Annotated in this window: 87 protein-coding genes, 1 tRNA gene and 1 pseudogene (1 of these 89 cut by a window edge); 46 read left to right on the top strand and 43 right to left on the bottom strand. The window is 66.3% G+C overall.

Annotation, left to right across the window (positions count from 1 at the left end; all coding sequences use genetic code 11):
- Positions 1-117: 117 nt before the first annotated feature.
- From MUN23_RS02585 to MUN23_RS02575, 3 genes are all read right to left on the bottom strand, one after another.
- On the bottom strand, positions 118-1,539 hold the full coding sequence (locus MUN23_RS02585) for a class II fumarate hydratase (RefSeq protein WP_248761959.1): 1,422 nt from the start codon (positions 1,537-1,539) through the stop codon (positions 118-120).
- Positions 1,540-1,615: 76 nt separating this feature from the next.
- On the bottom strand, positions 1,616-2,230 hold the full coding sequence (locus MUN23_RS02580) for a carbonic anhydrase (RefSeq protein ID WP_058929648.1): 615 nt from the start codon (positions 2,228-2,230) through the stop codon (positions 1,616-1,618).
- 9 nt (positions 2,231-2,239) lie between these two features.
- Positions 2,240-2,920, bottom strand: a complete 681-nt coding sequence (locus MUN23_RS02575) for a DUF4245 domain-containing protein (RefSeq protein ID WP_248761958.1) — start codon at positions 2,918-2,920, stop codon at positions 2,240-2,242.
- Between the two features lie 218 nt (positions 2,921-3,138).
- Between MUN23_RS02575 and glpX the strand changes: the two genes are divergently transcribed.
- Positions 3,139-4,161, top strand: coding sequence for a class II fructose-bisphosphatase (gene glpX, locus MUN23_RS02570; protein ID WP_181037131.1), 1,023 nt, complete (start codon positions 3,139-3,141; stop codon positions 4,159-4,161).
- Between the two features lie 305 nt (positions 4,162-4,466).
- Positions 4,467-5,264: an endonuclease domain-containing protein gene (locus tag MUN23_RS02565; protein WP_248761957.1), complete on the top strand. Its 798-nt coding sequence runs from the start codon at positions 4,467-4,469 to the stop codon at positions 5,262-5,264.
- Between the two features lie 27 nt (positions 5,265-5,291).
- Here the strand turns inward: MUN23_RS02565 and MUN23_RS02560 are convergent, their stop codons facing one another.
- The 5 genes from MUN23_RS02560 to MUN23_RS02540 all read right to left on the bottom strand — a co-directional run bounded on the left by MUN23_RS02560 (position 5,292) and on the right by MUN23_RS02540 (position 10,971).
- The gene (locus MUN23_RS02560) at positions 5,292-6,257 is read right to left on the bottom strand and encodes a peptidoglycan bridge formation glycyltransferase FemA/FemB family protein (protein ID WP_248761956.1); all 966 of its coding nucleotides are present in this window, start codon (positions 6,255-6,257) and stop codon (positions 5,292-5,294) included.
- 3 nt (positions 6,258-6,260) lie between these two features.
- Complete coding sequence (gene manA, locus MUN23_RS02555) at positions 6,261-7,511, bottom strand: mannose-6-phosphate isomerase, class I (protein ID WP_248761955.1); 1,251 nt, start codon at positions 7,509-7,511, stop codon at positions 6,261-6,263.
- Positions 7,512-7,590: 79 nt separating this feature from the next.
- A complete protein-coding gene (locus MUN23_RS02550; RefSeq protein WP_248761954.1) occupies positions 7,591-9,237 on the bottom strand; it encodes an LCP family protein in 1,647 nt (548 codons plus the stop codon).
- A gap of 10 nt (positions 9,238-9,247) precedes the next feature.
- Entirely contained in the window at positions 9,248-9,826 is a 579-nt protein-coding gene (gene purE, locus MUN23_RS02545; RefSeq protein ID WP_248761952.1) for a 5-(carboxyamino)imidazole ribonucleotide mutase, read from the bottom strand.
- Positions 9,823-10,971: a 5-(carboxyamino)imidazole ribonucleotide synthase gene (locus tag MUN23_RS02540; protein ID WP_248763966.1), complete on the bottom strand. Its 1,149-nt coding sequence runs from the start codon at positions 10,969-10,971 to the stop codon at positions 9,823-9,825. The genes purE and MUN23_RS02540 overlap by 4 nt, the downstream gene beginning before the upstream one ends.
- A gap of 221 nt (positions 10,972-11,192) precedes the next feature.
- On the opposite strand from MUN23_RS02540, the gene MUN23_RS02535 reads away from it, so the two are divergent.
- Complete coding sequence (locus MUN23_RS02535; RefSeq protein ID WP_248761951.1) at positions 11,193-11,777, top strand: GtrA family protein; 585 nt, start codon at positions 11,193-11,195, stop codon at positions 11,775-11,777.
- A 19-nt stretch (positions 11,778-11,796) separates the two neighbouring features.
- Here the strand turns inward: MUN23_RS02535 and MUN23_RS02530 are convergent, their stop codons facing one another.
- A complete protein-coding gene (locus MUN23_RS02530; protein WP_248761950.1) occupies positions 11,797-12,495 on the bottom strand; it encodes a TIGR03089 family protein in 699 nt (232 codons plus the stop codon).
- Between the two features lie 412 nt (positions 12,496-12,907).
- On the opposite strand from MUN23_RS02530, the gene MUN23_RS02525 reads away from it, so the two are divergent.
- Genes MUN23_RS02525 through MUN23_RS02515 form a run of 3 tightly spaced genes read left to right on the top strand, consistent with a single transcriptional unit; the run spans position 12,908 to position 18,400 of the window.
- Positions 12,908-13,453 (top strand): WhiB family transcriptional regulator, encoded by a 546-nt coding sequence (locus MUN23_RS02525; protein WP_083510248.1) that lies wholly within the window; start codon positions 12,908-12,910, stop codon positions 13,451-13,453.
- A gap of 29 nt (positions 13,454-13,482) precedes the next feature.
- Positions 13,483-16,815: a glycosyltransferase gene (locus MUN23_RS02520; protein WP_248761949.1), complete on the top strand. Its 3,333-nt coding sequence runs from the start codon at positions 13,483-13,485 to the stop codon at positions 16,813-16,815.
- Complete coding sequence (locus MUN23_RS02515) at positions 16,808-18,400, top strand: DUF5719 family protein (protein WP_248761948.1); 1,593 nt, start codon at positions 16,808-16,810, stop codon at positions 18,398-18,400. The genes MUN23_RS02520 and MUN23_RS02515 overlap by 8 nt, the downstream gene beginning before the upstream one ends.
- A 19-nt stretch (positions 18,401-18,419) precedes the next feature.
- Here the strand turns inward: MUN23_RS02515 and MUN23_RS02510 are convergent, their stop codons facing one another.
- Positions 18,420-18,935 (bottom strand): metallopeptidase family protein, encoded by a 516-nt coding sequence (locus tag MUN23_RS02510; protein ID WP_248761947.1) that lies wholly within the window; start codon positions 18,933-18,935, stop codon positions 18,420-18,422.
- 121 nt (positions 18,936-19,056) lie between these two features.
- On the opposite strand from MUN23_RS02510, the gene MUN23_RS02505 reads away from it, so the two are divergent.
- The 4 genes from MUN23_RS02505 to MUN23_RS02490 all read left to right on the top strand — a co-directional run bounded on the left by MUN23_RS02505 (position 19,057) and on the right by MUN23_RS02490 (position 22,670).
- Positions 19,057-19,446 (top strand): DUF3499 domain-containing protein, encoded by a 390-nt coding sequence (locus tag MUN23_RS02505; protein WP_058929636.1) that lies wholly within the window; start codon positions 19,057-19,059, stop codon positions 19,444-19,446.
- Between the two features lie 78 nt (positions 19,447-19,524).
- A complete protein-coding gene (locus MUN23_RS02500) occupies positions 19,525-19,794 on the top strand; it encodes a Trm112 family protein (RefSeq protein WP_248761946.1) in 270 nt (89 codons plus the stop codon).
- Between the two features lie 95 nt (positions 19,795-19,889).
- Complete coding sequence (gene ahcY / locus MUN23_RS02495; protein WP_248761945.1) at positions 19,890-21,368, top strand: adenosylhomocysteinase; 1,479 nt, start codon at positions 19,890-19,892, stop codon at positions 21,366-21,368.
- Between the two features lie 63 nt (positions 21,369-21,431).
- Complete coding sequence (locus MUN23_RS02490) at positions 21,432-22,670, top strand: Ig-like domain-containing protein (RefSeq protein WP_248761944.1); 1,239 nt, start codon at positions 21,432-21,434, stop codon at positions 22,668-22,670.
- A gap of 42 nt (positions 22,671-22,712) precedes the next feature.
- On the opposite strand, the gene MUN23_RS02485 is transcribed toward MUN23_RS02490, so the two are convergent.
- On the bottom strand, positions 22,713-23,513 hold the full coding sequence (locus tag MUN23_RS02485) for an RDD family protein (RefSeq protein WP_248761943.1): 801 nt from the start codon (positions 23,511-23,513) through the stop codon (positions 22,713-22,715).
- Positions 23,514-23,581: 68 nt separating this feature from the next.
- Between MUN23_RS02485 and MUN23_RS02480 the strand changes: the two genes are divergently transcribed.
- Positions 23,582-24,574 carry a stage II sporulation protein M gene (locus MUN23_RS02480; protein ID WP_248761942.1) on the top strand — a complete coding sequence of 331 codons (993 nt, stop codon included), beginning with the start codon at positions 23,582-23,584 and terminating at the stop codon, positions 24,572-24,574.
- Between the two features lie 123 nt (positions 24,575-24,697).
- Positions 24,698-25,795, top strand: a complete 1,098-nt coding sequence (locus tag MUN23_RS02475) for a TIGR01906 family membrane protein (RefSeq protein WP_248763965.1) — start codon at positions 24,698-24,700, stop codon at positions 25,793-25,795.
- 44 nt (positions 25,796-25,839) lie between these two features.
- Here the strand turns inward: MUN23_RS02475 and MUN23_RS02470 are convergent.
- Together MUN23_RS02470 and MUN23_RS02465 are read right to left on the bottom strand one after the other, a co-directional pair.
- Positions 25,840-27,261 (bottom strand): annotated as a pseudogene (locus MUN23_RS02470) (long-chain fatty acid--CoA ligase); the annotation flags it as partial.
- A gap of 65 nt (positions 27,262-27,326) precedes the next feature.
- The gene (locus MUN23_RS02465; RefSeq protein ID WP_371875965.1) at positions 27,327-29,009 is read right to left on the bottom strand and encodes a dolichyl-phosphate-mannose--protein mannosyltransferase; all 1,683 of its coding nucleotides are present in this window, start codon (positions 29,007-29,009) and stop codon (positions 27,327-27,329) included.
- A gap of 133 nt (positions 29,010-29,142) precedes the next feature.
- Between MUN23_RS02465 and rsmI the strand changes: the two genes are divergently transcribed.
- Positions 29,143-30,015, top strand: a complete 873-nt coding sequence (gene rsmI / locus MUN23_RS02460; protein ID WP_256468742.1) for a 16S rRNA (cytidine(1402)-2'-O)-methyltransferase — start codon at positions 29,143-29,145, stop codon at positions 30,013-30,015.
- A gap of 175 nt (positions 30,016-30,190) precedes the next feature.
- Positions 30,191-31,690 (top strand): NAD-dependent succinate-semialdehyde dehydrogenase, encoded by a 1,500-nt coding sequence (locus tag MUN23_RS02455; RefSeq protein ID WP_056348055.1) that lies wholly within the window; start codon positions 30,191-30,193, stop codon positions 31,688-31,690.
- Positions 31,691-31,772: 82 nt separating this feature from the next.
- Here the strand turns inward: MUN23_RS02455 and MUN23_RS02450 are convergent, their stop codons facing one another.
- From MUN23_RS02450 to MUN23_RS02440, 3 genes are read right to left on the bottom strand one after another with little or no spacing between them, the layout of a single operon-like run.
- Positions 31,773-34,259, bottom strand: coding sequence for a DUF3488 and transglutaminase-like domain-containing protein (locus MUN23_RS02450; RefSeq protein WP_248761941.1), 2,487 nt, complete (start codon positions 34,257-34,259; stop codon positions 31,773-31,775).
- Entirely contained in the window at positions 34,256-35,659 is a 1,404-nt protein-coding gene (locus MUN23_RS02445; RefSeq protein WP_248761940.1) for a DUF58 domain-containing protein, read from the bottom strand. Before MUN23_RS02445 ends, MUN23_RS02450 begins: the two co-directional genes overlap by 4 nt.
- 13 nt (positions 35,660-35,672) lie before the next feature.
- Complete coding sequence (locus tag MUN23_RS02440) at positions 35,673-36,770, bottom strand: MoxR family ATPase (protein ID WP_248761939.1); 1,098 nt, start codon at positions 36,768-36,770, stop codon at positions 35,673-35,675.
- Positions 36,771-36,934: 164 nt separating this feature from the next.
- On the opposite strand from MUN23_RS02440, the gene MUN23_RS02435 reads away from it, so the two are divergent.
- From MUN23_RS02435 to MUN23_RS02415, 5 genes are all read left to right on the top strand, one after another.
- Positions 36,935-37,837 carry a TatD family hydrolase gene (locus MUN23_RS02435; RefSeq protein WP_248761937.1) on the top strand — a complete coding sequence of 301 codons (903 nt, stop codon included), beginning with the start codon at positions 36,935-36,937 and terminating at the stop codon, positions 37,835-37,837.
- 283 nt (positions 37,838-38,120) lie between these two features.
- Entirely contained in the window at positions 38,121-39,272 is a 1,152-nt protein-coding gene (locus tag MUN23_RS02430) for a resuscitation-promoting factor (protein WP_248761936.1), read from the top strand.
- Between the two features lie 184 nt (positions 39,273-39,456).
- On the top strand, positions 39,457-40,329 hold the full coding sequence (gene rsmA / locus MUN23_RS02425; protein ID WP_248761935.1) for a 16S rRNA (adenine(1518)-N(6)/adenine(1519)-N(6))-dimethyltransferase RsmA: 873 nt from the start codon (positions 39,457-39,459) through the stop codon (positions 40,327-40,329).
- Entirely contained in the window at positions 40,326-41,288 is a 963-nt protein-coding gene (locus MUN23_RS02420; protein WP_248761934.1) for a 4-(cytidine 5'-diphospho)-2-C-methyl-D-erythritol kinase, read from the top strand. Before rsmA ends, MUN23_RS02420 begins: the two co-directional genes overlap by 4 nt.
- Before the next feature lie 39 nt (positions 41,289-41,327).
- Positions 41,328-43,154: an ABC-F family ATP-binding cassette domain-containing protein gene (locus tag MUN23_RS02415; protein WP_248761933.1), complete on the top strand. Its 1,827-nt coding sequence runs from the start codon at positions 41,328-41,330 to the stop codon at positions 43,152-43,154.
- 461 nt (positions 43,155-43,615) lie between these two features.
- Here the strand turns inward: MUN23_RS02415 and MUN23_RS02410 are convergent, their stop codons facing one another.
- Positions 43,616-44,260: a TetR/AcrR family transcriptional regulator gene (locus tag MUN23_RS02410; protein ID WP_248761932.1), complete on the bottom strand. Its 645-nt coding sequence runs from the start codon at positions 44,258-44,260 to the stop codon at positions 43,616-43,618.
- Between the two features lie 148 nt (positions 44,261-44,408).
- On the opposite strand from MUN23_RS02410, the gene MUN23_RS02405 reads away from it, so the two are divergent.
- From MUN23_RS02405 to sufU, 9 genes are all read left to right on the top strand, one after another.
- Positions 44,409-44,480: transfer RNA gene (locus tag MUN23_RS02405), tRNA-Gln, on the top strand.
- A gap of 110 nt (positions 44,481-44,590) precedes the next feature.
- On the top strand, positions 44,591-46,072 hold the full coding sequence (gene glmU, locus MUN23_RS02400) for a bifunctional UDP-N-acetylglucosamine diphosphorylase/glucosamine-1-phosphate N-acetyltransferase GlmU (RefSeq protein WP_248761931.1): 1,482 nt from the start codon (positions 44,591-44,593) through the stop codon (positions 46,070-46,072).
- Complete coding sequence (locus MUN23_RS02395; protein WP_056348072.1) at positions 46,072-47,052, top strand: ribose-phosphate diphosphokinase; 981 nt, start codon at positions 46,072-46,074, stop codon at positions 47,050-47,052. Before glmU ends, MUN23_RS02395 begins: the two co-directional genes overlap by 1 nt.
- A gap of 238 nt (positions 47,053-47,290) precedes the next feature.
- Entirely contained in the window at positions 47,291-47,881 is a 591-nt protein-coding gene (locus MUN23_RS02390; RefSeq protein WP_058929619.1) for a 50S ribosomal protein L25/general stress protein Ctc, read from the top strand.
- An 80-nt stretch (positions 47,882-47,961) separates the two neighbouring features.
- Positions 47,962-48,558: an aminoacyl-tRNA hydrolase gene (gene pth / locus MUN23_RS02385; protein ID WP_248761930.1), complete on the top strand. Its 597-nt coding sequence runs from the start codon at positions 47,962-47,964 to the stop codon at positions 48,556-48,558.
- Between the two features lie 112 nt (positions 48,559-48,670).
- Complete coding sequence (locus MUN23_RS02380) at positions 48,671-51,409, top strand: LuxR family transcriptional regulator (protein WP_248761929.1); 2,739 nt, start codon at positions 48,671-48,673, stop codon at positions 51,407-51,409.
- Complete coding sequence (locus MUN23_RS02375) at positions 51,396-54,143, top strand: LuxR C-terminal-related transcriptional regulator (protein ID WP_371876027.1); 2,748 nt, start codon at positions 51,396-51,398, stop codon at positions 54,141-54,143. The genes MUN23_RS02380 and MUN23_RS02375 overlap by 14 nt, the downstream gene beginning before the upstream one ends.
- A 460-nt stretch (positions 54,144-54,603) precedes the next feature.
- The gene (locus tag MUN23_RS02370; RefSeq protein ID WP_248761927.1) at positions 54,604-55,929 is read left to right on the top strand and encodes a SufS family cysteine desulfurase; all 1,326 of its coding nucleotides are present in this window, start codon (positions 54,604-54,606) and stop codon (positions 55,927-55,929) included.
- A 24-nt stretch (positions 55,930-55,953) separates the two neighbouring features.
- The gene (sufU, locus tag MUN23_RS02365; RefSeq protein ID WP_248761926.1) at positions 55,954-56,403 is read left to right on the top strand and encodes a Fe-S cluster assembly sulfur transfer protein SufU; all 450 of its coding nucleotides are present in this window, start codon (positions 55,954-55,956) and stop codon (positions 56,401-56,403) included.
- A 41-nt stretch (positions 56,404-56,444) separates the two neighbouring features.
- On the opposite strand, the gene nhaA is transcribed toward sufU, so the two are convergent.
- The 4 genes from nhaA to MUN23_RS02345 all read right to left on the bottom strand — a co-directional run bounded on the left by nhaA (position 56,445) and on the right by MUN23_RS02345 (position 60,155).
- A complete protein-coding gene (nhaA, locus tag MUN23_RS02360) occupies positions 56,445-57,758 on the bottom strand; it encodes a Na+/H+ antiporter NhaA (RefSeq protein ID WP_248761925.1) in 1,314 nt (437 codons plus the stop codon).
- A 71-nt stretch (positions 57,759-57,829) separates the two neighbouring features.
- A complete protein-coding gene (locus MUN23_RS02355; RefSeq protein WP_248761924.1) occupies positions 57,830-58,051 on the bottom strand; it encodes an SCO4848 family membrane protein in 222 nt (73 codons plus the stop codon).
- 4 nt (positions 58,052-58,055) lie between these two features.
- Entirely contained in the window at positions 58,056-58,553 is a 498-nt protein-coding gene (locus MUN23_RS02350) for a DUF2505 domain-containing protein (protein WP_056348089.1), read from the bottom strand.
- A 48-nt stretch (positions 58,554-58,601) separates the two neighbouring features.
- On the bottom strand, positions 58,602-60,155 hold the full coding sequence (locus tag MUN23_RS02345; RefSeq protein ID WP_248761923.1) for an SDR family oxidoreductase: 1,554 nt from the start codon (positions 60,153-60,155) through the stop codon (positions 58,602-58,604).
- Between the two features lie 177 nt (positions 60,156-60,332).
- Here MUN23_RS02345 and mfd point away from each other — a divergent pair, with 177 nt between their 5' ends.
- Together mfd and MUN23_RS02335 are read left to right on the top strand one after the other, a co-directional pair.
- Positions 60,333-64,013 (top strand): transcription-repair coupling factor, encoded by a 3,681-nt coding sequence (gene mfd, locus MUN23_RS02340; protein WP_248761921.1) that lies wholly within the window; start codon positions 60,333-60,335, stop codon positions 64,011-64,013.
- A gap of 6 nt (positions 64,014-64,019) precedes the next feature.
- Positions 64,020-64,841: a metal-dependent hydrolase gene (locus MUN23_RS02335; RefSeq protein WP_248761919.1), complete on the top strand. Its 822-nt coding sequence runs from the start codon at positions 64,020-64,022 to the stop codon at positions 64,839-64,841.
- A gap of 102 nt (positions 64,842-64,943) precedes the next feature.
- Here MUN23_RS02335 and MUN23_RS02330 read toward each other — a convergent pair whose 3' ends face one another.
- The 6 genes from MUN23_RS02330 to nirB all read right to left on the bottom strand — a co-directional run bounded on the left by MUN23_RS02330 (position 64,944) and on the right by nirB (position 71,996).
- A complete protein-coding gene (locus MUN23_RS02330) occupies positions 64,944-65,189 on the bottom strand; it encodes a hypothetical protein (RefSeq protein WP_058929609.1) in 246 nt (81 codons plus the stop codon).
- 52 nt (positions 65,190-65,241) lie between these two features.
- Positions 65,242-65,967, bottom strand: coding sequence for a deoxyribose-phosphate aldolase (gene deoC, locus MUN23_RS02325; protein ID WP_058929608.1), 726 nt, complete (start codon positions 65,965-65,967; stop codon positions 65,242-65,244).
- A gap of 101 nt (positions 65,968-66,068) precedes the next feature.
- Positions 66,069-66,953, bottom strand: a complete 885-nt coding sequence (locus tag MUN23_RS02320; RefSeq protein ID WP_248761917.1) for an FAD-dependent oxidoreductase — start codon at positions 66,951-66,953, stop codon at positions 66,069-66,071.
- Between the two features lie 206 nt (positions 66,954-67,159).
- Positions 67,160-68,314: a uroporphyrinogen-III synthase gene (locus tag MUN23_RS02315; RefSeq protein ID WP_248761915.1), complete on the bottom strand. Its 1,155-nt coding sequence runs from the start codon at positions 68,312-68,314 to the stop codon at positions 67,160-67,162.
- Positions 68,315-68,328: 14 nt separating this feature from the next.
- A complete protein-coding gene (gene cobA, locus MUN23_RS02310) occupies positions 68,329-69,363 on the bottom strand; it encodes a uroporphyrinogen-III C-methyltransferase (protein ID WP_248761913.1) in 1,035 nt (344 codons plus the stop codon).
- Positions 69,364-69,365: 2 nt separating this feature from the next.
- Positions 69,366-71,996, bottom strand: a complete 2,631-nt coding sequence (gene nirB / locus MUN23_RS02305; protein WP_248761912.1) for a nitrite reductase large subunit NirB — start codon at positions 71,994-71,996, stop codon at positions 69,366-69,368.
- Between the two features lie 263 nt (positions 71,997-72,259).
- Between nirB and nirD the strand changes: the two genes are divergently transcribed.
- Positions 72,260-72,622, top strand: coding sequence for a nitrite reductase small subunit NirD (gene nirD / locus MUN23_RS02300; protein WP_248761911.1), 363 nt, complete (start codon positions 72,260-72,262; stop codon positions 72,620-72,622).
- A 7-nt stretch (positions 72,623-72,629) separates the two neighbouring features.
- Here the strand turns inward: nirD and MUN23_RS02295 are convergent, their stop codons facing one another.
- Entirely contained in the window at positions 72,630-74,399 is a 1,770-nt protein-coding gene (locus MUN23_RS02295; RefSeq protein ID WP_248761910.1) for a phospho-sugar mutase, read from the bottom strand.
- Positions 74,400-74,511: 112 nt separating this feature from the next.
- Here MUN23_RS02295 and MUN23_RS02290 point away from each other — a divergent pair, with 112 nt between their 5' ends.
- The gene (locus tag MUN23_RS02290) at positions 74,512-74,997 is read left to right on the top strand and encodes an Rrf2 family transcriptional regulator (RefSeq protein ID WP_248761909.1); all 486 of its coding nucleotides are present in this window, start codon (positions 74,512-74,514) and stop codon (positions 74,995-74,997) included.
- 80 nt (positions 74,998-75,077) lie between these two features.
- Here the strand turns inward: MUN23_RS02290 and MUN23_RS02285 are convergent, their stop codons facing one another.
- A complete protein-coding gene (locus tag MUN23_RS02285; protein WP_248761908.1) occupies positions 75,078-75,896 on the bottom strand; it encodes a purine-nucleoside phosphorylase in 819 nt (272 codons plus the stop codon).
- Positions 75,897-76,023: 127 nt separating this feature from the next.
- Here MUN23_RS02285 and MUN23_RS02280 point away from each other — a divergent pair, with 127 nt between their 5' ends.
- The 3 genes from MUN23_RS02280 (at position 76,024) to MUN23_RS02270 (ending at position 78,408) form a co-directional block, all read left to right on the top strand.
- The gene (locus MUN23_RS02280) at positions 76,024-77,439 is read left to right on the top strand and encodes an NAD(P)H-quinone dehydrogenase (protein WP_248761907.1); all 1,416 of its coding nucleotides are present in this window, start codon (positions 76,024-76,026) and stop codon (positions 77,437-77,439) included.
- 23 nt (positions 77,440-77,462) lie between these two features.
- On the top strand, positions 77,463-77,648 hold the full coding sequence (locus MUN23_RS02275) for a PspC domain-containing protein (RefSeq protein WP_056348113.1): 186 nt from the start codon (positions 77,463-77,465) through the stop codon (positions 77,646-77,648).
- A 61-nt stretch (positions 77,649-77,709) separates the two neighbouring features.
- The gene (locus MUN23_RS02270; protein ID WP_248761906.1) at positions 77,710-78,408 is read left to right on the top strand and encodes an HAD family hydrolase; all 699 of its coding nucleotides are present in this window, start codon (positions 77,710-77,712) and stop codon (positions 78,406-78,408) included.
- Between the two features lie 68 nt (positions 78,409-78,476).
- Here MUN23_RS02270 and MUN23_RS02265 read toward each other — a convergent pair whose 3' ends face one another.
- The 4 genes from MUN23_RS02265 to MUN23_RS02250 all read right to left on the bottom strand — a co-directional run bounded on the left by MUN23_RS02265 (position 78,477) and on the right by MUN23_RS02250 (position 84,499).
- Positions 78,477-79,172, bottom strand: a complete 696-nt coding sequence (locus MUN23_RS02265) for a hypothetical protein (RefSeq protein WP_248761905.1) — start codon at positions 79,170-79,172, stop codon at positions 78,477-78,479.
- Positions 79,173-79,252: 80 nt separating this feature from the next.
- Positions 79,253-80,815, bottom strand: coding sequence for an FAD-dependent oxidoreductase (locus MUN23_RS02260; RefSeq protein WP_248761904.1), 1,563 nt, complete (start codon positions 80,813-80,815; stop codon positions 79,253-79,255).
- Entirely contained in the window at positions 80,812-83,025 is a 2,214-nt protein-coding gene (locus MUN23_RS02255) for a molybdopterin oxidoreductase family protein (protein ID WP_248761903.1), read from the bottom strand. The genes MUN23_RS02260 and MUN23_RS02255 overlap by 4 nt, the downstream gene beginning before the upstream one ends.
- Before the next feature lies 1 nt (position 83,026).
- Positions 83,027-84,499, bottom strand: coding sequence for an MFS transporter (locus MUN23_RS02250; RefSeq protein ID WP_248761902.1), 1,473 nt, complete (start codon positions 84,497-84,499; stop codon positions 83,027-83,029).
- A gap of 271 nt (positions 84,500-84,770) precedes the next feature.
- Here MUN23_RS02250 and MUN23_RS02245 point away from each other — a divergent pair, with 271 nt between their 5' ends.
- Complete coding sequence (locus MUN23_RS02245; protein ID WP_248761901.1) at positions 84,771-86,183, top strand: MFS transporter; 1,413 nt, start codon at positions 84,771-84,773, stop codon at positions 86,181-86,183.
- 153 nt (positions 86,184-86,336) lie between these two features.
- On the opposite strand, the gene MUN23_RS02240 is transcribed toward MUN23_RS02245, so the two are convergent.
- The 6 genes from MUN23_RS02240 to MUN23_RS02215 all read right to left on the bottom strand — a co-directional run bounded on the left by MUN23_RS02240 (position 86,337) and on the right by MUN23_RS02215 (position 93,479).
- Positions 86,337-87,068, bottom strand: coding sequence for a glutamine amidotransferase (locus MUN23_RS02240; protein WP_248761900.1), 732 nt, complete (start codon positions 87,066-87,068; stop codon positions 86,337-86,339).
- Positions 87,069-87,162: 94 nt separating this feature from the next.
- Entirely contained in the window at positions 87,163-87,603 is a 441-nt protein-coding gene (locus MUN23_RS02235; protein ID WP_058929593.1) for a nuclear transport factor 2 family protein, read from the bottom strand.
- Positions 87,604-87,622: 19 nt separating this feature from the next.
- Positions 87,623-89,437: a biotin carboxylase N-terminal domain-containing protein gene (locus MUN23_RS02230; RefSeq protein WP_248761899.1), complete on the bottom strand. Its 1,815-nt coding sequence runs from the start codon at positions 89,435-89,437 to the stop codon at positions 87,623-87,625.
- A 129-nt stretch (positions 89,438-89,566) separates the two neighbouring features.
- On the bottom strand, positions 89,567-90,253 hold the full coding sequence (locus tag MUN23_RS02225; RefSeq protein ID WP_058929591.1) for a nucleoside triphosphate pyrophosphatase: 687 nt from the start codon (positions 90,251-90,253) through the stop codon (positions 89,567-89,569).
- A 9-nt stretch (positions 90,254-90,262) separates the two neighbouring features.
- Positions 90,263-92,788: an MMPL family transporter gene (locus tag MUN23_RS02220; RefSeq protein WP_248761898.1), complete on the bottom strand. Its 2,526-nt coding sequence runs from the start codon at positions 92,786-92,788 to the stop codon at positions 90,263-90,265.
- A 1-nt stretch (position 92,789) separates the two neighbouring features.
- Complete coding sequence (locus tag MUN23_RS02215) at positions 92,790-93,479, bottom strand: TetR/AcrR family transcriptional regulator (protein WP_248761897.1); 690 nt, start codon at positions 93,477-93,479, stop codon at positions 92,790-92,792.
- A gap of 160 nt (positions 93,480-93,639) precedes the next feature.
- On the opposite strand from MUN23_RS02215, the gene MUN23_RS02210 reads away from it, so the two are divergent.
- A complete protein-coding gene (locus MUN23_RS02210; protein ID WP_248761896.1) occupies positions 93,640-94,218 on the top strand; it encodes a hypothetical protein in 579 nt (192 codons plus the stop codon).
- A gap of 95 nt (positions 94,219-94,313) precedes the next feature.
- Here MUN23_RS02210 and MUN23_RS02205 read toward each other — a convergent pair whose 3' ends face one another.
- The 4 genes from MUN23_RS02205 to MUN23_RS02190 all read right to left on the bottom strand — a co-directional run bounded on the left by MUN23_RS02205 (position 94,314) and on the right by MUN23_RS02190 (position 99,646).
- A complete protein-coding gene (locus MUN23_RS02205) occupies positions 94,314-95,777 on the bottom strand; it encodes a dicarboxylate/amino acid:cation symporter (RefSeq protein WP_248761895.1) in 1,464 nt (487 codons plus the stop codon).
- A 357-nt stretch (positions 95,778-96,134) separates the two neighbouring features.
- The gene (locus tag MUN23_RS02200; protein WP_248761894.1) at positions 96,135-97,820 is read right to left on the bottom strand and encodes a DUF885 domain-containing protein; all 1,686 of its coding nucleotides are present in this window, start codon (positions 97,818-97,820) and stop codon (positions 96,135-96,137) included.
- Positions 97,821-97,829: 9 nt separating this feature from the next.
- Positions 97,830-98,066 carry an acyl-CoA carboxylase subunit epsilon gene (locus MUN23_RS02195; RefSeq protein WP_248761893.1) on the bottom strand — a complete coding sequence of 79 codons (237 nt, stop codon included), beginning with the start codon at positions 98,064-98,066 and terminating at the stop codon, positions 97,830-97,832.
- Positions 98,063-99,646 carry an acyl-CoA carboxylase subunit beta gene (locus MUN23_RS02190; protein WP_248761892.1) on the bottom strand — a complete coding sequence of 528 codons (1,584 nt, stop codon included), beginning with the start codon at positions 99,644-99,646 and terminating at the stop codon, positions 98,063-98,065. The genes MUN23_RS02195 and MUN23_RS02190 overlap by 4 nt, the downstream gene beginning before the upstream one ends.
- A gap of 235 nt (positions 99,647-99,881) precedes the next feature.
- Between MUN23_RS02190 and MUN23_RS02185 the strand changes: the two genes are divergently transcribed.
- The 9 genes from MUN23_RS02185 to MUN23_RS02145 form a co-directional block, all read left to right on the top strand.
- Positions 99,882-100,769 carry an NAD(P)-dependent oxidoreductase gene (locus MUN23_RS02185; protein WP_248761891.1) on the top strand — a complete coding sequence of 296 codons (888 nt, stop codon included), beginning with the start codon at positions 99,882-99,884 and terminating at the stop codon, positions 100,767-100,769.
- A 68-nt stretch (positions 100,770-100,837) separates the two neighbouring features.
- Positions 100,838-101,746, top strand: coding sequence for a biotin--[acetyl-CoA-carboxylase] ligase (locus MUN23_RS02180; RefSeq protein WP_141139922.1), 909 nt, complete (start codon positions 100,838-100,840; stop codon positions 101,744-101,746).
- Positions 101,739-102,338, top strand: a complete 600-nt coding sequence (locus MUN23_RS02175; RefSeq protein ID WP_248761890.1) for a PH domain-containing protein — start codon at positions 101,739-101,741, stop codon at positions 102,336-102,338. The genes MUN23_RS02180 and MUN23_RS02175 overlap by 8 nt, the downstream gene beginning before the upstream one ends.
- On the top strand, positions 102,328-103,452 hold the full coding sequence (locus MUN23_RS02170) for an adenylate/guanylate cyclase domain-containing protein (RefSeq protein ID WP_141139924.1): 1,125 nt from the start codon (positions 102,328-102,330) through the stop codon (positions 103,450-103,452). Before MUN23_RS02175 ends, MUN23_RS02170 begins: the two co-directional genes overlap by 11 nt.
- Before the next feature lie 268 nt (positions 103,453-103,720).
- Positions 103,721-109,840 carry an Ig-like domain-containing protein gene (locus MUN23_RS02165; protein ID WP_248761889.1) on the top strand — a complete coding sequence of 2,040 codons (6,120 nt, stop codon included), beginning with the start codon at positions 103,721-103,723 and terminating at the stop codon, positions 109,838-109,840.
- Positions 109,841-109,904: 64 nt separating this feature from the next.
- Positions 109,905-110,876, top strand: coding sequence for a MoxR family ATPase (locus tag MUN23_RS02160; protein WP_056348155.1), 972 nt, complete (start codon positions 109,905-109,907; stop codon positions 110,874-110,876).
- A gap of 52 nt (positions 110,877-110,928) precedes the next feature.
- A complete protein-coding gene (locus MUN23_RS02155; RefSeq protein ID WP_248761888.1) occupies positions 110,929-112,260 on the top strand; it encodes a DUF58 domain-containing protein in 1,332 nt (443 codons plus the stop codon).
- The gene (locus MUN23_RS02150) at positions 112,257-114,863 is read left to right on the top strand and encodes a transglutaminase-like domain-containing protein (protein ID WP_248761887.1); all 2,607 of its coding nucleotides are present in this window, start codon (positions 112,257-112,259) and stop codon (positions 114,861-114,863) included. Before MUN23_RS02155 ends, MUN23_RS02150 begins: the two co-directional genes overlap by 4 nt.
- Positions 114,864-115,081: 218 nt before the next feature.
- A protein-coding gene (locus MUN23_RS02145) for an RDD family protein (RefSeq protein WP_248761886.1) crosses the window boundary here: on the top strand, positions 115,082-115,343 show its 5' portion. Its footprint extends 992 nt past the window's final position; only the first 262 of its 1,254 coding nucleotides appear in the window; it begins with the start codon at positions 115,082-115,084; the stop codon falls past the right edge of the window.

Raw genomic sequence — 115,343 nt, 5'->3', positions numbered from 1 at the left:
CACTCAATTGACAATAGTGCAAACTTTGGCTTTGTCTGCTGAGGGAACGACGGCGGCCGCCCACCCTCGTGATGAATGTGAGCGGCCGCCGTCGTACTTCTGGGAAGCGGTGGGGACCTATGCCTTGTGCGGCGGGCGCGTCATGGACATAACGTCCAGGGCGGTGTCCAGCTGCTCTTCGGTGACCTCGCCGCGTTCGAGGAAGCCCATGGCGATGACGGTTTCGCGGATGGTGAGGCCCTCGGCCACGGCCTTCTTGGCGATCTTCGCCGCGTTTTCGTAGCCGATGTACTTGTTTAGCGGGGTGACGATGGAGGGGGAGGCCTCGGCGAGGAAGCGGGCGCGTTCCACGTTCGCGGTGATGCCGTCGATCATCTTGTCCGCCATGACCCGGCTGGTGTTGGCCAGCAGGCGGATGGACTCGAGCAGGTTCGCGGCCATCACGGGGATGCCGACGTTGAGCTCAAACGCGCCGTTGGTGCCGGACCAGGCGATGGCGGTGTCGTTGCCGATGACCTGGGCGCAGACCATGATGGACGCCTCGCAGATGACGGGGTTGACCTTGCCCGGCATGATCGAGGAGCCCGGCTGCAGGTCCGGGATGGCGATTTCGCCGAGGCCGGTGTTGGGGCCGGAGCCCATCCAGCGGAGGTCATTGTTGATCTTCATGAAGGAGATCGCGATGTTGCGCAGCTGGCTGGAGCCTTCGATGAGGCCGTCGCGGTTGGCCTGGGCCTCGAAGTGGTCGCGGGCCTCGGTCAGCGGCAGGCCGGTGTCCGTGGCGAGCAGTTCGATGACGCGTTCCGGGAAGCCGGCCGGGGTGTTGATGCCGGTGCCCACCGCGGTGCCGCCGAGCGGAACTTCTGCAACACGGGGGAGGGCGGCGTTGATGCGCTCGATGCCGTAGCGGACCTGGGCTGCGTAGCCGCCGAACTCCTGTCCGAGCGTCACCGGGGTGGCGTCCATGAGGTGGGTGCGGCCGGACTTGACGACGTCCTTGAACTCCACGGCCTTGCGCTCCAGCGACTCGGCCAGGTAGCCGAGAGCCGGGATGAGGTCGTTGATCAGGGCCGAGGTGGCGGCGACGTGGACCGAGGTGGGGAAGACGTCGTTGGAGGACTGCGAGGCGTTGACGTGGTCGTTCGGGTGGACAACTTTGTCACTCCCGGCGGCTTTGAGGGCACGCGTGGCCAGCTCGGCGATGACCTCGTTCATGTTCATGTTCGAGGACGTGCCGGAACCGGTCTGGAAGACGTCGATGGGGAAGTCGCCGTCGTACTTGCCGGCAGCTACCTCATCGGCAGCCGCAGCGATCGCCTTGGCCAGCTCGCCGTCGAGCACCCCAAGTTCTGCGTTGGCCTGCGCGGCAGCCTTCTTGACCCGGGCCAGCGCCTCGATGTGCGCGCGTTCCAGGGTCTTGCCGGAGATGGGGAAGTTTTCAACTGCACGCTGCGTCTGTGCACGGTACAGGGCGTTCACGGGGACGCGGACTTCGCCCATCGTGTCGTGTTCAATGCGGAATTCTTCAGTGGAAGTCATGGGGCTAGCTTAGGGCGATCCGGGGTCCGGACTAAAACCGTGAACCGCATGCTACGGGCACTGATCCGGGCTGGGCCTAGACCTCGCCAATCCCGGAAACCACGTTGGCGCGGCCCTCGGCCAGGCTGTAGGAGAGGCCGATCACCGCGGCACGGCCGTCCTCGATTGCGGCCGAAATTACACGGGAGCTGTCCACCAGGCGCTTGGACGTCTGCTTGACGTGCTCCACCACCATGTCGTTGATCTCGTGCTCGCCGTTCCGCATGGACGTCAAGACAGAAGGCGTGATGCGCTCCACCAGGTCCCGCATAAAGCCCACAGGCATGTTGCCGGTGTCCACCGCGGACTTGGTGGCACTGACGGCGCCGCAGCTGTCATGCCCCAGCACCACGATCAGCGGCACCCCCAGCACACTGATGCTGTACTCGAGGGAGCCCAGGACGGCGTCGTCAATCACCTGGCCGGCGGTGCGCACAACGAAGGCGTCCCCCAGGCCGAGGTCAAAGATTATCTCCGCGGCGAGCCGGGAGTCCGAGCAGCCGAAGATCACGGCAAACGGGTGTTGGTTTTCCACCAGCGACGACCGGCGGGACGCGTCCTGGTTCGGGTGGGACGATTCGCCGGCAACAAAGCGTTCGTTGCCTTCGCGCATGCGGCGCCAGGCAAGGGCGGGGGTCAGGTAGGTAGCCACAGGCTTACTTTACGGGGCGGCGCTGGCTGACGGTGAAACTGTGACGGCCGGGTTGGCGTCCATGGACCGCACGACGGCGGTGGCGAGTTCGGCGAACTCGTCCAGCTGAGCGCTTCCCGTCAGGACAACGGTGGTTCCGCGGTAATTCAGCACCATGCTCTTCTCGCCTTTGCCGGTGTCACGCAGCTCCCAGTCCTGTCCGCCCGCCGCACGCGTTCCCGTCACGGGAGCGCTCTTCGTCTGCTGGACGAGCCAGGTGGGGTTGGACTGGCGGGTCTGGACCAGGCCGATGAAGGACTCGTTCGGCGTCAGGTAGCCAACTTCCCACGTGGGAACGCCGCTGCCGCTGCCCGACTCCCATCGGGCGTAGTTGGACGTGAACGACTTGCCGGCGTCCGGTGTTACGGGTGTGAATCCCGCCACATCCGTGGCGTTCCGGGCCACTGCGCCGACGTCGATGTTCGGGCGGAATCCGTCGCTCTTGGGGAGGGGGTTCATCAGGATGATGGGCAGGAAGGCGGCGATGCTGACCACCAGGGCAACGATCATGCCGATCACGGAGGCATTGGCACGCTTCGCCGCGGCGGCCGGGATTACTGGGCGGACAGGGGCTGCGTCGGGCGTGCCGGCGCTGCTGCCTTTAGCTCCGGAGTCGGAGGGGTCGGGCCCGGGGCTGGTTTTTTCCTGCATTTCACTCACCCCTCTATAGTCGCCCATGTTTACGCGCAACTCACAGCCGGGGGAGTGGGGAGGCTCAAGGTCCATGTTGCAGGGGGACGTCATGCCACGCCCCGAAGGCTCCGCCACGACTATGATCAGTACCAGAGGAATCACCGCACCGGCTGAATCCGGCCGAGCGGGTCCAATGATCGCCACTCGAAGAAGAGGTTCACGTGTCACCAGCGCCTATGACCCAGCAGTACTCCACGATTTCCCCCTCCCTTGCCGTGGGCATCGACGAGCCAGACCGCAACCTCGCCCTTGAACTTGTCCGCGTCACCGAAGCCGCGGCCATCGCCGGCGGCCACTGGGTTGGCTTCGGCGACAAGAACAAAGCCGACGGCGCGGCCGTTGACGCCATGCGCTCCTTCCTTCACACGGTCCACTTCAACGGCGTTGTGGTCATCGGCGAAGGCGAAAAAGACGAAGCCCCCATGCTGTTCAACGGCGAACATGTTGGCGACGGTACTGGTCCTGAGTGCGACGTTGCCGTGGACCCCATCGACGGCACCCGCCTGACCGCCCTCGGCATCAACAACGCTCTGGCAGTCCTCGCCGTTGCTGAGCGCGGCTCCATGTTCGATCCGTCCGCCGTGTTCTACATGGAGAAGCTCGTCACCGGCCCGGAAGCCGCCGACATGGTGGACCTCCGCCTGCCGGTCAAGCAGAACCTGCACCTGATCGCCAAGGCGAAGGGCGTGAAGGTCAACCAGCTCAACGTTATGATCCTTGACCGCGACCGCCACCGCCCCCTGGTCGAAGAGATCCGCGAAGCCGGCGCGCGCACCAAGTTCATCATGGACGGCGACGTTGCCGGCGCCATTGCCGCAGCCCGCTCCGGCACCGGCGTCGACGCCCTCATGGGCATCGGCGGCACGCCGGAAGGCATCGTTGCAGCCTGCGCCATCAAGTCGCTGGGCGGCGTTATCCAGGGCCGGCTGTGGCCCACCAGCGACGACGAGAAGCAGAAGGCGATCGACGCCGGCCACGACCTGGACCGCGTGCTGTCCACCAATGACCTCGTGTCCAGCGACAACTGCTACTTCGCTGCCACGGGCATCACCGACGGAGACCTCCTCAAGGGCGTCCGCTACTCCAAGGACAAGGTCCTCACGCAGTCCATCGTGATGCGTTCCAAGTCCGGCACCATCCGCTTTGTTGACGGCGAGCACCAGGCCAGCAAGTGGGAAGGCTACGCCCGCAAGAACTAGCAGGTTCTTCACCCCGCGTACTCCTGCGCGAACGGACAGCTAATACCCTCAAATCCCAGATTTAGCGGCATTAGCTGCCAGTTCGCGCTTAAAGACCAAACTCATCCTGTGGATAACGGAAATCGGCGGGACGAATCGGGCAACACTAAAGCATGTCCCGGATTCCGATGCCTCCCCAGCTCCCACATGGATCATTTCTTGTTGCCGATGCAGAGGCCTTGGGCCTCACTCGGCGACAGTTGAGCAGGGAGGGCATCTTCACGCCCTCGCGCGGCATCAGAGTCCCGCTACTCAGCAATGGCAGTGTGTCAGAAAACGTCCGGGCCTACACTCGGCTCGACCCCAGGTGCGTCCTGACGCACTGCACCGCTGCGCGGATCTGCGGTATTTGCCTTCCCGCCTGGTTGGAGCAGGACTGGAAGATCCACGTAGCCCGCCCCGCCGACGGTTGCAAACCGCGCCGCCGGAGTGTTGTCGGACACCAGCTATCGTTCAAGCCGGGCGAGGTTATATCGTTCGACGGCGTTCGGCTCACCTCGCCGGCCCGCACGTGGCTGGACCTTGCAGCGAGCCTGAATCTCAACGAGCTCGTTGCGGCCGGTGACTCCATCGTCGTCAGCCACGGCGAGGACTTCCCGGTTCCGCGGAAACCCCTGGCAACAGTTGCCGATCTGAAAGAGATTGTGGGCCAACATCCGGGAATGAGAGGTGTGAAAGTCGCACGGCTGGCACTTGACCTGATTCGGGTTGGGTCGGACTCGGGCCCCGAGACTATGCTGCGGCTGGCACTGGTGCAGGCAGGGCTTCCCGAACCAGCACTGAATGTTGTGCTCCGCAACGGGCTGGGCCACCCTGTGGTCTGGCCGGACGCGGCCTATCCGGACCAGCGGCTTGCGCTGCAGTACGATGGCGTCCACCACGGCGATCCTGACCAGTACCGGCGCGACATCAAACGGCAAAGGCTGACGGAAAGCCTGGGCTGGCGGGAACTCCGTGTGCAGCTGGGCGACTTGGAGGGGGAGCGGCCGTTCGTCGTCGAAAAGGTCAGGGCGATGCTCAGGGGTTCCTCCCCCCGAGCCCGCTGGGAACGAACTGGCAGCTAATGACGCCAAACAGCGAATTTGAGGGTGTTATCTGCCAGTTCGCGCGGAGGGGGAGCGGAGGGCGCGAAGCCTGTCGCGCAGCTTGCGGGCCAGCTGGTACGCGTTGTACCGGAGCTTTTGAACGGGGAGGTCCCAGGTGCCGGGGTACTCCACCTCGCGGCCGCCGAAGGACTTCTTGAACGCGGTGAATCCTGCCCATTTGTGGCTGGGCTGGTCCGCGGGCGCGACACCCCACAGGTCCACGTGTTTCAGGCCGCGTTCCTTGGCGTCTGCCATCAGGGTCACCAGGAGCGGGATGCCCGCACTGAGCTTGCGGTGAGTGTCATCCAAGGCTGCGTGGGCGTAGGTCCGTGTGTCCGCGGAATCGTAGGCCAAGGCCGCGGCGATCGGCTCGCCGTTCAGTTCGGCGATGAACATGGTGGCTGCGCCGGCGGGCATCAGGGAGGCTGCCACCTGGGTCAGGTACTCGTCGCTCTGCGGCTTGAAGCCGTTCCGCCGGGCCGTCATGTGCAGGAAGTCCAGCAGGATACTGATGTCGTCCGGGTCCTGCGACGCCCGGAACGTGACGCCCTTCTTGTGGATGTTCCGGTAGAGGTTCCTGTTCACGGGCTTCATCGCGGCGAGGACATCCTTGAAGTCACCATCGAGGTCCACGATCCAGCTGAGTTCAGGCTGCTGGTTCACGGGTGCCGGCTGCAAGCCGCGCCGGCTGAGCTCCGTGGCGGCCGGCATCTCAAGCCCGGCGGACACCGGCTCAATCCGGACAAACACAGCGCCGCACGATCTGGCCGTTGCCACCAGTGCCGCCAGGGCGCCGTCGAACGCCTCCGCGGAGGATGCCACCGGCCCATAGGGGGCGTAGAGGACCATTCCGGCCGGGTTTTTCTCCTCGACGGCCAGGAAGCTCCAGCCCGGGCCGGACTGCTGATGGACTGTGCGGCCCAGCGACGACTGGACATCCGCCCAGGCAGGCGTCTGCAGGAAGAATTCCACGGCTCAGGCCTTCAGCGAGGTGGTCACGGCGAAGGCAACGGCCGGTGATTCCGCCCCTGCCACCGGGTGGACGTTCACTGGTGCTTCTGCGGCAGGCAGGAAAGCGCTGCCACCGCGCGTCAGATGCAGGTCGCCCTTGGGCGAATCGAGATACACCGTTCCGGCAACAACAATAACGACGGCGGCGCCCGCCTGGGCCAGAGGAACCGGCTCTGCGCCGGGTGCCAGTTCGATCCGCTGAAGCTGGAACTCCCGGAAGGGAGGCGTGTAGAGCTCCTGGCCCAGGCCGGAGAATTCCGGCGTGAGCATGGGGACTGCCACGGGCTGGAATTCGATGGTCCGCAGGAGTTCGGGCACATCGACGTATTTCGGCGTCAGCCCGCCGCGGAGCACGTTGTCAGAGGACGCCATGACTTCGACACCCAGGCCGTGCAGGTAGGCGTGCACGTTGCCTGCGGGGAGGTAGACGGCCTCGCCGGGGGCCAGCGAAACCCTGTTCAGCAACAGTGAAATCAGCACACCGGGGTCACCCGGGTACTTCTCGTTGAGGCTGATGACTGTGGACAGTTCCGCGTTGAACGGTTCCAGCGGAGCGCCGGAGATCAGGGCGGCCGCCACCCTCGATGTGGTGTGGGAGACGTCTTCGCCGCCCCTGATCAGCCGCTCGAAGGCACTCCTGAGTCCCGCGCCCTCGTCCGGGTTGTCCAGCACTTCGAGGAGCTCCACCAGCAGCGGCGGGATCCCGGCTTCCACCCGGTCGAAGCAGGCGGCAATATGGAGCAGAATTTTCCGGGTTGCAGCTGTCGATCGGAACCCGCACAAGGCCTCGAACGGCGTCAGCGCGAAGATCATTTCGGGCTTGTGGTTGTCATCGCGGTAGTTGCGGTGCGCGGCATCGGGCGCAATGCCGTCAGCATTCTCCCGGGCGAATCCCGCTTTGGCCTGTTCGATGCTGGGATGGACCTGGAGGGACAACGGCAGCGCGGCAGCAAGGATCTTGGTCAGGAACGGGAGCCGCGGGCCAAATTCGGCCACAGATTCGCTGCCCAGGAAATGTTCCGGATCTTCGGCAATCAAGGCATCGAGCGGTGCCACGGAGCCGTCCGCCCGGCGGGCCATGGACGGGGCGCCGGGGTGGGCACCGATCCAGAGTTCGGCTTCCGGACGTCCTGACTCGGGGCGTCCCAGCAGTCCGGCGATGGCCGTGGTGGATCCCCAGGCGTAGTCGCGGAGGACGTTCTCAATTTCGTACACGGCCGGTGTCCATTCTTGGTTCTCGGTTCGGTGGTTCTCTGCAGTCAGGGTTCTCTGCAGTCAGGACGGCAGCTGGAGCCTACTGCGGGGCACATTGTCCGTTGGTGGCCACGAGTTGGCGGATAGCTTCCTCGTTACCCTCGCGCTTGAGCTGGTTCAGCAGCTCCTCGGTGATCGGTTCGCCGTCGGGCGTTGTAGTCACGGGCGTGAAGTCCGACGACGGGGGTGGGGTTTGCTGCGCGGTCCAGCCGGCTGGAAGGCCAGCAGCCGGCCACAGTGGCGAGGACGCCTGCAGGCCTCCGCCGACGCTTGATGCCTGCACCATGCCGTCAACGGGTGCGGCAGCCTGTGGGCCCGAGGCTGATGCCAGCAGCTGGTCCACCTTGGCGTGGATGATGTCAAAGTCAGGCACCGTGGAGAAGGACGCGTCGAAGTCGGGCGGGCCGATGGTGAGCCGCTTGACCTCCTGCCCCTTGGCCTTCGTGGCGAGATCCACAAAACTGCCGAGCTGGGACGAGGAAATGTTGGACTCCACAACCTTGGTGCCTGCGCTGGCGATGTCCTCGAATTTGGACAGCAGCGTGGCAGGGTCCAGCTGCTTCAACATGGCCTGCTGGACACACTGCTGACGCTGGATCCGGGAATAGTCGTCGACGTATTCGCGGGACCTGCCGTACCAAAGGGCATGCTCGCCATCGAGTGTTTGTTCACCGGCAGGAATCCAGCCCAATGGCATGCCATGGGTGCGGGTAGCCTCGTCGAAGAAACCGCTCATCGGAACCCAGCCGCCGGCCTTGATTTTGATGCCGCCCATCGCGTCAATGAGTTTGGCGAAGCCCGCCATATCCACCAGGACGTAGGCCTGGACAGTAATGCCCAGCGTTCCTGAGACTGCTTCGAGAGTCGCCTGCGCACCGGGGTCGTCTGCACCCGGGTAGAGGTCGGCGTAGTCATTCGTCACTTCGGTGTTGATGGCGTTGATGAGGCACGCGTCGCCGCAGTCGTAGCCGTCAGGATAGATCTCGCGCATGGGCGAGCCTTCGCTGAACTGGGCGTTCTGCAGGTTGCGCGGCACTGAGATGATGGCCGTCTGACCGGTCTTGGCGTCCACGCTCAGCACGGAGAGGCTGTCCGGGCGCCTGCCGGTGCGGTCGTCGCCGGCGTCACCGCCCATCATCAGGAAGTTATAGCGGCCCTCCACAGGATCGATCGACGGACCGGCCGAGAAGATATTGCCAATGGCGTTACGCCCCACGTTCAGCAGGTAGGCGGCGTAACCCAGTGTTCCGCTGCTCAGGACCAGTGCAAGTACCAGGGAAATAACGACGGCGGGACGCGCCGCCGGTGCCAGCAGAACGGGGCGGATCAGCCGGAGTGTGTTGACGAACAGGAACGCCCATCCGAGCGCCAGTGCCACCAGGACCAGGATGATCACCAGCGAGGCAAACTGATTGGTGAGGATGTTGATCAGGAGCGACCGGTTCACTGCCAGCAGCAGCAGGGTGACCGCCAGCAAAGCCCAGGCGCTGAGGGTGACGCGCAGGGCAATGCGGCCGAGCTTGCGGTCGCCGGCCACAATTTGGGCGCTGCCGGGCACCAGGAGGGTCATCAGAACCAGGGCGAAGCCCCGTTTGGTCCGGACTGGCACGGAGGCGCTGGACGGATACCGGACGGGATCAGTCATGACTGTGCTGGGTGCTGGCTGCTGCGGTTCGCTTCTGGACATGTCGGGTTCCTTAACGGCTGCCCCGGAGAACACCATTGCCGTCGGCGAAGACTTCGCTGACTTTTTGCCTGAGGTTGGCTCCCTTGCGGGTGGCGACGTCGTTGAGTTCCTGGGCGAAGTCCACGAGGTCGGCGCGGAGCGAGGCTGCCAGCTCGTCCGTTCCCGAAGCGAGGATCCGGACTGCCAGCAGGCCTGCGTTCCGGGCACCGGCAATGGACACGGTGGCTACGGGAACGCCGGCCGGCATTTGCACGATGGAGAGGAGGGAATCCATGCCGTCCAGGGTCTTCAGCGGGACCGGGACGCCAATAACGGGCAAGGGAGTCACGCTTGCCAGCATGCCGGGAAGGTGGGCAGCTCCGCCGGCGCCCGCGATGATGACCCGGAGCCCGCGTTCGTGGGCGGTCTGGCCGTACCGGATCATTTCGGTGGGCATCCGGTGTGCGGAGACCACATCGGCTTCAAAGGGGATGCCGAACTCAGCCAATGCCTCCGCGGCGGCCTCCATGACCGGCCAATCCGAGTCTGAGCCCATGACCAGCCCAACGATGGGACGGGGGACGGTGCCGGTGGCGGTTTCGGTGGTCATGCGTTCTCCTCGGAAATCCGTGCTGATTCTTCGGTGGGAACCCGGCCGTCGCGGATGATGGCCGCCACCCGGGTTGCGCGTTGCCGGACCGAGTCCACATCATCCGTGGAGGTCCCTACGAGGTTGACATGGCCAATCTTGCGTCCCGGACGCACTGATTTTCCGTAGCAGTGGACCTTGGCGGCCGGCTCGCTGGCGAGGGCGGCCGGGTAGGCGGAAAACAGATCCTGGTTGTCGCCGCCCAGGAAGTTTTTCATGACCACTACCGGGCCCAGGATGTCGGTGGCACCCAGCGGCAGGTCCAGGACCGCCCGCAGGTGCTGCTCAAACTGGCTGGTAACCGAACCGTCCTGGGTCCAGTGGCCGGTGTTGTGGGGGCGCATCGCGAGTTCGTTGATCAGGAAGCCGACGCCGGAGCCCGGTGTTTCAAAGAGTTCCGCCGCCATGACTCCGGTGACGCCAAGTTCCGTGGCGACGCGCAGTGCCGCGTCTTCCGCGGCCGCGGCGACCTCGAGGGGGATGTCCAGGGCAGGGGCGATGACTTCGTCGCAGACGCCGTCCACCTGGATAGTGTGCACCACAGGCCAGGCTCTCGCTTCGCCGCCCGGGGTCCGCGCCACCAGCGCGGACAGTTCGCGGCTGAACTCAACTTTGGCTTCGGCGAGGAGCGGGCTCATGGCCTCGAACCACGGAGCAGCCTCTTCGGCGGCCTCGGCGGAGTCGATGATCCGCACGCCCTTTCCGTCGTAGCCGCCGCGGGGCATCTTGAGGACAACCGGCCAACCCGTTTCTTCGCCGAAGTCCACGAGCGCGGCGACGTCAGCGACAGCAGCCCAGATGGGGTTTGGGAGCCCAAGGCTGTCGATGGCAGCCCTCATCACCAGTTTGTCCTGGGCATTAACCAGGGCGTCCGGACCGGGCTGGACATTCACGCCAGCGGCCAAAAGCGCGCGGAGGTGGTCCGTGGGGACGTGTTCGTGGTCGAACGTCATAACATCCAGGCCGTCCGCGAAGTCGAGGAGAGTCTGGAGGTCCTTGTAGTCACCCACCGGTGAAGTGGACACAGCAGACACGGCTGAAACGTCCTCAGCCTCAGCCAGGACACGGAGTTCAAAGCCAAGGGCGGTAGCGGCCGGGGCCATCATGCGCGCGAGTTGGCCGCCGCCAACCACGCCGATTACTGGAAAAGTCACATATGCCAGCCTACAGAAAAGCTCACCGGATCCGGGCTTTGGGACGTCGAAGGGCACGCTTTTCGGGTATTTCCGCCATCACTCTTCACTCCGCGTGGGGCGGGTTCACCGATTTCGGGTCTAAAATAGACCTCTGGCCGTGTGGCCCAATGAACTGACGGCCATGGAGGGTCATGTTTAGCGCACTTGCAGATCGTATCCGGGGGCTCGCCTCGCTATTTTGGCGTGAAGTGGCCAAGTTCGGAGCCGTGGGCGGTGTGGCCTTCGTCATTGACTCGGCCATCTTCATCTGGCTGTTCACCGGACCGATGCACGGCAGCGAGGTCTGGGCCAAAGCGGTGGCAACCATCGTGGCAAGCATCTTCTCATGGGTTGCCAACCGTTACTGGACGTTCAGACACCGCAAGCAGGCCAACGTGGCCCGTGAGGCCGCGCTGTTCGCCGTCATGAACCTGGTGGGACTGCTGATCGCTTCAGGCTGCGTCTGGTTCGCGAAGTACATCCTGGACCTGAACGACAAGCCCTCGCTCTTTATTGCCGGCAGCGTCGTGGGCCTGGTCCTGGGCACCATCTTCCGCTTCTTCGCTTACCGCTTCTGGGTCTTCAACGAAGAACTGGATCAGGAGCCGGAGTTCTCCCACGACCACGAGCTCATCGAACGGCACCATCGTGAGAAGGCAGCTGCCGCTGCTGCCTTCGCCCAGCACGGGGAGCAGCCGGAGGCAGACTCACCGGAAAGCCGCCGGCAGCAGCCCTAACCCGGCCGGGCCGGGAAAGCTACTTGCCGTAGATGCGTTCCGCGGCCAGCAGCTTGTCCGTCAGCTCCACATCGGCGTGAGCCAGCACCACTGAACCACCGTTGTGCCACGCGCCGAGTGAGTTCGCCAGCGCCGGCTCCAGCCCTTCAGCGGCCGGGACCAGAAGCCTGACGCCTTCCTCATGCGGCGCCGCAAAACCAGTGATCAGGCTTTCGTGGATGTGCCGCTGGCCTCCGCCAGCCCGAATGGCACAGCCGGCCGCCGAAGGGTCCGTGTGCGCCATAAAGACGTCACCATGGGAGCGCACCTCGGCGGCGTAGTCGATGACTCCGGCAGGCAGGTCACCAGACCACCGCATCGCCAGGGCTGGCAGCGCGACGGCGATAATGGCGTCGTGCTTCCCCTCAACGGTTCCGGGCCTGTCGGTGACCAGTAGCTCCGCCTCCCCGCCGTCCAGGACTGTTTCCATGCCCAGCTGCCAGGCGGCCAGTGCCCAGATCATTGACTTCCAGTGGGCTGGCAGGTCAAGAGTCAGTCGCATGCCGGGCTCGGCGTCGAGTTCGTCCTGCAGCAGATTGCTGGTTTTTGCCACCCAGTTGTCCAGCACACGACCGGAGAGTTCCACGCGCTCGGAGTCCGGGCCGTACCAGGTCAGGCGGGGCGACGTGGCGTGGCCGGAACGCAGGGTGGTCATCAGATCTATCGCCGGGATGCTCATGGCTTTATCTTGTCACGGACCCAGTGGGGCGTCCTTGGCGGGGATGCCGCGCACCGAGTCCCCAAGGGTCCCAGTCGGGTCCGGCCGGGCTGTGATTTTACTCACAGGAGTTTGTCATCTTATTTGTCTAATTCGGGCTGCGCCAGTATTTTTGGCAGCTATTCAGCGGAAACGGGACCCTTTGGCCGCCGATGCAGACTGCCAGGCCTCCGGCGCGCCGGACCTTCGGAAAACTCCCGGGCGTGGCGTGACCGGGATTGGCCCGGAAAGTTGATTATTATCCGTCCACGGCTTGACTCCCCAGTAGTTACACGCGTGTAATTAGATATCGAAAGTCACTGCATAAATACGGACACGCAACCGAGTGTCCAGGTATTCAGGCAAGGGCTGCAACATTTTGGGGAGGGTCGCCGTGGGGCAAGCAGAGCGTATCCATGAAGATGCCGTCGTCGCCGGACTGGCAACGGCAAAATACCGCGCACGGGGGGTGCCGAGCGACTGGTACGTCGATCCCGCGGATCCCGACGCCGCGGACCGATACAACCGCAATACCAAAGACCCCCTCCAGGACCAGGCCACAGCCTTCCTGGCGGCGCACGAAGCACTCCTTGACGGCGGACACGACCAGGACGATGACGACCTGGATCCGCCCATGGAACTGCGCACCCCGGCACAGGGAACAAGTTCTCAGCCGGTGTGGATCGGACTGCCGTTCAGGCAGGACTTCGACGACGAAGGTGAACTCGGCTGGCAGACTGATGCATTGTGCGCGCAAACGGATCCGGAAGCCTTCTTCCCGGAGAAGGGCGGATCCACGCGCGACGCCAAGAAAGTCTGCGGTGCATGCAATGTGCGGTCGCAGTGCCTGGAATATGCGCTGGCAAACGACGAACGGTTTGGCATTTGGGGTGGCCTTTCCGAGCGTGAGCGCCGGCGGCTAAGGAAGCGAGCAATCTAATTCTTCAGGAAGTACATGTCACTGCCGTTGTGGTGTCCCACAACGGCAGTGCCTATCTGCCCAGAACCCTGGCTGCCCTCGCGGACCAGACCCGGCCCGCGGACTCCCTCATCGGAGTGGACACCGGATCCCGCGACGACTCCGCCGTCCTCCTGGAACGGGCGTTCGGCGCAACCAATGTGAGCACCTTTCCGCCCGGCAAGAGCGGCATGGGCGGCGCCGTGCGCGCCGGGCTCAACAAACACGCGCCCTGGGACGGCCAGTCCCAGCGCGCCGCCACAGAGTGGGTCTGGCTGCTGCACGACGATGCGGCACCGGCCCCGGAGGCGCTGGCCGAACTCCTCAGTGCCGTGGAGCGCGCACCATCCGTGACCGTGGCCGGCTGCAAGCAACTGGACTGGCACTCGGAACGCCGGCTGATCGACGTCGGACTCTCCACCAGCCGCTGGGCCGAGCGGCTTACCCTGATCGATGCCGACGAACTGGACCAGGGCCAGTACAACGGCCGCACGGACGCGTTTGCGGTGAACTCGGCCGGCATGCTGGTCCGCCGTGATATCTGGGAACTCCTGAACGGCTTCGACCCCGCACTGCCGGGCACCGGCGACGACGTCGACTTCTGCTGGCGCAACCGCCTCGCCGGGCACCGTGTGGTGGTGGTTCCCACTGCACGGATGTTCCACGTAGCCCACCGGCCGCATGCCCAGGGAAACGCTTCCGCGGCGCGAAAAGCCCAGGTCCATCTGCGCCTCAAGCACGCCCCGCTGTGGAAGGTGCCTGTCCATGCGGTCGGTGCGCTGCTTGGCAGCATTTTCAAACTCGTGCTCAGCATTGCGGTCAAGGATCCCGGGCACGGTTTCTCCCAGCTTGTGGCCACATTCGCTGCCCTGGCCCGGCCCGGTGCCGTGGCAAAGGCCCGCCGGACCGCGGCAAACAGCCGGCGGATCCGGCGGTCCGTCATCAAGAAGCTGCAGACACCCCGGCGTGAAGTCTGGAACCACCGACGCTCCCTGATGGAAGCCCTGGGCGCCGACAACTCCACGGCTGATGGCCTGGTCCATGACCCCCTGGCGGACCAGCCCACAGGGGACTCATCAGATGACTTCGCTGCCATGACCACCACCGAACGGGGTTGGGTGGGGGCCGGCGCCATCGCCGCAATCATCATCGCGTCCGCGGCTTCCCTCACGGCGCTCACCGGGCTGTTCCGGGCCGACGCTGTTTCCGGTGGAGGCCTCATTCCGGTGTCCTCCACCCTTGGCGAAATCTGGCACCACGCCTCCAGCTGGTGGATCAGCCTGGGGGCAGGCCTTCCGGGCAAGGGCGACCCCTTCGGCTATGTGCTGTGGATCCTTGGCCTGCTCGGCGGGGGAGACGCCAACGCGGCCATGGCCTGGCTCCTGCTGCTCGCCGCCCCGCTTTCCGGCCTGACCGCGTGGTTTGCGGCCGGGGGCCTGACCATCCGGCGCCGCTTCCGCCTCGTTGCCGCACTCTTCTGGGCGGCCGCTCCCGCCTTGCAGATAGCACTGAACCAGGGCCGGGCCGGTGCCTTGGTGGCCCACATCATGATCCCGCTGCTCGTCCTGGCACTCCTGCGCGCCACCGGGTCCGCTGTGGGCCACGGACGGTTCATTGTCCCTTCCCCAGATGACCGGCGTTTCACCGAAAAACCACCCGCACGGCCTGGGATCAACGGAATGCCGTCCTGGACTGCCGCCGCCGCCGCAGGGTTGACGCTGGGTGTTGTGACCGCGTCGGCGCCTTCACTGCTGGCCCCGGCCGTTGTGGTTATTGTGCTCTGCGGGCTGATGCTTGGCCGTCGTGGCCGCACCGTGTGGTGGGCTCTTTTGCCCAGCGCCGCGCTCTTTCTTCCCTTCGGGCTGTCCGTTATCGACCGGCCGCGGGCATTGCTGGCAGACCCGGGTGTTCCGCTGGGATTCGAGGCAGCCCCGCTGTGGCAGCAGTTCCTGGGCCAGCCGCTGCTGTTCTCCGCCGAAGGTGGCCTGTACGGCCTTCCGTTCTTCAGCGGCCAGGCGATCCCATGGGCACTCGTGCTGGCACTGCTGCTGGCCGTTCCCGTCCTGCTGCTTGCCGTTGCCGCCCTGTTCCTCCCGGGTAAGCGCAGCAGGACAGCACGTGTTCTCTGGGTGGCGGCTCTGGTGATCTTCGCCGGTGGCTGGCTCGCAGGGCACGTTGCCACGGGCGCAACTGCCAACACCCTCGTGACACCGTTCACCGGTCCAGCCGTCTCCGCCGCAGGGTTCGCCCTGCTCGGAGCCGCCCTGATCGGTGCCGAGCGCTTGCTTTATGCCGCGGACCGGGCAGCCTCGCCGAGTATTCGGCGCAACGTGGCCCTTCGCTCCGCGACGGCCCTGGCCATGGTGGTGCTGCTGGCCGGTCCGCTGGCCGGCATGGCGGTGTGGTCGGCGCAGAACCTGCTACGTTCCTCAGCCGTTGCCCTCCCGGCCGACGTGCCGGCAGGGCCCGCGCTGGGAACGCCACGGCTGGTGCAGCCAGGCAGCGCCCGGACGCTTCCCGCCACCGCCATAGACCGTGGCACCGGGCCGGAGCAGACACGCACGCTGCTCATCAGCACCCAGGAAAACGGCGCCTATGACGCGGCACTGATGCGCGGTGCCGGGACCACCCTGGACAGCTTGTCAACGATTGCCGCCGCCAGGAACATCCTCGGCGCGCCCGGCCAGGAGACGGTCAGGGAGGACGACGACATCACGGCGTCCATCCGCAGCGTGGTGGCCACGCTGGTGGCTGGCCAAGGCGTGGACCCCCGTCCCGAGCTCGAGCGCCTTGGTGCCGGATTCGTGGTGCTGCGCTCGGCAGACACCGCCGCCCAGCTCACGGCCAGCAGGATGGACGCAGTTCCGGGGCTCGTTGCCGTCGGCCAGACGGATGTCGGCTGGCTCTGGCGGATAACGCCGCTGAACCAGCCGGTACTGCAGCCCGCCGACGTCGCCCATCGCGTCAGGATCGTGGACGGCACCGGAGCCACCGTGGCGCTGGTGCCCTCCAAGTACGACGACGTCGACACCCCCGTGGCCGCGGGACCGGAAGGGCGGCTGGTGGTGCTCGCCGAACGGGCGGACCCGGGATGGAGCGCCTGGTTCGACGGGCGAAAGCTCACTGCCACAACATCCGGCTCGGCCCAGGCCTTTACCTTGCCTGCCACCGCCGGCCAGTTGACCATCCGCTACGACACCCCTTGGGCCCTTTGGTCCGGAATCGCACAGATCACGGTGATAGGACTCACTGTCATGCTCGCCATTCCCATGCCCGCGCGCCGGCCCAACACAGGGCTCTCGAGGGACGAGGGATCTTTGCGTAAGGAACACCAGAATGCATAAGGACGCAGCCCGCAGGACCCCTCGCAAGCAGATGCTGGCAGGCCTGGTCTCGGCCGTGGCGATTGTGGCCGCAGCCGGCGCGGGACTCGCAGCCTCGTCGGTCGCTCCGCAGCCGGCGGGGAGCCGCACCATCCCGGCCGTGCTGGCTGCAGTTCCCGCAGGCGCCAGCACGGGGGTATGTCCTGGCCCGGCCCGCCTGCTCGAAGGAACGGAGGCGGGCACCGACCCCCAGTTCAGCCCCGAATCCGCGACCGCCAAGAGCGCTGTCACGGGCGCCGTCCTGAGCGCCCCCGGCGGTGTCCTCCCCGGCAGCAGGCTCGCCGCCCTTGACGGGACGCCCGCCGTCGAGATCGCCAAGGACGGCAGCCAGCCCGGCCAGGGGACAGGTCCCCAGGACCTGACCGCCGGCGTCGTCGCCGGGCACAGCGTGGATGATGCCAGCTTCCTGAGCGCCGACGCCCAGGCAGGCCAGAAGCCCTCAGCCGCCGGGCTTATGAGATTCACTGCCACGGACGGTGACCTGCAGGGCTCGGCGGCGGCCAATTGCCAGCCGCCCGCCAACGACCTCTGGCTGTCCGGTGCCAGCACCACCGTGGGCCGCACCTCCGTTCTTGTCCTCAGCAACGCCTCAAGCACACCTGCCACCGTCAGCCTGGAGCTCTTCGGCAACAAGGGCCAGATCCAGGCCCCGGGCAGCAGGGGGCTGCTGGTCGCGCCGGGAGGTACCCGCTCAATCGTCCTGGCTGGCCTGGCCCCTGGTGAAGCCCAGCTCACGGTCCATGTCCGGAGCGCCGGCGGTCCGGTGGCCGCGGCCATCCAGCAGAGTGTCCTGAGGGGACTGACGCCCGGCGGCGTCGACTTCATTGCTCCGGGCGCCGCACCTGCCGCACGGCAGGTCATGACCGGAGTGGACATCCAAGACGCCGGCGCGATCTCCGCCTTCACGGGAAACAGCGGCTTCAACGACGCCGGCCCCGCGCTGGCCATCACGGTTCCGGGACCGTCGGACGCCGTAGTGGAGGTCAAGCTCTTCGGCCGGGACGGCCAGAAGGCCCTCCCCGGCGGCGGCGTTGTCACGGCAAAAGCCGGGGCCGTCACCGAGATTTCCCTGGCTGGCGTCCCCGCCGGCCACTACACGGTGTCCACCAGTTCGGACGTGTCATTTGTGGCCGCAACCCGCATCACCCGGGGCGTCACGAACGACAAGGCCTCGGACATCGCTTGGGCTGCCTCCGGCGTCCGGCTGGGAAGCCAGCATGTGGTGCCCGTGCCCCAGGGCGGTGACCGAACCCTCGTGTTCGGCGTCCTCGAGAACCGGGCCACGGTCTCCTACGCTGCCATCACCGCGGACGGCAAGATCCGCGCGGCCGCCACTGCCGACGTCGCCGGCGGCACTACAACGTCCATCAAGGTCCCCGAGAAGGTGGACGAGTCGGAAGTGGTGGCGTACGTTGTCTCCGCGTCAGGTGACGCGGCCTACGGCGCGCTGCTCCTGCAGCAGGACGGCCGGGACGACATCTCCACGGTGGCCTTCACTCCGGCGGCTTCAGGGCAGGAAAAGGTGCCGGTCTCGCTGGGATACTGACAGGAAAGCACCGGCGGCGTCAGTACCGGCGGCGGTAGACCGGATCCAGGGTTTCCGGCGCTACGCCGAGCATTTCGGCGGTGTGTTCCACCACGACGTCGTGCACCAGGTCCTGGAGTTCCTCCCGGCTGGCGCAACCCTGCTCAACCACCCGGCGGTACAGGGTGATCACCGGGCCTTCCTCTGCCGTGGCGGGGGTGTAGGCGCCCATGGGAGGCGGGGCGGCGTCGGCCACCAGTTGCTCCAGCTGCGGGGGTATTTCGTCGACGGCAAACCGGACGCCGTCGAGCGTTTTGCCCCAGATGTCGTGGAGCCGCTGCGCGGAATCCAGCACCATGTCGTCAAAGCGGTCCGACCGTGTCCTGTAGCCGGGGTGCGTTGGCAACACCAGCTCCCCGCGCAGGCCGCGACCGTGGCGGTTCCGGCGGCGCATCGCAAAGCTGCGGCCGGGCGAACCCGAACCCGTTTCTGCGGCGCGGTCATCCGGGTCAGCCAAACGGACCGAAAAAGCTGAATCATGGTTCGATGACTGCATACCTTGACTGTAAACCCGGGCGCAGAATTACGCGACATAACCGCGGTTTGCGTGCCAGGGCGCGGCGGCCGATTCGGCAAATACTCCGAACAAGTTGGGATACGGAGTAGTCTGTGATGTCGTGGGAGCTATCCGTCAATGTTCAAGGTCAGCCTGCCGTCAGTCGGCGGTGGCAACTTTGACGTACGTCTATGCCGACTCCACCGCCGTCCTGGGTCCGCTTGCCACCTACGCCGAGCCGCATTGTTACGATTTGTGCGAGCAGCACGCCGGGTCACTGACCGTGCCCCGCGGCTGGGAAGTGCTTCGCCTGGCGATGCCCACAAGCCCGCAGCAGCCCGGACCGGACGACCTCCTGGCCCTCGCCAACGCGGTCCGCGAAGCAGCGGCCCAGCCGCCCAAGTCACAGACCACGCCGGGTCAGCGTGGCTCGCATTCAGCGCTGGAGGCCCCGGCCGGCACCGAAGGCGTCCGCCGGGGGCATCTGCGCGTCCTGCGCGAACCTTCCTGAGGCGGATCTGGCGGTAGGCTGGAACCTGCTAATCAGTCAGCCAACGGCGCGAACGCGCCCCTGTCGGGAGCACCAATCATGCCAAAGATCAGTCCTGAACTGTTGTCCGTCCTCCGCTGTCCCGTGACCGGATCGCCCCTGGTCCAGGAAGGCGAAGAGCTTGTGTCGACGGCGGCGGGAGATTCGGGCGTGAAGCTGCGATACCCGATCGAGGACGGTATCCCGCTGCTGCTGCCGCCGGAACTTCTCCAGGCCGCCACGGCTGCCGGCTCGGACCAGCACGATCCCGCCGTCCGGCCGGCCACGGACCCAAGCCCCGCCACGGACAAAACCGCAGCTACTGCCTAGGCAACGCCTGGACAACCCGCACCACCACCAGCGATCGACTTTCGCGCAGAGGCTTCAACGCCGTCGCCGCCATCGGACAAAAGCAAAGGAACCCCATGACATTTGATTACAAGGTAGCCGACATCTCGCTGGCCGAAGCCGGCCGCCACCAGATCCGCCTGGCCGAGCACGAGATGCCAGGCCTGATGTCACTCCGCAAGGAGTTCGGACCCACCCAGCCGCTGAAGGGCGCCCGGATCGCCGGATCCCTTCACATGACGGTCCAGACTGCCGTCCTGATCGAAACCCTCACTGCCCTCGGTGCCGAGGTCCGCTGGGCCTCATGCAACATCTTCTCCACCCAGGACGATGCCGCCGCAGCCGTTGTGGTGGGCACGGGAACGGTCGAGGACCCACAGGGTGTGCCGGTGTTCGCCTGGAAGGGCGAGACGCTGGAGGAATACTGGTGGACTGCACAGCAGATCCTGGCCTGGCCCGGCGCGGACACCGATCCGGAGCTCGGCCCTAACATGATCCTGGACGACGGCGGCGACGCCACCATGCTGGTCCACAAGGGCGTTGAGTTCGAAGCTGCCGGCGCTGTTCCGGCGGCGGGCGAAGACGAGTCGGAGGAAGGCCGGATCTTCCTGGACGTGCTTCGCGCCTCGCTGCAGGAAGACCCGCAGCGGTGGACCCGGATCGGGGCCAGCCTGCGCGGCGTCACCGAGGAAACCACCACCGGCGTGCACCGCCTCTACCAGCTGGCTGAACAGGGCAAGCTGCTGTTCCCGGCCATCAACGTCAACGACTCGGTCACCAAGAGCAAGTTCGACAACAAGTACGGCATCCGCCACTCGCTGCCTGACGGCATCAACCGCGCCACCGACGTCCTGATGGGCGGCAAGGTGGCCGTCGTCTGCGGTTATGGCGACGTCGGCAAGGGAGCTGCAGAGGCATTCCGCGGCCAGGGTTCCCGCGTCATCGTCACAGAGATCGACCCCATCTGTGCCCTCCAGGCAGCCATGGACGGCTACCAGGTGGCCAAGCTGGAGTCGGTGCTGAGCCAAGGCCACATCTTCATCACCACCACCGGGAACAAGGACGTCATCCTGGCCGAACACATGGCCGGCATGCGTGACAAAGCCATCGTGGGCAACATCGGCCACTTCGACAACGAGATCGACATGGCCGGTCTGGCGCGGATCCCCGGCATCAAGAAGGTGGAGATTAAGCCGCAGGTCCATGAGTGGGTGCTCGACGCCGGGACCGCCGAAGAGCGTTCCATCATCGTCCTGTCCGAGGGACGCCTGTTGAATCTGGGCAACGCCACCGGCCACCCGTCCTTTGTGATGAGCAACTCCTTCGCCAACCAGACCATCGCCCAGATCGAGCTGTGGACCAAGCGGGACCAGCCCGAAGGCGAACGCGAATACAGCAACCAGGTCTATGTCCTGCCCAAGATCCTGGACGAAAAGGTTGCCCGCCTGCACCTCGACGCCCTCGACGTGGAGCTTACGGAACTCTCCAAGGAACAGGCCGACTACCTGGACCTGGACATCGCCGGACCGTACAAGCCCGAGCACTATCGTTACTGACGTGTGATGCCCCGGGTGCAGACCGCGCCCGGGGCTGTTATGTCCAAGGATTAAGATCGGACTATGGAACCTGTTGTTAAGCCACGCCGGCGGGGGACCGCCAAGAAAATTCTCTTGGTGGCAGCCGTGTGTGTCCTTGCCGCAACGGGCGGCGTCTTCGCCGCCGTCGCGCCGGGTTTTGCGCGCGGTGGCCTGGAGTCCGAAGCCAGCTCCGCAGTCCGGTCCGCACCGGGCATAGCATCGCCCGTGGTGGCCCCGGTTAAGGTGGACGTCACGCCGGCCAACGCCGCAAAGCAGGTGAACCCGGCAATGCCGGTGTCGCTCAAGGTGGGCAACGGCAGGATCGAGAGCGTCACGCTGACCAGCACCGCCGGCGAAGTAGTCCACGGCACCTTTGCCGGGGACGGCAGCAGCTGGACAGCGACAGACCCGCTGAAATTCAACACCGAGTATAGCTACACGTATGTGGTCACTGACGGGGCGGGACGGGATACCAGCACCACAAACTCGTTCAGTACGGTTTCGAGCACGCACGAGGCGGATGCTGCCATCTACCCGCTGGATGGGATGAAGGTTGGCGTGGGCCAGCCGCTGCAGGTCATCTTCAGCGAACCGGTGGTCAACCGGGATGCCGTGGAGAAGGCCATCAAAATCACCTCCAGCGCAGGGCAGGCCGGGGCCTTCCACTGGTTCAGCGACACCATGGTCCGGTACCGCCCGGAAGCCTTCTGGGCGGCGAACTCCACAGTCACCATGGACATGCAGCTTTTCGGCGTGGACCTCGGCAACGGCCAGATCGCCAACTTCAACAAAAAGGTCACCGTGAATTTCGGTGACAAGCGGGTGGCTATCGCCGATGCCGCCGCACACACTTTCACGCTCAGCGTTAATGACCAGGTAGTGAAAACCCTCCCGGTCAGCATGGGCGATCAGCGTTTCCCGTCAGCGCGCGGCTACGCGGTCCTGATGGAAAAGAACCGCTATGACCACTTCCGGGCGGCCAGCATAGGACTCAAGCCCGGCGATCCGGCCTACTACGGCGAAGTGGACGTGGAGTATGCCATCCGCCTCACCCTGAGCGGCGCCTACATCCACCAGGCGCTGGAGTCCGCCTACCCCTTCATCGGCAACACGAACGTCTCGCACGGCTGCATTGGGTTCGCTCCCGACGGCGCCGCCTGGGTTTTTGACAACATGACCACCGGCGATGTGGTTCAGATCATCAACACCGAGGGCGACTACGCCGCCGTCGACGACGGCTATGGCGACTGGAACATCCCCTGGGCGGAGTACAACAACTAGGAACCGTTTGGCCCAGGACCAGGTCCAAGACGAGGTTCAGGCCTATGGCCCGAACGGCAGGCGTTCCAACCGCTCCGCCGTGGCCGAGTTCCGGCGCCGGGCCTGCTGCAGCCGCGCGAGTTCACGGTGACGGCGTTCGGCGGTGACGGCCGCCAGGTACTGGTCCGGGCTGGTTCCCGGGGGCGGCGGAGGGGCCACATGCCCGGCCAGTTCCGTGGCGATCGACGCTGCCATTCCGGCGGCGGACAGCGGTGACATGCGTCCGGCCTGCCGGATGAATTGGGCGGCCTGCCGTGCGGTCGCATCCGGGATCCGGCCGATGTCCGCAGCTGTGGCCCAGCCCTGAAGCTGTGGGGGAACAAAGACGAGGACCGGTACCTCTGCCGGCACGCGCCGGCGCAGCGCATACGTGCCGGCAAGGATGTCACCCAGCCGCTTGGAGCGGCTGTTGAAGAGGGCGACGCCGATGGCGAGGCCACCCAAGGTGAGGTAAATTTCCAGGAATCCAGTTAGCCCCCGGATCACGGCGTGGCGGAACCGGATGGCGCCGCCGTCATCCCTGACCACACGCAGGCCGGTCGCCAGTTTTCCGAGCGAGAGCCCCCGGGTGAGGGTCTCCACGGCCACCGGGACAATCACGAAGCAGAAGACCACGCTCACCAGCGTCAGGGCCCGCATTGCTGCCTCGTCAAGGTCCTGGCCGGCGGCTGCGACGCCCAGCAGGATCAGGACCAGCAGGATGATGTTGAACAGGACATCCAGCAGCAGGCCAAGGGCACGGGCGGCGAAGGATGCGGGGCGCAGTTCCAGGACAACGGCCTCGCCGGTGATTATCGAGCTCAAGCGGATACCCCAATCCCTGGCCAGCCATCCTGCGGACCTTCACAGTCTATGGCGGCTAGGCTGTTGCCGTGGATATGGATGCCTTCTCCGCCGCCAACGGGGACAAGTGGTCAAGGCTGCACCAGCTCGCCCATAAGCGGCGCCTCAGCGGCGAAGAGGCCGATGAACTGCTGCGCCTTTACCAGTCGACGTCGGCCCACCTTTCCTTGATCCGGTCGATTGCCCCGGAGAGCGGCCTGTCGGCGTCCTTGTCCGTCACCCTGGCCCAGGCCCGGACCCGTTTCACAGGCGCACGGTCCAACGTGACGGCGGACCTGGCCCGGTTCTTCGTGGCCGCCCTGCCGGCGGCTTTGTACCGCCTGCGGTGGCTGACGGTGGCCTGCGGCGCCGCCTTTATCCTGGTTGCCGGCGCCTACGCGCTCTGGATCGGGACGTCCCCCGAGGCCCTGCGGTCCGTTGCCTCCGAGGCTGCGGTCCGGCAGTACGTCGAGAAAGACTTCATTGGCTACTATTCGGAAAATCCTGCGGCCTCGTTTGCGGGGGCCGTCTGGACCAACAATGCCTGGATCAGCGCGCAGGCGGTGGCCCTGGGCATCACCGGCTTCTGGGTACCCATGATCCTGTTCACGAACGCCCAGGGCGTCGGGATCGCGGCCGGAGTTTTCGCCGCCGTGGGCCGGCAGGATGTCTTTTACAGCTACATCCTGCCGCATGGCCTGATGGAACTGACGGCTGTTTTTATTGCCTGCGCGGCGGGCTTGAGGATCTTCTGGGCCATGGTGTCCCCGGGACCACGGACGCGGGGACGGGCAGTGGCAGACGAAGGCAGGTCGCTGATCACCGTGGCCCTGGGGTTGGTGCTGGTGCTGTTCGTTTCCGGATTAGTGGAAGGTTTTGTCACGCCCAGTCCGCTTCCGGTATGGGCCAAGATCGGCATCGGCCTGGCGGTGCTGGCTGCCTACTGGGGCTACGTCCTGGTATGGGGACGGCGGGCCTATGACGCCGGTGAACGCGGCGACTTGGCGGCCGGAGACGCTGGATACAGCGAAATCGCCGCATGAATCCGGGAGCGACGGGGTGGCTCCTCGCCCTCGTGTAGGAGCGGGCGGTAGGCTCGACATCAGATACACGGCGCTGCCCGGATCAGAGCCGGCGGCGTGGAACCCAACGGAAGTGACGCTGCTGTGAACGACAATTCGCCGACCCCTGCCAAACGCACGGAGCCGCAGCCGGATCCGGACCTGGATACTTCGTCGGACTCGGAAGAGCCTGCTTTTGCCTGGCTGACAGACTCCGGCTCCAGCACTCCCGACGTGTCCCCAGCACATAGCACCGGTGCCGGGCAGGGCGGTGTCACCCAGCCCGAAAGCCGCGCCGGCCGCAAAGCCGCGGAGGCCGCCGTCGAACCTCCCGCCGCGGTACCTTCCGTAGAAGAGTCGCTCCGCAAAGATCCGTCCGCCCAGGGCGCCACCCGAAACGGTGCCCACTTCAGCGAGCCGCTGCCCACGTCAGCGCTGCAGGTCCGTCCGCCGCAGGAGGAAGTGGAGCGCCGGAACGCGGAGCGCGAAAGCGCAGCCAACGCCAAGCCCGTGGCCCCCCGCATCTGGCAAGTCCTGCTGGCCCTTTTCTACCCGGTGATCCTGCTGGTGCTGGCCGTCCGCGCGGTCACCAGCCCGCTGTTCCTGTGGGCCGAGTACAACAGGCCAGGGTTCCCGGGCGACGGGTACGGGTTCAGCACCGACGACCGGATGACGTACGGTTCCTACGCGGTTGACTACCTCAGCAACTGGGCGGGGCCGCGGTACCTGGGTGATCTGGTCAATCGCAGCGGCGGGGACCTTTTCAAGGACGGCGAAGTCAGCCATATGGCCGACGTAAAAGTTGTCATCCTTTCCGCGTTTGGCGGGGGAGCACTCCTGATCGTCCTCAGCCTCGTGGCCATCGCCTACCTGCGCCGCCGCAGCACCGGCGGTGTGCGCCGCGGACTCTTCGCGGGATCCATTGTTGCGCTGGCGATCATCCTGGGCCTTGGCGCATTGGCCGTGCTCGGCTGGCAGCAGTTCTTCACCGAATTCCACCGGATCTTCTTCGCCAGCGGTTCCTGGACGTTTGCCCTTGAAGACACCCTGATCAGGCTGTTTCCGGGCCAGTTCTGGATCGATGCCGGTATTGTCATCGCCGCGCTGGTCCTCCTGGCGTCCCTGGTGACGCTCATCCTCACTTGGCCCACCCGCCGCCGTCGCGGCCTGGCCAAGGATGAACCGATGGCCGCTGAGGCGTAGCCCCAAGCAACTGCACGTGCTCAGCCGTTTATTTTGGCGGGTTGCTTCTTGCGGCCGGTGATGGTCAGGAAGCCCTGAGGGTCCAGCTCGCCGAGGTCCCCGGTACGGAAGAACCCGTCCACAAAGGTCTCGGCGGTGGCCGCTTCGTTGGCGTGGTAACCCTTGAAGACACCGATCCCCTTGACCAGCACTTCGCCGTCCTCGGCCACGCGGATGGTGGTGCCCGGCAGGGGGACGCCCACGCTGCCCACCCTGGTCCGGGCGGGTGTGTTGGCCGTACAGGGGGCGGTTGTCTCGCTCAGCCCGTAGCCCTCAAGGACCGGGATCCCGGCGCCGCGGAAGAAGTGCGCGTCCTCCGGTGCCACGGGGCCGGCCGCCGATACCGCGTAACGGACCCGGCCGCCAAGGAGCTGGCGGAGCTTCGGGTACACCAGCCGGTCAAAGACGGCGTGCCGCGCCCGCAACGCCAGCCCGGGTCCGCTGCCCCCGCCGCGGGCCACTGTGTCCTGTGCCATGGAGAAACGGATGGCGGCGGCTGACGCAGCCCTGAAGATCCCCGCTTTCCTGGACCCGGCAGCCTGGTGCGCGGCGTCCGCCCGGACCTTCTCGAAGATCCGGGGCACCGCCAGGAGGAACGTGGGTTTGAACGTGTCCAGATCCGCCCGCAGATCAGCAGGACGGCTGACGTGTCCCAGGGTGGCGCCCGCATGGAGGCACGCCACCTGGGCAGCGTGGGCGAGCACATTGGCCAGCGGCAGGAACATCAGGGTGCGCGCATTCTGCCCCTTGAGGATCTCCGGGAGAAAGGCGACGACGTTGACGGCCACGAGCGCAAAGTTGCCGTGCGTGATCACGCAGCCTTTGGGCCGGCCGGTGGTGCCGGACGTGTAGGCCAGGGACGCGACGTCGTCCAGGCCCGCAGCGGAGCGGTGGCGTTCCAGCTCGGCGTCCGTGACGCCCATTCCGGCAGCCGAAAGACTGGCGAGGTTCGGGGCCTCGCCGTCGTCATCCATCCTCACCACGGTGACCAGCCGGTCCTTGAGCAGGGTGGAAGACTCCAGGATCCCCGCAATAAGCGACACCTTGCCGCGGTCCTGCGCGAACACGCGGCGCGCGCCGGCGTCGTGCAGGATCCACTCCACCTGGCCGGGGGTCGAGGTCTCGTCAATGGGGACGCTCACGCCGCCGGCAAACCAGATGGCGAAGTCCACCAGGGCCCACTCATAGCGGGTGGCGGACATGACGGCCACGGTGTCGCCCGGCTCCAGGCCGCCGGCGATCAGTCCTTTGGCGAGGGCACAGACATCGTGCAGGAATTTTTGCGCCGGAACGTCGGTCCAGCCGTTGGGGCCTTTGCGCGCGTAGAGGGCGTGGGCAGGGTTGGCGGCCTCCCGCTGTCGCAGGAGATCCGTGACATTGCTGCGCGGCTCCAGCTCCACCAGGAGTTTTGTGCTTGCTTCTCGCACGGGGGCGTCTCCGTTCCGCTGCTCAACGCAGTTCGCGGCTGGTCAGGGTTTCATGCAATCCTGCCTTAGATCCAGGACGGCATCCACATCCGGAAGCGCCATTCCTGGTAGGGGATGGTCTCCGCCGTCCACACCGGGTAGAAAAATGCGGACAACAGGACTGCCCCGGCGACGAAGAGGGCCACCAAGTAGACACCGGACCGCCGGCGCCAGAGCGGGTCGGTGTCACGGCCCAGGACGAGGCCCAGGCAATACACCAGCGCGAGCACCAGGAAGGGCTCAAAGGAGACGGCGTAAAAGAAAAACATGGTCCGCTCCGGGTACAGGAACCACGGCAGGTAGCCGGTGCCCACGCCCGCAAGGATCGCCCCTGCGCGCCAGTCCCGGCGCCCGGCCCACCAGAACAGCAGGACCACCAGCGAGATGGCCGCTCCCCACCAGATCATCGGGTTCCCCACCGAGAGAATGGCTGAGGCGCAGTTGGGCACGTCGCATCCCGGGACGCCCTGCTCCGGCTTCTGGTAGAAGAACGACGTCGGCCGGCCCATCACCAGCCAGCTCCAGGCGCTTGCCTCGTAAGGGTGTTCGGAGCCCAGTCCCTGATGGAACTTGTAGGCCTCCAGATGGTAGTGCGCCAGCGAACGCAGGGGGTCCGGCAGCCAGCCCCACTCCGCTGAGGGGTTGCTCTGCGCCCACCTCCGGAAGTAGGCGCCCTCGGAACGGAACCAGCCCGTCCACGTGGCGGTGTAGACCACCGCGGCAACCGGAACCATGCTGGCAAACGCAGGCAGGCCATCCTTGATGATTCCGCCGCTGACCCAGCCGCGGATTCCCGCGACGCGCCGTGCATTGAGGTCCCACAGGACCGTCAGCACGCCGAAGCCGGCGAGGAAAAACAGGCCCGACCATTTGGTGCCTATGGCGAGTCCCATGCACACGCCCGCGGCGAGACGCCACCAGCGGATCCCCAGCCACGGTCCCGCCAGCAGTTGGCTGGCTGCGGGCCGAGCGTTCCGGGACGCGGCCGCGAGCCGTCCGAGCCGTGCGGCCAGCCGCCGTCGTCCGTCATCGCGGTCCAGCAGCAAAGCTCCGAAGGCCGCCAGGAGCCAGAACATCAGGAAGATATCCAGGAGTGATGTCCGCGACATCACCAGGTGGTGGCCGTCGACGGCGAGCAGCAGGCCCGCGGCGGCAGCCAGCGGCACTGAGCGGAACAGTTTCAGTGCAATCAGTGTGAGCAGCAGGATGGACAGGGTTCCGGTCAGTGCGGCCGCGAACCGCCAGCCGAACGGATTATCGGCCCCGAAGAGCCACATGCCGCCGGCGATCATCCACTTGCCCACGGGCGGATGGACCACGTACTCGGGAGTGTCCAGGAGGATGGCCGGGTTGCCTGCGTTGAAGGAGTCGTTGGCCTTGTCCGGCCAGCCCCGTTCGTAGCCGCTGACCACGTAGGAGTAGGCGTCCTTGACGTAATACGTTTCATCGAAGACCAGGCTGTGCGGCGTGTCCAGCCGGACAAAGCGGAGGACGCCGCCGATCACGGAGGTCAGGGCGGGCACCAACCAGAACCAGAGACGCAGCGACGGCGGGTAATCCCGCCAGCTGCGCGTGCTGCCGATCAGGCGCTCGCGGAGGGCTGTGGCAGAGAAGGCCTCCGCCGGACGGGCGATCCACGGGCCTCGTGCCGGCGGGATGGTCTGGCCGGCCTCGGCAGGCCGCATGGAGGTCTGCGTCACGAGCCCCATGCTACCTTTTGCAGCTTGGGCCGCCGGCCAGCAGTACGCTGGGGGAGTGGACCCTAACCCCAGCACCTTCGCCGATTCCCGCCCCGCAGAATCTTCCCTTGCCGCCGGGGAGGAGCCAGAGACGGAGGTCCACCTGGCAGCGGACCCGGCTGCGGCGGCACCGGTCGCCACGGGGCCGGGCCGGATCGTACTGGCGGCAACGCCCATCGGGAATATGGGAGACGCGTCGGCCCGCCTGATCGAGCTCCTGGGGACGGCGGACATCGTGGCCGCCGAAGACACCAGGCGCCTGCACCGCCTTGTCCAAAGCCTCGGAGTCACCGTCGCCGGGCGGGTCATCAGCTACCACGAGCACAACGAGGCCACCAAGACCGCGGAACTGCTGGAGCACGTCCGGTCCGGCAAGACCATGGTCATGGTCACAGACGCCGGCATGCCTTCGGTCTCGGACCCGGGGTTCAGGCTGGTGGAAGGCGCTGTGGCAGCCGGACTCACCGTGACCGCCGTCCCGGGCCCGTCCGCAGTACTGACCGCCCTGGCACTGTCCGGTCTGCCCACCGACCGCTTCTGTTTTGAGGGATTCCTGCCCCGGAAAGCCGGCGAACGGGCGTCGCGGTTGGCGGACCTTTCGGCCGAACGCCGGACCATGGTGTTTTTTGAGGCCCCGCACCGGCTGGAATCGATGCTGAGGGCCCTGCGCGAGCGTTTCGGTGCCGAGCGGCGGATCGCCGTCTGCCGGGAACTGACCAAGACCTACGAGGAAGTCATCCGCGGGACGGTCGGGGAACTGTTGCTGTGGGCCGAAGGCAACGAGGTCCGCGGCGAGATTGCCGTGGTGCTGGGCGGCGCCCCTGAGCAGGCGCCGGGCACCCCCGAGGACCACGTGGCGGCCGTCAACGAGCTGGTGGCCCAGGGAATCCGGCTCAAGGAAGCCGTGGCCGCCGTAGCCGAGGACGTCCGCGTCAGCAAGCGGGAGCTGTACTCGGCGGTCCTCGCGGCACGCTGAGCGTACGAAAAGGCCAGCTGTGCAGCTGCACAACGAAATCTCTGTTCAGCAGTGCGTCCAGGCGTAGACCCTCCGGCCGCCGCGGCAGTAGTGTGACAGTAAATCAGCCAAATACGGCAGGCCGCCCAGGCCCTGCGTCAAGGCTGGACCAAACCTTACTGACGAGGGAGTCACCGTGACTGTCACCGCACAGCCAGCTGTTACCGCGGAGCGCGAAATCGCACTGCTGGCCTCTGTTCCCACCGGATTGCTGATCAACGGCGAATGGCGCCCGGCGGCGTCAGGCAAGACGTTCGACGTCGAGGACCCCGCCACGGGCAAGGTGCTCCTCAGCATCGCTGACGCCGGCGCCGAAGACGGCAAGGCTGCTTTGGACGCGGCCGCCGCAGCGCAGGAATCGTGGGCGAAGGTTCCGGCCCGGGAACGTGGCGAAATCCTCCGCCGTGCCTTTGAGATGGTTACGGCACGTGCCGAGGACTTCGCGCTACTGATGACCATGGAAATGGGCAAGCCGCTGGCCGAGGCCCGCGGCGAGGTCACCTATGGCGCCGAGTTCCTGCGCTGGTTCTCCGAGGAAGCCGTCCGTGCGTTCGGCCGCTACTCGGTCTCGCCCGATGGCAAGTCCCGCCTGCTGGTCACCAAGAAGCCGGTGGGTCCGTGCCTGCTGATCACGCCGTGGAACTTCCCGCTGGCCATGGCCACGCGCAAGATCGCCCCTGCTGTCGCGGCCGGCTGCACCATGGTGCTGAAGTCGGCCAACCTCACGCCGCTGACCTCGCAGCTGTTCGCCGCAGTCATGCAGGAGGCCGGCCTGCCGGCCGGAGTCCTGAACGTCATCCCCACGTCCACGGCAGGGGCCACCACCGGCCCGCTGATCAAGGACCAGCGCCTGCGCAAACTATCGTTTACGGGCTCGACGGAGGTGGGCCGGCGCCTGCTCGCCGACGCGTCCGAGACCGTCCTGCGGACCTCCATGGAACTCGGTGGCAACGCCCCGTTTGTGGTGTTCGAGGACGCGGACCTGGACGCCGCCGTCGCCGGTGCCATGCTGGCGAAGCTGCGGAACATGGGCGAGGCCTGCACCGCGGCGAACCGGTTCATCGTCCACGAGTCCGTCGCCGACGAATTCGCGCAGAAGTTCGCCGCGAAAATGGGTGAGATGACCACCGCCCGGGGCACCGAACCGGAGTCCAAAGTGGGTCCGCTGATCGATGCCAAGAGCCGGGATAAGGTTCATGAGCTGGTGTCCGATGCCGTGGCCTCCGGCGCCAAGGCTGTCTTGGGCGGCGCCCCGGCCGAGGGCCCGGGCTACTTCTACCCGCCCACCATTCTCACCGGCGTCACCGAAGGGACCCGGATCCTGTCCGAGGAAATCTTCGGCCCCGTCGCCCCGATCATCACCTTCGGCACCGAGGACGAAGCCGTCCGCCTGGCCAACAACACCGAGTACGGTCTGGTGGCGTACGTCTTCACGCGCGACCTGAACCGCGGCATCCGGATGGGCGAACGGCTCGAGACCGGCATGCTCGGCCTGAACGCCGGTGTCATCTCCAATGCCGCCGCACCGTTCGGGGGCGTCAAGCAGTCCGGCCTGGGACGTGAAGGCGGCCTCGAAGGCATCGAAGAATACCTCTACACCCAGTACATCGGCATCGCGGACCCCTACGCCGGCTGAACGGATCGTCCTTCGGCTGACAGGATTATCCTCCGGTCAGCCGCTTCCTCCACCAACAGTAGGTAGCCGACGCGGCGAGCCGCTATTGGGTACCACGCGGCCGGAACAAGCCGCCGCGCGCCCTCGACCAGGAGCGTGCGGCGGCTTTTGCCGTCCGGCGCGCCTGCCTGTTGAGCCCTCTGAACGGGGCAGCCAGGAGCCAGGCCCACCGGCCCAGAACCGACGGCGGGAGCCAGTCGGCACGGAGGCGTCGAGGGAGCGAGGCGTTGGCACGCAGGGAATTCTGCACCGCCGCGATCCGTGGGGCAATGGCCCCTGTCCTGCCGCGGCCGGCTGTGTCCTGGACAGGCGGGCCGTAGTGCCGGCGTTCAAAGTCGGAGGTAAGGCTGCGGATGGCTTGGTGCGCGGCGTCGTCCATGCCGCCATGTTCGCCGAGCAGCGATGAATGGCGGAGCCGTGCGGAATACGTCCGGGCTGTTTCGCTGGCGCCCGGTGGCAGTCCGTAGTCGGTTCCGAGATCACGGACTTCGGCCCACGCCAGCGGAATCACGTCCTCCCGCGCCCGGTCCTCGGTGCGGAGCCGCCGGGCACGCCGCCCCATCCTCACCAGCCGCGGCGAGGCCGCCAGTAGGACGAGGCCCAGCGCGGCCGCCGTCCCCAGCAGCCATGGCAGGAGCAGCTGCCCGAGGTCCCCTGCGCCGCCACCTGCACCGGGGAGGGGCACGGCCGTGGCGCTTGGTGTGGGGGTCGGGGCGGTTGCACCGGGAAGGAGGTCCTCGTTATTACCCAGCGAACCGGGGATGCCGGGTGTGCTGGTTTCCGTGGCGTACGCGGGTATAACACCACGCGAGGGCGTGGGTTCGAAGGGCACCCACCCCAATCCCTGGAAGTAGAGCTCGGGCCAGGCGTGAGCGTCCCGGGCGTCCACCTCATACTCCGGCAGCGCACCTTGCCCGGCCACTGAAACCGTGGAACCAGTGCTTCGGCCCGGCGCGTAGCCAACCGCGATCCGGCTGGGGATACCTTCCAGCCTGGCCATCACGGCCATCGCTGACGAGTAGTGGATGCAGTATCCGCTCTTCTGAGTCAGGAAATCGGCCAGCACCGAGAGCCCGTTACCGTCGTAGCCGCCCTGGACAGGTGACTGGAGCGAGTAGGTGAACTCCCCTGAGCGAAGGTATTTCTGGATGGCCATGGCCTTGGCGAAGGCTGTGTCACTCGAAGCTGTCACCGTGTCAGCCGTGCTGCGGACGATGTCCGGGACGTTGCCGGGAACCCTGGTGAAGTCGGCAGGGATTCCCTGCACGGCCTGCGACGACTGTTGAAGGAGGGTGGCCGTGAGCTTCGGCGCCGTGGACACCACAAGGTATTGCTGTGTCCGCGTGTTGGTGTTGGAACCCTTGACGGCCAGGGTGGCCGGGTCCCATGTCCAGGCGCCATTGAGCCCGCGGATTGTTTCCGGCGCGTACGGCAACGGCAGGTACGGGCTGGTGAACGTGCCCGTATCCACGGCAGTCACCTGGCGGAGCTGCTCCTCGGCGACGATCTCGTGGCCCGTCTCAAGCTGTCCGGCCACGGGGCGGCGCTCTGCGTCGCGGTCATCAGGTCCCCAGGATTCGCCGTCGAAATTGTCAACAGTGACGGACCGCAGATACAGCGGCCCGGCCGCGTTGGTGGCATAGGTGATCCGCCCGCTTCCGGCCGGTGCCCGCAGGCTGTTTCCCAAGGTAATCATGGGGTTCAAGCCGGTCCCGGCGCCCCACGGGTTCAGCCGGGAGCCCTGCGGAAACGTGCCGTGGTCGAATCCGGGGATGGCCGCCGGCACCGCCAGTGTTGCCACCAGTGCCACGGTTCCGGTCAGCATGGCCCGCCGGAACTGGCCGGGATTCCGGCCGCTGTCGGCCGTAGTGCGGGAATCCGGTGCAAACCACTGGCTGCACGCGAGGATCAGGAGGTACCCGGCCGCCGTGGCAGTGAAGCCCCAAACCCCCACGCTCTGGGGCTTCACGGTGGCGGGGACTACCAGGATGGCCAGGAGGCCCAGTCCGGTTGTTGCCGGCATGCCAAGCGGCACGGCCAGCGCATCGATGAGGATGACTGTCAGGCCCAGGGCTGCGCAGCTGACCATAACGATTCCGGCGTTCGGAGCCACCGGGGCACTTTCCGCCAGTACCGTCTCGCTCGCCCGGCGGACGAACCTGTCCACTTCAGCCAGGGTTGCCCCGGACGGGATGAAACCGGCGATGCCCGTGCTTCGGAAGAACGTCAGCGTGAGAATCGCGATCAGGGAGGCAAAGCCGCCGGCAGCCACCACGAGAGGATGGGCCCGCAGCGCGCGGAGCGTGGCGATGGTCAGGCAGACCACCACCACCGTGGTCAAGATGGGCAAGTACCAGGCCCAACCCCGCAGGACACCGTTGAGGGAAATCGCGGCGCCGGCCACAGACAGGGCGACGGCGCCGGCCATGGCCCAGGGGTACGGCCCGACCCGCGTCGGTGCCGGAACCCGGCCCGGGGCACCTGTGGCTGCCTGCCCGCGGGACACGTTGCGTTCCGGTGCCAGTGTCACCGTCCCACCCCCGCTCCGCGGCGTACGTCTGCCGCTGCCGTGGCCGGCGCACCACCACCCTGGTCGAAGTGCGCCCAGGCGTCCGGGACCGGAACCGAGGTTGGCACCGCCACTGCCCGCCAGCCGCCCCGGCGGAGGGCCTCCAAAGAGTCCTCGGAATCCGCGGGCCTCTCGGAAACGATGATGGCGAAGGCATTCGCGCCGTAACCCGCCGCCGGAGCGAGGGCTCTGGCCTCACTCGGAGAGATCCTGCCGAGCACGGCAATAAGGGGCCCCCGCATCCGGTGGGCGGAGAGTTTGTCCATCAGGTGATCGTCGAAAACAGCCGGACCGGCATCCTGGCCACCGTGGTCCCGGGCAGCGTGGTGCGGACCGGACAGCTGGATGGCGGCGAGGCTTTCGGCGATCGACTGGAGCCCGGACACTCCGCTGAACTCTTCCGCTTCCGGTTCCGGTGCGGACGGGGAGCGGAGGAACGCGGGTTCGCCACGGGGGTCCAGGAGGCGGAGGGCGTAGTTCCGCTCCGACAGGTGCGTGCAGATGGAGATCGCGGCCACCACGGCCCACTCGAACGTGCCGCTGGTGATCATCTCGTGGCCGTCCACGGCCGCATTGCCCCCGAAACCGGAGCCGTGCCCGCCGGAAAATGCCGCGAACCGTTGGTCAAGGATGATAGTGGCCTCCGGCGTTGTGACGGATTCCTCCTGGCGCACCATCATGGCGCCGTGGTGCGCGGTGGCTGCCCAGTGCACCCGGCGCATGGGATCGCCCGGGCGGTATGCGCGGGTCATGACGTCGTCATCGCTGGGGTTGGCGCGGGTACGGGTTGCTGTGATGCCGTCGTTGCCGCGGGCTCCCGCGAGGCCCGTCACGGGAAGCTCGACGGCGGCGGGCGTCACGGTGAGCGTGTCGCCGTCGTCAATTGACCGCCGGTGCAGGGACAGCCCGAACGGATCCGTGAACTCGGCGGTTACCGGGCCGATCAGGTACTGTCCGCGTTTGGTGGAGCGCAAGTGGTATTCGTACCTGCTGGTCCCGCCCTTTGCCGAGCGGGCGGGGAAATGGAAAGCCGGGGACTCGCCGAACCGTGGCGGCAGCCGTTCCTCCATGATCGCCCGGCCGCCACCGTAACCGGTCCGCCCCACCGCGAGGCGCACTGTGGTGGCCGCGGCGGTCTCCACCGGGGACGGGTTGAACTCGCGGTAAACCTGGAACCGGGGCTTGAGCAGCCTGATCCCGGCCAGCGAAACCAGGGGAAGGGTGATGAGCAGGACGCTCAGGCTCAGCAGATCCCGCCGCCCCATGATCTGCGCAGACAACAGGCAGACGGCGCCGGCGGCCAGGAGCCCCCAGCCACGCTGGCTGAACAGGTGCCGGGGCAGTCGGTCACGCAGCGCCACGTGCCGGCCCTGCCTAGTGGTTCCGGCGCAGTCCGGCCGGCGGGGCCGGGTTGTTCACCGGGTCCTGGTTCACCGGGAGCCGGGAGAGGATGCCCCGGATGACGCTGTGCGGGGTCTCGCCGGCGCCGGCCGCCTTCCGGTCCAGGATGATCCGGTGGGCCAGCACTGATTCCGCCACGCTGACGACGTCGTCTGGCAGCACAAAATCACGGCCGTCCAGCGCCGCCGTGGCCTTCGCGGCCCGGAGCAGCTGGAGCAGGGAGCGTGGGCTGGCGCCCAGCCGGAGCAGGGGGCTTTCGCGCGTTGCGAGGCCCACTGAGACGGTGTATTCCTTGACGGCCTGGGAGACGTAAACCTGTTGGACCGTGGCGATCATCGCTGCGACGTCCGCCGCCGTGACCACAGCGGAGACCTTGGCCAACGGGGAGGTTGCCTGATGGGTCTCCAGCATTTCGATTTCGGAGTCCTTGTCCGGATAGCCCATGGAAATCCGTGCCATAAAGCGGTCGCGCTGGGCCTCGGGGAGTGGATAGGTGCCTTCCATCTCGATCGGGTTCTGGGTGGCCACCACCATGAACGGTTCGTCGAGTTTGTACGAGTCCCCGTCCACGGTCACCTGGTGTTCCTCCATACACTCCAGGAGGGCGGATTGGGTCTTGGCGGACGCGCGGTTGATTTCATCGCCAATAACAATGTTGGCGAAGACGGCACCCGGGCGGAACTCGAACAGCCGGGACGCCTGGTTGTAGATGGACACGCCCGTCACGTCCGAAGGCAGCAGATCAGGAGTGAACTGAATGCGGCTGACCGTGCAGTCAATGCTCCGGGCGAGGGTTTTGGCCAGGAGGGTCTTGCCCACACCTGGCACGTCCTCGAGGAGCAGATGGCCCTGGGCCAGCAACACCGTCAGGGCAAGCCTGGCCGCATCCGACTTTCCGTCAATGACGGTGTTGATCGAGGCCAGGATCCGCTGGCTGGCCGCGTGGAATGAGTCCGCGTCCATGGCTGCTGCCTTGTAACCGTTGAGATGGCCCACCTGCTCCGTCACGGGGGTAAAGTTCCGGCTGGCAGGGGTGACCTCGTTGACGGCGGTGCGGCGGTGGGAGTCCATCTGCAACCTTTCAGTCCGGGGATCACCCGGAACGGGACAGCAGGCCTGCCTTCGCCCGGCGGTGGGCGTTCGCATCTGTTCGTACCAGCCTACTAACACAACTGCCCTGGCTGACAGAGAGTTCCGGGAATTCTGCCGCGATCCGCCGCCGCTAGGCTTGAGGGATGTGCAATTCGCTGATTCCCGCCGCTTACCGTGCCGCCGGGGCGGACCCTGCAGACGCCGGCCGGCCGGCGCGGCAGGACTATCCGCCGGCGCCGGAGCCGCTGCCGGTCCCCGTGATGGACAACCATACGCACCTGGATTTCCCCGATGGCGAGAGCCCCGTGGGCATCGCCGCGGCGTTGGATGCGGCCCAGGCCGTCGGAGTGCAGGGGGCCGTCCAGGTGGGCTGCGACCTGGAGTCCTCCCGGTTCACGGTCCGCGCCGTTGACCTGGACAGCAGGTTGCTGGGTGCAGTGGCGCTGCATCCCAACGACGCCCCGGACTATGCCAGGCGCGGCGAGCTGGAGGAGGCGCTGGCGGAGATTGAGCAACTGGCCGCCCACCCCCGGATCCGGGCCATCGGCGAGACCGGCCTTGATTTCTTCCGCACCGAAGGGGAGGGCCTGACCCACCAGCGCTATTCGTTCCGGCGGCATATCGATATTGCCAAGCGCCTGGACCTGACGCTGCAGATCCATGACCGTGACGCGCACGACGACGTGGTGCAGGTCCTGCGCGAGGAGGGGGCTCCGGAGCGGGTGGTGTTTCATTGCTTCTCGGGTGACGAGGCGCTCGCCAGGATCTGCAATGCCGCGGGCTGGAACATGTCCTTTGCCGGCACGCTGACCTTTAAGAATGCGGCTAACCTCCGCGCCGCGCTGGCGGTGGCAGACCCGGACCTGGTGCTGGTGGAAACGGATGCCCCGTTCCTGACTCCGCATCCGCACCGCGGCCGTCCCAACGCCAGTTATGTGGTGCCGTACACCGTCCGCGCCATGGCCGAATTGACAGGAACTGACCTCGCGGAGCTCTGCACCCGGATTAGCGAAAATACCGTGCGGGCGTACGGATCGTGGGACTGATCTGGGCCTCGTCACAGTGCTTGGTTCACATACCTCGTATGTAAATTTCTTGGCCGCTTTATAACGCTACGGTTACAGTGGAGAACTATTAGCCGGGGTCGGGGAAGGCCTTCGGATAATTTCACTTCATTCGCAGCAGGACCAGGCAGGGCTTTGATGCCGTCTGCCTGCCGCGCGGAGTGTGGCGGCGCAACGGTGCCCGGAGCTTGTCCCCAGGGTCATGCGCCGGCTATTTCACTGCGTTTTTCCCCGTGCCCGGATGGATCTAAAGTTACGGGCAATCGTGGTCAAGCTCTTCACAACGGACGGCAAGTTCAGTTTTATCAAGGTGGGCACCCAACTGGTGGTGCTGTGTGCGCTGGTGTTGGGCCTCGTGGCCTTCGTCGGAAATAACAAAACCGTTACCCTCAACGTCGACGGAAAAGTGACTTCGGTCCAGTCCTTCGGCGGCACCGTGGGCCAGGTCGTAAAAAGCGCCAACGTAGAACTGAAGCCTGCTGACCGCGTCTCGCCCTCGGCGGACGCCAAAGTGGAGAACGGCACCGTGATCAACGTCAACATGGCCAAAGCCGTGAAGGTCAGCCTGGACGGCTCTGAAAAGACCATCAACACCACGGCGCCGGATGTTGCGGGCCTCGTCACCGAACTGGGAGTGGCCAGCTCCTCCTCCGTTTCCGTCCCGAAGGACGCCCAGCTCGCTGTGGCCGGATCCTTTGTTTCCATCTCCACGCCCAAGACCGTCAGCATTGTTGCCGACGGCAAGGCCTCCACGGCCACCACCACCGCGGGGACCGTCGCCCAGGTGCTGGAGGACGCCGGCATCACCCTCGGCGTCGATGACCGTACTTCCCAGCCGGGCAACGCGCACGTGGTCAACAACATGGTGGTTAAGGTCTCCCGGGTGGATACCAGCCAGACCGCGGCCACTACTGAAGATGTTGCTTTCGACAGCATGACCACTGAGAGCGCTGAGCTTCTCAAGGGCGAAAAAGAGGTCACCCAGGCCGGCGTGGCCGGCAAGGTGGATAAGAGCTTCAAGCTGGTGATGGTTGACGGCCGTGAAGCCTCGCGGACGCTCGTCTCCGAAACTGTTTCCGTCCAGCCCGTGACGGAAAAGGTCACGGTAGGCACCAAGGCAAAGCCCGCAGCCGCCGCCGGAACGAACACCGGCGCCTCGGCCCCGGCCATGATGAACGAGGCCATGTGGGACAAGATCGCCCAGTGTGAGTCCACCGGAAACTGGTCCATCAACTCGGGCAACGGCTACTACGGCGGCCTCCAGTTCGACATCCGGACCTGGATCGGCTCCGGCGGCGGCGCCTACGCCCCCAACGCCAGCCTCGCCACCAAGGCACAGCAGATCGACATCGCCAACCGCGTGTACGCACAGCGTGGCCTGCAGCCGTGGGGCTGTGGCTGGGCCGCTACGAGCTAGGCACCAATGAGCATCTGCGCTGGCGGCAGCTGACCACAGCCGCCAGGCAAGCAGACGGCAGCGGCCGGCCCCGGATTGTCCCGGGGCCGGCCGCTGCCGTTAAGCGGAAACACACGCCGCGTAACACGCATGATCCGTGCGGAAAGCGGATGGCCCGTCACTGCGGCCGGGATAGGATGCCTAGGTGACTGAACCGACTGCTGCCGCGCCCGCACCCCTCTTCGGTGCTTCCGACATACGCCGGCTGGCGGAAGAAATCGGTATCCGGCCCACCAAGACACTGGGACAGAACTTCGTCATCGATGGCAACACCATCCGCCGGATCGTCTCCGTTGCCAACATCGGGTCAACCGAGACGGTGCTGGAAGTCGGGCCCGGCCTTGGTTCCCTCACGCTGGGCCTGCTGGATGCCGCGCAGACGGTGGTCGCCGTCGAAATCGATCCGGTCCTCGCGGCAAAGCTGCCGGAAACCGTGAAAGCATGGCGGCCGGACGCGGCGGGCGCTTTCCACCTGGTCCAGGCGGACGCCATGAAGGTCACATCGCTTCCCGTTGAACCCACCGCCATTGTGGCGAACCTGCCGTACAACGTGGCGGTGCCGGTGGTCCTGCACCTGCTCCAGCATTTCCCCAGCCTGCAGCACGGTCTGGTGATGGTCCAGGACGAGGTGGCTGACCGGCTGGCCGCGGGGCCAGGATCAAAGACCTACGGGGTGCCCTCGGTCAAGGCGGCCTGGTACAGCAGCATGCGCAAGGCCGGGGTGATCGGCATGAACGTCTTCTGGCCTGCGCCGAAGATCCAATCCGGGCTCGTGGCCTTCACCCGGCGGGAACCGCCTGAAACAACCGCCACCCGCGAGCAGGTGTTCGCCGTGATCGACGCCGCCTTCGCCCAGCGCCGGAAGACGCTGCGGGCCGCCCTGGCCGGCTGGGCCGGCGGCGCAGCCGAGGCCGAGCGCTGCCTCATTGCCGCAGGAGTGGCCCCATCGGCCCGGGGCGAGGTCATCGACATCCACGCCTTCGCCCGGATTGCCGAAGCCCGCGAGGCCGGGTCGTGAAGGCAGCCGCAGGGAAGTTTCCCGCACGGACGGTCCGCGTGAAGGCGCCCGGGAAGGTCAATGTTTCCCTGGACGTGGGACCCTTGCGCGCTGACGGCTACCACTCAGTCGCCAGCGTGTACCTGGCCGTTTCCCTTTATGAGGAAGTGGCTGCCACCAGCACGGAGACGCCGGGGATCACCGTCAGCATCAGCCCTGACAGCACACTGGACCTGGACGGCGTCGATATTCCGCTGGACGAGAAGAACCTTGCCTACAAGGCCGCAGCGATCATGGCCGATGTCTCCGAGCATTCCACCGGGGTGCACCTTGAAATCACCAAGCGGGTCCCCGTGGCCGGGGGCATGGGCGGCGGCTCGGCCGATGCCGCAGCCACACTGCTGGCCTGCGACGCGCTCTGGAACAGCGGGCTGTCGCGGGATGAGTTGGCCCATCTGGCCGCCGAATTGGGTGCCGACGTCCCTTTCTCCCTCCTCGGCGGAACCGCCGTCGGGCTTGGCGTTGGCGACGACCTTTCGCCGGCACTGGCCAAAGCCCAAACGGACTGGGTCCTCGTGGCGGCGGACTATGGGCTGCCCACCCCCGAGGTCTTCCGCATGCTGGACCGGCTCCGGGCGGCAGAAGGACTGAACGTTGCCGAGCCCACGGCCGTGGATCCCAAGATCCTGCAGGCGCTGCGGAGCGGGGACGCCGATGCCCTGAGCCGGGTCCTGGTGAACGATCTGCAGCGGGCCTCCATTGAACTTTCCCCCGCGCTCCGCGATACGCTGGGACGAGGTGAAGCGCTCGGCGCCCTGGCCGGAATCGTCTCCGGTTCCGGACCCACCGTGGCGCTGTTGACCCACAATCCCGCCACCGCCGAAAACCTGGCGGAGGACCTGCGGCACTACGGGCTGACGGCATTCCCTGTCCACGGGCCCGTGCATGGCGCGCGCATCATCTCCGATACTCTCCTTTAAGAGCCCCCTTCCTTACTGAGCAGCAGAAAGCAGTCCCCCTTGGCACACCTTCTTGGCGGCGAAAACCTTACGGTTTCGTACGCAACGCGCACCGTCCTGGACGGCATCACCCTCGGACTCGAGGAAGGTGACAGGATCGGCATGGTGGGCCGGAACGGCGACGGCAAGTCCACGCTGATGCGCCTGCTGGCCATGCGCTCCACCCCGGACTCGGGCCGGGTGACCAAGCGCAGCGAAGTCAACATCGGCTACCTGGACCAGAGCGACGTGCTCGACGGCGACCTCACAGTGGGCGCTGCGATCGTCGGCGACCAGGCCGACTATGAATGGGCCCGCAACCCCCAGATCCGCGAAGTCATGGGCGGCCTGGTGTCCGACGTCGACTGGCATGCGAACGTCCACGCCCTCTCCGGCGGTCAGAAGCGGCGGGTGGCGCTGGCCAAGCTGCTGATCGAGGACCATGACGTCATCATGCTCGACGAACCGACCAACCACCTCGACGTCGAAGGAGTCGCCTGGCTGTCCCGGCACTTGAAGACCCGGTGGCGGGCCAACCAGGGCGCCTTCCTGGTGGTCACCCACGACCGCTGGTTCCTGGACGAAGTCTGCACCAAGACCTGGGAAATCCACGACGGCATCATGGACCCGTTCGACGGCGGCTACGCGGCCTACGTGCTGGCCCGTGCCGAGCGTGACCGCGCGGCGAATGTTATGGAAGGCAAGCGCCAGATGCTCGTGAAAAAGGAGCTCGCCTGGCTGCGCCGCGGCGCTCCGGCCCGCACGGCCAAGCCGAAATTCCGCATCGAGGCCGCCAACGCCCTCATCGCCGACGTCCCCGAGCCGCGTGACTCCACAGCCCTGAGCAAGATGGCCACCGCCCGGCTCGGCAAGGACGTCCTGGACCTCGAGAACGTCTCACTGGACTTCCTCGGCGGCGACCCCGGACAGAAACTCTTCGACAACATCACGCTGCGGCTTGCCCCCGGTGAGCGGCTTGGGCTCGTGGGCGTCAACGGCGCCGGCAAGACCACCCTGCTGAAACTCCTCAACGGCGAGATTGAGCCGTCATCCGGCAAGGTCAAGCGCGGCAAGACCGTGGTCACCGCCGTGCTGACCCAGGAGGTCAAAGAGCTCGACGACGTCTCGGACCTGCGCGTGATCGAAGTCATCGAGCGCGAAAAGCGGTCCTTTAACGTGGGCGGCAAGGAATTCACGGCGGGCCAGCTCGTGGAGCAGCTCGGCTTCACCAACGAAAAGCAGTGGACCCCGGTCAGGGATCTGTCCGGTGGTGAGCGCCGGCGCCTCCAGCTCCTGCGCCTGCTGGTGGGGGAGCCGAACGTGCTGATGCTCGATGAGCCCACCAACGACCTCGACACCGACACCCTCGCCGCCGTCGAAGACGTCCTTGACGGCTGGCCCGGCACGCTCGTTGTGCTCAGCCACGACCGCTACCTGCTGGAACGCGTGACGGACCACCAGATGGCGCTGCTTGGTGACGGCAAGATCCGCGCCCTGCCGCGCGGCGTGGACCAGTACCTCGAACTCCGCGAATCCGCCCTGGCCGGCTCCACGATCACCGGCGGCGGCAACCCCGTCACCGGTCCGAGCGGCAGCTCCGCCCCCGCAGCCTCCGGTTCCTCCGAAGCCGAAAAGCGCGACGCCCGGAAGGCCAAAAACCGGATCGAGCGCCAGCTGGGCAAACTGGAGCAGCAGGAAAAGAAGATTCACGACCAAATGGTCAAGAGCACCGCAGCATCCGACTTCGACGCCCTCGCCGACCAGAACAAAAAACTCAAGGACCTCGCCACCGACCGCGAAGCCCTGGAACTCGAATGGATGGAAGCCCTGGAAGTCCTCGGCGAGTAACCCTTTCCGCGTGCTGGCTGGGCTGGGTGCCGGAGCCGCCCCTTCCGCGTCGCTTAGACACAGCACATAGGGATCGCTCCGGTCGCTGGGCGACCTGCGCGCTCCGATGTGCCGCGATGCGCTCCTTTCGGAAGGACCGCCTCCGGCGAGGAATCTCACCTCCCGTCGTGGAAGCGAAGGCACCCGACCGGAACCTTCGGCAGGGGTACTCGTGGGGGCGCCCGAACGGAGGCGTCGGCTATTGCGGCGCGGCGGAGGTCGCTGCAATCACGTTTCCTCGGAGTTCCCAAACGCAACTTTTGGCAATAGCGGTGCGGGGGGCCTTCGCGTAGTCGCGCATCGCGGCGCATCGTGGCGTGGAGGTCGCCCAGCGACCGGAGCGTCACCTATGCGTCGTGTCTAAGCGACGGCGAAGGGCCACTGCGCCGCGAACGCAACCCACGGCGCGCTCGCGCAGGGGCCTAAGTGTCCGTTCGCGCTGAATCTTCGGTGCGGAGCTCGGGGTCTTTTTGGAGGCCGGTGAGGCCGTTCCAGGCGAGGTTGACCAGGTGGGCGGCGACGGTTTGTTTGTCGGGCTGGCGGCTGTCCTGCCACCATTGGCCGGTCATTGCCACCATGCCCACGAGCATCTGGGCGTACATCGCGCCGTCCTGGGCGCTGAAGCCGCGGCGGTGGAATTCGTCGGACAGGATGTGTTCCACGCGGGCGGTGACCTGGGACAGCAGGGTGGAGAAAGCGCCTTCGGGCTGCGATGGCGGTGCGTCCCGCATGAGGATCCGGAAGCCCTCCGCCCGGTCCTCGATGTAGGTGAGGAGGGCCAGGGCGGCGCGTTCCACCAGGACGCGCGGCTTGCCTTCTTCGGTTAGGGCAGCGGTGATCGAGTCCAGCAGAATGTGGAACTCGAAGTCCACCACCTGCGTGTACAGGCCCTCCTTGGAGCCGAAATGTTCGTAGATCACGGGCTTGGAAACGCCGGCGGAGGCCGCGATTTCCTCAATGGTGGTCCCGTCGAGCCCGCGAGCGGCAAAAAGGCCACGGCCGACGTCGACCAGCTGGCTGCGCCGCTGTAGGCCTGTCATCCGTGTCCGGGGTGGGTTGTTGCTCACATTTCCATCATGCCCTAGCGCTGCTGAACAGTTGGAACCGGTGGCGGTGCACTGGCCTGGCCGCCGTGATTCCTGCCAATGTCGCGGGCCGCCCTGAAGCCATGGCAAAATAAATACTTGTGCCTTGGCCTTTGCGCCTGTGGCATGGTCCGCCCTGGTGTAATGGCAGCACCCCGGCCTTTGGAGCCGTGGAGTATAGGTTCGAATCCTATGGGCGGAACTGCTGTGCGAAGACCGTCCAGTAGGATGAACTCGGTGCCCCGCCGTGAATTTTGGCCGGACAGGCACTGCGCCCAGCGCAACGCGCAACCAAGCAAGGAGAACCCGTACGTGATCCCCGAGAATACCGGCCCAGCCGCCGTCATTGTTCTGGCAGCAGGCGCCGGTACCCGGATGAAATCCCGTACCCCGAAGATCCTGCACGAAATCGGCGGCCGGTCCATGGTGGGCCACGCCCTGCTGGCAGCCCGCAGCATTAACCCCGGACGGCTGGCCCTGGTGGTCCGCCACGAGCGGGATCTGGTCGCCCGCCACCTGAACCAGCTGGACCCCGAAGCCCTGATAGTGGACCAGGACGACGTCCCCGGCACCGGCCGCGCCGTTGAGGTGGCCGTGCAGGCACTGGACGCCCAGGAAAAACTCGCTGGCACCGTCGTGGTCACGTACGGTGATGTTCCGCTCCTGACCGGCAGCCTGTTGGCGGACCTGGTGGCTACACATGAGCGGGAGGCCAATGCCGTCACCGTGCTCACCGCGCTGCTGGATGATGCCACAGGCTACGGACGCATTCTCCGAGGTGATGACAGCTCCGTGACCGGCATCCGCGAGCACAAGGATGCAACGGAAAACGAACGCCTGATCCGCGAGGTCAATTCCGGGATCTACGCCTTCGACGCCGATGTCCTACGTGACGCGCTGGTCCACATCACCACCGACAATTCGCAGGGCGAAAAGTACCTCACCGACGTGCTGGGCCTCGCACGGCAGTCGGGCGGTCGGGTTGCCGCCGTGGTCACCGAAGACCGCTGGCAGGTGGAGGGCGCCAACGACCGTGTGCAGCTCTCCGCCCTCGGCGCGGAACTGAACCGCCGCACCGTTGAAGCCTGGATGCGCGCCGGCGTCACAGTGGTTGACCCCGCCACCACCTGGATCGATTCCACCGTCGCCCTGGATGAGGACGTCCGCATCCTGCCGAACACGCAGCTGCACGGCGCCACCACAGTGGCGAGGGACGCCGTCGTCGGCCCCGACTCCACCCTGACCGATGTCCGCATCGGCGAGGGCGCCAAGGTGACCCGCACCCACGGTTCCGGTGCCGTGATCGGCGCGGACGCCGCCGTCGGCCCTTTCACCTACCTGCGTCCCGGCACAGTGCTTGGCGACACCGGCAAGATCGGTGCGTTCTACGAAACCAAGAACGTCACGATTGGCCGCGGCTCCAAACTTTCCCACCTCGGCTACGCCGGCGACGCCGAAATCGGCGAGGACACCAACATTGGCTGCGGCAACATCACGGCCAATTACGACGGCGAGAAGAAGCACCGCACGGTGATCGGCTCGGGCGTCCGCACAGGTTCCAACACAGTCTTTGTTGCACCGGTCACCGTGGGGGACGGTGCCTACAGCGGCGCCGGCGCGGTGATCCGCAAGGACGTCCCGGCAGGGGCGCTCGTCGTGTCCGTTGCAGCGCAGCGCAACGACGAGGGCTGGGTTGTGGCCAACCGCCCCGGCTCACGCTCGGCGGAACTGGCGCAGGCCGCCGCCTCAGATTCCTCACATACCCCAGCATCGACAGAAGAGGACCAGCGATAATGAGCGAAATTACGGCACGCGGCGAGAAGAAGCTAGTGCTTGCCGCTGGGCGGGCGCACCCCGAACTGGCGCGGGAAATCGCCAAGGAGCTGGGTACCGAACTGCTGCCCGTGGATGCCTATGACTTCGCCAACGGTGAGATTTACGTCCGCGCCGGCGAAAGCGTCCGGGGAACCGACGCGTTCGTCATCCAGGCCCACCCGGCTCCGCTGAACAACCACCTCATGGAACAGCTGATCATGATCGATTCGCTGAAGCGGGCCTCCGCCAAGCGCATCACCGTGGTGTCCCCGTTCTACCCGTACGCACGGCAGGACAAGAAGGGACGCGGCCGCGAGCCGATTTCCGCCCGCCTGGTGGCGGACCTGTACAAGACCGCCGGCGCTGACCGCATCATGAGCGTTGACCTGCACACCTCGCAGATCCAGGGCTTCTTCGACGGGCCCGTGGACCACCTCATGGCCATCCCGCTCCTGGCCGATTACATCCGTACCCGCGTCGCTGCCGACAACGTCACCGTGGTGTCCCCGGACACGGGCCGCGTGCGCGTCGCGGAGCAGTGGGCCGAACGTCTGGGCGGAGCGCCGCTGGCGTTTGTGCACAAGAGCCGTGACCTCACCGTTCCCAACCAGGCCGTCTCCAAGACCGTTGTGGGCCAGATCGAGGGCCGGACCTGCGTCCTGATCGACGACATGATCGACACCGGCGGCACCATTTCCGGAGCAGTCCAGGTCCTGAAGAACGCCGGGGCGAAGGACGTCATCATCGCCGCGACGCACGCTGTCTTCTCCGAGCCCGCAGCACAGCGGCTGTCCGAATCCGGCGCCCGCGAAGTGGTGGTCACCAACACGTTGCCCCTCACTGCGAATCAGCAGTTCCCGCAGCTGACGGTGCTGTCCATCGCACCGCTGATCGCCCGCGCCATCCGCGAAGTGTTCGACGACGGTTCGGTCACCAGCCTGTTCGACGGCAACGCCTGATACTCGAAGTTTTGCAGCCGGCGTCGGGACCGTTTTCAGTAATCGGGCCCGGCGCTGGTAAACTTTTTCACGATACCTTGGCGAGGGAGAGCATCCGGGAAACCGGACTGCAGGTCTCCGTTATCGACTGGGTCTGAATCTCCCTTCTGGAAGGGCCGCCTCAGGGCCGCCCGGCGTTGAAGGTCGTAACAGACCTCCGCCCTTGCTGAACACCTTTTAGTCTTCCGAGGAGATACACATGTCTGAGCAGAAGCTCGCAGCAGAAGTACGCACCGAATTCGGCAAGGGCTTCGCCCGCCGCGCGCGCATGGCCAACCTGATCCCTGCCGTCATCTACGGCCACGGCGCGGAGCCGATCCACATCACGCTTCCGGCCAAGGCCACCACGCTTGCAGTCCGCAAGGCCAACGCCCTGCTGTCCCTGGACGTCAACGGCGAAGAGCACCTGGCCCTGGTCAAGGACGTCCAGCGCGACCCGATCAAGCAGATCATCGAGCACATCGACCTGCTGACCGTCATCAAGGGCGAAAAAGTCACCGTGGACATCCCGGTTCACATCGTTGGCGAACTGGCTCCGGGCAGCGTCTTCAACCAGGAACTCACCGTCATCTCCCTTGAGGCTGAGGCAACCCACCTGCCCACCGCCATCGAGGTCGACATCGAAGGCCGCTCCGCCGGACAGCACATCCACGCTTCCGACCTGGTCCTGCCGAAGGGTTCGGTCCTGCTGGCCGACGCCGACGCCCTGGTTGTCCACATCTCCGAGGCCACCGAGGTCTCTGAGGAAGAGGCACAGGCTGACTCCGCAGCCGCAGTCGCAGGCGAGTAATAACGGCACAGTTTGATATGTGGCCGGGCCCCTGTCGGGGTCCGGCCACAGCCATGTCCGGACCACCTTAGGATTGAATAATGACTGACACCTGGCTGATCGTTGGCCTCGGAAACCCCGGGGCCGAATACAAGGGCAACCGGCACAATGTCGGCCAGATGGTCCTGGACGAACTCGCGGGCCGGATGGGTGGCAAGTTCAAAACCCACAAGGCACGCGCCCAGGTGCTCGAAGGACGGCTGGGGATCGGCGGCCCCCGGGTGGTGCTGTCCAAGCCGATGAGCTACATGAATGTTTCCGGCGGCCCGGTGTCCGGCCTGGCAAATTTTTACGGCATTGACCCTGACCATGTTGTCGCGGTGCACGATGAGATTGACATTCCGTTCAACACCATAAAGCTGAAATGCGGCGGCGGTGAGGGCGGCCACAACGGCCTTAGGGACATGTCCAAGGCGCTGGCCACCAAGGATTACCTCCGGGTACGGGTGGGCGTGGGCCGCCCTCCAGGGCGGATGGACACTGCGGACTATGTCCTGCGCGATTTTGGCACTGCAGAGCGCAAGGACCTTCCGTTCCTGCTCGATGAGGCGGCTGATGCCGTGGAGATGCTGGTCAGGGAAGGGCTGACTGCGGCCCAGCAGAAGTTCCATCCGGCCAGGTCAGACGTTCACGAATAAAACTTAAAACCGCCTGTCCCTGTTTACCTGCGTGTGCCAAGGGGTAGTCTTCTTCCTAAGCGGGGGAGCGATGGGGCTTATCCCGCTTTAGTGGGATGTAGGGGACAAGTTCATGTCAATCGAGCCACTCAGCTGGGGACGTGGGTCACCGCTCAACGACCTTGAGCTGCGCACCGACACTGCAGGCGTGTCAGAGCCGCAGCGATGGTCCGTGCCCGCACGGAGCGCCAACCTCGAAGCGGTCCGCGCCGCCCTGACCAGCCTCGACTCCCTGGGAGTCGTCATCACCGGCGGACGCGGTGTAGGTAAGTCATCCCTGGCCAGGACAGCCGTCGCCGACCTTGGCCCGGATATCTGGACGTTGCAGCTACGAAGCGGACCGTCGTCCGGCACAACACCCTACGGTTGCCTGGCTTTCCTGCTGGCGCGTCTTCCCCAGGCGTACATGGGGTCGCCCACAGCCATCCTCCGTGGCATTACGTCCCTCATCAAAAGCGATGCCGCGGGGCGCCAGTGTGTCATCACCCTGGACACGGCCGGCAGCTTTGATGATATGAGCGCCGGCGTCCTGCTCAACATCCTCCTGACCGGGACCGCCCGCATGGTGGCCGTGGCACCCATGGTCAGTGATCTACCGGCCGACTTCCACTGGCTCCTCAACGACCGCCGGCTCACCGAGGTGAGGCTGGACAACCTCAATGAGCTGCAGACCCGCCAGGTGCTGCTTTCCCTGCTGGGCCACCGCGTTTCGGCCTCCCTGGTCAGCACTTTCCACACGATGGTTGGCGGCAACCCCCTGCTCCTGAAAGCGCTTGTCACCGAGCAGCGGCATTCGGGGAACCTGGTTCTGTCGGACTCCGTCTGGACTCTTCGGGACAAGGTGGTGCTCGACGGCGCAGCCAGCCTCGACGACATCGTCCGGTCCCAGTGGACCCGGAAGTCTCCGGAGGAACGGGATGTCATCGAGATGCTCTCGTGCGCCCGCAGCGTGGAACTGTCCAGGCTGACCAAAGTGTACGGCGCCGGTGTGGTGGCGGACATGGAAGATTCGGGCCTGCTGGAGATCGATTCCTCGGACAACCGATGGGTTTCACTGCGTGAAAAGTACCTCGGCGACGTTGTCCGCTCCTGGCTCAGCATCACTCGGCGAAGGGAACTGCGGAGCCTGCTCCTGGGCGGCAAGGAACCTGACCCTGCCACGATGACGGTGGAAGAACTGATGGCGTTCGGCGCCTGGACCCAGGAATGCGAGGCCGAGCTGAGTCCGGCCATGGCGCTTGCCGCCGCCGAAGCCGCAGTGCAGCTCTTTGACCCCCATTTTGCCCTCAAGTATGCCGACACGCTGAAGCGGAATGACCCGCAATGGGTGCCTGCCCAGCGGCAGAAAGCCGCAGCGTACCTGCTCATGGACCTCCCGGTGCAGGCCATGGCAGCACTGGACGATATTTCCCAGCCGCAGCTGGACAACCTTGACGTTGAGGAGTTCGCCCGGGTTGTCGAGGCCAAATCTCGGGTCATGGTGTGGCTCCCCGAACACACCGCCCGGGTGCCGGCGCTGCTGCAGACGGCACGGGAGCGGCTGGGCGTGGAGCCAGGAATCGCGAAGGGCTGGCCGGAGCCGCTGGCTGCTGCCGCCAACCGGATCAGCCTCAGCGAATTCGAGTACCAGGCTTTTGTGGGGGACTACGCCTCCGCCTTGCCGGCACTGGAAGCCGCTGCGGACCCCGGGCAGAATCTGGACACCTGGTTCAGGATGAACTCAGCGGTGATCCTCATGAGCGCCCTGTCCATGGCTGGGCGGGAAATGGACGCCCTGAGCCTAATGAGGCAGCTGGGCGGGCAGATCTCGGACGCAGCGGAGATCGTGGGGCTGCGCGAGAGGTTCGCCGGCCGGGCGTACAACGTGCTCCTGATGGCAGGGCAATGGCGCCGGTGCATCGACCTCCTGGATCCGCCATCCGCGCGCGAGTTCCACCGGCTCCCTTACCGGAGCGCCGCCGCGGAGCTAGCGGCCGGCATCGCCTACGTGTACTCGGGTCGCGGCGCCGTTGCCCTTGATTCGCTGCTCTCGGCCGCTGCACAGCTGGAACTGCGGCCCGTCCAGAGACTGCTCCGCGCCGCCTACGCCGCTATCGCCTTCGCGTATGCGCAGATCGGCAATGCCGGGCAGTCCCGGCAGTATCTTGACCGGCTGCAGCGGACTGCAGGTGCCGCTGACCATGCCACCCGGAGCCGCACTGAATTCTGCGCTGATATGGCCGCCCGATGGCTGGGGGACAACGACGCAGCCACCCGCCTCAAGCAGTCAGCCCGCCGTGACATCGCAGCAGGCAGGTTCACCCTGGCCGGGATCAGCCTGCTCGGAGCCACGGTCAACGGCACGGAAGCGGACTTCCGGCTGATGGAACAAGTGGCCGGGCAACGTCAGGGGCCCTTGGCGGAAATTTCGCGGCTTGTCGCCGTGGGCAGCCGCACCCACGACGCCAAAACGTTGCTTGCCGGCGGGGAACTGGCGGCCACCCTGGAACTGGATGCCGTTGAGGCCCGGTGCATGGCGCTGGCCGTTGACTACGCCCGGCAGGCCGGTGACTCGGTTTCCGCCAGGACTGCACAGGCCCGACTGGACATCCTCGCAGCCACCGTGGCAAGCCTGCCGATCGTGCCGAGCAGCGGCAGCCCGCTGCTGACAGCCAGGGAGAGGCAGATCGCGCGGCTGGCCGGCCGGGGCGCGTCCAACCGCGATATCGCCGTGGAGATGGGCGTGTCCGTGCGCACTGTGGAAGGCCACCTCTACCAGGTCTTTACCAAGCTCGGAGTTACATCCAGGGGTGATCTGACTGGACTCGTCTAACGGCCACGCTGCCAAACATGGAACGCAATATCGACTGCTCACGGGCCGGCGTGAGCCGCTGGACCGGATCTGCAACATCATTCGCAGCCGCACGAGCCAGGCCGTGTTCCTCATGGCGGGCCCGGGCATCGGGAAGTCAACGCTGACGGAGGCCATCACCGAGCGGCTTTCCCAGGAGATGATCATTGTTCAGATCCATGGAAGTTCGTCGCTGTCCGGCGTTCCCTTTGGAGTTTTGGCGCCCTACACGGCGGAGCTGACGGCCGAAGACTCCGTGTCTTCGGTGGCTGTGCTGCGGTCCGTGTGGAGGTACTTTGAGAAGCTGAAAGCCGGCAGGGATACCCCGTTGCTTCTGATGATGGATGACGCCCATCACCTGGACGAGGCAACGGCCAGCATCGTGGCCGACATGATCTCCGCTGGCTGGGCCACAGTGCTTGCTGCCGGCAGGCCGCGGCCCGGGCTGCCCCAGCCGCTCGCTCAGCTCTGGTATGACGGCCTGGCTGACCGTGTGGATCTCCGACCCATGAACCGGGAGCAGGTCGAGGAAGTCCTCTCCCACGCACTTGATGGAACAATCCCCTCCGGAACCATTGACACAATCTGGAGCGCGTCTGGCGGAAATCCGCGGATTCTTGATGCCTTGCTGCATGATGCCGCAGAGCGGGGCGAACTCGCAAAGCGGAACGGGATCTGGATGCTGCTGGGCCCGTTGCCTGCCGACGGACCCAGGCTCGCCGAGGTGGTGGTAAAGGACATGCTCCGCCGCAGCCCGGAAGAGCAGGAAGTCCTGAAACTTGTCGCCCTCGCCGGGCCCGTGAGCCGGAAGGTGATCGAGGATATTTTTGGCGCTGAAGTAGTGCGCACGCTGCTGGACCAGCAGATGATGGTGGAAAGTTCCGGCATTCCAGCTGATCTCCGGATCTGGAACTCCGTGTTCGGCGAGGCGCTGCGCACAAGTATCTCGGTGTCCCGGAGCCTGCAGCTGCTTGAAAAGATCCGGGATCAGCTGGGAACCGCTCCCGAAGGGTCTGAAGGCAGGATGAGTCCCGAAGGGTCTGAAGGCAGGATGAGGGCCGTGGAATGGGCCCTTGAATGTGGATTGAAAATATCCGATCCCGAGCTGCTTGAGGCGGCCGGCACTGCCTTGGTCCACTCCCGGAACCGGAGCAGTCGGATGATGGCGGCGAAGGTCGCGGACCCGGACCTCGTGCCGCAGGCACAGGCCGTCCAGGGACGCGCCTTATTCAACGAAGGCGACTTTGCGGGTGCGGCCAAGCTCCTGGACGGATGCTGGCTGCAGCTTGGGAACGGTGCCTGGGCTGTTCCGGTCCTGATGCTCAGGGCCATGGCACACCAGGCTCTGGGAACGCCGCTGTCAGTATTCGCGGCCGATTCCCGTGAAGCGCTTCAGGGCGCAGGCGCCATGACGGCTGGCCCGGATGCTGTGCCGCCGGATTCCCAGGAGACCGCCGGTGCGCTGGCCGGGCCCTGGCAGGAGCGCTTGCTTCGCCTGCTGGAACTTTGCGAAACAGGCAACCACCAGGCCTTGGAGGCCGAGGTCCAGGAACTTCGGAGCAGCCGCGCCGGCGATGCCACGGACGACGCCCTGCGTGCGGTGGGCCTGGCGCTGCTGGCCGATTCGCTCGCCCCGGCCGGACGGGCCGTACAGGGGCTGGATGCCGCATTGCTGGCAGTCTCGGAACTTCCCTCACTGCAGGGTGGCGTGTTCTTCTTCAACGAATTTGTCCTTGGCCGCCTGGTGGCAGATTACCTGGCCATGGGGGAGTGGGACTCGGCGGAACGTGAGTTGGCGAACTATGCTGCCGGGCAGCCGCGGGGTGTCGCCTATTTCGGCGGCAGCCTCGAGGTGCTCCGTGGCTACTCGCTCCTGCGGCAGGGGCGGATGGAACGCGCCTACCAAACGCTGTTGCCGGCGGTGGAGACCCTGAGGCTCAACGATCCGCTGCAGATGTTCCGGTTTGGCTCCGGGCTGGCGTTTTATGTAGCGGCGAGGCTCGGCGACGCCGCCCAGGCCGGCCGGCTTGAGCTGGATTACAAGGATTCACCGCAGGGTTCCCCCGGCTACGGACTCCTTGCAAGGGCCTACGCGGCAGCGGCATCGGAGTATGTGGCGCATGACGGAAAAGGCCTGGCGCGCCTCCACACACTGGCCACCACGCCCGAGGTGACCACCCGGGCCGGGACACTCCTGGAACTCTTGGCTCTCTGCTGGGACCTGGGCGACCATTCCGTGATCCCGTTGGTCCACTCACTGGCGGGGAGCGTCGAAGGCCGCTGGGCCGCGGCAATGCTAACCCTGGCGGGGCATTGGGAGTCCGAGGACGCCGATTCCATCATGGAAACGGCAGCCATGCTTGAAGGCGCGGGATTCGTTAACCTGGCGCGGGAAGCCTACGCGCGGTCGAGCACCGTCCTTGAGAGCTCCGGTGAGCGCCGGCGGGCCCGTCAGGCGGTGGCCCTGCGGGAGAAGTGCGACCACGAACTGGGCGAGCGGTTCCGGGAAGGCCACTTCATCGCCGCAGCACCCAGCGTGCACCTCACCCGCCGGGAACAGGACATCGTAGAGCTCGCTGTGAAAGGTCTCACCGACCGGGAGATCGCACAAAGACTCATGGTGTCCGTGCGTACTGTGGAGGGCCACCTCTACCGCACGTACGTCAAACTCGGTGTGCGGAGCCGCGACGAACTGGCTTCGGCCCTTCCGAACTAGGCCTGCTTACGGACGCCATGCGTCCGGGACCTTGTGTACGGACGCCAGACGTCCGGGACCCTGCCTACGGACGCCATGCATCCGGGACCATGCGTACGGACGTCTGGAAACGCGTAGCCCCGGCGCAAAAAAGTAGAGTACTGCCTACTCGTGTGCTGAGCTTCAGCATGCGATTGACTTAGTGCGGCAGGAAAACACGGAGCCACCAAAACCGCGGACCGGCCAACAGACTTTCAGGCCTCATTTTGAAGCAAACTTCCGGCCCCTGGGGCTGGATCGAAGCGGGGCCGGCGACGTCAGAGTCTTCTGAGACCGAGACTCTCCCCCCAGCCGTCGCCGGCCCTCACTTCCGCGGGCTGAAGCCCGGAGCTGCTGTGGCGGTTGCCCCCCCGGGCCGCCGCCATAGTGGTGTTGTGGGACAATTGAGTGTCAATCCATTGGCATCTCAAGGAGTTTAGCTTTGGCCCTAGTATCAACGCCTGCCACGCTGGAACGCGCAGTGCCGGCCATGGATAACGCCGAAGTCCTCAGGATTCGAAACGACTTCCCCGTACTTGGCCAGCTGGTGAACGGCCAGCCCCTGGTGTACCTCGATTCGGGCGCCACCTCGCAAAACCCACTCAGTGTCATCGAAGCTGAGCAGGAGTTTTACGAACAGCGCAACGCTGCCGTGCACCGCGGGGCCCACTACCTTGCCGTCGAAGCAACAGAGGTGTTCGAAGGCGCCCGCGAGACAATAGCGGACTTCATCGGTGCCGGCTACGCGGAAACGGTGTGGACCTCCAACGCCACCGAAGGCCTGAACCTGCTCAGCTACGCGCTGTCCAACGCCGCGCTGTGGGCGGCGCAGGGGCGCGGCGACGCCCGGCTGAAAGACCTCGCAGTGGGGCCGGGTGACCAGATCGTGGTGACCGAAATGGAGCACCACGCCAACCTGATCCCCTGGCAGGAACTGGCGTTCCGCACCGGCGCCACGCTTCGTTACATCCCCATCGACGACGCCGGTGCCCTGCGGCTGGATATTGCGGCCGAGATCCTGGGAAGCAAAACCAAAGTCCTCGCATTCACCCACGCCTCCAACGTGCTGGGCACAATTAATCCCGTACAGGAACTGGTCGCGTTGGGGCGGCAGGCCGGAGCGCTTGTGGTCCTGGACGCCTGCCAGTCAGCACCGCACCTGCCGTTGAACGTCAAGGACCTGGACGTCGACTTCGCCGTCTTCTCGGGCCACAAGATGCTGGCGCCTACCGGAATCGGGGTCCTCTACGGCAAGCAGGACCTCCTGGACGTGCTGCCACCGTTCCTCACAGGCGGTTCCATGATCACCACGGTGACCATGGAACGGGCCGAGTACCTGCCCGCGCCGCAGCGCTTCGAGGCCGGCACCCAGCGCATCTCGCAGGCCGTTGCCCTCGCCGCCGCGGCCAACTACCTCACGGAAACCGGCCTGGACCGCGTGCACCGCTGGGAAGCGGAGCTCGGCCAGCGGATGGTGGCGGGGCTGGAGTCCATTCCCGGCATCCGCGTGCTGGGGCCCGCCGCCGGACAGGAACGGATCGGCCTTGCCGCGTTCCACGTCGACGGCGTGCACGCGCACGACGTCGGGCAGTTCCTGGATTCCCGGGGCATCGCCGTCCGCGTGGGTCACCATTGCGCCCAGCCGCTGCACCGCCGCTTGGGCCTGACCGCAACCACCAGGGCAAGCGCCTACTTGTACAACACCACCGACGACGTCGATGCCTTCCTGGAAGCCGTCGCCGGAGTCCGCTCCTACTTCCGCGTCTAGCGCGATCACCGAAGGTACACCACTATGAGCCTTGACCAGCTGTATCAGCAGATCATCCTTGACCACTCCAAAGCCCGTCACGGCAGTGGACTGGCAGGCGTCGCCGCGCCGGCGGGGGCGTCAACGGGTCAGTCCCACCAGCTCAACCCGGTCTGCGGCGACGAAGTCACGCTGCGGGTGGCTGTGGAAGACGGCAAGGTGGCGCAGATTTCCTGGGACGGCGAAGGGTGTTCCATCTCGATGGCATCGGCGTCGGTCCTCAGCGAACTCGCGGAGGGACTGACCGTGGACGAGCTCCACGCCGTCATTGGCAACTTCCGCGAAGTGCTCCGCTCGCGCGGGAAGATCCCCGCCGATCCCGAGATCCTGGGCGACGCCGCGGCTTTCGAAGGTGTGGCCCGCTACGCCGCGCGCGTTAAGTGCGCCATGATTTCCTGGGTTGCCGCCGAGGACGCCCTGAACCAGGCCGCCTAGCCCTTACGGTCCGACGCAGGTCCGACGCCGCGCCGAGGCTCTCAGGCCCGGTGCTCGAAAACGTCCGGGATGCCGTCGCCGTCAGCATCATGCCGTTCCGCAAGTTCCACTGCGCGGTAATGCCGGTTCCGCAGCCGGAGCACCACGGCGGCGAGCAGGGCGGCAACCACTGATCCGGTGAGGATGGCCACCTTCGCGTGGTCATCGTAGGCCGAGCCCGCACCGAAGCTCAGCTCGGCGATCAGCAGCGACACGGTGAAGCCCACTCCGGCCAACATCGCAAGGCCGGCAACATCGATCCAGGCCAGGCCGTCGTCGAGCTTTGCCCTGGTGGTCTTGGTGATCAAGTAGGTCGTGCCGAACACGCCAATCGTTTTACCGGCCACCAAGGCAGCCACAATTCCCACCGCCACGGGATCCGCCAGGGCCGACCGGAAGCCGTCGAGGCCGCCCACGGCAACTCCGGCGGAAAAGAAGGCGAAGACCGGGACGGCGAAACCTGCCGAAAGCGGGCGGAGCCGGTGTTCCAGGGACTCAGCCATACCGGAACCCGCCTCACCGAGTTTCGGCGACGCCAGCACCGGGACGGCAAAAGCGAGCAGCACACCGGCCACAGTGGCGTGGATACCGGAAGCGTGCACGAGTCCCCAGGTGGCGGCGGCCAGCGGCACCAACAGGTACCAGCTGCGGACCCTCCTCTGGGCCAGCAGGGTAAACAGCCCCAGCGGAACCAGTGCCGCCAACAGGAAGAGCGGCTGCAGTCCGGACGAGTAGAAGAAGGCGATGATGCCGATGGCCAGCAGGTCATCCACTACCGCCAAGGTGAGCAGGAAGGTCCGGAGGGCCGCAGGCAGGTGCGTGTTGATGACGGCCAGCACGGCCAGGGCAAAGGCGATATCGGTGGCTGTGGGAATGGCCCAGCCCCGCAGGCTCTCGGCGTCCTGGCCCACGTTCACCAGCGTGTAGATCAGGGCCGGAACTGCCACGCCGCCCACGGCCGCGGCCACCGGAACCACCGCCTTGGACACTTTGCGGAGTTCACCGGAGACAAACTCCCGCTTGAGTTCCAGGCCGGCCAGGAAGAAGAAGATGGCCAGGAGGCCGTCCGACGCCCAATGCCCGAGGGAGAGCCGGAGGTGCCAGGGCTCATAGCCGATTTTCAGGTCACGCAGCGCGAAGTAGCCGTCAGCCGCCGGCGAGTTGGCCCAGATGAGGGCCGCGGCTGTGGCCAGCAAAAGGAGGGCGCCGCCGGCTGTTTCCAGCCTGAGGATCTCTGAGATCCGCAGGAATTCGGGGTAGCTTGAGCGGCTGAGGACTCTGGCAGCGAAGGCGGGGCGGGAAGGGCGCTTGGCCATGGGTGGCTCCTGGAATTAAGGGGTCGGCAAAACTGTTGCCGACCAGACTTCCCGGCGCACCTGTGTCCAGCCTACCCGAACAGGCCCATAACCCCGATCACGGCAGTGGCAGCTCCCAGCACCATCGAGATGCTGACCAGCACCACGTGGACGGTGAGGAACTTTGTGGCCTTGCCGGCGGCGTCCCGCGCCCTGGGATCCTTCATCACGCGGCGCAGGAACGGCGGCCAGACCACCAGGGACCAGAGGCCGGCGATGATCAGGACCACGCCCGCCAACAGGGGGAGCTGCACGGCCTTAGTGGCTTTCGAGCCAGGCCTGGGCCTGCTGTGACTGGATGTTCAGGGCCTTGGCCACCATGGGCTCAGCTGCTTCGGCGATCTTGCCGCCCAGGAACGGGACGGAGGAGGTCACATTGCCTTCGAGTTCAATGCGCGTGCTGCCGCCCTCCGCGACGAGCCGCTGGACCGCGGTCACATCTAGGGGGGCGCCGGCGATCTTCAGCGTGATGTTGCTCTGGCGGGAACCGTCGGCCGCCGGGGCGTCCCAGTTCTCCACCTGCGTCACCGTGAGCTTTTCGCCCACGAACTTACGGGCGATCTCCGGCAGCCGGGTGGTGGGCAGCGTACGGACCGAAGTGGTGCTGAATACTCCGTCAACGTCTCCGGCTACCTCGAAGGATTCAAGTGTGCCGCCAACGAATTGGCTCGTGTGCCGCTGGAAGTCCTCGTTGATAAAGACGGCAGCGACGCTGTCGACGGCGTGGGGAAGGGTAGTGGTTGCACTCAGTGCCATGGGTCCTCCAGTGATGTGTAGGTCAGAACGCTTTTTGCTCCCCACATCCTACGGGGAGCCCTGCGTGTTGTTGGAACCGGCCTCCGCGCTGTCGGCGCTGGCGATTTTCTGCGCCGCCGTGGTGATGTTCCGTGCCATCGCCGGAAATATGAGGCTGTGGAAGGGCAGCACGGCAAGCCAGTAGAGCTTTCCGCTGAGGCCCTTGGGGAAGAAAATGGCCCGCTGCCGGTAGCGGCTGCCCGTCCCGTCAGGTTCTACGGACAGTTCAAGCCAAGCACGTCCGGGGGCGCGCATCTCCGCGCGGAGGCGCAACAGTTTTCCCCGCTCGATCCGTTCCACGCGCCACCAGTCCACCACCTCGCCCGAGGCCAGGGTGCCGGGGTGCCTTCGTCCCCGCAGCAGGCCCGCGCCGCCGGTGAGCTTGTCCAGCCAGCCACGTACGCGCCATGCCAGCGGCAGGGAATACCAGCCAGTCCGGCCGCCGATTCCTTCGATGATGGTCCACACGTCGGCGGGATCAACGTCGCCGTGGAAGGTCCGTTCATCCACGTAGACCGTGTGGCCCGCCCAGTCCGGATCGCTGGGCAGCGGATCGGCGTCGGCCCCGGCATTTGACCAGGTGGTTTCCACCTGGCCGTCACGCTCCTTGCCCAGGGCGAGGGCAACGGCCCGCCGGTACGGAGTCAGGCCGCCCGCCGGCACCGGAATATGGGCATCGATGTCGTGCTCGCGGGACACCGCATCGTGCTGCAGCGACTCGACGAGCGGGAGCGACATGGACAGCGGGATGGGCGTGGTCAGGGCCACCCACACGCCGGCGAGCTTCGGGGCGGGAATGGGCAGAGCCAGCACCACCCGGTACGGCAGCCCGGCCTCGGCGGCGTATTCCTTCATCATGCCCGCGTAGCTCAGGACCTGCCGGCAGCCGATGTCGAAAGTGCGGTTGACGGGCCCGTCCAAGGATGCGGCGCCCACAAGGTAGTGCAGCACGTCCCGGACGGCGATCGCCTCGATCTTGTTGCGCACCCAGCTCGGGGCCGGCATCAGCGGAAGCGTTTCGGACAGGTGTCGGATCATTTCGAAGGACGCGGACCCGGAACCGATCACCACCCCGGCCTGGAAGACCACCGCGTCCACCGTGCTGTCCAGGAACACCTTTCCCACGGCCTCCCGGGACCGCATGTGCGTGGACAGTTCCACGTTGGCCGGGTGCAGGCCGCCCAGGTAGACGATCCGGCCTACGCCGGCTGCGGCAGCAGCTGTGGCGGCCGTTTCCGCCATGGCCTTTTCCTTTGACTCGAAGCCGGCGCCGGAAGCCATGGAGTGGACCAGGTAGTAGAGCACGTCGACGCCGGCCAGCGCCTGCTCCAGGGCTCCGCCGTCGTCGAGACTGCTCTCGATGACCTCAACCTTGCCCAGCCACGGCACGCCGGCGATCTTTGCCGGGGTCCTGACCAGGACCTTGACGGTGTGCCCGGCTTCCAGCAGCCGGGGGACCAGGCGGCCGCCGATGTAGCCGGTGGCGCCGGTCACCAGGACGGTTCGCGCCGTCCCCGGTGCCACGGTGGGGGGAGTGTCGCTCGGACTCTTGCTATCGCTCACTGAAAGCTCCTCAGGCGGCAGGCGGAGGCGCACAACAGGCGCGCTTCCTCAGCAAGCTTAGCAACGGGGTGCCCGGCGGGCCCCGGGGCAGGGGTAGGCTGGGATGACCCGGGATTCGAAGTGAATTTCGGGCTTTCGTGTTGCCTGCGATCCCATGAACCCACAGGAGTTTCCGCCATGAGCCCCACTGGCCCGTCCCATCCTGGCCCGTCCAACGGTGGTCCCTCGCTGACCGGACTGCGCCGTGTCCTGGCAGAAGACCAGACGTTCGCGCGGGTCCAGGCGGAGGCGGCCAGGGGTTTTGACGTCCGGGGCCAGGACTACCAGATCAGCGCCCCGGCCGGACTCCGCGCCGTCCTGCTGGCGGAAATGGCAGACGGCCTGGACGCCGGCTCCGACGAAGGAACTCCCGACGGCGGGCTCCCTCCTGTGGTGCTGGCGGTCACCGCTACGGGACGCGAAGCAGAGGATCTGACAGCGGCCCTGCGCGCTTACCTGCCGGCCGATTCAGTGGCCGAGTTCCCCAGTTGGGAAACGCTGCCGCACGAACGGCTCTCGCCCCGCTCGGACACGGTGGGCCGCCGGCTGTCCGTCCTGCGCCGCCTGGCGCACCCGGAAAGTTCGACGGCGGGCCGGCTGCGTGTGGTGGTGGCACCGGTGCGCGCGGTGGTCCAGCCGATCGTCGCCGGGCTGGGTGACCTGGTTCCGGTCACCCTGAAGGTGGGACAGGACATGCCGTTCTCCAGCGTGGTGCGGAGCCTTGCCGATGCCGCCTACGCACGCGTGGACATGGTCACCCGCCGTGGCGAGTTTGCCGTCCGCGGCGGCATCATCGACGTCTTCCCGCCCACCGAGGACCATCCCATCCGCGTGGAGTTCTTCGGCGACGAGGTGGACCAGATGCGCTGGTTCGCGGTGGCCGACCAGCGCTCGCTGTCGGCGCCCGGTGTGCACCACCCCGCCGAGCTCCACGCCCCGCCCTGCCGCGAAATCCTCATCACGCCGTCGGTGATGTCGCGCGCAGCCACTCTCAAGGGGCAGCTTCCCGCGGCCGCGGACATGCTGGAGAAGATCGCCGGCGGCATCGCCGTGGAAGGGATGGAATCCCTGGCCCCGGTGCTGGTGGACTCCATGGTCCCGTTCGTGGAGCAGCTGCCCGCGGGGTCCATCTCGGTGATCATTGAACCGGAAAAAGTCCGCCGGCGCGCACATGACCTTGCGGCCACCAACGAGGAGTTCCTGGAGGCGGCCTGGTCCACGGCATCGGACGGTGGCACGGCTCCACTGGACCTCAGTTCGCAGGCGTCGGCTGCGTTGCACTCCGCCAGCTTCCGTTCCCTGGCCGAAACCCGGAGCTCCTCGCTGGAGCACGAGGTGTCCTGGTGGTCCATCACGTCGCTGGCCACTGACGAGGAGCTGCTGCCGGAAATCGACGTCCTGAACCTTCGGGCCAGGGAACCGCGCGGGTATCAGGGTGATGTGGCCGAGATGATGGACTTCATCGGCTCCCACATCCGGGACCAGTGGCGGATCGTAGTGGCCACGGAGGGTCCCGGCCCGGCGCAGCGCCTGGCGGAACTCTTCCACGACGCCGACATCCCCTGCGCCAGGGTGGACACCCTTGAGAAGGAGCCGCAGGCGGGCATCATCGAGGTGACCACTGCCGCCGTCGGACGCGGTTTTGTCCTGGACAGCCTCAAGCTGGGGCTGCTCACCGAAGCAGACCTGCTGGGACGGACCTCCGCGGGCTCCACCAAGGACATGCGGCGCATGCCGTCCAAGCGGCGGAACGCCGTGGACCCGTTGCAGCTGGTCAACGGCGATTCCGTGGTGCACGAACAGCACGGCATTGGCCGCTTCATCGAACTCATCCAGCGCAAGGTGGCCGGCGGCGGAGACGGCGTCCGCGAGTACCTGGTCCTGGAATACGCCCCGTCCAAGCGCGGCGCCCCCGGGGACCGCCTGTTTGTCCCCACCGACCAGCTGGATCAGGTGACCCGCTACGTCGGCGGCGATACCCCTGTGCTCAGCAAGATGGGCGGCTCCGACTGGGCCAGCACGAAGTCCAAGGCACGCAAGGCCGTCAAGGAGATCGCCGGCGAGCTCATCCGGCTGTACTCCGCGCGGATGGCCTCAAAGGGCCATGCCTTCGGGCCGGACACTCCGTGGCAGCGTGAGCTGGAGGAGGCTTTCCCGTACGTGGAGACGCCGGACCAGCTGACCACCATCAATGAGGTCAAGGCGGACATGGAGCGGGAGATCCCCATGGACCGCCTGGTGTCCGGCGACGTGGGCTACGGCAAAACCGAGATCGCCGTCCGGGCCGCGTTCAAGGCGGTCCAGGACGGGAAGCAGGTGGCGATCCTGGTGCCCACCACCTTGCTCGCCCAGCAGCACTTCGAAACGTTCACCGAGCGCTTCTCCGGGTTCCCCCTGCGGGTCAAAGCCCTGTCGCGGTTCCAAGGGACCAAGGAAACCAAAGAGACCGTGGAGGGCGTCAAGAGCGGCTCCGTTGACGTCGTCATCGGAACGCACCGGCTGCTGTCGAAGGACTTCGCGTTCAAGGACCTGGGCCTGGTGATCGTGGACGAGGAGCAGCGCTTCGGTGTGGAGCACAAGGAAGCGCTGAAGAAGATGAGGACCAACGTGGACGTGCTGGCGATGAGCGCCACCCCGATTCCGCGGACCCTGGAGATGTCACTGACGGGCATCCGGGAAACCTCCACGCTGGCCACGCCGCCGGAGGAACGCCATCCCGTGCTGACATATGTGGGACCGTACACGGACAAGCAGACCTCGGCAGCCATCCGGCGTGAGCTGATGCGCGAAGGCCAGATGTTCTTTGTGCACAACCGGGTGTCCACCATCGACCGGACGGCCGCGAAGATCCGTGAACTGGTTCCGGAAGCACGTGTTGAGGTGGCGCACGGGCAGATGTCCGAGAGCCGGCTGGAACAGATCATTGTGGACTTCTGGGAAAAGCGTTTCGACGTCCTGGTATGCACCACCATCATCGAAACCGGCCTGGACATCTCCAACGCCAACACCCTGATCGTGGACGGGGCCGATAAATACGGCCTCTCCCAGCTGCACCAGCTCCGCGGCCGGGTGGGCCGCGGCCGTGAACGCGCCTATGCCTACTTCCTGTACCCGTCCGAGAAGCCCCTGGGCGAGGTGGCCCTGGAACGCCTCAAGGCCGTGGCCACGCACAACGAGCTCGGAGCCGGCATGCAGCTGGCCATGAAGGACCTCGAGATCCGCGGCGCCGGCAACCTGCTGGGCGGCGAGCAGTCCGGCCACATCCAGGGCGTCGGCTTCGACCTCTACATCCGCCTGGTGGGTGAGGCGGTGGCCGACTTCCGCGGCGACGCCGAGGAAAAGGCCGCCGAAATGAAGATCGAGCTGCCGGTCAACGCCCACCTCCCGCACGATTATGTGCCGGGGGAGCGGCTCCGCCTGGAGGCCTACCGCAAGCTGGCCTCCGCGTTGACGTACGAGGCCATCGAGGAGGTCCTGGCCGAGCTTGTGGACCGTTACGGCGAACCGCCGCTTCCGGTCCAGAACCTCATTGCCGTGGCGCGCTTCCGGGTGGGTGCCCGCGAAGCCGGCCTGTCCGACGTCGCGCTCCAGGGGAACTTCATCAAGTTCTCGCCGGCGCAGCTGCCGGAGTCGAAGCTGATGCGGCTGACCCGGATGTACCCGGGTTCGCAGTCCAAGCCCGCCCTGGACGCGGTGCTGATTCCGAAGCCCAAGACGGCCAGGATCGGCGGCCGCGACCTGCAGGACGCCGAAATCCTGGAATGGGCCAACGGGGTCATCCGCAACATCTTCTCCGACGCACCGCTGGCGGTGAGTTAGAGCTTGATGGGAGGACATCACGCCGCGTCGGGGGCCGCGGCGTGGGTAGCTATTGCCTCAACGGGGCCGTACACGCTGGGCTGGTATCCGCTGGACGCCACGGGAATCCTCATCGGCGGGATGGCGACGGCGGGGACGGCGCTGGTGTGCGACTGGGACCACCGCCACAGCACCGTGGCCAACTCGCTGCCGCCGCTCTCCAACCTGATTGCCGTGGGTATTGAGAACGCCAGCGGCGGGCACCGGCAAGGCACCCACTCGGTGCTCGGTGCGGCGTTCTTTGTGCTGCTGGCCATGATGGCCGGGCAGTTCCAGCTGCAGACGGACTGGGGCCTGCTGTCCGTGGGTGCCGGCCTGCTGTGCATGTTCATGATCAACATTGCGGCCAAGGCGCTGAAGCTGTTTCCCAAGTCCGGATTTATCAGCAACTGGATCTTTGCCCTGGCCATGGCCGGAGTGGTGACCTGGTTCGCGCCGGAGCAGTGGACCTGGCTGCCAGTCTCGATGCTGACCGGGGTAGTGGTCCACATCGTGGGGGACATGATCACCACCGGTGGTGTGCCGCTGCTCTGGCCGATCGTCATCAAGCCACCGAAGTTCCTCCGGAAGCTGCCGGTGCTCAACGACGTCTGGAAAGCCAACGGCGCCTTTTCCCTGCCGCTGCTGGGCCGCGCAGGTTCCCGGCGGGAGTGGCTGGTGCTGATCCCGGTGAGTGCCTACGCGATGGTGGGCATGTGCGTGGCTGCCTGGTCGTTGGCGAAGGCACATTTCCCGGCCGCCATGGCGATCGGAAAGGCCACGGTCAGCCGCCTGCTTGGCGCGGGCTGACGCGGCCGGTCTTCGAGCGGCCAGGATCCAGGCATCTGTGACTTAAAAGGCTGGGGCCCCGGAAATGATCCGGGGCCGCAGACGATTGAGTTAACGAGGTTCTTACTTGCCGCCGGCTGAATCGGAGCGGCCGGTGATGGTCTGCGGGATCCAGAACGCCAGGAAGAACATGCCCAGGCAGGCGGCCATCGGCCACGGGTTGCCGAGCGTGAGGAAGGACAGGGAGTAGATGGAGCCCAGGAAAAGCGCCATCATGGGTACAAACAGAAGGATGCTGCCCAGAAGGCTGTTCTCGTTCTGGGGGGTCTGTACCGTGGCGTTGCCGGACTCGGTGGTCTTGCTGGACATTGTTTCCTCCTCGGCCCCGCGGGGCTCAAACTGTGGCGGCTCCGGGCCGGCGTCAGTAGCTGGATGAACCCTGTTCACCCTTGACGATGGCAATGCCGGAGCTGGCACCAATACGTGTTGCACCTGCAGCAATCATAGCCTGCGCGTCGGCGAGGGAACGTACGCCGCCGGACGCCTTCACGCCGAGATCGGGGCCGACGGTGCGGCGCATCAGGGCGATGTCCTCGGCCGTGGCTCCCCCGCCGTTGAACCCCGTGGAGGTCTTGACGAAGTCCGCGCCCGCTTCAACGGATGCCTGGCAGGCAAGGACCTTCTGGTCATCGCTGAGCAATGCGGTTTCGATGATGACCTTCAGGATGGCTCCGCCCGCGTGGACTGCGTCCGCGACGGCAGAGATATCGTCCACCAGTGCACCCTTGTCACCGGCACGGGCTGCCGCGATGTTGATGACCATGTCGATTTCATCAGCACCGTCCAGCACTGCGCCGCGGGCTTCGAAAGCCTTCACGTCGCTGGGCGTGGCACCCATGGGAAAGCCGATCACCGAGCACGTCAGCACACCGGACCGCTTAAGCGCGGTCTTGACGGTTTTGACCCAGAGAGGGTTCACACAGACCGACTTGAAGTGGTACTCGGCGGCCTCGGCACACACTTTGAGGATCTCCGCTTCGCTGGCCTCAGGCTTGAGCAGCGTGTGGTCGATGTAGGAAGCGATGTTGCCCGACGCTGAGACCGTACCGGCTCCAGTTTGGTCGGTAGGAGTGGCTGCGTTGCTCATGATGGTCCTTTCCATGTGGCCTTGTGGGCCGCCGGAGCCACGCGGTGCGTGGCCGTTCAGGTCACCATCTTGTCACAGCGGGTGTCGCGGCGGGCGGACGCTTACGCGGCCGCAGGCACGCGCTCCGCCATACCCGCGGCCACGCCTTCCGCCGCCGATGTAGCGGTCATCAGCTGCGCGGCGCAGGCTCCGGCGGCAGAGGCCGCGGCGACCAGCAGTCCCAGCCGGACGCCGTCGAACGCTGCGGCGTCACCAATCGCCCAGATGCCGGAGACCGATGTCCTGAAGTCCTTGCTGATCGCGATTCCGCCGTTGGGGGCGGTGGCGAGTCCGGCGCTGGCGGCGATTCCATCGCGGGCAACCCGCTCTTCGGCGAGGACAACCAGGTCGCCATTCATGCTGCTGCCGTCCTCGAAGACAATCCCGGAAGCGGTCAGGCCTGAGCCGGCGATGGAGTGCACCACGGCGGCCGGCCGGACCGTTGTGCGGATGGGCCTGACGCCGCGGGCCCGCAGCACCGCTTCGGCTTGGCCCGCTGCCGCGCCGGTTCCCACGAGGATCCCCAGTGGCCGCCGGCCCAGTTCCCGCGTCACTTCCTTGACGGCGTCGCCGATCCGGGCGGCGTCGTCGATCGTGGAGTAGCTCAGGCAGCGGCCGGCGCCCGCCACGGGGGACGCAACGGGCGCTGATCCGGTGGCGATGACCAGTTCGTCGTAGCTGAGTTCCATGCCGTCGGCGGTGGTGACGGAGCGGTTCTCCGCGTCGATGAAGCTGGCTGGCTGGCCGAAGCGGACTGATACCTGCGGCAGCTCCGCGAGCTCCAGGAGTTCGGCGGGAGCGTCGTCCCGGTTGCTGAGGACGGTGACGGTGCCGCGGAAGCGGGCACCGTCCAGCTGGCGGACCAGCGCCTGTGCGGCGGGCCCGGCGCCGGCAATGACGATGCGCGGAGCCGGGGAAACTGAGGTGGACGGTGCCGGAGCGGACATGTGCTGGCCCTTTCGCTGGCGGCCGCTGGAGCGGCCGGGACTTCGTGATGAATCCCAGCGTAAGCGGTGGGCTTTACAGGCGTGTTTCCCCGCTGTTGCTGGGAAAACACCCTTTGTTCGCCAGCGTTTACCGGCCGGTAACAAAACCCGTGACACACCTCTCCCTGCGCTCCGGAGGGACACAAAGGCGGCCGGAGCCCGCGTCACTAGACGCGGATCCGGTAACCCCTCTTGACCACCGTCTCCACCAGGCGGCCGTCCGGCAGCGATGACCGCAGGCGGCTGACGGTCATATCCAGGGCGTGGACCGAGCCCTTCAGCTCCAGCAGCTCCGACAGCGATTCCCGGGAAAGCACGGCCCCACCGGCCCCCAACAGGGCACGCAGCAGCAGCAGTGGCGCAGGCGCCAGCTCAACCTGCGCTCCGTCGACCCGCAGGCTGCGGCCGCGCAGCTCAAGGTTGCCGGACGCGGTGTCCAGCCGCCGGACGTGGTTCAGGGCGAGGTGCTCGCACACCAGCCGGATGAGGGCACCCATCCGGAACCGTTCCGGAATGAGCGGCGAGATACCGGCGTCGAGCAGGGGCTGGGCAGTGACGGGCCCCACCACTGCCGTGGTGACATTGGTTTTCAGGCTTTCGATGAGCTGCTTGTAGACGCCCATTTCGTGGGCTGTACTCCACACGGCGTCGACGGCGGGGGCGCTGGTGAAGGTGAGCACGTCCAGGTTGCCGCTGCACACAGCCTCGATGAGGCGCGGAAGCCGATCTTCGCCGTCGGGCTTTACCCAGCGGTAGGGGGTGACCGTCAGGACCGTGGCGCCGGACATCCGCAGGCGTTCCAGCTGCCGGACGTCCGTGTAGCCGTGCAGCTGCACGGCCACGGTCTTGCCGCGCACGCCTTCGGCGAGCAGCATATCCACCAGCGTTGCGGTGGTTTCGTCGCTGCTGATTCCGACGTCGGCGAGTCCGGCCGCGCGGACGGCGCCGCGGGCTTTGGGGCCCCGGACGAACATCCGGCACGCACCGAGGGTTTCCAGCAGCTGCTCACCGATCCCAAAGGAATCGGCAGCTTCGCACCAGCGGCGCATGCCGTACGCCGTGGTGGCAATGCACAGGTCCGGGCGTGCGGCGATGATGGCCTTGGTGTCCTCGATGAGGCGGATGTCCTCCTGCACCGGGGCGATCTTGAGGGCCGGCGCGTGCAGTACTTCCGCGCCGCGGCGTTCCAGGGCCTCGATGAGGTCCCGGGAGCGCCGGTGCGAGGTGACTCCGATGCGGAAGCCCTCCAGCGGGGAGTCCGCAGCCTCCGGCCCGGAGGTCTCTTCAAGCTGGGCAGGTGCAGCAGGTGCCAGTGCGGTCATGGGGGTCAATCCTTTCATGAACCGAGCAGCGAGGCCGCCAGCCGGTCGAGGTCGGCGGCGGCCTCAGCATGCCCGCGGTTGGCTTCCGCCACGCGAACCACCTCGCCGATGACCAGCACAGCGGGATTGCTGCACCCGGCAGCGGCGGAGGTGATGGTGCCCAGGTCCGCGATGGTGGTGCGCTGGCCGGGGCGGTAACCGCGTTCGACGACGGCCATGGGCATGTCGGGGCGCATACCGGCTTTGCGGAGCCCGGCCGCGAGCTGGTGCAGGGTGCCGATGCCCATCAGGACCACAATGGTGCCGCCCAGTCCGGCCAAGTGCGTGTGTTCCTTTTCGGTCAGCGGCGCGTGGCCCGAGACCACGGTGAACATGTGGCTGACCTCGCGGTGCGTGACGGGGATGCCGGCTGCCGCCGGCACGGAGATCGCACTGGTGACGCCGGAGATGACCCGGACGGGCACGCCAGCTGCCACGCAGGAGGCCACTTCCTCGCCGCCGCGGCCGAAGACGTAGGGGTCGCCTCCCTTGAGGCGGACCACGTTGTTGCCTTCCAGGGCGGCGGCGACCATCAGCTTCTCGATGTCGGCTTGGCCCACCTTGTGGTGGCCGGGCTTCTTGCCCACATCCACCAGTTCGGCGGAGGTCAGGTCCGGCAGGTCCTGGCAGGGAGCCAGCCGGTCGAAGAACACCACGTCCGCATCGCCGAGGGCCTTCACGGCGGCGACAGTCAGCAGTTCGGTGGTGCCGGGTCCGCCACCCACCAGGGTGACGTGGCCGACGGGTCCGGCGGCCGGCTCGGCCGCCACCGGAATGCCGGTGGCGGTGCAGCGCTCGAGCAGGGACTCCCAGCCGGGCTGGCCGTCGTCGACCGCTGCGACCAGGAAGGGACGCTCGGGCAGCGGGCCGTCATGCGCGGCACCCGCAGGGGTGCTGAGGCGGAAGACGACGGCGCCCGCGGCCTCGTAGCGGCGGACCGCCTGGCGGGCGGCGTGGTCGGAGCCGGTGACCAGGACTTCGCGGCCGGTGAGATCAATGCTGAGCTGCATGGCTATACCTCGTTCTCGGCGCGGGGCCGCATGGGGATGGAGGCGCCGATCAGGACCTTGCCCTTCTCTTCCGCAGTGGCAGGCCGCATCTGGCCACGCTCGTCGGAGACAAAGGTGATGGAGTCATCCTTCTGGTCGGGCGCGTTGACGAAGGAACGGAACCGGCGCAGGCGCTCGGGGTCCTTCAGCGTGTCTGCCCACTCGTCCACGTAGGTGTCAACGTGCTTGGCCATGGCGGCTTCAAGTTCCTCGGCGATGCCCAGGGTGTCCTTCACCACCACGTCCTCAACGTGCTTGATGCCGCCGTCGAGCTCTTCCTGCCAGCGCGCGGTGCGCTGCAGGCGGTCCGCCGTGCGGATGTAGTACATGAAGTAACGGTCGATGTACTTGAGCAGGGTTTCATCGTCGAGGTCCTTGGCCAGCAGTTGGGCGTGGGCAGGGGTGGCACCGCCGTTGCCGCCGACGTAGAGGTTCCAGCCGTCGGCCGTGGCGATGACGCCCACGTCCTTGCCGCGGGCCTCGGCGCATTCACGGGCGCAGCCGGAGACGCCCATCTTGAGCTTGTGCGGGCTGCGGAGGCCGCGGTAGCGGAGTTCGAGCTGGATGGCCATGGCCACCGAATCCTGGACACCGAAGCGGCACCAGGTGGACCCGACACAGGACTTCACGGTGCGCAGGCTCTTGCCGTACGCCTGGCCGGATTCGAAGCCGGCGTCCACCAGTTCTTTCCAGATTTCCGGGAGTTCCTCGAGCCTGGCACCGAACATGTCGATCCGCTGGCCGCCGGTGATCTTGGTGTACAGGTTGTATTTCTCGGCCACGGCGGCGATGACGCCGAGCTTCTTGGGGGTGATTTCGCCGCCGGCGATGCGGGGGACCACCGAGTAGGTGCCGTCCTTCTGCATGTTGGCGAGGGCGCGGTCGTTGGTGTCCTGCAGGGTGCCGCGGCCGGCGTCCAGGACGTAGGCGCTGTTCTGGCTGGCCAGGATGTTGGCGATGGTGGGTTTGCAGATGTCGCAGCCGGCGCCGGTGCCGTACTTGGCCATGATCTCCTCGAAGGAGGTCAGTTCCAGGACACGGATGGCGTCGAAGAGTTCCTGGCGGGACAGTTCGATGTGCTCGCAGAGTGCCTTGGAGACCTCGACGCCGGACTTGGTGAGTTCGGATTCCAGCAGCTTCTTGAGCATCGGGACGCAGGATCCGCAGCTGGTGCCGGCGCGGGTGCAGCCCTTGAGCTCGCCAAGTTCCTGGACGGGGGCGTTGCCGTCGCAGGCGCCGCATCCGTTGATGGTGTCGCGGATGGTGCCCGCGGCCACGTTGTTGCAGGAACACAGGATGGCGTCGTCCGGGAGTTCAGTGTCCGGGGCGTCGCCGCCGCCGGCCGCCGTGAGGTAAGCGCCCGGTTCGGCACTGAGTTCGCGGCCCAGCAGCGGGCGCAGGCTCATGTACGGGGATGCGTCGCCGACGAAGATGCCGCCCAGGAGGGTCTTGGCATCGTCGGTGGTGACGATCTTCTGGTAGACGCCGCGGGCGGGGTCGGCATAAACGATCTCGAGGGAGTGCTCGGTCCGGGCGAACGCGTCACCGAAGCTGGCAACGTCCACGCCGGAGAGCTTGAGCTTCGTGGCGGTGTCAAAGCCTGGGAAGGTCGCTCCGCCGCCGTGGAGGCGGTCCGCGACGATCTCGGCCATGGTGTTGGCGGGGGCAACCAGGCCCAGGCACATGCCCTCAAAGTTGGCCACTTCACCGATGGCCCAGATACCGGGTACTTCCGTGGCGCAGAAGTCGTTGATGACCACGCCGCCGCGCGGGCCCAGGCTGAACTGCGGCTCCTCGCCTTCGGCTGCGCGGAAGAGCTCGTCGCGGGGCTTGACGCCGATGGCCACGATGACGAGGTCGGCGGGGATGATCCGTTCGTCAGCCATGAGGACGCCGGTGACCTGGCCGTCGTCGTCGGAGAGGACCTGCGAGGGGAACACGCCGCCGTGGACGGTAAAGCCCTTGGCTTCGATGAGGCGGCCCAGTGACTGGCCCGCGCCTTCATCCAGCTGGGTGTTCATGAGCCACGGCGCGCCGTTGATAACCACGGGTGTGGCGCCGAGCTGTTCCGTGCCTGCAGCTGACTCGAGTCCCAGGAGCCCGCCGCCGATGGTCACGGCATTGATCTTGCGGCCCAGCTTTTCCGTGAGCTCCGCGATGGCCTTGTTGATGGCCCAGACGTCCTCAAGCGTGCGGTAGACATACACGTGCTCGGCGCCGGGGATGGGCAGGCGCATGGCATCCGAGCCGGTGGCAACCACCAGGTCGTCGTATGCAAAGATGCTGCCGGCAGCGGTCTCAACCGTTTTTGCCCCGGCATTGATCTTGACCACGCGCTCGCCGGTCTTCAGAGTCAGGGAGCCGTGGTCCCACATCGAGGCCGAGCCCAGGGTCAGGTCCACGCTGCTGTCCGTCAGTGCCTTGGAGAGCGCCACGCGGTCGTACGGGAGGTGGGCTTCCTCCGTGAGGACTGTGACGTCCCAGCCCTCAAGGCCCCGGGTGTGCATGGCATCGGCGAAGCGGTGGGCAGCAGGGCCGCCACCGGCGACAACGATCCGGCGCGTTGCCGTCTGGGGTGAAGTCTGTTCGGTCACTGTGGGCCTTTCGCATGTGCCGCAGACGATGTTCTGCGACTTTCTCTGACGAGGTGTCCATTCAGACTAGGCAGCCGCAGTTTCGCTTCAGTTTCCCTTATGTTTCGTAGGCTTAACTTCTGCATCACGAACGCGTTTCCGATCGGGTGAGGTCTCTTTTACGCGCCGGACACATTCACTGCACGCCTTTGAAACACCCGTTGCCTAAGTTGTTTGGTACGGCCATAAAGGTGGCCAATCAAGCACGGGGAGAGGAGCCGGACATGACGGCAACACTGGAACTTGGGGCGCTCGCCGCCGACACCGCGACCTGGCACCGGGTCTGCGCCGTGGACGAGCTTGAGCTTGCCTGGGGCGAAGCAGCCCTCATTGAAGGCCGCCAGGTGGCACTCTTCCGGACCGGCCCCAGCGAGGTTTTTGCGGTGGCCCAGGAAGATCCGGCCACCGGCGCCCACGTCATGGCCCGCGGCATTCTGGGTTCACGCGGCACACGCCCCACCATCGCTTCGCCGCTGCACAAAGAGGTCTACGACCTGGAAACCGGCGAATGCTTCGGCACAGCCACGGTGCGCCTGGAAACGTTCAGCACCCGCATTTCCGACGGTTTCATCGAAGTCGAGGTCTAACGACCCCTCAGAGCCCGAGGGCCTCGCGGACATCGTCGAGCACATTGTCCAGGGCGGTCCGGGCTGCCTGCCGGGCTTCCGGCAGTTCGGCCGCTGACTCAACCGGGAGGATTACTTCCAGGTAGCACTTGAGCTTGGGCTCGGTGCCGCTGGGCCGGATGATAACCCGCGTTTCGTCCCGGGTCAGATACAGCAGGCCATCGGTGGGCGGCAGGTGCTCGCTCCCTTCGGCCAGGTCCACGAAGGTTTCAACCGCGGACGAACCGAACGAATCGGGCGGGCTGACCCGGAGCCGGTTCATCATGGCGTCCAGCAGGCCCAGATCCGCCACGCGGATGCTCAGCTGGTCGCTGGCGTGCAGCCCGTGCTGTAGGTAGAGCTCATCCAGGGTGTCGAAGATGGTTTTTCCGTCTGCCTTTGCCGCGGCAGCCAGTTCCGCGATGAGGACAGCCGCGGAGATCCCGTCCTTGTCCCGAACCAGTTCAGGTGCAACGCAATAGCCCAGGGCTTCCTCGTAGCCGTAGACCAGCCCGGGCACCCGGGAAATCCACTTGAACCCGGTCAGCGTTTCCTCATGCGCGTATCCTGCCGCAGCGGCGATGCGGGAGAGCAGGCGCGAGGACACAATCGAATTTGCGAAGACGCCGGCCCCGGCGCCACTGGCTGCTTCAACCGTGCTGCCGGAGGTTTCGTCGGAGCCGGGCGCCAGCCGCGCCACAATGTGTGCCCCCAGCAGCGCGCCCACCTCATCGCCGCGCAGCATGCGCCACGCGCCGGTGTCAGGATCTTTCGCCGCCACTGCAGCGCGGTCCGCATCCGGATCGTTGGCCAGGACAATATCGGCGTCAACACGGGCGGCAGTTTCCAAGGCCAAGTCCAGGGCGCCCGGTTCCTCCGGATTGGGGAAGTTCACCGTGGGAAAGTCGGGATCCGGCTCAGCCTGTTCGGCCACCAGAGTGACATCGGCAAAGCCGGCAGCATTCAGCACCGCCACGGCAGTCTCGCCGCCGACGCCGTGCATGGGCGTCAGGACAATCCGCAGGTCGCGGGACGGGAAGCGGGCCAAATCGGCGAGTGCCGCCGTCGCGCGTTCATAGTCCGCCGCAACCGACGGCTCCAGGACCGTCCAGCCGTCCGCGGCAAGGGTGATGGATTCCAGTGCGCCCACGGCATCGATCCGTGCGGCGATCCGGGTGTCGTGGGGCGCCACGATCTGCGCTCCGCGGCCGCTGTCCTCCACGGCATGGCGGCCCAGGTACACCTTGTATCCGTTGTCCTGTGGGGGATTGTGGCTTGCCGTCACCATCACACCGCCGTCGCAATCGAGGGCCCGCACGGCGAACGCGAGCAGCGGGGTGGGCAGCGCGGACGGCATCAGGAAGGTTTCGATCCCCGCAGCCGTGAAGATGGCCGCCGTTTCCTCGGCAAAGATGTCCGAGTTGTAGCGGGCGTCATAGCCGACGACGGCGCGTGGCCGGGTCCCGGGCGCGGCCTCACCCACGGCATGAACGAGGAAGTCGGCGAGCCCGGCGGCGGCGCGGCGCACCACCACGCGGTTCATGCGGTTTGGCCCGGCGCCCAGGGCGGCGCGGAGGCCTGCGGTGCCGAACTGCAGCGTGCCGCTGAAGCTGTCGGCGAGTTCCTGTGAAGCTGCCGGGGAGCCCTCCTCCGCGAGTTGCAGCAGCTCGGTGAGCTCTGCGGCTGTGGCGGGATCCGGATCTTGGGCCGCCCATTCGCGGGCGTGGCTGAACAAGGAAGCGGCATCGGAGGACGTCATGCGGTCAACGCTATCGTCATTGCTTCAGGAACTGTGCCTGAACACCCGCCTGTGACAGCGGAATGCAGCGAAATCCTTGCAGTAAATTTTCTGGACAAGTAATGTCGCGAATATGAAACTGGGGCAGGGCGTTGAGTGGGGTCTGCATAGCTGCGTCAACATGTCCTGGACCGCTCCGGGGGAGGCCGTCAGCAGCGCACGGCTGGCCGAGTTCTACAAGCTCCCCGCCGCATACCTGAACAAGCAGCTCCAGGCCCTGGTGCGGGCCGGGATCCTGACCTCGGTATCCGGCCCGCGGGGCGGCTTCTCGCTGGCCAGGCGTCCGGACCGGATTTCCGTCCTTGACGTAGTCCTGGCCATCGAAGGAAATGACCATGCCTTCCGGTGCGAAGGCATCGCCAAGGACGCCCCGGGCGGGAGCATGGACGCCGACTACGCCCGCACGTGCCTTATTTCGCAGACCATGCGCCACGCTGAAGTCACCTGGCGGACTGAGCTGTCCCGGCAGAGCATCGCCGGGATTGCCCAGTCCATCGAGCGCCGCTTTCCCGAGGCCCGGGAGTCCACCGTCCTGCAGCTCGTCGGTCCGCGGACCTGACCAGCCCTACAGCAACGCGGGGTCACTACACGCCCAATGGGAATGCCTCCATTGGGCGTGTTTAGTGACCCCGTGCTGTCCTAGAGTTTGGCGATGATCCCAGCCAGCAGTTTGGAAATCCGCGGTCCGGCGGCCTGGCCGGACTCGATGACTTCCTGGTGGCTGAGAGGCATGGCGCTGATGCCGGCAGCGAGGTTGGTGACCAGTGAAATTCCGAACACTTCCATGCCTGCGTGCCGGCCGGCGATCGCTTCCAATGCGGTGGACATGCCCACCAGGTCCGCGCCGATCCGCTTGGCGTACTGGACTTCGGCCGGCGTTTCGTAATGCGGTCCGCTGAACTGGGCGTAGACGCCCTCTTCCAGCGAGGAGTCCACTTCGCGGGCGAGGGCACGGATGCGGGAGCTGTACAGATCTGTCAGATCAACGAACGTTGCGCCTTCCAGCGGGGACGTGGCGGTGAGGTTGATGTGATCTTTGATGAGGACCGGAGTGCCCGGCGTCCAGCTTTCGTTCAGCCCTCCGCATCCGTTGGTGAGGACCAGGGTTTTGCAGCCGGCAGCGGCAGCGGTGCGGATGCCGTGGACCACGGCGCGGACGCCTTTGCCCTCGTAGTAGTGCGTCCGTGCGCCCAGGACCAGCGCGCGTTTGCCCTCCTTGGTCAGGACCGAGCGGATGGTGCCAACGTGCCCTTCGACCGCGGGGGCGTGGAAGCCCGGGACGGTGTCGGCGGTCAGGGTGGCGGTGGTCTCGCCGATGAGGTCGGCGGCTTCGGCCCAGCCTGAGCCCAGGACGAGCGCGATGTCGTGATTGTCCACCCCGGTTTCCTGGGCGATGTACTCAGCGGCGGAGCGCGCGGCGGCGAAAGGGTCCGTGTTCTGGAAGTCTGTATTACTCACTGGTACAAGTTATCGTGCTGGTGCCGCTGTGCACAGTGGCAGCAGCGTCGCGCCGGGCCGCGGACGGCACCGTGACGGGGCACTCTTTATTGGTGGTCCCTGCGCAGATGCGCGAGAATGGTTGATTGTGACTACGCACCCTGATTTCAGCTCACCCCGGATCGCAATCCTCGGAGGTGGCCCCGGCGGATACGAAGCCGCTATGGTCGCTGCCTCGCTGGGGGCTCAGGTCACCATCATCGAACGCGCGGGCATGGGCGGCTCGGCCGTGCTGACCGACGTCGTGCCTTCCAAAACCCTGATCGCCACCGCGGACCTGATGACCCGCGTCGGTGAGGCCGGGGAGCTGGGAGTGAAGTTCGACGTCGACGGCGGCGACTTTGTGCCCGTGATGCGGGCAGATCTCAAGCACATCAACGACCGTCTCCTGGGCCTTGCCCGCCAGCAGTCCCGAGACATCACCACCGGTCTGGAACACCAGAACGTCCGCATCCTGCTGGGTTCGGGCAAGCTCCTGGACAGCCACACCATCGAAGTCGTGACCGCTGACGGCACCGAAATCGTGGAAGCGGACACCATCCTGCTGGCCGTCGGCGCGCACCCCCGCGAGCTGCCCACCGCGCGGCCGGACGGCGAACGCATCCTGAACTGGGCCCAGATCTACAACCTTGACGAGCTTCCCGAGGAACTGATTGTGGTGGGCTCCGGCGTGACCGGTGCCGAGTTCGCCTCCGCCTACAACGGCCTGGGCTCCAAAGTCACCCTGATCTCCAGCCGTGACCGGGTGCTGCCTGGTTCGGACACCGACGCCGCGGAGGTGCTGGAGGAAGTCTTCGAGCGTCGCGGTGTGCGCGTCCTGTCCCGCGCCCGTGCTGAGACCGTCGAACGGACCGACGACGGCGTGGTGGTCACGCTCGGTGACGGAACGAAAGTCACCGGCAGTCACTGCCTGGTCTGCGTGGGCTCCATCCCGAACACCGCCGGCATCGGCCTTGAAGAGGCCGGTGTGGCCCTCACCGAGAGCGGCCATATAAAGGTCGACGGCGTCTCCCGCACCACCGCGCCGAATATCTACGCCGCCGGCGATTGCACCGGCGTGCTGGCTTTGGCCTCTGTGGCCGCAATGCAGGGTCGGATCGCGATCGCCCACTTCCTGGGCGACAGCGTTATGCCGCTCAAGCTTCACCAGGTCGCGTCCAACATCTTCACCTCACCCGAGATCGCGAACGTGGGCGTCTCCGAGGCCGAGATCCAGTCCGGCAAGTACCAGGGCGACATCGTCAAGCTCTCGCTCAAGAGCAATGCCCGCGCCAAAATGCGCAATCACAAGGACGGCTTCGTCAAGATCTTCGCGCGTAAGGGCTCCGGCACCGTGATTGGCGGTGTTGTGGTGGGGCCGAACGCGTCCGAGCTGATCTTCGCCATCTCCCTTGCGGTCACCCAGAAGCTCCACGTCGACGACGTCGCCAGCACCTTCACCGTCTACCCGTCGCTGAGCGGGTCCATCTCGGAAGCCGCGCGGCGCCTGCACGTCCGCATGTAATCGTTCTGCGGTAGCGTGGCCGCATGACTACAGCTCTGGAGCGGCCGCGCCGCGGAAAAATCATCGGTGGCGTCTGCGCCGCCCTCTCAGCCCGGTTCGGGATCCCGAAGTTCCTGGTCAGGCTTGGCTTTGTGATCTTCGGCCTGGTGGGGATCGGCGAGCTCGTCTACATCGCGCTCTGGATCATGATCCCGAAGGCCCCGGCCTAGGGCAACGCTTGCCTGGACCAGGGTTCGGGCGGGGAAGCGCGACAGCCGCTACTCTTGGTGCGTGGAAATTCGAGCTGTCCTCTTCGATCTGGACAACACCCTGTTCGACCATCCGGCATCTGCACGCGCCGGATTCGACGCGTTCCTTCGGCACCTTGGAAGAGAGCAGTCGGAAGAACTTACACTTTCATGGCTTGAAATCGAACAGGTCAACTACGACCGGTTCCTGAGCAAAGAGCTCTCGTTCCATGAACAGCGCCGTGAGCGGCTCCGCCAGTTTCTTCCGCTGACCGGACTTGCTATTCCCCAAACAGACACCGGGCTCGACGAACTCTTCGCCATCTACCTTCAGAATTATGAGGATGCGTGGACGGCGTTCCCGGACGCTGCACCCGCCCTGTGGAGCCTCCGGGACGGCGGCATGCTGGTCGGCGTCGTCACCAACGGGAACCACAACCAGCAAACATCGAAAATCAGCAGGATAGGCCTCGGCCCGCTCATAGACCGGATTTTCAGCTCGGAACTAACAAGCCACGCGAAACCGGCACCAGAGGCCTTCACGCAGCCCTGCAAAAGCATGAAAATAGCGCCTGCCCAGACCCTCTATGTCGGGGACAACTACCGTGTCGACATCGAAGGAGCCCAAAACGCCGGACTGCACGCCATCCACCTCAACCGTGACGGCGCTGGGGATCGTGGGGCAATCCAAAGCCTTGCGGAACTGGCTCCACTTCTTGTCGGCGAAACCCCTTTCACCTAGGTTGGTCCAGCGCACGGAATACGGTTTCGCAGGCTCGTGGCCGCTGTCGGGGATCCCGGAGACACCGACTAAGCCAAGGCGTAGGGCGGGACCGTGCTGCCGGCTGCAATTGGGGTGAACCAGCCGTCGAAACTCAGCTTCCCGGCGTCGATTTCCGGGATGCCAAGGCTGTCCGAGTAGAGAGCCGGACTATCCGCCTCCTCCAACAGGACTTCCTCGACCTGTGCCCGCCAGCCTTCCGGGAGGTCGAGTTCATAGATGTCCTCGGTGATTTCCGCCTGATCGAGCAGGCAGCGGACGGCGAGCTCTGCTGCGAGGCATCCGGGGGCTGTCCAGCCGCGGACCAGCGATGCCGTTACATCGGAAGCGACCACGAGGAACTTCCGGGTAAACGTCGCGTCGTAGCTGGCGGCGAACTGAGGCGGCAGCGAGGACAGCACAGAGGAACCGGCGACGTCAGACGGAGTAACCGCATCCAGGGCGGTCAGGGTCCCCAGATCGCGGAAGAGCTGGTCAACGAGAATGCCCGACGAGTTCCACAGGAGGCCTGCCAGCAGGAGTGTCTGGCTCACAGCTGTTTTCCGGTCTTCCGGCGAGACCGCGGCCATTTCGTCCAGGTCTTCCGGCTCGAACTGCAGCCGCTGTTCCGGCGTCATGTCATCCGGGTGCGGATCAAGGCCCAAGAGTTCCAGGCTCAGTCCGGTCAGTTTCCCGGCGTCGGCCAGCAGTTCTTCGGTGATGTCGTCTTCTTCGTCGGCATTCATGGCCCCGATGCTACCTGCCATCCGTTCCGGGTCCGATTCCGTGACGCGCACATGTCCGGGCTCCCCGGCTTCAGGACAGGTCAGGCGGCGGGAGCCGCCTGGAAGTGTTTTTCAATGAGCCCCTTGATGTCCTCGTGGCAGCCGCCGCAGCCGGTGCCGGCGCGGGTAGCCTTGGACACCTCGGCCACGGTGGAGCAGCCATCCGCCACGGCACCCTGGATCTTGGCGCCGCTGACTCCGGCGCAGCGGCACACGGTTCCTTCCGGATCGGCGGGACCGGACGCGGCCAGCTGGTCCGGTCCGTCCAGGCGCAGCAGCAGCGACCTGTCGGCTGGCAGTTCAGCACCGCGCTCAAACAATCCCACGAGCTCGGCGGCGGTCCGCGGCATGCCCACGGCCACCAGGCCTTCCAGCACCCCGCCGCGGGTGGTCATCTTCACGTAGCGGCCGTGTTCCGGATCGGCCCACTGGGCGATCTGAAGGCGCGGCCGGCCGTTCACGGCGCCCGCGGTGAGCACGTCTTCATCCCATGGCTCGGCACCGTTGTCGCCGGCCACCGCCATGTTCATGCCACGGGCCTTCAGCACAATCACGGCGGCCTGTTCCTGCGGCAGCTCCTGCAACGCGTCGGCTTCCCCCTGCGTGCCGGTGGCCAGCAGCGTCAGGTATTCGGCCAGCCATTCTGCCTGCCGCCACCCGGGTCCCACCAGGCCGGACGGGCCCTTCGCCGTGCGGCATTCGCCGCAGGCGGGGTCCGGGCAGCGGACCTCGGCGCAGTCGCCGATCGCGAAAATGTGCGGCTCGTGGTGGGCACGCAGCCGGTGGTCCACCAGGATGCCGGTGCCGGTGGACAGGCCGCAGCCCTCGGCGAGCTCGGTCCGGGGACGGACGCCGCACGAGATGACCAAGAGATCGCCGTCGATCGCCGAGCCGTCATTGAGCAGCAGCGCCGAGAACCCGCCGTCGGGCGCGTTGTGCTCCACCCCGGTGGACCGGGCGTTGCCGGCCATCCGCACGCCGCACCGGCGCAGGCTGGCGGCGAGGACCGCGCCGCCGCCGCGGTCGATGTTGCGTCCCAGCGGGTGCGGCCCGTTGTGCACCACCGTGACGGTGGCGCCTTCCTCGGCAGCCGCGAGGGCTGTCTCGAGGCCCAGGACGCCGCCGCCCAGCACCACAACACGCTTGCCGCCGTCGACCGCTGCGCGCAGAACCGAAGCGTCGCGGAGGTCCCGGAGCGCCGTGACGCCCGCCGGGAGGACGGGGGAGGCAGGGTCCGGGTTGATGCCGGTCAGGTTGGGGATGACGGGCCGGGAACCGGTGGCGAAGACCAGTCGCTCGTAGTGGGCGGACGTCCCGTCGGTGAGGAGTACCTGCTGGCGGGCACGGTCCACGCGGCGGACCCGAACGCCGAGCCGTACGTCCACGCCGTCTGCCACCAGGGCTGCGGCGTCGGAGAGGGCCAGGGCATCGGCAGTGGTGCGCCCAACGCCCAGATCAGCCACCAGCACCCGGTTGTACGCGGCCTCGGTTTCCTCGCCCACCACTGTCAGGCTGACGTGCCCGTCGCGGACCGCGGGCAGCAGCTCATCGATCAGGCGGGCAGCCACCGGGCCGAAACCAACAATGACAATCTGCTCACTCATGAGGCCTCCGATGTCTGAAGAACACTGTTCTGAAGTCCGTTGGCCGCAGCCCGGACCCACACCTTGTTGAACTTGAACTCGGGCATCCCGGAAATGGGATCCGTTGCCGCCTCGGTGAGGCGGTTGGCGCTTTCAAGTTCCGGAAAATGGAACGGCAGGAAAACCGTCTCGGGCCGGATGGCCGTGCTGAGTTCCGCCCGGCAGAGCACCTCGCCGCGTTCGTTGGCTACCGAGACAATGGCACCTTCGGTGATGCCCATGGCGGCGGCGGCGGCGGGGTGGATCTGAATTTTCGCCTCGGGCTGGGTGGCCAGCAGCTCGGACACGCGCCGGGTCTGGGCCCCGGACTGGTAGTGCTCCAGGAGGCGGCCGGTGATCAGGGTCATGGTTTTCGCGGCCGGGTCCGGGTTGGCGGCCGGCGTACGACGGCGGCGGGGCGTCACCGGGGTCATGACCGCCTTGCCGCCGGCGTGGGCAAACGTGTCCAGGAAGAGCCGGGGTGTTCCGGTGCTCCCCGCCGGGTAGGGCCAGTAGGCAGCTTCGCCGCGGTCCAGCATGGCGTAGTCGATGCCGGAGTAGTCTGCGTGCCCGCCGGCCGAGGCCAGCCGCAGTTCCTCAAAGACCGTTTCCGGATCCTCGCTGTATGTGGACGGGGCCTCGAGCGCTTCTGCGAGCCGGGCCATGATCCACAGCTCACTGCGTGCGCCCGCTGGTGGCTGCAGGGCGCGGCGGCGGCGCAGGACGCGTCCTTCCAGGTTGGTGAGGGTGCCTTCCTCTTCGGCCCACTGGAGGACCGGCAGGATGAGGTCGGCTTCCGCGGCGGTCTCGGACATAAAGAAGTCGCAGACCACCAGGAAGTCCAGGCCGCGGAGCCCGGCGATGACGGCGTTCGCATCGGGGGAGGCCACCGCGATGTTGGAGGCGTGCACAAAAAGGCACCGCACGCCGTCGGGCTGTCCCAGCGACTTCAGCAACTGGACGGCGGGCAATCCCGGCCCGGGAATGGTTTCCTCGGGGACGCCCCAGACGCCGGCCATGTGGGCGCGCGCGGCGGGGTCGGTGATCTTCCGGTAGCCGGGCAGCTGGTCCGCCTTCTGGCCGTGCTCGCGGCCGCCCTGGCCGTTGCCCTGGCCGGTGAGGGTGCCGTAGCCGCTGCGGCGCGAGCCGGGCAGGCCCAGCAGGAGGCTGAGGTTGATCGCGGCGGTGGCGGTGTCGGTGCCGTCCACGTGCTGTTCCACACCGCGTCCGGTGAGGATGTAGCTGCCGCCCTTGCCCGCGCCGTCGGCGAGCCTGCGGGCGGTTTCGCGGATGAGCTCGGCCGGGACACCGGTGAGGGACTGGACGCGTTCGGGCCAGAACGAGTTGACGCTGCGTACCACGGCCTCGTAGCCGGTGGTGCGTGCTGCGATGAAGTCTTCGTCGGCCAGGCCTTCGTGGATGATCACGTGCGAGATGCCCAGCAGGAGGGTGAGGTCGGTGCCCGGCAGGGGCTGGAGGTGAAGGCCGCCGCCGTCGGATGTGAACTTTGCCGTGGCTGAACGGCGCGGATCCACCACGATCAGCCCGCCGGCGTCGCGGGCACCCTGGAGGTGCTGCACAAACGGCGGCATGGTTTCTGCCACGTTGGAGCCGAGCATCATGACGGTGCTGGCCGTGTCCAGGTCTGCCAGCGGGAACGGGAGGCCGCGGTCCAGGCCGAAGGCGCGCATCCCGGCGGCCGCGGCGGAGGACATGCAGAAGCGGCCGTTGTAGTCGATGCGTGAGGTGCCCAGGGCCAGCCGGGCGAACTTGCCCAGCATGTAGGCCTTTTCGTTGGTGAGGCCACCGCCGCCGAAAACCCCGACGGCGTCCTTCCCGTAGCGTGCCTGCGTGTCCTTCACGGCGGTGGTGACCAGCGCCAGGGCCTGGTCCCAGCCGATGGGGCGGTGGACGCCGTCGGCGCCCTTGAGCAGGGGTTCGGTGACCCGTCCGGGGTGGTTGAGGAGTGTGGCTGAGGTCCAGCCCTTGCGGCAGAGGCCGCCGCGGTTGGTGGGGAAATCCCGCCCGCTGACCTCCAGGAGCGGGCCTGGTGCGGAGGCCGGCTCAGCGGCTTTCGCGGGCACGGGGACTGACCCCGGCTCGGAAGCCGGGGTCTGTACCGCTGGTGACGTGAGCGTCATGGCGCACTGCAGGGCGCAGTAAGGGCAGTGCGTGTCGGCGCTTTTGGTCATGTTAGACGTGTCCCATCGCATTTCGGTTGGCGTTGCGGATGTAGCAGAACCAGCAGACCGCCAGCATTACTACGTAGGCTCCGACGAAACCGTAGAAGGCCGGGGTGTAGGAGCCGCTGGCTGTGTTGGAGGCGTTCAGGACCTGCGGGATAACGAAGCCGCCGTAGGCGCCGATGGCCGAGATCAGTCCGAGGGCCGATGACGCCAGCCGCTGGGTTTCAACCGTGCTGGCACCTGACTTCGCAGCCCGGCTGGACGTTGCGAAGATGATGGGGATCATCCGGTAGGTTGCGCCGTTGCCGAAGCCGCTGGCCGTGAAGAGCATCAGGAAGAGGACCAGGAACAGCCAGAAGTTCTTCAGCGGCAGGGTCCAGATCATGGTCAGGGTGATCACGGCCATGGCGGCGAATGCTGCCACGGTCATCCGGGCCCCGCCCATGCGGTCAGCCATGCGTCCGCCGTAGGGGCGGGCGAGTGAACCGACCAGCGGGCCGAGGAAGGCCAGCGAGAGTGCCACGGTGCCGACTCCGATGGAGGAGAAGGCCGGGAAGTAGTCCTTGATGAGCTTGGGGAACACGCCTGCGAAGCCGATGAACGAACCGAAGGTGCCGATGTACAGCAGTGCCATGATCCACAGGTGCGGTTCCTTCAGTGCCGCGACCGAGCCGGCCACGTCACCCTTGGCACTGGTGAGGTTGTCCATGTACTTCCAGGCACCGAAGGCGGCGATCAGGATGAACGGGATCCACATCCAGCCGGCCATCGGCAGGTTGACGCTGCCGACGGCGAGCAGGGTGATCGCAATCGGGACGGCGAGCTGTGCGACGGCGGCACCCATGTTGCCGCCGGCGGCGTTCAGGCCAAGGGCCCAGCCCTTCTCCCGTGCGGGGTAGAAGAAGGTGATGTTGGCCATGGAGCTGGCGAAGTTGCCGCCGCCGAAGCCTGCAAGTGCTGCCACGAGCAGCATGACCCCGAACGGGGTTTCCGGATTGGAGACGCAGAGTCCCAGTCCGACGGCGGGAATCAGGAGCAGGAGCGCGGACACGATGGTCCAGTTCCGGCCGCCGAAGCGGGGAACCATAAAGGTGTAGGGGATCCGGAGGGTGGCGCCTACCAGGCTGGGCATGGAGATCAGCCAGAAGATTTCCGAGGTTGTGAACGTGAAGCCGGCTGCCGGTAGCTGGACCACCACGATGGACCAGAGCTGCCAGACCACAAAGCCGAGGAACTCGGCGAAGATGGACCAGTTCAGGTTGCGCCGGGCGATGGTCCGGCCGGCGGACTCCCACTGCTCTTTGTTCTCGGCGTTCCAGTTGGCGATCCAGCGGCCAGGGCGGAATTCAAGGGCGGGGGCGTCGGTTGTACGGGTGGAGGGCTGCGCGCTGGCGGATGAGGACACGCCTCCGTGCAGCGGGTCGGTGTCTATATCTACGGAATTGCCGGTGCCGGCATCTGCGTTGCGGTCAACAGTCACGGTGGACCTCCTCATGGGGGATGTTGTTCTTCCACGGTAGAGAACGTGCGTTTCACGGACAGTCGCCGTTTGTTAACGCGCTGTGACATTTGCCTATCGGCAGCCTTCGGGCGGCGTGAGGATTGTTAGCGGACCGAAGGGTGAGACGTCCGCCACTAGTCCACATGATGGACATTTCGTCCATTGACTGGACGGCTGGAACTAGTATCGAACTCTAACTACTGCGCGCCGGGCCTCATCAGGCCCGGCCGGTTCTCAGGAAAGAGTTCCTATGTCATCCATACAAACCACCGTGGAGCCAGGATCCCCCAAGGCGGTGAACTCACGCGGCCGCGTGATTGTGGCCAGCCTGATCGGCACCACCGTTGAGTTCTACGATTTCTACGTCTACGCCACCGCCGCCGTACTCGTCTTCCCGGCACTGTTCTTCCCCAACCAGAACGAGACCACCCAGCTGCTCAGCTCCTTCGCTGTCTTCGGCGTGGCCTTCGTTGCCCGCCCGCTGGGATCCATCGTCTTTGGCCACTTCGGCGACAAGTTCGGCCGCAAGGGCACCCTGGTGGCCTCGCTGCTGACCATGGGCATTGCCACCTTCCTGATCGGCTGCCTGCCTACTGCGCTGGTCCCGGGCTGGCAATTCTGGGCTCCGGCACTGCTCGTTGTTATGCGCTTCGCCCAGGGCCTCGCCCTCGGCGGCGAATGGAGCGGCGCTGCCCTGCTGGCCACCGAAAACGCCCCCGCCAACAAGCGCGCCATCTACGGTACGTTCCCGCAGCTCGGTGCACCCATCGGCTTCATCATCGCCAACGTGATCTTCCTGGTGGCCAGCTATGCCCTGACACCGGCCGACTTCCTGGCCTGGGGCTGGCGCGTGCCGTTCCTGCTCAGCGCCGTCATGGTGATCATCGGCCTGTACGTCCGCCTCAAGCTGATCGAAACGCCGGCTTTCACCAAGGTGCTCGAATCCAATGAGGTGGCCAAGCTGCCGCTGGCCCGGGTCTTCAAGACCAGCTGGCGTCCGCTCATCCTGGGCACGTTCATCATGCTCGCCACGTACGTGCTCTTCTACCTGATGACCACGTTCACACTGACCTACGGCACCCGCGCCTCCAGCCTGGATACCGCCAAGGCTGCCGCCGAGAAGGCCGGCAAGCCGATGTCCGAGGCCGCCGCGGCGGCGTTTGTTCCCGGCCTGGGCTTCACCCGCAACGACTTCCTCTGGATGCTGATTGCCGGCGTCGTCTTCTTCGGCATCTTCACGCTGGTTTCCGGACCGCTGGCAGAGAAGTACGGCCGCCGCAAGATGCTGCTGGCCGTCACGGGTGGCATCTTCGTCTTCGGCCTCCTGTTCGTCCCGCTGTTCAGCGGCGGCTTCGTGGGCACCATGGCCCTGCTGGTCATCGGCTTCTCGCTGATGGGCCTCACGTTCGGTCCCATGGGTGCGCTGCTGCCTGAACTGTTCCCCACCAATGTGCGCTACACGGGATCCGCCGTCAGTTACAACGTGTCCAGCATCCTGGGTGCTGCGGTGGCTCCGTTCATCGCCGTCGCGCTCTGGGAGCTGGCCGACGGCAGCCCGGTCCTAGTGGGTGTCTACCTGACCGCGATGTCCGTGCTGACCCTGATCGCGCTGTTCGTGAGCAAGGAAACCCGCGACCTGGACTACGAGAACAACGTAGCCTGACGCCCCGCCGTCGGGCGTTCCAGCCCGGTTGCTGACAGAAATGCCCGGCGTGTTCCCCCGATATTGCGGGGAGCGCGCCGGGCATTGCTGTGTCCGGGCGGGACCAACCGGGGAGGAGCGTACGGCGGCGGCGCTCGCCACCCGTCGGCAGGCTCAGCCGGCGTAGAGGGCCACGAAGTTTCGGAGGATCTTCATGGGCTCCGTGGCGGTGTACGTCCGCGCGTCAGCCATGAGCTCCTCGGCGGACTCCGGCGGGAAATATCCGGCATGCCGGTAGATGTCGATCCGGGTGACCAGCCCCTCCGCGTCCAGTTCCGGGTGAAACTGTGTGGCGTACAGGTTCTGCTTGATGCGGAACATGTGGACGGGGCAGGCCTGGGAGGATGCCAGCAGCACCGCGTGGGAGGGCAATCTGGTGCATGCCTCCTTGTGCCCGGTGAAGGCGGTGAAACGCCGTGGCATCCCGTGCAGGAGCGGATCCGCGAGCCCCGCCTCCGTCAGCTCGATTTCCACCCCGCCCAGCTGTTCGCCGAAGGTCCTGTCGATCACGGCGCCCTGATGCCTGCCCAGAGTCCCCACCCCGTAGCACGCGCCCAGGAACGGAAAGTCCTGGGCCACGATCCGGTCCAGCAGCCCGGCCAGTTCCCGCTCCACCCGGTGCTGGGTTTCGCTCTTGTGGTCTGCCGGGTCGCTGGACGTGAAGGGACTGCCGCCCACAATCACCGCCGAGTAATCGTTCAGGTCCAGTTGCGGCAGGGGAGCGGCCTCAAGCCGGACACGCCTCAGCTGCGCAGGGGTCAGTTCGCCATACCTCAGGTACGCCTCATACTCTTCCTCTGCGGCGGCGTCTTCAGCCCGGGAGGCGAGGAGGAGGAAAGGCTTCACACGCTAAGTGTGCCTTTCGCCCCAGCTCAACGCCAGAGGACTCAGCGCCAGCCTGCGGTTGGCGCCGGAGCACAGCCCCGGCGCCAGAGCGACGTCAGTGGCTGGCAGGCTGCGCGAAGGATCGCCGGGACTGCGGCTGCGCGGCCGGGTCTGCGTGGCGGTGGACCAGCTTCCAGTAGCCTTCTTCGCGCCGGAAGATGCTGGTCACACGGAGCGCGAATTCCTCTGGCGCTGCGGCGCTCTCCAGCCGGGCACGGAAGTGTTCCGTTTCCACCAGGTAGGCCGTGTCGCGTGCGGTGTAGGAGGTGATGGTGTCGAACCCGAGCATCTCGCCGTCCTGGAACTGCCGGGACGCCTGGTCCAGCCGGGCCTCCACCTGGGCCCAGCCACGTGCGATGCCGCCGAACGGGTTGGCCAGCGTGACGTCGTCGAGCCTGGAATACAGGTCCTTGACGGCGCCGGGATTCCCGCGGGTGATTTCCGGAACCGCCAGGTGGTAGCGGTCTACTTCTTCTTCAAAACTGGGTGCGAGCATGGGGTGCCTCCGGCAGGGTCTAGTCTTCGATCGTGGCGATGACGGCGCCGGCCGAAACCGTCTCACCGGCCACTGCGCTGAGTCCGGTGATGATGCCGGAACGGTGCGCGGTCAGGGGCTGTTCCATCTTCATCGCTTCGAGAACCACCACCAGGTCACCCTCGGACACAACGTCGCCGTTGGCCACGGCAACCTTGACGATGGTGCCCTGCATCGGGGAGGTCAGCGCGTCGCCGGCGGCGGCCGCAGCCGCTCCGCCGGAACGGAGGCGTTTCTTGGACTTGTTGGACTTCGCGCCGGCGGCGGAACCCGCCCCGATCGAACCAAGGGAGGCCGGCAGGACAACCTCGAGGCGCTTGCCCCCCACTTCAACCACCACGCGCTGGCGTTCACCGGCGTCGCCACTGGCTTCAGCGGTTCCGTCCGGCGTCCAGGCGGGAATGTTGTTGACGAATTCGGTTTCAATCCAGCGGGTGTGGATGCTGAAAGGCCCTTCCGCCGGCGCAAAAGCGGGGTCCGAAACAACGGCGAGGTCGAACGGGATAACGGTGGGGATGCCCCCCACCACCATTTCCTCCAAGGCGCGCCGCGAACGCTGCAGGGCCTGGGCACGGGTGGCGCCGGTGACGATCAGCTTGGAGAGCATCGAGTCGAAGTTGCCGCTGATGACATCGCCCTCCTCCACGCCGGAATCGATCCGGATGCCGGGGCCTGTGGGGTTCTTCAGGGTGGTGATGGTGCCGGGGGCGGGCATGAAGTTGCGGCCCGGGTCCTCGCCGGTGATGCGGAATTCGAACGAGTGGCCGCGGACCTCGGGGTCGCCGTAGCCGAGCTCCTCGCCGCGGGCCAGCCGGAACTGTTCGCGGACCAGGTCGATCCCCGTGACCTCTTCGGAGACGCAGTGCTCCACCTGGAGGCGGGTGTTGACCTCGAGGAAGGAGATGGTGCCGTCCTGGCCCACCAGGAACTCGCAGGTTCCGGCGCCCTGGTATCCGGCTTCCTTCAGGATCGCCTTGGAGGATTCGTAGAGGCGGCGGTTCTGCTCTTCGGTGAGGAACGGGGCCGGTGCTTCTTCAACGAGCTTCTGGTTGCGGCGCTGCAGCGAGCAGTCACGCGTAGAGATGACAACGACGTTGCCGTGGGCGTCCGCGAGGCACTGCGTTTCGACGTGGCGCGGGGCGTCCAGGAAGCGTTCGATGAAGCACTCGCCGCGGCCGAAGGCTGCAGTGGCCTCACGGACGGCAGACTCGAACAGCTCCGGGATTTCTTCGCGGGTGCGGGCCACTTTGATGCCGCGGCCGCCGCCGCCGAAGGCTGCCTTAATGGCCACGGGCAGGCCGAACTTGTCCACGAACTCGAGGATTTCCTCGGCGGACTGCACAGGATCGGCGGTGCCGGGGACCTGGGGGGCGCCCACTTTCTCCGCGATGTGGCGGGCCTGCACCTTGTCGCCGAGGGCCGAGATGGCCTCGGGGGACGGGCCGATCCAGGTGATGCCGGCCGCGATGACCTTGGCGGCGAACTCGGCGTTTTCGGCGAGGAAGCCGTAACCGGGATGGATGCCGTCGGCGCCGGACTGGCGGGCAACGTCAATGATCTTGTCCATCACCAGGTAGGACTCCGCGGCGGTGTTGCCACCGAGGGAGTAGGCCTCGTCGGCCAGCCTGACATGGAGCGCGTCGCGGTCCGGATCGGCGTAGACAGCCACGGAGGCAATGCCCTCGTCGCGAGCCGCGCGGATGATGCGCACTGCGATTTCGCCTCGGTTTGCGATCAGCACCTTGGTGAGGTTCGATTGCACGGGACTAGCGGACTGCTCCAAATTTGCTGACAAGGCGTCTCCTTCTTTCCTTCAGGGAGCCTAGCGCGATTTTGTGGGTTCCGCCGATATTACTTGCGGTTTCCGCGTGTAAACGGGCGCGGCTTTGTAGGGAACCTACAATTGGTCGGAAAATCGCCGCAATTATTCGGCGGACCACAGGTCCGTGATGCGTACGTTGGCGTGCCCGAGGAGACTGCGCAGCGTGGAGACTGACAGCCCGACGACGGCGTGCGGGTCCCCGTCCACCTTCCGGATGAACGCGCCGCCCAGGCCGTCGATAGTGAACGAGCCGGCGCAGTGCAGCGGTTCGCCCGTGGCGATGTACGCGTCGATCTCTTCCGGATCCATCTCGGTGAAGTGGACCTCGGCGGAGGCGACCGCCCCGAGCGTGGCGCCGGATCCCGGTGCCGTGATGCCGCCGTCGGCCGCTGCGTCGGTGCCTATCTCGGCGGGCTCGTCATCGGCTGCCGTCGCGCGGCAGTCCACCAGCCAGTGCCCGGTGTGCAGGACACCGCTGTTGCCGCTCATCCGCAGCATCCGTTCGCGGGCGACGGCGGCCGTGTACGGTTTGCCGTGCGCCTCGCCGTCGAACTCGAAGACGGAGTCGCAGCCGATGACCAGCGCGCCCTCCGCTTCCGGCAACGCGGCTACCGCCTCGGCCTTGGCGCGGGCCAGCAGCAGCGCTGTATCGTGCGGATCCGTGACGCCGTAGCGGGCCTGGACCGCGTCCTCGTCCACGTCGGAGACCAGCACGGAGTGCCGGATACCGGCGTCGGCCAGGAGCTTGGTGCGGGCGGGGGACTGGGAGGCGAGGATGAGGCGGGTCACCGTTTCAGCCTAGTGGACGGGCTCGGTCAGCTTCTGCGGCTCGTTTTCGCGGCGTTCCAGCCGGGCGCCCTCCACGTCCACGTCCGGCAGGATCCGGTCCAGCCACTTGGGCAGCCACCAGGTCTTCTCGCCCAGCAGGTACATCACAGCCGGCACGATGGTCATGCGGACCACAAACGCGTCCAGCAGCACACCGAACGCCATGGCGAAGCCCAGCGGCCGGACCATGGTCAGGTGGCTGAAGATGAAGCCGGCGAACACGCTGACCATAATGATCGCGGCGGCGGTCACCACGGCGCCGGCATGGCTGAAGCCGATGCGCACGGCCTTTTTCGCCGGCGCGCCATGCATATAGGACTCGCGCATGCCCGACGCGATGAACACCTGGTAGTCCATCGCCAGGCCGAACAGCACACCGATCAGGATGATCGGCAGGAAGCTCAGGACCGCGCCGGGATTGGCGACGTCGAACACGCCACCCAGCCAGCCCCACTGGTAGACGGCCACCACCAGGCCGAACGCGGCGGCCAGGGACAGCAGGAAACCGCCAGTTGCCAGGAGGGGCACCACAATGGAGCGGAACACCAGCAGCAGCAGGATGAGGGAAAGCCCGACGACGATCGCCAGGTATGGCGGCAGGGCGTCACCGAGTTTTGTGGAGACGTCGATGTTGCCGGCGGTCTGCCCGGTCAGGCCGATGGTGACCCCCGTTTCGGCCTGGATCTGCGTGCCGCGTTCGCGGAGTTCGCTCACCACCTGCACCGTGCCGGCCTTGGCAGGTCCCTCTTCCGGGATGACCTGGAATACGGCGGTGCGGCGGTCTTCACTCAGTGCCACGGGCACTGTTGCCACCACGTTGTCCACGCCCCGGATCAGGTCCGCGACGTCATACTGCAGTTCCTGGGCCCGGGCTTCGTCCAGGCCGGCCGGGAATTCACCCACCACCACAATGGGGCCGGTGACGCCTTCGCCGAAGCTGCGGGCGGTGACGTCATAGGCCTGGTAGGCCTCGGAGTCCACCGGTTCGGAGCCGCCGTCGGGCAGTGCCAACTGGAGCTGCGCGGCGGGCAGGGCCAGCGTCCCCAGCAGGAGTACACCGGCGACAAGCGCGACGACGGGGTGCCGGGTGACCAGGCCGCCCCAGCCCCGGGTGCTCTTTTCCTCATCCTTGGCCTGGTCGGCAACCTCGTGGCCGGCCTCGGCGTTGTGGGCCTCGGCCTTGGCCCAGGCCCGCCGGGAAATGATGCGCCGGCCGATCAGGGACAGCAGGGCGGGCGTCAGGGTGAGCGCCACCAGGACGGCCACCGCGACGGTGCCTGCCGCTGCCAGGCCCATCACGCTCAGGAACGGCAACCCGGGCACCACCAGGGCGGCCAAGGCAATGATGACCGTCAGGCCGGCAAAAAGCACGGCGTTTCCCGAGGTTCCGGTGGCGCGTGCCACGGATTCCTCGGGGTGCATGCCTGCCAGCAGCTGGGTCCGGTGCCGGTTGACGATGAACAGGGAGTAGTCAATGCCCACGGCGAGGCCAAGCATCAGCGCGAGCATGGGGGAGATGGAGCTCATCTCGAAGGCGCCGGACAGGGCGAACGTGATGCCCACACCGACACCGACGCCGATGACGGCCATCAGCAGCGGCAGGCCCGCGGCAATGAGCGTCCCCAGCATCAGGATCAGGACCAGGGCCGCCACACCGATGCCGATGATTTCGGCCGTGCCGAAGAGTTCTGAAATGTCTTCGGTGATTTCCTTGCTGGCCAGCGCCGTCACACCCACGGACGAAGTCTCATGCGCGATGTCCTGGACCTGCTGGCGCACCGCCGGGGTGAGGGCGTTGATGGAGGTGTTGAACTGCACCTGTGCCACGGCAGCCTGGCCGTCCGCCGAGACAAACCGGATCCCGCCGGAAGCTTCGGCCTGCCGTTTGCCCAGGTCCAGCTTGGCCTTGGCGGCCTCCCACTCCTGTGTGCCGGCGTCGAGCTGCGCCTGGCCCTGTGCCAGGGCGGCCTTCTGTGCTCCGAGCCGGGACTCGATCATGGCTGGGGTGGCGCCGCCGGCGGCCATCTTCTGCTCCGCGGCGTTCAGCTGCGCGGTGCCGGCGTCGAGCTCCGCGCGTGAGGCATCCAGGCGGGCCTGTCCCGCCGCAAGCTGCTGCCCGCCGTCGGAGATAGCCTGCCCCGCCTGGTCCAGCTGGGCCTGCGTGGCGAAGGGATCCACCGTGGCCTTGACGTCAGGCAGGTCACCAAGCTTGGTGAGGGCAGCCGTCACGGCGGCGCGGCTGCCGTCAGTAAAGCCGCCTTCCGGGGCTTCAAAGACGATCGTGGCAGAGCCGCCCGACGCTGCCGGCAGTTCCTGCTTCAGCTTGTCCGCGATCCGCTGCGTCTCCGTGCCCGGAATCTGGAAGTTGTTGGACAGCGTGCCGTGGAAGGCCGCTGCGGAGCCGCCGACGGCCACCAGTGCGGCGAGCCAGAGCGAAATGACCAGCCAGCGGTGGCGGTAGGAGAACTTGCCGAGGCGGTAGAGCAGCAGGGCCATGTCAGAGCCGTTCTTTGTTGAAGTGGGTACTGGCGGTTGTGGACGTCGCGGAGGGGCTGGCTGCCGGAACGGGGCTGCCGAAGCCGGAGCCGAGGTGGCCTATGGCGTCAATGAGCAGTTGCCGCAGGACAGCGAGTGATGCGGGGGAGAGATCGGCGCCGCATCGGGCGAACCACACGTCCATGGCCGCCTTCCCGCAGGAGATGACGGAGCCTGCGAGGGCGCGCAGGTACAGTTCGTCGACGACGGCGCCCGGGGTTCCGGCGAAGCGCTCCCGGGCCGCGGTGATGATCTCTTCGGTGCAGTGGTCCCACGCCTCAAGTTCGGACCGGGACAGGACCGCGTTGTCCTGGGTGAGGGTGAAGAGTTCAGCCAGGGGCGCCACCGTCATGGGGTCGGCCAGCTGCATCAGGGCAGCGCGGGCCGATTCGAGGATGGGCTCGTCGGCGGGCCGCTGCCGGAACTGCTGAAGGGCGTTGTCCAGGAACCCATGCGTCATGGAGGCCAGCGCGGCCTCGGTGCTGCTGAAGTAATTGAAGAAGGTGCGGCGCGAGATCCCGGCAGATTCAGCGATGTCTTCTACCGTGAAATTCCCGGGTCCCCGGGCGCGCAGCAGGGTCAAAGCGGCATCGGTGATGGCCTGGCGGGTGGCGGCTTTGTTCAGCTCACGGCGCGAGAGAAGTTCGGGCATGAAATTACACTACGTGCAAGTTTGCACGCCGCGCAAGTTGATTCACAGGAAGATGAAAGGTTCCCGACAGCTGAGCCTGAACCTGCCGCCGAAGACTGGAAGAGTCCCGTCTGGGACATCTTTACCAGCCGTCACCGGACGGTAGATCCAGGAGACAAGAATGGTACGCACAAAGAGAATTGCCCTTGGCCTCACGGCCACCGCGCTGGCCCTTGGCGCCGGGATCGGCGTCGCCGGCATGGCGTCCGCAACCACGACGCCGACGCCCACCCCCAGCGCCAGCTCGAGTGCCTCCGCCGACGGGAGCACCGGCACTGCCCCAGCTGAAGGGAAGGGCATGCGCGGCGGCCACGGCCACGGCGGCTTCCGCGGCGTGGACGCAGCGGAACTGGCCACCAAGCTCGGGGTGGACGAGGCCAAGGTGACGGATGCGCTGAAGGCATTCCGTGACGCCAACAAGCCCACCACGCCGCCGGCCGACGGAGCTGAAGGAACCAGGCCGGACCCCGCCGCGAAGCAGGCTGAACTCGCGAAGTCCCTCGCGGCGACGCTCGGCATCGACGAGGCCAAGGTCACGGCGGCGCTTGAAGAGCTGCGCACCGCCGAACAAGCAGATCGCGCCGCGGCTCTGAAAACGCGCCTGGACCAGGCCGTCACCGACGGCAAGCTGACCCAGGCCGAGGCCGACGCCGTGACCAAGGCGGTCCAGAACGGAGTCATCGGAGGTGGCGGCCGCTAACAAGGTGCCGGGCTGAGCGAATCCCGGCACAGAAAAGGAGAAGTCCCCGGGAGCACTTCCCGGGGACTTCTCCTGTTTGCTGTTCGAGCTGGGGGTCAGGCCTTCGCGTCGGCCAGTTCGCGTCCGGCTTCCGGCGCGTCAGTACCTCCGGCGACGGCGGAAGGATCCGCAGCGGAGGAGTCGGCGTCGTCGTCCACAAACGGAGTGCCGTTGCGGGGTGCGTTGTAGAGCGCCTCGTCGAGCATGCCCTGCCGCTTGGCCACGATGGTGGGGACCAGTGCCTGGCCCGCGACGTTGACCGCGGTGCGGCCCATGTCCAGGATGGGATCGATCGCCAGCAGGAGTCCGACGCCGGCCAGGGGCAGCCCCAGCGTGGAGAGCGTCAGGGTGAGCATCACCACGGCGCCGGTGGTGCCGGCCGTTGCGGCGGAACCGAGGACCGAGACGAGGGCGATGAGCAGGTAGTGGCTGGCTTCCAGCTGGACGCCGAAGAACTGGGCCACAAAGATGGCGGAGATCGCGGGGTAGATCGCCGCGCAGCCGTCCATTTTCGTGGTGGCGCCCAGGGGTACGGCGAAGGAAGCGTAGGCGCGGGGAACACCTAGGCTTCGCTCGGTGACGCGCTGGGTCAGCGGCAGGGTTCCGATCGAGGAGCGGGACACAAACGCGAGCTGCACGGCAGGCCAGACCCCGGAGAAGTACTGCTTCACGGACAGGCCGTGCGAGCGGATCAGCGTCGGGTAAACCACAAACAGCACCAGGGCCAGGCCCACGTAGATGGCGAACGTGAACTTGCCGAGCGCGCCGATGGTGTCCCAGCCGTACACGGCCGCGGCGTTGCCGATCAGGCCCACAGTGCCCAGCGGGGCGATGCGGATGATCCACCAGAGGACCTTCTGGATGACGGCCAGCGCCGAAGCGTTGAGGTTCAGGAACGGCTCGGCAGCCTTGCCCACCTTGAGGGCGGCGACGCCGACGGCGATGGCAATCACCAGGATCTGGAGCACGTTGAAGCTGATGGAGGTGCTGACTGTGGTGGCGGCGGTGGCGCTTTCAGTCACGGTGGAGCTGGCACCGAGGCCGAGGAAGTTCTTGGGGAACAGTCCGATCAGGAAGGACCACCAGTCACCGGACTTGCCGGCGTACTTGGCCTCCTGGGTGATGCCGGTGTTGGCGCCGGGCTGCAGGAGCACGCCGAGGCCGATGCCGATCACGACGGCGATCAGGGACGTGATGGCGAACCACAGCAGGGTGTTCCAGGCCAGCTTGGCGGCGTTGGAGACTTGGCGCAGGTTCGAGATCGAACTCACCACGGCGGTGAAGATCAGCGGAACCACCGCAGTCTGCAGCAGCGAAACGTAGCTGGAGCCAATGGTCTGCAGCGTGGCGCCGAGGCCGTTGGGCTCTGCCTTGGTGCTGCCCGTGTACTTGGCCAGCAGGCCAAGGCCCAGGCCCACAATGAGGGCGGCGATGATCTGGAAACCGAACGAGCCAGCCCACTTGGGCAGCTGGAAGCCGGTCTTTCCTGCGGATTCGGGGGTGCGGGTTTGAGTGCTCACCAGAACACGCTAGGCCCGCGTTTCTTATCACGGCGAAAGGATGTTGAGAAATGTTACGCCGCCACCCGAGCCGTGGCGGCCCACAATCCCCGCAAATCCAGCGCCAATCAAGGCAATTGTGAAGTTATTCCCAGCCCGGATGTGGCAAACGTCTCGCATTGCGCGCGGCGACATGGCAGTTCACGGCAATGTTTTCCGAAAACACTGCCGCGAACTGCACACTCGCTGAGAGAAACTGGAGGCAAGCACGTAGGGGACCGGAGGGGACACATCCGGCAGCGTGCGTCAGAGCGACGAAGGAGCAGCACGCCGAGGATGTGGGCCCTCCGGGCCGCGGAGCCGCGACCCGGGGCGGACCTACGAAAGCAATGCTCGGCGGAGGGTATCGAGGCCTACGGAGCCGATGTTCAGCGCTCGCGTGTGGAAGGCCTTGAGGTCGAAGCCGGGCCGGGTTTCGAGGTCGGCCCGGATCTGTTCCCAGAGGCGCTGCCCCACTTTGTAGGACGGGGCCTGGCCGGGCCAGCCGAGGTAGCGGGTGAATTCGAACTTGAGCTGGCCTTCGCTGATGGGCAGGTTTTCCTTGAGGAAGTCGTAGCCCGCCTCCGGGGTCCATGTTCCGCTGCCCCAGCGTCCGGGGATCTCCAGCTCCAGATGGACGCCGATGTCGAACACCACGCGCGCCGCCCGCATCCGCTGCATGTCCAGCATGCCCATGTGGTCGCCGGGATCGGCCAGGTAGCCGAGTTCCTGCATAAGCTTTTCGGCGTAAAGGGCCCAGCCCTCGCCGTGGCCGGAGGTCCAGCAGATGTTGCGCCGCCACTTGTTCAGCAGTTCCCGCCGGTAGGTGGCGGTGGCCACCTGCAGGTGGTGGCCGGGGACGCCTTCATGGAAGACCGTGGTGGTCTCGGCCCAGGTGGTGAAAGTGTCCTCGCCGGCGGGAACTGACCACCACATCCGGCCGGGACGGCTGAAGTCATCCGAGGGGCCCGTGTAGTAAATGCCGCCCTCGTCGGTCGGGGCGATGAGGCATTCAAGCTTCTTCATCACGTCCGGGATCTCGAAGTGCACGCCGGCAAGCTCGGCAACTGCTTTATCCGAGAGTTCCTGCATCCATGCCTTGAGGGCCTCCGTGCCCTTGAGTTGGCGGGCCGGGTCGTTGTTGAGGACATCCTTGGCCTCCTCGATGCTGGCCCCTGGCTTGATGATGGACGCAACGTTTTCCTGCTCGGCGATGAGCCGGTCGAGTTCCTGGACTCCCCACGCGTAGGTCTCTTCAAGGTCGACGGCGGCGCCCAGGAAGGAGCGTGAGGCCAGGGCGTAGCGTTCCCGGCCGACGGCGTCCTGCTGCGGTGCGGCAGGGAGCAGTTCCCTGCGGAGGAACTCCGCGAGCTCCCGGTAGGCACCCCGGGCAGCGGCAGCGCCGGCGTCGAGCGTTCCCTGCGTTTCGCCCGGCAGGGGACCGTCCGCAGTCCGGGCCTCTGCGGCGAGCTTGGCGAAGAAGCCGTCTTCGGCGGCGTATTTGGTGGTCTGCTCGATGACGATGGAGACCTGGCGTTCGGCCGCGACTTTGCCCGCGTCCCGGGCCTGGCGCAGTGATTCGGTGTAGCCGCGGAGGGCGCCTGTGACGTTCAGCGCGCGGCCGGCGATGTGTTCCCAATGCTCAGCGGTGTCTGTGGGCATCAGGTCGAAAATGGCCCGGATGTCCTGTGCGGGGGAGGCGATGTTGTTCAGCTCCGCCACGTCCCAGCCGGACTCGTGGATTTCCAGCTGGAGGCCCAGCCGTTCCCGCATGGCGTCCAGGGTGACGGTATCGACGTCGTCCTGGGGCGCGAGGCCCTCCAGGGCAGCAAGGGCCTTGCGGGCTTCCGCTGCGAAACCGGCGATGCCGGCGGGGGAGTAATCCGGGTACTCGGTCTCATGCCCCGGCAGCCCCAACTCGGTGGCAAGCGACGGGTTCAGGTGGATGAGTGTGTCGGTATAGTCATCCGCCACGGCATCGATGGCGGAGTGCGGACGGGCGGCGGGGGCGGCTTCGGTAGTCACCCCACGAGCCTAACCCCGGCTCCGCCTCCAGGCGCCGGGACCCGGCGTCGGGGCGAGCCGCAGCTGCTGGCGGCGCACCCAGTCGCGGGCGGTGGGCTTCCCGTCGGCCACGGCGTCCGCGCTGCCCAGGGAAAGCACGACGGCGGTCAGCGCTGCAAGCTCTTCGGCCGATGGTTGCCCCTTGACTACAGAAAGCACTGGGGCATCGGTTTCGACAGGCTCAACCACCGATTTCTCCTCGATCACAGCGGGATGTTCCCGTGCTTCTTGGTGGGCAGGCTCGCCCGCTTGTCGCGGAGGGCACGGAGGCCCCTGATGATCTGGCCCCGGGTATCGGACGGTGCGATGACCGCGTCCACGTAGCCCAGCTGGGCGGACTGGTAGGGGTTCAGCAACTCTTCTTCGTACTGGCGGATGACCTCGGCGCGCCGGGCCTCAACGTCCCCGCCGGCCTCGGCAACGGCGGCCAGGTCGCGGCGGTACAGGATGTTGACGGCGCCCTGGGCACCCATCACGCCGATCTGCGCCGTGGGCCACGCCAGGTTCAGGTCCGCGCCGAGCTTCTTGGAGCCCATCACGATGTACGCGCCGCCGTAGGCCTTGCGCGTGATGACCGTCAGCTTGGGGACGGTAGCTTCGGCGTAGGCGTACAGCAGCTTGGCGCCGCGGCGGATGATGCCCTGGAACTCCTGGTCCTTGCCGGGCAGGAAGCCGGGGACGTCCACCAAGGTGATGATGGGGACGTTGAACGCGTCGCAGTTCCGGACGAAGCGGGCGGCCTTCTCCGAGGCTGCAATGTCCAGCGTGCCGGCGAACTGCAGCGGCTGGTTGGCCACGATGCCCACGGTGTGGCCCTCCACCCGGCCGTAGCCGATGATGACGTTGGGGGCGTAGAGGGACTGCATCTCCAGGAAGTGTGCGTCGTCAACTATCTGCTCGATGACGGTACGCATGTCGTACGGCTGGTTGGCAGAGTCGGGGACGAGCGTGTCCAGGGCGAGGTCGTCATCGTTGACCTCCAGCTCCTGCTGGTGCTCCAGCACCGGGGCTTCGGAGAGGTTGTTGGACGGCAGGAAGTCCAGCAGCTCGCGGACGAACTCGATGGCGTCCGCTTCGTCGGAGGCCAGGTACGTGGAGGTGCCCGTGTTGGCATTGTGCTGGCGGGCGCCGCCGAGGGTTTCCATGTCGACGTCTTCGCCCGTGACGGTCTTGATGACGTCCGGTCCCGTGATGAACATGTGCGAGGTCTTGTCCACCATCACCACGTAGTCCGTGAGGGCGGGGGAGTAGGCCGCGCCGCCGGCGGACGGTCCCATGATGAGAGAGATCTGCGGGACGACGCCGGAAGCGTGGACGTTATTGCGGAAGATGTCGGCAAACATGGCCAGGGAGGCCACACCTTCCTGGATGCGGGCACCGCCGCCGTCGAGGATGCCCACTACGGGGCAGCCGTTGCGCAGGGCGAATTCCTGGACCTTGACGATCTTCTCGCCGTTGACCTGGCTCAACGATCCGCCGTAGACCGAGAAGTCCTGGCTGTAGACGGCAACGGGACGCCCGTCCACGGTGCCGTAGCCGGAGACCAGCCCGTCGCCGAGCGGCTTCTTCGTTTCCATACCGAAGGCGGTGGAGCGGTGCACGGCCAGTGCGTCAAGCTCCACAAACGAGCCTTCGTCCAGCAGGAGTTCCACGCGCTCGCGGGCGGTGTTCTTGCCGCGGGCGTGCTGCTTCTCGATGGCTTCGGGGCCGGAGGGTTGTTCTGCACGGGCCTGGCGGTCGCGGAAATCGGCGATCTTTCCCGCTGTCGTTGTCAGATCGTGGCTCATCAAGTGTCTCCGGCTCTATAGCAGATTGGTGCTGTAACAATGTGGTGCTGCGTGCGGTGGTAACTGGCAGGTCAGGCGCGGGATTTAAGTAGATTCCACACAAAAGACGAACCCTGCTGGCTAGTCTAATGACGCATCTGCGTGGGACGACTGTAGAAAACCTACAATTTTCCGCACTTTCCAGCGGCCAGCACTATGTTACTCGCCAGTAACATACCTCGGCTACAGTGGAGCCATGACTTCCAGCAACGACGCAAGGTCCATTGCCGCAGGGCCCTACCAGGCCACCGGGTCCCTTCAGGGCCGCACCATTCTGATGTCCGGCGGCAGCCGCGGCATCGGGCTGGCGATTGCCACCCGGGCCGCGCAGGACGGTGCCAATATTGTCCTGATGGCCAAGACCGGCCAGCCCCACGCCAAGCTGGCAGGCACCGTCTTCAGCGCCGCCGAGCAGGTGGAGGCCGCCGGAGGCCACGCCCTGGCAATCGTGGGGGACGTGCGCAGCGACGAAGACGTCGCAGGAGCCGTGGCGGCCGCCGTCGAACGCTTCGGCGGGATCGACATCGTGCTCAACAATGCATCCGCGATCGATCTCTCCACCACCGACGACGTGGACATGAAACGCTACGACCTGATGCAGGACATCAATGTCCGCGGCACGTTCCTGCTGTCCAAGCTGTCACTGCCCGCCCTCCGCAAATCGGCCCACGCACACATCCTGACGCTGTCGCCGCCCCTGAACCTTGACCCGCACTGGGCAGGCAGGCACCTGGCCTACACCATGGCCAAATACGGGATGAGCCTCACCACGCTGGGCCTTGCCGAAGAACTCAAGGCCGACGGAATCAACGTCAACTCGCTCTGGCCGTGCACGCTCATCGATACCGCGGCCATCCGGAACATGCCCGGCGGCCAGGAGATCGTCCAGGCCGCGCGCGGACCACAGATCATGGCCGACGCAGCCCACGCCGTCCTGACCGGCGGCAACCTGGCCGGCGCCGGTGCACCCAGCGGCAACTTCTATACGGACGAACAGGTGCTCCGCGCGGCGGGTGTCACCGACTTCCGTCCGTACAGCCTCGGGGCCGCGGAGGATCGCCTGGTTCCGGACATATTCCTCTGAGCCGCGGGTTCCAGTCATGTGGCTGTGGGAACAGCCAGCGGCGGCGCCTGAGTCGATAGGATTCAACCATGGATGACTCACACACCCCAGGAAATCCGTTGGATCGTGGAGCCTTGGCGGACCAGGATTTCCTGGCGGCCACAGGCATCGCCAAGGTGGTGGTGGTGGACTCCACCGGTTCCACCAACGCGGACCTGCTGCGCTCGGTGACGGTTGAGCCAAAGGAGTGGCCGGACCTGTCGGTGCTGACGGCCGAGTACCAGACCGCTGCCCGCGGACGCCTGGACCGGCGGTGGGAAGCGCCGCCGCTGAGCTCGGTGTCGGTGTCCCTGGTCCTGCGGCCAGCCAATGCCGAGGGCAGGCCCCTGCCCACGCACACGTATTCGTGGCTGTCACTGCTGGGCGCGCTGGCGCTGCGGCAGACGCTTCTTGAGACCGCGGGCCTTCCGGCCGAGCTCAAGTGGCCCAATGACGTCCTGGTCCGTGGCCGCAAGATCGCCGGGATCCTGGCCCAGCTGGGGCCCATGGGGGACGGTTCTGTTCCTCCGGTCATTTTGGGGACCGGCCTGAACGTGACGTTGACCGCGTCGGAACTCCCGGTGCCCACAGCGACGTCGGTTGCCCTGGAAGAACCGCTGACTGTTGATCGGACCGTGCTGCTCAAGAGCTATCTCGCCCATTTCGCCGTGCTCTACCGCAGCTTCTGCAATGCCGACGGCGACCCCGCCGCCGGGATTGCCGGCGGCCCTTCGCTCCACAAACGGGTGGAGTCCGCCATGGCGACGCTGGGCAAGCAAGTGCGCGCACAGCTGCCCGGTGACCACGAGATCATCGGGCACGCTTCGAGGCTGGACGAGTACGGCTCACTGCTGGTGGTGGACAAGGACCGCCGCGAGCATGTGGTCACCGCCGGCGATGTGGTCCACCTGCGCCCGTGGACCCCGCCGGGCCAGGGCGCTGAAAGCGGTTATGCGTAAAGGCCTCGCGCCGGGCGAGCAGGTCATTACGATCACCCGCCCGCAGCCGAGGAAGCTGGCCGGCCCGGCCGCAGCCTTTATTGCGGCACCGGCCGCTGCAGCTTTTGCCAGTGCCTGGACCGTGCGGGGTGAGGCTACCCGGCTGGTGCCGGTGGCTTCCGCTGGCTGGACACCGTGGATCGTCCTGGCATGCGTCCTGGCCGCTGCGTGGATATGGTTGGCATATTGCCTGCCTCGGCTGCTGCGGTGGCAAGCAACCCGGTACATCCTCACGAGCAGGCGGATTGTTGCCCGCTACGGCATGATGCGGCGCCGGGACGAGCAGGTCAACCTCGCGTCGATCCGCAACGTGACGGTCCACCAGTCGGTGCTGCAGCGCATATTGCGCTCCGGGAATATATCCTTGGAAACCGGGTACCAAGGTGTGGTGAACATCCAGGACGTCCCGGAAGCAGTACGGTTCCGGGACTTCGTGCTGGATGCGATTGACGAACTGCCTGTGGGCGGGGACCCGGGGACTGATGAGATATCGGATTACACAGACGAAGCGTTGCCGTGGGAGTTGAGAGAAGGTGGAGACGATGAACGATGAGGACCAGCGGGACGAAGCGGACCTGCCGGCTCCCGCCGTGCCCGAAACCGCCCACCCGGCAACAGGCACGCTCTCTCCGGAACGAGTGGCTGCCAAGGCTCTTGAGGCCCGGCTGTTGGGCGGTGAACGGAAGCTGCGGCGCCGTGAGGTGGCCGCCGGCGCAGGGCTGTCCCTCCTTTCTGCCCGGAAGCTGTGGCGTGCCCTCGGCTTCCCGAACTTCGGCGACGAAGACGTCGCCTTCACCGAACGGGATCAGGCTGCGCTGTCCACCGTGGTTGACCTGGTCCGCACCGGGGTGCTGACCGAAGAGGCCGCCATCTCCGTGACCCGGTCCATCGGACAGATGACCGACCGCATGGTGGTCTGGCAGATCGAGGCCCTGGTGGAGGACATGGTCCACGAGCAGGGCGTCACGGACGCTGTGGCCCGCAAGCGCCTGGTGAAGGAACTTCCCTCCCTACTGGATGCACTGGAGGAGATGCTGGTCTATTCGTGGCGGCGGCAGCTCAATGCCGGCGTGCAACGCCTGGCCGTGCGCGCCGAAGCCGGTCTGCAGGCCAGCGAGGAAGGCCGCGACGGCGATGAAGACGATGCCCCGCTGCCGCTGGCCCGCGCCGTCGGCTTTGCTGACCTGGTTTCGTATACGAGTCTCTCCCGCAGGATGAATGAAAAGACCCTCGCCCGGCTGGTCCAGCGCTTTGAGAACAAATGCGCCGAGATCATTTCCGTTGGCGGCGGGCGGCTGGTCAAGACGGTAGGCGACGAAGTCCTGTATATCGCGGAAACTCCGGCTGCCGGAGCCGAGATCTCGCTGGCCCTGGCACAGGCGTTCACCGAAGACGAGATCCTGCCGGAAGCGCGGGTGGCGATGGTCTGGGGCAGGATCCTGTCCCGGCTGGGGGACATCTACGGCCCCACGGTCAACCTCGCCGCCCGGCTCACCACGTTGGCGGATCCGGGAACGGTCCTGATTGACTCCATGACTGCATCCGCGCTGGACCAGGACAAGCGCTTCATTCTCGTTCCGCAGCCTGCTGAAAATGTCCGCGGGTTCGGCGAAATCCATCCCGTGCTTCTGGCACGCGGTCAAGGAAAAGGCCTGGTCCTCGACTAGCCGGAACTGGGACCCCGGGAGCCACGGAATACCCCCTTGCTGAGCGTCAGGGACGTGTTTGTTCGTGACCTGCGGGTTTATCCAGTTGTTGGCGTATCGCGCTATAGTCGACCGTGGCGGCGGCCTGTCCCGCAGCGCTAGGGGAGCGCTCCCCATCGCGGCAGCAGCCATGCTTCGGTAGGCTGACGCGGGGGCCAGAGAGCCCGGTATCGGGTCTTTGGAGGGGCCGCACTGGGGGCCGCGACACAATTGAGGGATTAGTAACGCTGTGACATCACTGCTGGGGAAGTTCGGTCTCAAGAAGCGCTACAACAAGATCGTTACGGGTTCGGCCTTTGCCGCGGCCGGCGCTGTGTTGGTTGCCGGTGCAATCATCTATCCGGGGTTTAAGACCACTGAGGTGGAGTTGAACGACGGCGGCGTGTGGGTAGTCTCCAAATCCAAGAATGCCGTGGGTAGGCTGAATTATCCCTCGCGTGTGTTGGATGGTGCGGTCGCACCCGCGAGTACGACGTTCGACATTCTTCAGAACTCCGGGGATGTGTTTGTGGATGATGAGACGGGTTCGACGTTGAACCACGTTTCTCCTGCGAACATGCGCCTCGGCGGGGACAAGCAGCTTCCGGGTTCGGCGGATGTGAGCTTCGGTGCCAACGTGATCTCAGTAACGGACGCCGCATCGGGGAAGGTCTGGGCCGTGTCGCCGTCCACGGTAAATGGTTTTGACCAGGAAGCCTCCGAACCTGTGATGGTTGGCTCCGGAGGCCTGGTCTCCGCAGTCGGTACCGATGACCGGATCTACAGCGCCGATCCCAAGTCGGGCGCGGTGACTGTCACGGAGGTGGACGCGGACGGCGAAGTGGTGTCCACCGATTCCAGTACCTGGGGTGAGCTGAAGGGTGCAGGGGATCTGCAGATCACGGTAGTGGGGGACAAACCGGTGGTGTTGGATGCTGCTGCAGGGAAGCTGTTCCTGCCGGGCGGTAAGCGGCTGCAGTTGGAGAATGCGCGGGATGCGAAGCTGCAGCAGGGCGGTCCGGCGAGTGATTTTGTGGCGGTGTCGACGCAGAAGGCATTGTTGAAGCAGCCGCTGGACGGGTCCACGGCGAAGACGGTCACCTTTGATGGCGAGGGTGTGCCGGCGGCTCCGGTGCAGCAGGCCGGGTGTGTACATGCTGCGTGGTCCGGGGCGAACAAGTATGTCCGTGACTGCACCAATGATGCTGATGATAAGAACGTTGACGTGCCCAAGGCGAGTGCGTCGCCGTCGTACGTTTTCCGGGTGAACCGGGACCTGGTGGTCCTGAACGATGTGAATTCGGGGAATGTGTGGCTGGTGAACCAGAACATGCAGCTCGTGAACAACTGGGACGACGTTGTTCCTCCGAAGAACGAATCCGATGAGCAGGACCAGGAATCGGCGGACAACAACACCATCAACGTCCTGCCGGACCGCACCAAACCGAACCGGCCGCCGGAAACTAAACCGGACATCCTGGGCGTTCGTCCGGGGCGGACCACCATCCTCAGCGTCCTGGACAACGATTCCGATCCTGACGGCGACGTCCTGACCGCCGCCGTCGGCGATTCTGGGCCCAAAGCCGGAACAGTGGAAAGCATCTACGGCGGCACCGCGTTCCAGATCTCAGTTCCCGCGGACGCCAGGCCCGGCGCCGAGACGTTCAGCTACAACGCCGCCGACGGCCGGGGACTCTCAGCCGGCGGACAGGTCACGCTCAACGTGGTGGCAGCCGATGAAAACAAGCCGCCCGCATTCAAGCGCGGCGGAGACTCCACCACCATGCTGGTGGAACAGGGCAAAACCGTCAGCCAGAACATCCTCACCGACTGGGTGGATCCCGACGGCGACGACCTCGTCCTGCTGGACGCCAAGGCAGATAACGACCAGGACCAGGTCAAGGTCCGGCGCGACGGATTGCTGACGTTCCAGGACTCCGGAGCCACCGCCGGCAAGAAAAACGTGGAAGTCACCATCTGGGACGGCCGGGTAACGGTCACCGGAAAAGTCGTGGTGAACGTCCAGCCGCCGGGCGCCCTGGCGCCGGTGGTCAACGCCGATCATGTCACTGCCGTGGTGGGCCAGGACTTGGTGATCGCGCCTCTGAAAAACGACGTCGATCCCAACGGCGGCGCCCTCCGCCTCGCGCAGGTGGAGGCCAACGGTCCTGCCGAACTGGGCCCGGTCACCGACGGCGGTACCTTCACGTTCCGCAGCACCACTCCCGGTCCCGTCTACCTGACCTACATCGCCAGCAACGGCCCGCAGAGCAGCCAGGGCCTGATCCGCGTTGACGTGGAGTCCGGCAAGGACGCCGGTGACCCCGTGGCCGTCCACGACGTTGCGCTGATGCCCACCGGAGGCAGCGTGCTGCTGGACCCGCTGGCCAACGACTCGGATCCTTCCGGCGGCGTGCTGGTGCTGCAGTCCGTGAAACTCCCGGACAACACCACGGCCTCGGTCAGCGTGATCGACCACAGCGTCCTGCGCATCACCGATGTGCTGGGCACCAAGGACCCGTTCCTTTTTGAATACACCATGTCCAATGGCAAGAAGTCAGCCACCGGCAGCGTCTCCGTGGTCCCCGTCCCGGCCCCCGCCGTCGTCGAGGCCCCCCAGCCCAAACCCGACGAAGTGAACGTCAGGGTCAACGACGTCGTCACCATCCCGGTGCTGGACAACGACACCCACCCGCAGGGCCTCGAGCTGAGCGTGGACCCCGTCCTGCCGCAAGCCGTGGATGAACTGGACGGCAAGAGCTTCGTCTCGGAAAACACCCTGCGCTTCATCGCCGGGCCGCAGCCCAAAACCGTGCGGGCCATCTACAATGCCGTGGACCCGCAGGGGCAGAAGAGCGCCGCCGCCGTCACCATCCACATCCTTCCCTTGGAGGGGGCCGAGAATTCGAGGCCCCAGCCTCAGAATCTCACGGCCCGTGTGGTGGCCGCCGGTTCTGTCCGCATTCCTGTTCCGCTGGACGGCATCGATCCCGACGGCGACTCCGTTCAGCTAACCGGTATCGACAGCACCCCGGCCATGGGAACCGCCACCGTGGGCAGCAACTTCATTGACTTCACCGCTGCCGGCGACGGCGCCGGGACCGATACGTTCCGCTACAAGGTGGTGGACCGGCAGGGCGCCGTCAACACCGGAACCGTGACGGTGGGCATCGCCCCCCGTGGCGAAACGAACCAGAACCCCACCCCCGTGGATGACGAAGTGAAGGTCCGGGCGGGACGGCAGATCGCCGTCGACGCCACCGGCAACGACACCGATCCCGACGGCGACATCATCCGCATCCTCACGGACGGTATCGAGGCTGACGACGCCCTCCAGGCCACCGTCAGCAAGACCAGCGGCCGCATCATCCTGACCGCTCCCGGCGCTGCCGGGACGGTCAACGTCCGGTACACCATCGCCGACGACCGCGACGCCACCGCCCAAGCCACCGTCCGCGTGGTGGTGGACAACGAGGTCCCGCTGAAGGCGCCCATTGCCCGCGACGACCGGGTCACCTCCGCCCAGGCGATGGGCAAGACTGCCGTGGACGTGCCGGTCCTCAAGAACGATGAAGACCCCGACGGCGTCGGCGAGAACCTCAAGCTCAGCACCGAGTCCCTCACCGCCCGCCCGGGGCCGGACGGCACCATGCTCGTAGACCTGACCGAACAGCCGCAGCTGATCCCATACACGGTCGAAGACGTGGACGGCCAGAAGTCCACAGCCATCATCTGGGCGCCGGGGCTGGGGCAGCAGGTTCCCACCCTCGCCAAAGACGAGGTTATTGAGGTCATCGCCGGACAATCCGTGAACGTCGACCTCAAGGAATGGGTCAAAGTCCGGGAAGGCCGCTCACCGCGGTTGACGCAGACGGACCGGATCAAGCTCATCGGTTCCGACGGCGGCAACCCCGTTTCCGGCGACGGAACGGCGCTGAAGTACACGGCCGGCGTCGACTACGTTGGCCCGGGCTCGCTGAGCTTTGAAGTTACCGACGGCACCGGGCCGGATGATCCTGCCGGGCTGAAATCCACCCTGAGCATCCGCACCAAGGTGCTGCCGGACCCCAACCGCAACAACCCGCCGGAACTCCTGGGCGCGAACGTTGACGTGCCCAAGGGCGAGTCCGCGGACCTGGACCTGAGCCGGCTGACCTCCGACCCGGACAGGGATGATCTGGACAACATGAAGTACGAACTGGTGGGTAGCGGCCCGGCTAGCTTTAATGCCCGGATAGACGGCAAGATCCTCAAGACATCCGTGGACGGCGCCACCGCCACCGGCACCACCGGTGCGGTCCAGGTCAAGGCCAAGGATTCCCGCGGGCTGGAGGCAACGGCCACCTACCAGTTGGCCGTCACGGCCTCCAACCGGCCCAAACCGGTGGCGAACGACGACCTGGAGCCGAACGCGGCCGCCGGGAAGCCGGTCACCGTGAACGTCCTGGCCAACGACTCAAATCCGTTCCCCGAGACTGCGTTGAAGATTATTTCCGCATCAACCGAGACGGGCCAGGGCAGCGCAACGGTGTCCGGCGACTCGGTAACGGTGACGCCGTCGTCCGGTTTCACCGGGACCATGGTGGTTGCCTATACGGTGGCAGACAAGACCGGAGACGATTCCCGCAATGCCACGGCGCGAATCCGGCTTACCGTCAAGGACAAGCCCCTGGCACCGACGACCCCGCAGGCGCAGAGCGTTGGCGACAAGACTGCCCTGCTCAACTGGTCCGCCCCGGCAGACCGCGGTGCGCCCATTACCAAGTACACGGTCTACGGCGAGTCGGGCTTCAGGCAGGACTGTCCGGCGAACACCTGCACGTTGACCGGCCTGGTCAACAACACGAAGTACGACTTCGAGGTCACCGCTACCAACGAGTTCGGCGAGTCTGAACGCTCCCCGGCCTCCGCCGAGGTCCGCCCGGACGTCAAGCCGGACACACCCCTGGCGCCCACCCTGAAGTTCGGTGACAAACAGCTTTCCGTGAACTGGGTGGCACCGGCCAGCAAGGGATCACCCGTCAAAACCTACGATCTGGAAATCTCGCCGGCCCCGCCGGGACAGAACGCCCAGATCCAGAACCTGGCAGCGGTGAGCTATGTCTGGAAGGGACTCCAGAACGGCGTCTCCTACAAGGTCCGGGTCCTGGCCCGCAATGATGCCAAGGATCCGTCCGAGTGGAGCCCGTATTCGGCAGCCGAAGTCCCGGCGGGCGTCCCCGCCACGCCGGCCGCCCCGACGGCGACCCAGGCGGGCCAGGTGGGATCCACAAGCCAGCTGAAGGTCAGCTGGACGGCGCCGAACAACAACGGCGACGCCGTCTCCTCCTACACGCTGACCACCCTGCAGGGCGGGGCGGTGGTTGCCACGCAGCCGGTAGCCTCAGGCACCACGCAGAACGTCACCGTGGACAACTCCGAGAGCAACTACACCTTCACCGTTTCGGCCACCAACAAGGCCGGCACCAGCGGAACGAGCAACCCGTCGGCCCAGATCCGGGCAGCCGGCAAGCCAGGCCAGGTAAGCAGCGGAACCGTGGCTGACACCGGTAACAGCGGCCAGCTCCGCGTGACGTTTACGCCGCTGACCCAAGCCCAACGGAATGGCTCGACGGACACCGAAATCCAGTACACGTACAACGCAGACGGCAAGTCAGGAAGCATCCAGGCCGGCGGCGGAACCATCGGTGGCCTCACTAACGGCCGTGACATCACGGTCACCATCATCGCGACGTCCACCAAGAACAACGTGTCCGGGGACGCCAAAGCGATCGGTACCGGCAACCCGTACGGTCCGCCGAACGCACCCAGTGTGAACGGCATGACTTCGCCCAAGGGCGATGGCCAGGTGCATTGGTCCTGGAACAACCCCAACACCAACGGCCGACCACTCAACCACTACGAGGTCAGCGTCGACGGTGGCGGCTGGCAGAACGTGGGGCAGGCCAACAGCTTCGATGCCGGCGCTGGAGGCTGGAGCAAGGACCATAGGCTGCGGGTCCGTGCCGTGACCGTGGTGGACGGTGCCATTGGCGGACCCGTCACCTCCACGTCCGGGGCCGATCCCACCCCGCCGGTTACCACCGTGAGGGTCAAGCCTTCCACCAACAACAGCTGCCCGGGCAAGCCAAATGTCCCGGACCGCTACAGCAATGTGGGCGGGGACGCGCGCTGCGGTTCCAGCGATGCGAACTGGGTGTCCACCTCGGATGGCTGGATCAACAGCGCCTGCTGGATGAACATCTACGGTTCGCCAACAACGGACCCCGGGTACTACAAGTGGTACCGCATGGACGGTGGCCCCCACGCGGGCTGGTACGTCAAGCTCGCCACCATCGATATCAGCGGCACGGACGTCGGCGAATGCTGACACCAGCGCCAGTCCCACGCAAACGACGTCATCAGACCAGCACCACAAGAAAAGGACTCACGTCATGACCATGACCACCGAGCAGGCCGAATGGTTTGCAGGCACTTTCGACAAGCTCGTTGCCAACGTGGGGCAGGCGGTGCTCGGCAAGGACCACGTCATCCGGCTCACCTTCACCGCGATGCTGGCGGAGGGCCATGTGCTGTTCGAGGACGCCCCCGGCACCGGCAAGACCATGCTGGCCCGGGCGATGGCCGCCACCGTCCAGGGCTCCAACAACCGCATCCAGTTCACCCCCGACCTCCTGCCCTCGGACGTCACGGGTGTGACCATCTACGACCAGAAGACGCAGAAGTTCGAGTTCCATAAGGGACCGATCTTCAACAACATCGTGCTGGCCGATGAGATCAACCGCGCTTCGCCGAAGACCCAGTCGGCGCTGCTGGAGGTCATGGAGGAATCCCGGGTCACCGTGGATGGCGTGACCTACGAGGCAGGCCGGCCGTTTATGGTGATGGCCACGCAGAACCCGATCGAGCAGGCCGGTACGTACCGCCTGCCGGAGGCGCAGCTGGACCGCTTCCTGATCAAGACCTCTATCGGCTATCCGGACCACGCCTCCACGGTCCAGCTGCTCGGCGGTTCGAACCTGAAAGACCGCTCCAAGGAGATCTCCGCAGTTATCACCACGCAGGCCGTGGCGGACATGGCTGACCTGGCTGCCACAGTGCATGTGGACACGGCGGTCCTTGAATACATTTCCCGGCTCTGCGAAGAGACCCGCAACGCGCCCGAGACCCGGCTGGGCGTTTCCGTGCGTGGCGCCATCGCCATGGTCCGCGCCGCCAAGGTCTGGGCCGCGGGGCAGGGACGGAACTTCGTCCTGCCTGACGACATCAAGGAACTGGCAGCCGTGGTGTGGACGCACCGGTTTGTGATGGACCCGGAAGCTGAGTTCTCCGGCGCCACCCCCGAGGCCGTCCTGGCCCGGGTCTTGTCCGACATCGCGGCACCGCAGCAGCGCGCCGCCGTCTGACGCTCCGGCGGAGCTCCGACCACCACTGACCAGCGCGAACAAAGGCACATTTATGTCCAGCAGCACTCCGTTGGCCCGGCTTGCTGAACGCCTCCGGCAACCCTTCCGCCGGGGCGGCAGACCCACCAGGCTGCATCCCTCGTCCGTTTGGGCCGAGCTCACCGGCACCGCCGCCCTCGCCCTCACCCCGGCGTGGGAGAGGGTCCGTGGCCTGTGGCTGCGCTACGTGTGGCCTGTCCTTTCGGTGGTCAGTGTCCTGGGCTGGTCCGTCCTGGCGGCCTCCATCCTGCTGTGGACTGCCGGCCAGACCTTCGGCTGGCAGGAGGCCAAGGCGTCGGCCATCGCCGCGTTTGTCCTTTTCCTGATCGCCATCGGGTTCATCCTGGGCCGGTCATCCTACGGCGTGATCCTGGACCTCGCCCGGACCCGTGTGGCCGTCGGGGACAGTGCGGTAGGAAGCATCGCCGTCTCCAACACCTCGGCCAGGCCCCTGTTGCCCGCCGCCCTGGAACTGCCGGTGGGCAACGCCACCGCCGTCTTCCACCTGCCCCGGATGAAGCCCGCGCAGGTGCACGAGGACCTGTTCACCATCCCAACCGCCCGCCGCGCCGTTATCGTGGTGGGACCTGTCCGCTCCGTCCGGGCCGACCCCCTGCACCTCCTCCGCCGGCAGGTGCTGTGGACGGAACCGGAGGACCTGTTCGTCCACCCGAAGACAGTGGCACTGGCCGGTTCAGCGGCGGGATTCATCCGCGACCTTGAGGGCATGCCCACCACCGACCTGTCCAGTGCGGACGTGTCCTTCCATGCCCTGCGGGACTACGTACCGGGCGATGACCGGCGGCACATCCACTGGAAGACCACCGCGCGGACCAACAAGCTGATGGTGCGCCAGTTCGAAGAGACCCGGCGCGCCCACCTGGCCATCTCACTGTCGATCAACACGGACGAGTACGCCTCGGAGCAGGAATTCGAAATGGCCATCTCAGCGGCCGCCTCGATCGGCCGGCAGGCCATCCGCGAGCAGCGCGAGCTGGACGTCCTGACGCAAAAGGGGCCGCTGCGCTGTGAAACCGGGCGGAACATGCTGGATGACATGACACGGATCGCCGGGGCACCCATGCGCCGGACCGCCGTCGACCTCGCCCGGACACTGGCCGACACCGTCCCCAACGCGTCGGTGGTCTTTTTTGTGGTGGGCAGCAACGTGACACCCTCCCAGCTCCGATCGGCCGCGGCCTCCGTGCCGCTCGGCGTCAGGAGCCTGGCCGTGCGCCTCCAAATCGGGGCTGCACCGGGCCGCGCCAACATCGCAGACCTGACAGTGCTGACCCTCGGCGACCTCGCTGACCTCGCCATCGTCCTCAGAAAGGCGGCTGCATGAGCTCCGCCCCGGGCCTCCGGCCACGCCCGCAGCAGCGGCAGTACGAATCATCGTTCGCCGACGGCCAGCCGGTCTGGCATTTTGTGCTCGACGCCGGCGCCCTCACCGTCCTGCTGGGGTTGGGCCTGCTCGGCTTCAGCCTCAGCTTCGGCGGAGACCCCTACTATCTGCTTTCGGGCTTCGGCGGCATCCTCCTGGGCCTCGGCATCGCCGCCGCCAACGCGCACCTGCGCCTGGGTTTGCTGATCACTACAGCCCTCGCGCTTGGGGCCTACCTGGTGTTCGGCACGCTCCTGGCAGTCCCGGACGTGGCGATTGCCGGTTTTGTTCCCAGCCTAGACTCCTTGCGGACGCTGCTCCTTGGAGTTGTGTTCGCCTGGAAGGACATGCTCACCGTGGGCGTTCCGGTAGGGTCTGCCGGCGGCGTCCTGATCGTCCCGTTCCTGAGTTCGCTGCTCACCGCCTTGGTTGCCGGCATCCTCACCTGGCGGCTGAAAACCCCGTACTGGCCACTGCTTCCCGTGCTGGGGCTTTTCGTCACGGGCATAGCTTTCAGCACCAACGCTGCCTTCCTCACCGTGGAGCGCGGCATCGGACTCACCGTCATTGCGATTGCCTGGGCCACCTTCCGCCGTGACGCGCTGCGGCGCAGCGACACGCGAAAAGTCTCAGTCAACCGTCCGCAGACCGATGCGGCCACAGCCCAGCGGGCCAAGCTCCGCCGGCTGGGCACGGCCGCTGCCGTGATCGCCGCAAGCGTCGCCATTACCGCGGTGGCGGCGCCCCTGGTCACCGCCAGCAGTGACCGCAAGGTCCTGCGCAACGTGGTGGTTCCGCCGTTCGATCCCAAGGACTACGTCACGCCCTTGGCAAGCTTCCGGACGTTCGTCAAGGACAAGAAAGACGACACCCTGTTTGTGGTCAAAGGACTGCCCCGGGACGGCCGTGTCCGGCTGGGGGCTTTGGATGCCTTCAACGGCACCAACTACAACATGGATCCCAACGGCTCCGGCAGCTTCAGCAAGGTGGGCGACACCGAGTCCATCAACACCCTGGCCGACACCTCGGGCGTCGTCCCCTCGAATGACTACTCCATCGACATCACCATCGATGATTACCAGGGCTACTTTGTCCCGGGAGGCCGGAAGACCACCGGCCTGAGCTTTGACCAGAGCGCCTCCGCCGCGGCGTCGGGCCTGTACTTCAATGCGGGCACAGACACGGCCGTGAGCACGCAGGGCCTGTCCAAGGGCGATTCCTACAGCGTCCAGGTGTCCGATCCCGTGAAGCTCGAACACGGTCAGTTGACGCAGTACGACTTCGCGAAGATTACGCTGCCGGACGCCGTCGAGGTCCCTCCGGTGGTGGGGTCACAGGCCAACGACCTCTCGGCCGATGCGCCCACCGCGATTGACCGGGTCCGCCAGGTCGAGGCGCATTTCCAAAAGACGGGCGCCTTCAGCAACGGCCTGGTGGCTGACGGCCAGCTGCCCAGCGTGTCCGGCCACAGCTCGTCGCGGATCAGGAACCTGCTGACCGCCAAGCAGATGCTCGGCGACGACGAGCAGTATGCCGTGTCCATGTCTCTGATGCTCCGCCACCTGGGCATCCCGTCACGCGTGGTCATGGGCTTCTACCCCGAGCCGACCAGCCCCGAGAACGGCGCCGGCGAGGTAAAGGTCACGGGCAAGGACGTCCACGCCTGGGTTGAGGTGGCCTTTGACCGGGTGGGCTGGGTCAGCTTCGACCCCACGCCGCCCAAGGACAATGTCCCCATCCCGCCGGACCCCGAAAACAAGTCCAAACCCAAGCCCCAGGTGCTGCAGCCGCCGCCCCCGCCGCAGGAACCGGCCGATCTGCCGCCGGATTCCTCGCCGGACGCGCTGGACGCCGACGAGAAGAAAAACAATCCGTGGCTCTTCTGGGGTGCCCTGCTCGGGGCCCTGGGCATTGCCCTGATCCCGCTGTCCATCCTGGCGCTGCCGCTGCTGCTGATCGCGCTCCTTAAATCACGACGCCGGAAGGCCCGCCTCACGGAGGGGCACCCGGCCCAGCGTGTGGGCGGCGGTTGGAACGAGGTGGTGAGCCTCGCCACGGATTTGGGCGCCGGCGTCGACACCCGTGCAACCCGGCGCGAAAGCGCAGTGGTGCTTGCTGCCTCGTTCCCGGCCACCGGGCAGACCACCACCATGCTGGCGCACCGTGCGGATGCCTCCATCTTCGGCGCCGGCCAGCCCAGCGAGGAGGAGGTCCGGGAATACTGGACCATCGTGGACGGCTCGCTGAAGGAAATGACCGGGACGTTGGGGTTCTGGCGCCGCCAGCAGGCCCGCTTCTCACCCCGGTCGCTGCTGGCTGATGGCCGCAACGCTCTTAAGCTGCGTGGCGCCAGGATCGGGCCGGGCCCGCTGGTGCGTCCGTCCGGCCAGGGTTCCCCCGGATGGCGGTCCGCCACCGGTAGGGTGGGGACCGGACCGGACGCTGCCGGAACCCCGAATCCGGCAGCACAGGAAAGCGGACCCCGGACGACGGCGGGTGCTTCCGAGCCTGATGAGTCCGCCGTTCTGCGGAACCCTGGCAGGAAGAACTCCACTGACTCATGATGAACGAGGCCGAGCGCTGCCAGCAGTGCCAGCAACTGATCCGGGGCGGCGCCACGTTCTGTCCGGCGTGCGGTGCTCCGCTGCCCAACAGGGCGGCACGCAGCGGACGCAACGTGGACCATGCGCAGCGGGCCATGATGGAGCGTGCGGCGGCGCACGCTCGCCAGAATCCCGGTACTATCCCGGTAGTACAAACGGCTCCAGGGGGAGGAACGGGAATGGCAGCCAATCTTGAGCTTGTTCCGGCCACGGCGGGGAAACGGCTCGGCGCAGCAGTGCTCGACTGGCTGGCCCCCGTCGCGGTCCTGGTGGTGACTTTCGCCATCGGATTCGCGGGAATCACCCGCACCCAAAGCGGCGGCTTCATCATCTATGACACCGGTTCCCTGGTGCTGTTCGGCAGCATCGGCCTGGGACTGACGCTGGTCTACCTGGCGGTCCTGGTGGGCATGGAAGGCCGGTCCGGGAAGACCCTCGGCA

This window comes from Pseudarthrobacter sp. SSS035 (assembly GCF_023273875.1).
In the GTDB taxonomy this organism is placed as follows: domain Bacteria; phylum Actinomycetota; class Actinomycetes; order Actinomycetales; family Micrococcaceae; genus Arthrobacter.
Note: the sequence above shows the minus strand (reverse complement) of the source record. Positions and strands in the feature narration are given on the sequence as shown.

What these genes read in the sequence shown, in the direction of transcription:
- MUN23_RS02190 (WP_248761892.1), bottom strand. Translation starts at nt 99,646, where the DNA reads ATGAGCCACGATCTGACAACGACAGCGGGAAAGATCGCCGATTTCCGC.
- MUN23_RS02180 (WP_141139922.1), top strand. Translation starts at nt 100,838, where the DNA reads ATGGATGACTCACACACCCCAGGAAATCCGTTGGATCGTGGAGCCTTG.
- MUN23_RS02315 (WP_248761915.1), bottom strand. Translation starts at nt 68,314, where the DNA reads ATGACCGCACTGGCACCTGCTGCACCTGCCCAGCTTGAAGAGACCTCC.
- MUN23_RS02510 (WP_248761947.1), bottom strand. Translation starts at nt 18,935, where the DNA reads ATGCAGTCATCGAACCATGATTCAGCTTTTTCGGTCCGTTTGGCTGAC.
- MUN23_RS02435 (WP_248761937.1), top strand. Translation starts at nt 36,935, where the DNA reads ATGTGCAATTCGCTGATTCCCGCCGCTTACCGTGCCGCCGGGGCGGAC.
- nhaA (WP_248761925.1), bottom strand. Translation starts at nt 57,758, where the DNA reads ATGGCCAAGCGCCCTTCCCGCCCCGCCTTCGCTGCCAGAGTCCTCAGC.
- MUN23_RS02290 (WP_248761909.1), top strand. Translation starts at nt 74,512, where the DNA reads ATGAAACTGGGGCAGGGCGTTGAGTGGGGTCTGCATAGCTGCGTCAAC.
- MUN23_RS02330 (WP_058929609.1), bottom strand. Translation starts at nt 65,189, where the DNA reads ATGTCCAGCAAGACCACCGAGTCCGGCAACGCCACGGTACAGACCCCC.
- MUN23_RS02335 (WP_248761919.1), top strand. Translation starts at nt 64,020, where the DNA reads ATGGGAGGACATCACGCCGCGTCGGGGGCCGCGGCGTGGGTAGCTATT.
- MUN23_RS02540 (WP_248763966.1), bottom strand. Translation starts at nt 10,971, where the DNA reads ATGATGGCCCCGGCCGCTACCGCCCTTGGCTTTGAACTCCGTGTCCTG.
- MUN23_RS02440 (WP_248761939.1), bottom strand. Translation starts at nt 36,770, where the DNA reads ATGGACTCCCACCGCCGCACCGCCGTCAACGAGGTCACCCCTGCCAGC.
- MUN23_RS02255 (WP_248761903.1), bottom strand. Translation starts at nt 83,025, where the DNA reads ATGACCAAAAGCGCCGACACGCACTGCCCTTACTGCGCCCTGCAGTGC.
- MUN23_RS02465 (WP_371875965.1), bottom strand. Translation starts at nt 29,009, where the DNA reads ATGGGGCTCGTGACGCAGACCTCCATGCGGCCTGCCGAGGCCGGCCAG.
- glpX (WP_181037131.1), top strand. Translation starts at nt 3,139, where the DNA reads ATGACCCAGCAGTACTCCACGATTTCCCCCTCCCTTGCCGTGGGCATC.
- cobA (WP_248761913.1), bottom strand. Translation starts at nt 69,363, where the DNA reads ATGCAGCTCAGCATTGATCTCACCGGCCGCGAAGTCCTGGTCACCGGC.
- MUN23_RS02380 (WP_248761929.1), top strand. Translation starts at nt 48,671, where the DNA reads ATGTCAATCGAGCCACTCAGCTGGGGACGTGGGTCACCGCTCAACGAC.
- MUN23_RS02390 (WP_058929619.1), top strand. Translation starts at nt 47,291, where the DNA reads ATGTCTGAGCAGAAGCTCGCAGCAGAAGTACGCACCGAATTCGGCAAG.
- MUN23_RS02275 (WP_056348113.1), top strand. Translation starts at nt 77,463, where the DNA reads ATGACTACAGCTCTGGAGCGGCCGCGCCGCGGAAAAATCATCGGTGGC.
- MUN23_RS02235 (WP_058929593.1), bottom strand. Translation starts at nt 87,603, where the DNA reads ATGCTCGCACCCAGTTTTGAAGAAGAAGTAGACCGCTACCACCTGGCG.
- MUN23_RS02575 (WP_248761958.1), bottom strand. Translation starts at nt 2,920, where the DNA reads ATGCAGGAAAAAACCAGCCCCGGGCCCGACCCCTCCGACTCCGGAGCT.
- MUN23_RS02260 (WP_248761904.1), bottom strand. Translation starts at nt 80,815, where the DNA reads ATGAGTGAGCAGATTGTCATTGTTGGTTTCGGCCCGGTGGCTGCCCGC.
- MUN23_RS02500 (WP_248761946.1), top strand. Translation starts at nt 19,525, where the DNA reads ATGCCAAAGATCAGTCCTGAACTGTTGTCCGTCCTCCGCTGTCCCGTG.
- MUN23_RS02535 (WP_248761951.1), top strand. Translation starts at nt 11,193, where the DNA reads ATGTTTAGCGCACTTGCAGATCGTATCCGGGGGCTCGCCTCGCTATTT.
- MUN23_RS02550 (WP_248761954.1), bottom strand. Translation starts at nt 9,237, where the DNA reads ATGTCCAGAAGCGAACCGCAGCAGCCAGCACCCAGCACAGTCATGACT.
- MUN23_RS02265 (WP_248761905.1), bottom strand. Translation starts at nt 79,172, where the DNA reads ATGAATGCCGACGAAGAAGACGACATCACCGAAGAACTGCTGGCCGAC.
- MUN23_RS02515 (WP_248761948.1), top strand. Translation starts at nt 16,808, where the DNA reads ATGCATAAGGACGCAGCCCGCAGGACCCCTCGCAAGCAGATGCTGGCA.
- MUN23_RS02585 (WP_248761959.1), bottom strand. Translation starts at nt 1,539, where the DNA reads ATGACTTCCACTGAAGAATTCCGCATTGAACACGACACGATGGGCGAA.
- MUN23_RS02220 (WP_248761898.1), bottom strand. Translation starts at nt 92,788, where the DNA reads ATGGCCCTGCTGCTCTACCGCCTCGGCAAGTTCTCCTACCGCCACCGC.
- MUN23_RS02150 (WP_248761887.1), top strand. Translation starts at nt 112,257, where the DNA reads ATGAGCTCCGCCCCGGGCCTCCGGCCACGCCCGCAGCAGCGGCAGTAC.
- MUN23_RS02530 (WP_248761950.1), bottom strand. Translation starts at nt 12,495, where the DNA reads ATGAGCATCCCGGCGATAGATCTGATGACCACCCTGCGTTCCGGCCAC.
- ahcY (WP_248761945.1), top strand. Translation starts at nt 19,890, where the DNA reads ATGACATTTGATTACAAGGTAGCCGACATCTCGCTGGCCGAAGCCGGC.
- MUN23_RS02320 (WP_248761917.1), bottom strand. Translation starts at nt 66,953, where the DNA reads ATGTCCGCTCCGGCACCGTCCACCTCAGTTTCCCCGGCTCCGCGCATC.
- mfd (WP_248761921.1), top strand. Translation starts at nt 60,333, where the DNA reads ATGAGCCCCACTGGCCCGTCCCATCCTGGCCCGTCCAACGGTGGTCCC.
- MUN23_RS02350 (WP_056348089.1), bottom strand. Translation starts at nt 58,553, where the DNA reads ATGGCACTGAGTGCAACCACTACCCTTCCCCACGCCGTCGACAGCGTC.
- MUN23_RS02295 (WP_248761910.1), bottom strand. Translation starts at nt 74,399, where the DNA reads ATGACGTCCTCCGATGCCGCTTCCTTGTTCAGCCACGCCCGCGAATGG.
- pth (WP_248761930.1), top strand. Translation starts at nt 47,962, where the DNA reads ATGACTGACACCTGGCTGATCGTTGGCCTCGGAAACCCCGGGGCCGAA.
- MUN23_RS02170 (WP_141139924.1), top strand. Translation starts at nt 102,328, where the DNA reads ATGAACGATGAGGACCAGCGGGACGAAGCGGACCTGCCGGCTCCCGCC.
- sufU (WP_248761926.1), top strand. Translation starts at nt 55,954, where the DNA reads ATGAGCCTTGACCAGCTGTATCAGCAGATCATCCTTGACCACTCCAAA.
- MUN23_RS02210 (WP_248761896.1), top strand. Translation starts at nt 93,640, where the DNA reads ATGGTACGCACAAAGAGAATTGCCCTTGGCCTCACGGCCACCGCGCTG.
- MUN23_RS02160 (WP_056348155.1), top strand. Translation starts at nt 109,905, where the DNA reads ATGACCATGACCACCGAGCAGGCCGAATGGTTTGCAGGCACTTTCGAC.
- MUN23_RS02490 (WP_248761944.1), top strand. Translation starts at nt 21,432, where the DNA reads ATGGAACCTGTTGTTAAGCCACGCCGGCGGGGGACCGCCAAGAAAATT.
- MUN23_RS02395 (WP_056348072.1), top strand. Translation starts at nt 46,072, where the DNA reads ATGAGCGAAATTACGGCACGCGGCGAGAAGAAGCTAGTGCTTGCCGCT.
- MUN23_RS02155 (WP_248761888.1), top strand. Translation starts at nt 110,929, where the DNA reads ATGTCCAGCAGCACTCCGTTGGCCCGGCTTGCTGAACGCCTCCGGCAA.
- MUN23_RS02185 (WP_248761891.1), top strand. Translation starts at nt 99,882, where the DNA reads ATGACTTCCAGCAACGACGCAAGGTCCATTGCCGCAGGGCCCTACCAG.
- MUN23_RS02245 (WP_248761901.1), top strand. Translation starts at nt 84,771, where the DNA reads ATGTCATCCATACAAACCACCGTGGAGCCAGGATCCCCCAAGGCGGTG.
- MUN23_RS02175 (WP_248761890.1), top strand. Translation starts at nt 101,739, where the DNA reads ATGCGTAAAGGCCTCGCGCCGGGCGAGCAGGTCATTACGATCACCCGC.
- purE (WP_248761952.1), bottom strand. Translation starts at nt 9,826, where the DNA reads ATGACCACCGAAACCGCCACCGGCACCGTCCCCCGTCCCATCGTTGGG.
- deoC (WP_058929608.1), bottom strand. Translation starts at nt 65,967, where the DNA reads ATGAGCAACGCAGCCACTCCTACCGACCAAACTGGAGCCGGTACGGTC.
- nirD (WP_248761911.1), top strand. Translation starts at nt 72,260, where the DNA reads ATGACGGCAACACTGGAACTTGGGGCGCTCGCCGCCGACACCGCGACC.
- MUN23_RS02215 (WP_248761897.1), bottom strand. Translation starts at nt 93,479, where the DNA reads ATGCCCGAACTTCTCTCGCGCCGTGAGCTGAACAAAGCCGCCACCCGC.